Raw genomic sequence first — 111,223 nt, forward strand, 5'->3', positions numbered from 1 at the left:
ACAGGTAACATAGGTTCAGCCCTCAGTCCGCTATTAATCGGCTGGCTGAAAGATCAGACAGGAAGCTTTAATACGGGTCTCTATTTTGTTGCCGGATTACTGGTCATTGGCGCAGCCATTATTTGTGCGATCCCAATGAAACATTCCAGACCGAAAGCAACAACGTAATTTTCAATAATAAAGGAAAAACCCTCATGACCGGGCCTATCATTGCCAATATTGATATCAGTAAAGATTATGATGAGACCCAAGGCACAGATGATGTGCATTACCAAACTTTTGGCCGGATGGCGGCATTTTTCGGTCGTGATATGCAAGCTCATCGTCATGACGGTTTCTTCCAGCTTCATTTTTTGATTACCGGCCACATTGAATTGCAGCTGGATGATCAACACTATTCTGTACAGGCACCGCTGTTTATTCTGACGCCGCCCTCCGTTCCTCATGCTTTCTTTACTCAGGATGACAGTGACGGATATGTACTTACCGTGCGGCAGGAATTGATATTGCCACTATTAGAATCCCTCTATCCTGCCAACAAAGATATTCTGGATATTCCGGCGATTTGCTTATCTGTCGCAGATAAACCGGAAGAGCTGGAAGCTTTTAACCATTATTGGGCGTTAATAGCTCGCGAATCATCCAATAACTTTATCGGGAGGACACAATCACTGACATTTTTAGCACAAGCGCTATTCGCCCTGCTATTGCGCAATATTCCCCTTGATGACCACCCCGTTAATGGGGTACGCGGGGAAATTAGATTATTTCAGCGATTTCACCAATTAATAGACAACTATTATCGTCATCATCTTTCCGTACCGGAATATGCCCATAAGCTAGGAATTACCGAATCGCGGTTAAAGGATATGTGCCGTCGGTTTGCCAATCGCCCACCTAAACGATTAATTTTCGACCGTCAACTACGTGAAGCCAAACGGTTATTACTCTTCAGTGATTGCGCTGTATTTGAAGTTGCTTATCAGCTTGGATTTAAGGATCCCGCCTATTTTGCCCGCTTTTTTAATCGATTAGTAGGCTGTTCTCCCAGCCTTTGGCGGGAAAAAAATACTCGCGAAACATAAACAGCAATACTCTTTATAGCAAGATAGGCACTTTTTATTCCAACCATAATGAAAATATGAAACTTGAAAGTTTTAATATCGATAAAAAATCTTTACCTTAAACTACAAATGAGGTGACGATTACTACGCTATCTATCTTTTAAATCTTTATATTTCCCGCTATCAGATCACCCAAAATTTAATCATTTTTGTTACAAAATCTCTTCCCAGAATTAAAATTATGAATATACTGGAGTTATATGACTTACTGGAACTATTAAGGATAAGTTAATGGCGACCGGAGTGCTGATACTAAGGAAAAACCGCTATTTTACTATTTGTGGAAATAGAGAAAAGACAATGCATTTAATAATGAGAGTTTCAGAATGAGCAAATTAGCTATCGCTTTAGCTTTAAATATCAGCTATGCCATTTTTTGCGCGTTATTTATATTTTTGATGTCTTATTTAGAAGAAGAACACTACGTAGTTGGTAAGGATTTAAATAACATCTGTGCTATTTATAGAGCACTTATAGATGATAACCGTGATCTATTTGCACCAACATGCTTACTGATTATATCGCCATTAATTTATGCAACTGCAAAGAAAAGATTCAAATCACGTTCCCTTAATGTCATTACATTTACGTTACTGGGATATTGGATATGGCGGTTTTTTATCAGACTAATGGTATGTATTTAAAATAATTTCAAATAAATAGGTAGCAGCTATCAGATGCTACCTAAATATCCTGTCGGGTTTTAAATCCATTTTATACTTTGATTTTATGATAATCGTGGCATTTGAAAACCACGTATTTCCTGATATTCAAATCACATAGAAATCACAGAATTAAAAATGTCTTTATAAACATCTCTTTATGAAAAAAATAACTATCTCATTATCACTAACCATATGATATAAAAAAAATAAATAACCTGATAGCATTGATAATATCGACCCTATTTTTTCGCCATATTTCTTTTGTATCCGCCTTATGAATGTAAATTATTTCAAATTTATAAATTTTTGGTTGACTTTTCTACACACCCTACATAAGAATCAAACAAACAGTATAAGGAGCAACCAATATGGCGAATATAATTTATTTAACACTGAAAGGTAAAAAACAGGGTTTGATCTCCGCTGGCTGCGGCTCTTTAAACTCTATCGGCAATCATTACCAGCATGGTCATGAAAATGAAATCTTCATTTACACGCTTCAACATTTAATGACCCGAGAGCAACATGCTTCTCATCATCCGGTCATGATAATAAAGCCTATCGATAAATCTTCGCCTTTATTGGCACAGTGTTTTTCTGAAAATGAAGAACTGGAATGTTTATTTGAATTGTACCGAACATCGCCAACCGGAGGGTTAGAAAAATACTATTCTATCAGGCTAGGCCATGCTTTTATATCCAGCATAAAATCCAATTACCCGCACTCCAAAGACAATAATGCAGGCACACCACAAGAAGTTATCTGTTTCACTTACAAGAATATCACCTGGAACAATCTTGCTTGTTCAACAGGTTCTTATAGCTTCTGGGATGACAGGATCTATTAACCATGAATAACGTCAATTATTTGACTGATGATGCTGTTGATTCAGAATCTGAAAATGGGTTACGCATTGTTTTTTCGCCGGTTCAGTTGGCAGCAGTTCTGTCGGATAATACCGTTACTGAAGAGGAAACCTGGAGTAACCGAATATTAGGGCGCGCGGGTTTAGCCGCCGGGGTGGTTGAACTTATTGGTGCCGGCGGTCTTTGTCTGGTACCCGACCCGACCACACTCACTAAAGCGGCCTGTGTTATTATCGGGGCACATAGTCTTGATGTAATGAATGCTTCTGCCAGTCAAATGATAACCGGCAGAGAAACAATGACGGAAACTTATCGCGCGGCGGTAGATTTAGCGAAAGAATTTGGTGCTGATGACTATACCGCGTCTGAAATAGGTCTTACCGTTGATATCGCTGTACCGTTATCATTTGCTTCAATAGTGGGAGCTGTTAGAGTTGCCTCTATTCGGGTAGGCAGGATTAAATTAATTGAGCATGAGTCAGAGACTGGATTAAAACCAGGTGGTCATACTTTGGCTAAACATGTTGGGTTATCGGAGCAGGAGTTGAGGGAGAGGTTTTTAACAAATAAAAAAATAGAAGTATCAAGTTCTTTTTATGATATAAAAACCGCAGAGACAGTGATTTCAAAAGTATTAAGAAATAATCAAATCAGAATAACTTCCATGTTAAAATATGCCCCAAAAGAATTAAGATTAGAAATAGATTATACTTCAAGCACCCCAATTGGTATTAGTGTGACTAGAGGATCACAAAATGTAGAAAAGTTATATAAAGTCAGAGTCGTTTTAATGCACTCTGAATATAATGGTCAACCGTATTATATATTGACCGCATTTCCAAAGTCTAATTGAAATATATGGGAAGAAAAATGGAACTCAATCGTTTAATCGGCACTTATTTTAACCAAGATTGTAATAGATTTGGCGAAACAACAATAGATGAGGTAATAACTGAGTATATAAATAGCGAACCGCCCATGCTTATGAAAGAACTAATAAAAGATATTGATTACTTTATCCATAATTCCGAAGATGTAGAAAGAGAATTCAAAGAACTGTATCGTCATAGTTTTAATTCTGATTTATGGAAAACTACTGCTTTAAACTTTCTAAATCATGTATCAGAAATAGTACAAGATTATTTAGAATTCAATGGGGACAAAATGGAACTCAATCGTTTAATAGGCGCTTATTTTAATCAAGATTGCGAAATAATATCTGGTCCAGAGATTGACGATACGATAAATGACTATCTTGAAACAACAACTAAAGGGATGAAAAAAGAATTATTAGAGGAGATCAAATCTTTTATCCATAATTCTAAAGATTTAGAAAAAGAATTCAGAGAACTATATCGTTATGATTTTAACCCTGATTTATGGGAGACTACTGCTTTAGACTTTCTAAATCATGTATCAAAAAGAGTACAAGATTATTTAGATAATGATAACTAATCATAGTATTCTTAATGCAACAGTAGACAAGGAGGTTTAATTTAATGAACGGACAGTATCCTTTTCTAGATATTTTTATGTATGCTTATTTTAATCAAGATTATGCGATAATATCTGGACCAGAGCTTAATGACGTTATCGATGATTTTCTTCACGTTGCAACTCGAGGAATGATAAAAGGGTTAATAGAAGAAATCGATTCTATTATTAACACATCCGAAAATGTAGAGAACAGATTTGATTTTCTCTATCACGACTCCGATTTTTGCCCTGAACTGTGGGACACCACTGCTCTTGAATTTATAAATTACGTATCCAAATTAGCACAAGAATATTTGGATAAAGATGACTAACCATAGTAATTTTTAATGTGACAATAAACAAAGAGGTTAAATATAATGGAAATGAGAGAAAAATTGCAGTACATAGATAAGCTGAAAAATGCTATTGATAGGAATGATTTTGAATCATTTCACGAAATATTAAATGAGTTGCAAGGAAACTTTCTTAACATTGCACCACTAATATTATTAGACAATATTAATCATCTTATCCGTGACGCTAAAAATATAAAAGGATTTTTTAGCAACCATCATTATGATGCAGCTGTTCCAAAGTTATGGGAAACCATTTCCGCCATATTAGAACATCTGAATCAGTCATCAAAAATAATGCAAAGTTATATAAGCAAACACCTTAAAAAGGATAAATAAATCAACCTTGAACCCATAAAATTTTCGAATAAAAAACGCTTTTGAAGGCAATAAATAATTATCTATTATACTTCAAAAGTGCTACTCAATAGTAATGACTTTTATTCTGATATATGGGAAACTGTAACTTTAAATTTTCTAAATTACACACTAAAAAAAGTAAAAAGTTATTTAGATAAGAATGAACAAATAACTGATCTAATTAAATGAGAAAACTATGCAAAAAATCACATTAATTACGGGTGGATCACGCGGCATTGGTCGTGCAACAGCTTTTTATCTGGCAGAAAAGGGACATCATATTGGTATTGGTTACCATACCAATCAAGATAAGGCTTTGGAAGTCATCGAAATTATCTGTCAGATGGGTGGTAAAGCTATCGCAATCCAAGTCGATGTCGCTGATGAAAAACAAGTTATCGAACTTTTCCAGAGAACCGATACAGAACTTGGATACATAACAGGTTTGGTCAATAACGCCGGAATACTTAAACCACAGGCGTCTATTGAGCAATTAACCGCTGATCGCTTAAATGATATTTTCGCCACCAATGTCGTGGGCAGTTTTCTCTGTGCACGGGAAGCCGTTAAAAAAATGTCTTTACGGCATGGAGGTCAAGGTGGATCAATCGTCAATGTTTCATCAGCAGCATCCCGGCTGGGAGCACCGCATGAATATATTGACTACGCAGCATCGAAAGGCGCAATTGATACTTTAACTATCGGCCTGTCTCTGGAAGTCGCAGCTCAGGGAATTCGGGTAAATGCCGTTCGCCCCAGATTTATTTATACCGATATGCATACTGATGGCGGCGAGCCAAACCGGGTTGAACGAGTGAAGAATTCTCTCCCAATGAAGCGTGGCGGACAACCGGAAGAAGTCGCACAAGCTATAGCCTGGTTATTATCGAATGAAGCCTCATACGTGACCGGGAATTTTATTGACCTAGCCGGAGGGAAATAAAACGACAAATTGGAAAAGAAACCAGAGAATGAAAGACGATCCACATTTTCAATTACCCCCAAGTTAATATCTGTAGTCCATTATTAATCAGCTGAATTGGCATATTAATAACAAGGCGAATTGCTGCTGCCTAGATAAATAATATGCCAGAACGCTCATCCAGCTTAATGTATATCCTCTGCGGTCACCAGATAGCCGATATCCAGCAGTACCTCGACAACCGCCGAACCAAAACTGCCTGCCGCACCAGTGGCGAAGACAGTTTGCCGGCTCATGTATCAATCCCTTCTTTAAAAGTAGTGTCAATAATCTTGCGGGCGTTAGCCATGACATCGAAGATGCGTTCTTCGAAGAAGCGCACATCATCCTGTGACATCAACAAGTTGGAATAGATACGCGACAACGGTGAGAATTGGATACCGTAGTGTTTAGCCGTCTCACGGATAATGTCGCCGCAGAACTTTACCCTATCTCTATAATCCAGAGGTTGCTCGACCGGCTCCTGCTGGGAGTGGTACACCAGCGCGGTTGGCATGCCCTGAATCACCAGAGGTAGATCAACCGCTTCAGCCGCCTTGACGAAAACATTGGCGAGTTGACGAGTAATGCCAGCCATGCGGTCGTAACAACCCAGATCACGCTCAATCAGTGAAAAAGTTGCCTTGATAGCCGCCAGCCCCAGCGGATAACCATTGAAAGTACCGGTATGGATTACTTTGCCACGGGTATACAGGTTCATGATGTCGCGGCGGCCAACAATGGCGGAAATCGGTATTGCACCACCGCCCAACGCCTTGCCGAAGGTCGCCAGGTGCGGGGTGACGCCCAGCAGTTGCTGCGCACCGCCGAGGCCTAAGCGCACACCGGTGATAACCTCATCAAAAATCAGCACAATATTGTATTTTTCACACAGCGCCTTGGCCTTCTCCAGATAGCCTTCACGCGGGAAAATGCCGCCACCGTTGATACAGATAGGCTCCATCAGCACAGCAGCGATTTCGTTGTGATAGCGCTCAATAGTCGTCGCGAGCACGTCAATGTCATTCCACGGCAGCATAAAGGACTGACCAGCAATCGAATCGCTCTCAAGTCCCCTGGTATCGGGCAAATCGCCCTGAAACTGCTCTGGCGGCGGATAGTGAAGATCCTGCTCATGACACCACCCCATCATGTTATCGGCATTGCCATGGTAATGGCCGTGGAAATGAACAAAGCAATTTTTACCGGTAAAGCCACGTGCCAAACGTAACGCATTCTGTACTGCCTCGGTACCACTCAGGCAGAAGCGGACCATCTCGGCACAGGGGATGTGCTTCACCATGGTTTCACACACTTCCACTTCCAGATCGCAGGTATCCACCGATGTGACCTTGCCCATGTACTGAATTAGCGACTCGTTGTAGGCTTCATTGTGATGACCAACAAACAGTGCGCCGAACTTACAGAATAGATCGAGGTGTTCATTACCATCCAGGTCCCAGACGCGCGAGTTGCGCCCTCGGTTGAACGGGATCACCAATGACTGTTTAGGATCGTCGAAGTTGTAATGAGTGCCACCAGGCAGCAGATCCCAGCATTTGTTATAAAACTCCTTTGAACTTTTCAATGACAGTTTTGTTACTGCGTCCATAGATTGCTTACTTTCCGCCTGTGTTTCTAGTGTCGAATTGCCGTTAGCATGATCTACACCTTTGGATAAGTTAAACGGCGCATACCGCTTAACCGGTTCCGGAAGCGTGACGTGCATAAGCTCAAGCAGTGCAATGCGAGTCAGGTAAGCAGCTCCACTCATCAGCAAGTAGGCAAGTTCCGCCACCTTGCGTTGCGCCACATCCTCCAGTGGCGAGCCCTGTAGCCACTCGTTCATCGCCCCCATCGCCGAACCGCACCAGATTTGATAATCCATATGGCGCGTCGCTTCACCGTTTATCGCCCAACCAGATGACTGGCCGAGATACCACTGAAACAGCAGCGCCATTTTTTTCTTTGGCTGCTGCTCCGCCTTTTCAATCACCGCAGACAGGTTGCAACGCTGGAAATAAGCCACCGTCTCCTGCCAGATTTCAGCCAGCGGCTTATGGAAGATCTGCTTTTCCAACTGGGCCACGTCCTGAGCCGGGAGCACGTCCAAGCTGTCGTACTGCTTATACAGCGCGTAGAGCTTCTGGGCGCGTATCGCATACATACTGCCCAGTTTCAGCACCTGTACTTTAGCGCCCAGCTCAAACATATCTGCCGACGGCGCCGTCGCCACATCACCTATCTGCGCCTTACCTAACATCTGTTTTACTGTCTCAGAAGTGCCAGCCTCCACGCAAGCCTGGTTTATTGAGCCGGTCACTACATACGCCGCGCCGAGGGCAAAAGCAGACAGAATGGCGTGAGGGGTTCCCAAACCGCCTGCCGCGCCAATCCGCACCCGGAAACGGTGGCCGGACTCGTGCTCAATGTCGTCGCGTAGCTGCACCACGGAGCGGAAGATACAGGACAGTACCCCTTGATCAGTATGGCCACCGGAGTCTCCTTCCACGGTAATGTCATCCGCCATCGGCACTTGACGCGCCAACGCTGCCTGCTCTGCGGTAATCACCCCCTCAGTCAGCAGTTTTTTCAGGATATTTTCCGGTGCCGGACGCAAAAAACACTCAGCAACCTCACGGCGTGATACCTTAGCAATGATGCGGTTTTGGCGCAGGATGCCGCCATCTTGTTGCCACTTCAGCCCACAAGTGCGGTAGTACACCAATGCCATGCTCAGTTTGATATAGGCCGAGGCCTCAACCACCCTGACCTGGTGCTCCATGCACAACCGCACACAGGCCATTTCCCACTCCGGGTTGCCGGGGTTGTGCAGAAGGTTAACACCAAATGGCCCGTTGGGCAGGTGCTGGCGCAGCGTGGTAATAGCCTCGGCAATGCGCGGAATGCTCAACCCACCAGCACCTAAAATACCAAGGATACCGTGCTGACCCAGGGCGATCACCATCTCTTCTGAATGAATGCCATTTGCCATCGCCCCTGCGTAATAGGCCAGACGTACGCCATAATCCCGGCGGAAACTGTTATCCCCCAGATCGGCTTCCGTCACCGCCGGTAACATACCGAGCACAACCGCCTGCCCGGAAGGAAGTGGTTCATTGGCCGGTAATAGCGCCACCCCGTCACCCAATTGCACCACTTGCAGGGCGTGTTCAAGATCATACAAACTGGCGGAACCCGCCGTCAGCGGCCGCGCAGATGCTGGGTATCGGCTACTGGATTGGTTAACAGATAAACGATGACTCATTTTCATGCTCCCTGTGTCAACAACGCCGCAGTGGAAGGCAGAGACAGACGCCGGGTAAAGCCTGTGCCCAAGTTATCACACAGACCAATGACGTTGCCGCGATAGATGATTTCAGCGATGAAGATCAGCGAGATAGCCGTCAAAGTAGTGCTATCATCCTGGTACTGAGCATCGATCGATTTACAGGTCAGGCGATAACGCAACACGTCGCGTTCGCACTTTACTTCACTGCGAAATTTAGCGCTGCACTGAAGGTTGTACAGCGAGTGGGAGACCAAATCGCTTTGCGAGTTCAGCCCAAGATAATACAGGTAGAACTTTACCAACTGTTCGCAACCCTCAACCAATAACGTGCCCGGCATGACCGGATCGTTTTTGAAATGCACTTTGAATACCCAGTGTTCGGGATCAATATCCATCTCACCGATCACCTCCCCCAGGCCAAAAGCCCCGCCGGATAAGTCAACATTCAGCACCCGACTGAGCATGCGTGAATGTGGAGCAGAAAATTTGACGGCACCGTCATGGGCATACTGCGGACCAAAACAGGTGGCAATGTCCCCTTGCATCAGAGCACTGATATGCTGTTCGTCAAAACGTTGGCGCAGGCAGCGCAACAGCGGCGTGAAGGGTTGGGCCAGTTTTGCTGCGGCAAAATACGGCGCGGTATCTATCTGCCTGACTTTGGCGATGTCGCGCATGGTAAAGAAGCCGGAGTTACCTACCTGTTTTAACACCAGTCGCTCACCGACGTAGCAGCAATATTCATAGGCAATCAAGACCATCCCCCCAGCGCGCACGCAGGAGTTGATATCGACCCGGCCACGCAGCACCTCACCCGCCTTCGGCATCTCGCTGTACACCGTGGTTTGACTGTCTACCGCACGGTAGCCCAATAGCCCTTTGAACAGGTGATCACAGCCGATGACAGTGAAGGCCACTATCAGCGCGTGGGAGGATTCCAGGACGATAAAAGCCGGGGCCTTGCCGTCCACCACATACCAGGCATCAACAGGAATATCGTACTCCCACTCAATGTAGCAAGGCTCAAGCCGATCCTTAACCGCTGACAGCGCGGTAATACGCGAGACAAACAGGTACGGCGGGGACGGCATGCGAGTGCGTACCGGATAACAGTCCACCTTGGCATACTCTACCCCCAGTACATTTGCGACCAAACCGTCAGTCAGCTCAATAATCTGGCTCTCATCGAACAGCGGCGTACTCGCGGCAGCGGCGGCGGAATGATCACTGAGGATGTGTTTAAGCAACTGATAATAAGACTGTTCAAGGCGCAAATACTGTAGTTGGGTTTGTGCATTACGCACCAGGTACTTGAGCGCGGTAGCCGCAGGAGTCACCTGGGTATCAGGGTTCGTCGCGATGTTCACCGCACCCGAGAAATATGCCAGATTGGTTTCGTTGATAATAAAATCAGCCAGCGTTTTCTCCCTGGCGGTATAGACCGTGACCTTAAACTCCCCCGCAGCCGGTGCCGTGGCTTTTGCAGGCCGAGCACGCGGCCCATCCTGCGATTCGCGCAGGATCATATGACTGTAAGCGCGGTCGATACCGATATGGTTGATTGCCGCACGCCGCAACCCCTGTGCCGATTGCGGCCAGAACTGTGTTTGCTTCGGCAAAGAAAAATGATCTCCGCCGCTGTATGTCAACTGGGTGGATTGTGCATAATCGGGCAATGCCGGCAGATAGCGCTGGGTAAGTTGCAACGCTGCTTTGATAATTCCCAGCAAACCATTAGCCGCCGACAGATGACCATAGTGCGCCTTCAGTGTACCGAGGGTCAGCGGCACCTGGCGCTGTGGCGAAGCATACACCCGGCCCAATGCGGCCAGCTCAATGGCAATCTCATTAGGCCGCCCACCAGCGTAAATCTCAAGGTAATCTATCTGTTCCTCGGTGCAGCCCGCTGCCGCCAGCCCCTGCGTCATCGCCATAACCATCTCATCTTCGTCGGCGTTGAACACCAGTTGGCGATCCGCCGCATGACCGATCGCCAAACCTTCAACTACCGCATAGATGGGAATGGTCTCGCGCAGAGCATCCTGTTCCCGCCGCAACACCACGACACCGCCACCATCACCCACCGCCTGATTCGCCTGACACGACTGATGGTCCCACAAGACGTTTTCTACCCCGCCGGCAAAACTACAGCTAGCAACAATCACGGCATCAACCTGTTGACGGGCGAGCATGAACTGTGCCAGTTCAAAAGCTTTGAACGGCGCACTCTCTTCACTGTACAACGAGAATACCGGGCCATTCAGGTGCAGGTGAGCGGCAAGCCGACTCGCCACCACGTTACCAATCCCACCGGTAATGCCCTCTGGGTACGGGGTCGGGCACAAGCTATCCTTCAAGATGGTTTGTAATGCCTGCACATCGGTGTCAGGCAGTTCGATGTCGTGACTACGCAGACTCTGCGCCAATTGCCAGCTGATTTCATTACGGGCCTGGCTACGTAAACAGCCATAATCCACTCCTCCGGCAACAATCACGGCAATGTTGCGTTTACTACCGTCCAATGCATAACCCGCGTCAATGAAGGCACGCTCGGCCACCGGCAATAAAAATAGATGGGAAAGCAGATATGGGCCGACTACGTTCGGCGGCAGCTTGAAACGTTTGCAATCGAACTCAAATTTCTCAATGTAGGAACCTAGCGGTGGTTGCTCTACCCCGCGCATAGCCAACACATCAGCACGCTGTTCAATGCCCATCCAGCGCGTTGGCGGCAGCGTATACAAATGCTGTGTCCCTTGTTGCACCGCCTGATCCAGGGTATCGGTATCCTCCGTCTGCGCCAAGTGTACGCCAATACCCACCAGCGCCAGAGGCGCAATCACCAACGGGCTCCAAGATTCGCTTTGCGCGGCACGCAACCGTGGATGATCCTCACTGATCACCATATGGGCATTGACACCGCCGAAGCCGAACGCATTAATTCCGGCACGCTTTGGCCGACCATTAGCAGGCCACGGCTGAGTACTACGAACCACGTGTTCGAGACTAAGCTGACCAGCCGGCGTGGTCACCAATTGCTGCACACCAAGGGTCGCAGGAATCAGATCGTGCTGCATAGCCAGGATCACCTTCAACAGACTGCCCATACCAGACGCCGTCAGCATGTGACCATTGTTAGCCTTATTGGCCCCCAACAGCAGCCTCTTTTTCGCACAATCAAAGAAAGCTTCAACCGTCGCCAACTCGACTTGATCACCCACCGGGGTGCCGGTGGCATGGCATTCGAGATAATCTATCTCGGGACTGCTGTTGCGGTAGGCACGCTCCAGCGCCAACCGCTGTCCGTTGGCATCCGGCACCAGAATATGCTTGCCCCCAGCGTCGTTGGATAAACCGATCGATTCAATTACGCCATAAATTTTGTCATTATCACGAATGGCATCGGCATAACGTTTGATCGCCACAATGCCAGCTCCCTCACCCGCTTTCAACCCTTCGGAGGTGCGTTCAAAGGGCACCGAGGCACCACCATCCGGGAAGGCCCGCAGGATATTAAACCCTTGGTTAATATAGATATGATCGGCATGGCAAACTGCGCCGACCAGCATCATCTCTGCCTTGCCGAAAGCAAGGTAATCTGCTGCCATTTTTATTGCGTAAAGCGCCGATGAACAAGCGGCATCCAGGGCATAACTCGGCCCCTGCAAGCCCAATGCCTGGGCGGCGATGGTGGCATTATGCCCACCCGTTATCAGGTTAAGATCTGAATGCGCCTCTTCCGGCCAGAATTGATCGAAACTGAAATCTGGGCGTCCAATTAATTGCTGGACATATGGCGTTAATAAACGATGGTAAAACGGACTCATCAAACGCTTGCCACTATGCGTCGGCATACCTATATTACCAATTAACAACCCGGTCTTTTTTAACACGGCCTGTTTATCACGGTATCCACTATCATTCAGCGCCTCTGCCGCCGTATAAATCGTCCATTTAAACAAATTGTCCAAAGTAAGTATTTCATTCTCAGGCAACGCATAGCCTTTCGCGTCAAAGTGAAAATCGCGAACATGTCCATTTCGGTTATAACTTATTTTATCAACTGTGCCTGAAACTGGATGATAATAAAATGCAGGATCGACACCGACTTCCTTAGCAGATAACGGGGTTGTACTATCATTTTTCAGGCAAAGGTTTGCCCAGTATTTTTCAATGGTATCTGCCTCAGGAAACAGACAGCCCAGCCCCACAATCGCAATATTTTCCATGACAGAGTAACTCCTAAGCATGACAAGATTCTCCTGAGCGCTATGGCTGCGCCCAAGTACATATCAAACTGATTTTGTTTTATCCGGAAAGATTACCTTGTGTTTTTTCCACCTGTTTTGAGTCGGCTTAGGTGAATAATTCCCTCAACGCAACCGAAACGGTAAATTTGACATTATGCAAGCGACCGTAAACATTCCCTATTGAGTCATGCAAGGTAATATCAACAACCAGCGCCAAGGCAGTTTTGGTATTAATTCGCATAGAAGCATAAAATTCTTCACCAAATGCCAAGGTAGCATATTGTTCAATTTTCCCAATTGAGCATGGCAGGCCTGCTTTATCCAAACGCTGCATTAGCCAGAATAAGGGCAGTTGCAGAGCGACATCATAAATAAACAGGTTGAAGGAATTGACCGGAAACTGTCCCTGTAATTCAGGCGCTACGTCATCCAGCCGGCATTTCAATATCAGGTATTGATCATCAATATGGATAACCTTGCGTATTCCCTGAAATATGCTGCCGTGGAACAACATTCTGCCCTGGCGCATATCGCCATACAAAGGATGCGTCAGAACAATCTGAGTGTACAAATCGGTATGCAGTTCTTCGCAGGCCGCTGTCCGGCGTTGAGTGGTGAGGAATAGCGTGGCCTGATAGTGTTCAACCGTGCCTTTTCCCTGCTGACTGGTGATGGAAATATCTACCGCCAGCCGCTCATCCCCCCGCACATAACCGCAGTTGGGCGTCAACACCACGGTGTAGTCGCCAGGCTGAGTACCATCAAACACAATCCCCTTCAATACGCTGAAATTCACCACGTCCTGAAGCTGGTAGCCCGGAAAGCGCTCTTCACAAATACGCGTCATCCAGCCAATAGCAGCAGTGGCCGGCAATACCGGGTTGTCACAGATGACATAGTGGTGCAGGAACGGATTGGCTTCCAGCGTCAACAAACGCTTAACTTGCTCCTCATCCGGCAGCGATTTCACCTGACGCGTGGCCTTGTAGTTTTCACCACCAACAATTACCTGCTTAGATTCAGTATCAGTAAATTCCTGTACGAAATAGCGGGTTCCCACGTTGCCAGGAATGATCACCATGTTGCGGGCACTATAGGTACGTTTTAATGTGTCGTTGACCATACCTCCGTCCCACGGCCCCCAGTTGATGGCACGAACGACCAGACTGCTGTCGCCCTCCAGTGGCAGGTAAGCAAATTTACTCAGGGTTTCATTGGCCATCGCATAATCGGCTTGCCCAGCATTGCCGAAATAACCGACAACGGATGAGAACAGCATTACATGGCGCAGGCTGGCAATATCCACGATCTGGCACAGGTTTTCCAATCCTTTGACCTTAACGTCAAACACTGAGCGTAAATCATCCAGCGTTTTCTTCTCAATACGCTTGTCCGCCAGGTTGCCGGCACCGTGAATGATACCCGTCACTGGTCCAAATGCCTGCTGTGCCGCAGCAACCGCCGCAGCAACCTGCTGCACATCGGTAATATCACAGTGCAGGTAACAGGCATCTCCCCCAGCCAGCCTGATCTTTTGCAAGGTTTGGTTAACCTCATCGGCATATAATATCCCGCTCAACATGGCATCAATTTTCACCGGCGTTGGCTGGACCTGTTGGGATTGCAGATAGGCGATCGCCGCAGCCTTGCGCTTATTGAGCGTGGTGGTACCGTGTGCCCATGTCGGCAAAGGCGCGTCCAAATCGGTTCTTCCCAACAGGACAAAGCGTGCCTGGCTGAATTTCGCCATCTCGATGATACATTGGGCCGTGATGCCACGTCCCCCGCCGGTCACCACAAAAACGTCCTCACGGCTGACCTGGAGTGGTGTATCAACGGGTTCCTTCGCTGCAAGCGCTAGCGTCATGCGCTCACCATTCACACCGCGGCCAACTTCGGTCAGATCGGTACAGCTATCCTGCAACTCTTCAATTAGAATCAGGGCAACATCACGCGGTTTCACTTGGGCGTCGATGTCGAGAGTACGGCAGAATACGTTTTTCCACTCGATGTTCAATGACTTGGTCAACCCGCTGACCCCACTGGCGACGACTTCAGCCAGCCCGTTGTCATCCGATGTGGACAGCGCACCATCCCCACGGCCTACGATAAAGAAGTAGCCCGCATAGTTTTCATCTCGGTTCAGGCTGCCCTGCAAACGCTTGGCCAGCAGGAACGTGGTTTCAATCGACATATAACCCTGCGTGCTGAACACCTTAGCCAGCGTTTTCACACTCTGCCGTGGCGCTTGAAGATAGATCACGCCATCGATCGCCCCCTGCTCCTGTTCAATTTCACCGATTACTGTATCCAATGTGGCTTCATCAGCGCAGTTCAGCACGTAGTGGCCGGCGATTTTGACATACTTTTCATTTTTTGCTATTCCCGCACCCAGAGTCAGTACCGCCACCCGCTGGCCCCGCTGTTTCAGCTGTTTAACCACCTCATCGACAACTGTTTTACCTTCGTCCACCACCAGCCAGAGGCGCGACGAGGCAAACGCCAGAGGGTAACAGTCTGGAGTCGGTAACGATCGTAACATTACAGTATAACGTGCAACCCGAGGTTCAACTGACGCAACCTCTTCGGCAGGAATAGGCTGAACCGCAGGTGCAGCACTCAGTTGCGGTTCAGCCAAAGACTTTTTTGCGTTAGCGGCCTTTGACACAGAGGCGGTTGAGGTAACAAAGCCCAGCGTGCGCAGCGGTGTTTCTGCCCTCACATCTTCTGACGTTCTCAGGCTGTGCAAGGCCTGGTCGCTATCCTGTCCACGGGCATTGTCTTCAATAAAGGAATCCGTTGGCGATGCGGCTGCTTCCACCGGCGCATAGCCCGAATTTTTACGACGGATATCGGCGATAATCTCATCGTTCATTTGTTTAAAGAACACTGAGATCTTGCTGATATTGCTCAGTACTTCGATATCGAAGGTTTCCAGATACTTGTTCTTCAACGCATCGTGATAAATGCCAGTGTCTGCGGAAAATGCATCAAACATCGCGCCGAAAATTTCCAGACGTTTGATAGAATCAATGCCGAGATCGGCCTCAAGATCCATTTCTGCATCAATCATATCCTGCGGGTAACCGGTTTTATCACTGACGATGGCAACCAGTTTGCCAATGATTTTTGCCTCGGTAATTTGCTCAAAATGTTTGATTTGTTTTTCCAGTTCCGGGTCGCCCGCACTGGATTTAGTCGGTGCAACCGGCTGACTCACTATCGGCTCAGAAGTGGCGGCGGGTATGGTCAGGCGCGGCGCGACAATTTTTCCCATAGTTGGGACCTGCGCAGTGACAGGGGCAGCCTGAGGCGTCACAACGGCAACTACCGGCTGTATGGCCTGCCCCGACTGGAATAAGCTCTGCTGGGTGGCAAAATATCGTTCATGGTTGGCGTGATACAGCTCCAGGTTTTTATCCAACAACTGCACACTTTGCCCCAGGCTAGACAACATGGCCGGCAAATTCTGGTGATCCTGGAACTTCTCCAACAGGGTGTATTGCTTGTTTAACAGCAACCCCAGCAGTTGGATATACTCTTTCTGGTTGGTTTGGAACTGTTCATGCAGTTGGCTCATAACCAACTGCGCCTGCAACAACTCATCCAAATTGCTCTTCCCCACGTTCTCATTCAATTGATTATTCTGTCCCATAGCGTTGCCTCGCTTCTGAATTGCAACCGACGTGCTTTGTTGAATAAATGGAGCAGAATCCTTTAGTGATCCCGTCTTTACCACCGACGCTGGAGCCGGCCTGGAGATCGCTGGTGCGGCCTCAGGCACACGGTTGGTGATAAACCGATCCACCACAGCGGTGTCGCCGTCACGCATCGCGCGCTCATGCCGCTCCTGATTCTTATCTGACATGAAAAAACCTCCACTGAGCTTGAAAGTCAGACGATTGTTTTTTTCCTCCGATGGCGGTTGTACACGGGCATGCCGATCCAGAACATTTAACCTGACTCCCTCTGCCAGTAACTTGGCCTGTGCCCGCGCCAGTTGTAACCTCTCTTCGCTTTTATTACTGGCACTGACCGAGATGATGCTGTGCTCTCTGCCATTAAGGATATCCGCGACCAGCTTGCCCAATACCCCTTTTGGCCCAATTTCGACAAACAGGCGGCCACCATGCTGATAGATGGTTTCGATCATTTCACGGAAACGTACTGGCATGACCAACTGTTCCGCCAGCAGGCTGGCAATGTCCGCAGGTGACTCACTGTAAAGTGCCGCCGTCGCGCTTGAGAACAGTGAGCACTGAGGTGGCTGGAAGTTGATTTGCGCCAAATAGTCACGAAATGGCGTATAAGCTGACTGGATAAATTCGGTATGGAATGCGGCCGACACGGGTAAAATGCGGCAATGAATCTGGCTGGCTTTCAGTTCATCATGCAGCTGATGGATCAATCTTGTGGCACCGGCCAGCACCACCTGTGAGGCAGAGTTATCGTTAGCAACGGTAATCCCCGGATAGAGCTTGAGCACATCTTCACGTTGCTCTGGTATTAAAGACGCCGCCAGCATTGCCCCGGTATCTGAGTCTGCTCCTTGATCAGCGGCAGCAAACGCCGCAGCCGTTCCCCGCGCCAGTGACACACGGTAAAAATCAGCATCAGACAGCACGCCAGCTGCCCATAAAGCGGTAACTTCACCATAGCTGTGACCAGCAACAAAATCTGGGTTAAAGCCATTCGCTTTCAAAATCGCAAAATAGCCGGCGCTGATGGCCCCCAATGCCGGTTGAGCATTGGCCGTATCAGTCAGGAGCTTGTTTTGTTGCTGCCGTTCAGCATCGGAAAATACAGGGGTGGGATAAATCACATGCGACAGCCCCTGACCACGCTCGTTGGCTGCCAACACATCCAAAGCCTCCAGCGCCTGACGCATTTCAGGGTAGTCATTGGCAATGTCACAGCCCATATTGATATACTGCGATCCCTGTCCAGGGAACAGCGCCACCACTTTTCCATCCAAATCTTTGGCCGCAGGCTGGTAGTAAATTCCCAGTGGGTGTTCCCAGCCACTTTCACTCTTTTGCTTCAACTGTTTCACTGCCACCGCCATTATTTCTGCCGCCTGTGCGCCAGATGTAGCAACAAACAACAGACGTGCTTGATGAGGTTGCAGCCCGTTAAGATCCTGATGTGCAAGATGCTCGCGTAACGCCTGCCCGGCAGATGACGCGTTGCCAAAACGCGCCAGCGCCATCTCACACTTGGTCAGCAGTTGCTCAGGGTTCTCGCCGCTGAACAGCAACGTGACTACCTGTCCATTCAAACGATAAGCACCACGCGGCTCTCGTTCATACTCTTCCAAGATCGCATGGAAATTCGTTCCGCCAAAACCAAAAGCACTGAGGGCAGCGCGGCGTGGCGCAGCGTTAAGAGGTCGTAACCAGGGACGAGGTTCATTGTTAACATAGAATGGCCCGTTATCCTGGGACAGCATTTCGTCAGGCTGAGTGACGTTGATCGTGGGAGGTAACACTTTGTGATGCAGGGCAAGCGTCGCTTTGATCATTGATGCTGCCCCCGCCGCACTGCGAGTATGACCAATCTGTGACTTAATGCTGCCTATGGCCACCGATTTCGCCGCCACCTTGTGCTCATCGAAGACCATGCGCAGGCTTTTCAGCTCTGTATTGTCACCGGTGGCCGTCCCGGTGCCATGCGCCTCGACCAGTTGAATGTCCGCAGGAGTGAGGCCAGCGCGGGCATAAGCACGCTTGAGTGCTTTTACCTGGCCTTCATAACGAGGGGCAAAAATGCTTTTCGCTTTACCATCACTGGATGCCTCGAGCGATTTGATCACCGCATAGATATTATCACCATCCAACTCGGCGTCTTCCAAACGTTTCAGCACCAGCATGCCAACACCATCACCAAGCATAATGCCATCGGAGTCACGATCGAAAGGGCGCGACAAGTTGCTTTTCGACAATGCCGGAGTTTTGCTGAAACACACGAAAGAGAACGCTGAATTCTCCAGGTTGACTCCCCCCGTCAGCACAGCATCACAGCTGCCTGAATTGAGCTCACCGATAGCAGCTTTGATCGCCGCCAGGCTGCTCGCACAAGCGGCATCCACCATGTAGGACGTCCCACCAAGGTCAAAATAGCTAGCGATGCGGCCACAGGCCACATTACCGAGGAAACCAGGTAAACAGTCCTCATTCCATTCAAGGCATGAATCATGTACCCGGTCGATCACGTCGTCCACAACCGCCTCTGGCAAGCCGGACTTGATCATGATTTTACGCAAGTATGGGGTTTGCTGACGACTCGCCAGCGAGAATAAGGTATTGCCGCTACCGCTACCGCCCAGAATAACGCCGATACGATCTCGGTTCACTCGCTTGTTTTCTTGACCAATTAATCCCGCATCCTGCATTGCCTGTTTAGCCACGTACAATGAAAATAATTGAACGGTACTAATTGAATCAACAATGGCCGGTGGAATTTTAAATTCCACCGGGTCAAAATCAATAGCAGGAACAAAACCGGCTTTATGACCATACGTTTTATCCTCAGCCGACGCATCTGGATCATAAAAATCCTCTTTGCTCCAATATTCTACCTCTGACACGGTGGTAATATCGGTCAAAGAATCTCTTTTAGCCATGATGTTTTCCCAGAACTCATGCAGGTTTGAGGCATCAGGGAAATGGCTGGCCATGCCGATAATTGCAATATCGCCCTGGCTTTTCTTACCATGCATTAAATATGTCTCAGACATATACTCCTCACGTTTTAGGTGAAATAATCCCATGCGCAACACACACCAATAAATTGTGCTATGTATAGTGAGCTCACCGCTGTTGTTTATACCAAAATGATCTTTCCATGATCGTTTAATGACTCATCAAAAGTTATTTACTGCAATATGGTTATATTTCCTACGATAACAGTTGAATTTTCACCCATTCCTGATAACCCAGATTTTTTCATGAGGATATTATTACCGAGGTTATTCTTATCTTCGAATTCATATTTTCTGACAGTTTTCATCGCTCCATAAAAAATAATTTCCGCTGAAACAGAAACAATCATCACCAGTAAATAGAATGCCAGAAAAATGCCAATGAAAAGTGGCCTCCTGCCATGTGGTGAGGAAAAAACAAATACCACCAATAGGTACCGTGTCAATAACGCTACGAATCACAGTATTAAAGAAAACCAATCTAGATAGCCTATTATCCCTAGAAATGACGGTCATGATACTCTTTTAATTACTAATAGGTATACCTCGTCATTCGTAATGGCGTGTGTTAGTTACATTGCTCTATTTCGTATTTTTCTCAGCAATAAAACTGACTTTAATTTTTATAGACAACTGGTATACATCGGTTTAACTTAACTTTCAAACCTCAGTGAAAATTGGCTTACATTAAAAGACAAAGACAATATAATCCTTTTAAATCAATAAAATACAAAAACAACAAAACATTAATAAATAATTATATGTATTAGAAATGGTAAAAAAAATGAAAGATAAGACCACAAAAACCATAAAAAAAACAAAAAATAAAATTTTATATCAAATTAAATTAAAATTTAAAAAATACAATAAAATAGATAATAAAGCTGCAACAATAACGTGAGGTAGATCGAATTTCAATAAAAATCCCATAAAAAACAATTACATAAAATGATATAAGGTGAGATGGTTGGAAATATTTTCACCTTATCGATTAATTTAATTTTTTTATGTTTTCGGGAGTAAACTTTATTGCAAAGATATTAAAAGAGAAAAACCCAATGACAAGAAATTTAACTAATGATAAATCCAGCCATTATCACCAGGTTATTTACCTTTTAATTATAATGCAGTATTGAGGTTGCCTGATTAATCCTATTCCTTTCATTTAGGCAGCGATCCTCCAGAACCAACATGATATGGCGAGCTTCAACGAGACGACAGGAAATAACCATAAAACAGCTGGCATCCAGACCTACTGTGAAAAACAGATTAAATAATCGCTGCAAAAACATCGCCTAGATCACACTTTAGTCACAAATCGCCATTTCCCAACGAAAAGTACCCGCGAACCCTCCAAAAATCTATTCAAGAAAAGCCGTTATGAAGCTTCAATTAAGAAACACAAAACAAACATTAAATTAACATTTCCGTGCCAATATTGATTATATTGATATCAAGACCGGCGCTTTTTATTCAGACTGTGAGGTAGACATGAAACCAGAAGATTTTCGCGCCGATAAAAAACGCCCATTTACCGGTGAAGAGTACCTGAAGAGCCTTCAGGATGGCCGCGAAATTTATATTTATGGCGAGCGCGTAAAAGATGTCACCACACATCCCGCGTTCCGCAATTCTGCTGCTTCAATCGGTCAATTGTACGATGCCCTGCACGCCCCTGAAACCCACGATGCTTTATGCTGGAACACCGATACCGGCAATGGTGGTTATACTCACAAATTCTTCCGCTTTGCCACCAGCGCTGACGATCTGCGCCAACAGCGTGACGCTATTGCCGAGTGGTCACGTCAGACCTATGGCTGGATGGGCCGTTCACCTGACTATAAAGCGGCATTCGGCAGTGTGTTAGGCGCATTCCCTGAATATTATGGTCAATTTTCTGATAACGCTCGTCATTGGTATAAAAAGATTCAGGAAACGGGGGTTTATTTTAACCATGCCATCGTTAATCCCCCCATCGATCGCCATAAACCCGCCGATCAAACCCGTGATGTTTTTATCCAACTGGAAAAAGAGACGGATGCAGGTATTATCGTCAGCGGCGCAAAAGTGGTCGCGACCAACTCGGCTCTGACCCACTATAACTTTATCGGTTTTGGTTCCGCGCAAGTCATGGGAGATAACCCTGATTTCGCCCTGATGTTTGTCGCCCCAATGGATGCCGATGGCGTGAAACTGATTTCCCGCGCATCTTATGAACTGGTAGCCGGTGTGACTGGTTCCCCGTTCGATTATCCTTTATCCAGCCGCTTTGATGAAAACGATGCGATCCTAGTGATGGATAAGGTCCTTATCCCTTGGGAAAATGTCCTGATTTACCGTGATTTTGACCGCGCACGTAACTGGGCGGTTAAGGGCGGTTTCGCCAGCCTGTTCCCATTACAGGCTTGTGTACGTCTGGCAGTGAAACTGGATTTTATTACCGCCCTGCTGCAAAAGAGCCTGGAATGTACCGGCGTGATAGAATTCCGTGGTGTCCAGGCGGATCTGGGGGAAGTAGTTGCCTGGCGTAACCTGTTCTGGTCGCTGAGTGATGCTATGTGGGCAGAAGCCAAGCCGTGGCAAGGCGGTGCTTATATGCCGGATATTCAGGCAATACAAACTTACCGCGTGATGGCCCCAACCGCTTATACGAAAATTAAACATATTATTGAAAAAAACGTTACCAGTGGCCTGATTTATCTGCCATCCAGTGTCCGTGATATGCATAACCCAGAAATTAATAAATATCTGGAACGATATGTTCGTGGTTCCAACGGTATAGATCATGTTGAACGGATCAAAGTGTTAAAACTGATGTGGGATGCCATTGGCAGTGAATTCGGTGGTCGCCATGAGTTATACGAAATCAACTACGCCGGCAGCCAGGATGAAATTCGTCTGCAATGTCTGCGCCATGCCCACGGATCCGGTAATATGAAGAAAATGATGGATATGGTTGATCGCTGCCTTTCTGATTATGATCAAAACGGCTGGCTCAGACCACACTTATACAACAATAACGATATTAACCAGTTAGATACGCTGCTGAAATAATCGGTAGCAGGAGGCCAATTATGTCTGTAGAAAATGAACATCGCCTGCGTTTCAGAGATGCGATGGCAAGCCTGTCAGCAGCAGTGAATATCGTCACCACCGATGGTCCTGCCGGATGCTGTGGTATTACCGCCACCGCAGTATGCTCGATCACCGATACGCCACCCACTCTGATGGTATGTCTTAACCGCAATAGTGCTATGAACATGGTTTTTCAGGAAAATGGCCGCCTGTGTGTCAACATCTTAAACCATGAGCAAGAATTGATGGCACGCCACTTTGCTGGTATGACCGGAGTCAGTATGGAAGAACGCTTTCGCTGGAATATCTGGCAAAAAGGTCCGCTGGGCCAACCTGTGTTGACCGGCACCCTCGCCAGCCTTGAAGGTGAAATTGAGCAGGTTCAGGAAGTCGGCTCTCATAATGTGTATCTGGTTCACATCAGGCATATTACTGTGAGCGAACAAGGCCATGGTCTGATCTATTTCAAACGTAATTTTCGTCCGGTTATGCTGGAAACTGTTGCTGCCGCAGTTTAACAACCTATTGGTTAGGCTCTAAGCTGCTCCGCCAATATTCAGGCCCGAAACGGCCTGAATAGCCTTCTTTGCTTGCTTTATTCAGTTAATAATTCAACTAAATCCTCTTCCTAACCCTTTTTGATATTCACCTGACGAATATGCTGTTAAATTTTATACGCAATCTTTATGTTCGTGTGATCGACCATTGAGAACCTATTTTAACCCCATAATAATCTACCTCGCTCAATGTTCACCTAAATAAAGTGCGTAAAAACATAATCTTAGCGATGCATCATTTCACGGGGATGTCGACTACCCTGCATTTCCTGGTGTGTTCCAAGATAAATAATCACTAATCAGAGGTAATCAACTATGAATAAACCCGCTTCGATCGGTTTATTACAACAACCTAAGCCGTTTTTCATGATCTTCTTCGTCGAACTTTGGGAACGATTCGGCTACTACGGCGTACAGGGCATTCTTGCCGTTTATTTTGTACAAAAATTGGGATTTTCTCAGGAACAGGCGTTTACTACCTTCGGGGCATTTGCAGCGTTGGTTTATGGCCTGATCTCTATTGGTGGCTATGTCGGTGACCATTTACTCGGAACTAAACGAACCATTGTGATAGGTGCTATCGTTCTGGCAGTGGGTTATTTTATGACTGGCCTTTCCATCCTGAAACCTGATTTAATTTTCTACGCATTAGGAACGATTGCCGTTGGTAACGGTCTGTTCAAAGCCAATCCGGCCAGCCTGCTGGCTAAATGCTATCTACCCAAAGATCCTCGTCTGGACGGGGCTTTTACTTTGTTCTACATGTCAATCAACATCGGTTCGCTGTTCTCACTCGCTATCGCACCGGTTATTGCTGAAAAATTCGGCTATGCCGTTACCTATAATATTTGTGGTATCGGTCTGATTATTGCTTTATTGGTCTATATCTTCTGTCGCAATACGGTTCGTAATATTGGCTCTGAACCAGACCATCAACGAATCAACTACAAAAACCTGATCTTGGTTCTAGCGGGAGCTGTGGCGACGGTTTTCGCCTGTGCATGGCTGATGCACAATGTGAAAATTACTAATATTGTTCTGATTGGCTTGTCTGTGATCGTGGTGTTTATCTTCTTCCGTGAAGCATTGAAGCAGGATAAAGTTAGCCGTAACAAAATGTTTGTCGCTTTCATTTTGATGCTTCAGGCCATTGTGTTCTTCATCCTGTATGCTCAGATGCCAACTTCTCTAAATTTCTTCGCAATCCATAACGTTCATCATCAGCTACTTGGTTTTAATATCAATCCGGTCAGTTTCCAGGCACTTAACCCATTTTGGATCGTTGTTGCCAGCCCAATACTAGCGGCTCTGTACACTCACTGGGGAACTAAAGGTAAAGACCTGACCATGCCGGCTAAGTTTACCGTTGGTATGTTCCTGTGCTCTTTAGGTTTCCTGACTGCCGCCGCTGCCGGTTTGTGGTTTGCTGATGAGCAAGGTTTGACTTCACCCTGGTTTATCGTTCTGGTTTATCTGTTCCAAAGCCTGGGTGAATTGATGATCGGTGCATTGGGTCTGGCAATGGTTGCTGCTCTGGTTCCTCAGTATCTGATGGGCTTCATTCTGGGGATGTGGTACTTAACTCAAGCAACCTCATTTTTACTCGGCGGCTATGTAGCAGCCTTTACTGCGGCACCGAAAGGCATTACTGATCCATTGCAAACATTACCTGTCTATACCAGCGTATTCGGTAAAATTGGTATCGCTACTTTTGTTATCGCGATCATTATGGCGATTACAGTGCCGTGGCTGAACCGTATGATGAATGAGAAACAAAAAGCATAATTTGTTCTAAGTGAAAACTTCTCCAAAGGAGGTAATACCGCCCGTTTAAGAATTTTTGTGCGGGCGGAGTACCTCCGTTTTCCAATTAACCCCTCGGTTAAAAGTAAAATATGGACACAAAACTTTCTACACTTTCCCTGTCTAATAAGCTGTTGCTGGAAGGGATTAAAACGCAGTTTAATCTGAACAGCCATACCAACGTTGATTTCATCAATTTATTACCAAAGCAGAGGCTGGGATACTAAATGAAGTACTGCTGCGTTTACTTCCTTTAATTGGTGCAGATGCTTTAATCGAAAAATTAATGAATGATGACAAGCCATCCGAGTGATGGCTTTTGTTTGGTGTGACTTAATGTGAGTCGGAGGCGATGAATGTGCGCCGCGAAGCATCATTCAAAACAATATTAAATTACCTTCGAAACCAGTCATGTGGGATCCCTCACCGACATTTTTGTAACAAGCAAGGAATTCCATCAGTCAGAGATGGAGCCTCTAGAATTTAGTCGCTTTGAACATGACGAAAGGTGGGTAATATCGTAGACCTTCGTTATCCTTTGAAACATCAGCGTCACTGTGTTCAAAAAGCTCAACAGTTTTGAACCCGGCCTCGTTTAAGATGTTGTAATATGTCTCTTTATGCCAATGCGTATCTGCAATCTTAAAAATACTTCCATTTGGCAGAGTTAAATACACTGGCTTGGTTTCTCCATCACTGTATTTTTTATTTTGATCACCACTCATAAAAGAACTGAACTTAATCCCAGCGGAATCCGGATTGGTATCCAATACGTAAAAAATGCCACCAGGTTTTAATGTCCTGTGAACTTCCTTAGCGATTTTCAAAAGATCAGACTTTTTACTGTTAGTAATGAACACATAACAGCATATGGCTGCGTCGAAAGTATTATCATTGAAGTTAAGGACATCAATTGTGATTTGATGATAAGTACTATTGCCACGATTGATGTTGCTGGAAGCTTTGTCTACCATGGTTTGTGAGATATCTACTCCCGTTACCGTCTTTATGCCTCCAGCAATTAGCCGACGTGACACTTTCCCACCACCACAACCGTAATCAAGAACCGATACGTTTGACCCCAAGCTCTCCTTAAGGTTTTCAATCAACGGTGTGTACCCAAGTCTATCCTCCAAATAATCATCATATTGATCGAATAAGTTTGAAGCCTCTTCATTCATCCAGTCAGTATTCATTTGTTATCTCATATTCATTTATGTGTAGTAAAAACTAAAAAAGGAGTAGATTTGCCTATTCCAGCCCATTCAATAAAAAAGATCTGTGATTCAACGCGACTAATTTTCTTCTGGTACTCCAGCACCTTGGATACCACCGAAAAATCTGACTCAGGTATTACAGGTGGTAAACATATTGGCTCAAATGTTTCAAATGGACGATCCAGTATGGGTTGGACTTTCTCTTGAATTGAGAGTGTATTTTCGGGGGCACATCATAATATCCTTAAAGTTCCAATTTCGGAAAAGAAGCACTCTTTCGAATTTGGTTTTTAAGGGATTTTAAGAAAAAACATAACTAAATAAAATAAACAAGTTTAACAGAGCCTAAAATAACAACTTGGCTTTTGTCAATATCTACATTATATTTAGCAATATTGTTTTTTCTTTAAATTAATCACGTTCCTCCAGAACCCCATTGTGAAAAAAACTCAATATCAAAATGACACAAATACAACCATATGTATATAGGCATTATCTATATATTGAGTTCTGTCACAATATTCATTTTTTTACAGGAGGTTTCTTGTATATATACCAAATTAACTTGAATTCTTCATCTTTAAATTAATTGGATATATTAACATTCTAAAAATAGTTTTTAAAAAAATAATAACCGCATTCATTGAAAATAATCATTTCATGCAGAGTGATATATAGTCGCGATAATTACAATATTCTCTTCGAACATCACAAAATATTAATCATTTTATTTTTCACGAAACACTATTAAAAACAATTTCAATTATTTCATTACTTTATCACAAACAAATGTAATTATTATTTGTGTTATTATAAATTTTGTTATTGCATTACCACCATCATTTAGAGAAACAATAGATAATAACGCCATGAAATAGTTAATAGGCGAATGATACCGTTTTATCTAGCCGTTATTTTCAACTTATTTCAGCCCGTTATCAGACGTCATATTTGCTGCCTTATTTTAATGAATATCAATAACTTATTTATTTTATCCATGATACGCAGGGCAGCATAAGTGTTTTATTTTTAACATCTAAAAGGAATAAACATGAGCACACTCACGCCAGAACGCCCTGAAATGATACAGCAGGAACAAAAAGCTAACCGACTGCATGAAGCGAGTATTCTCAAACGTGCCAATCCTCAATTACAAAATGCGGTACATCTTGCCATTACAGAGCCTCATGCCGATCAACAAGGTTATAACAGCAAATTTGGGGGCCGCGCCAGTCAGTATGTTGCTCCAGGAGCGGTCTCTTCCATGTTCTCTCCCGCCGCTTACCTGACTGAACTTTATCGGCAGGCACGCGGTTTACATGCAGATAGTTCCGATTATCATCTGGATAAACGCCGCCCTGATTTAAAATTACTGACACTCAGCCAGCAAAATATGGATGATGAAATTTCTACACTTTCTCTATCTAATAAGGTGTTGCTCGAAAGGATTAAGACTCTGGCCGGGTTAGAAGGCCATACTAACGTGATGAAAACGCTATCAACCTTCCGCCCTTCTGGCTCAATGCCGTATCACGATGCTTATGAAAATGTGCGTAAAGTTATTCAGTTGCAAGCTCCAGTATTTGAACAATTCAGTGAATCACCGGAAATTACCAAACTCATGTATCAAACCTCCCTATTGGGAATTAATACTTCTGTCTCGCCTGAGTTGTTTAATATTTTGACTGAGAAAATTACCGATGACGAAGATAAAATTAAGCAGCTCTATAGGGAGAATTTTGGTGATATTGAACCCTCTCTGATGGCAACGCCGGAAAAGCTGAAAAGTTATTATAATCTGACGGATGAAGAATTTAATCAGTTTACTGATCAGCAAAAGATTAAACAAATATATGAGGAAATGCATTCCGAATATGGCGGCCCACAACCAGCGCAATACTATCTGCTTATACTCAATAAGATTATTCGTCTGTCCCAGGCAACAGGGCTGACACCAACAATCCTCAAAAGTATTATCTCTAGTAGCACCTATCAGGAGGTATCTATCTATCCAGAGGTAACCCTGGAAGCAGTAATCACCGTATACGATGAACTTAGTGACGGGCCGGATATTGACGCAAAGATATTAAAGAAAATCTTTCGTGTTAAATACTATATGCAGCGTTACGGTATTGATGCTGAAACTGCACTGATACTGTGCAATGTCCCCATTTCAGGAAACATCTATAATGGTTCCCCCAGTCAATTGTTTAATCGCTTGTTTAATACACCACCATTGAATGGTCAGAATTTTTCCACGTCGGATGAGGCAGAGATTGATTTAAATCAAGGTAGCACCAATGACTGGCGTAAAGCGGTGCTTAAACGTGCTTTTAATGTTGATGATGACTCATTAAAACGCCTATTTAAGATTACCCATCGTAGCAACACTAATGGAAAGATAATCCATAGCGTAGAGAATCTTTCTTATCTCTATCTGGCTAAATTGTTGGCAGACATCCATCAATTGACGGTTGATGAGCTGGATTTATTATTGGTTGCCATAGATGAAGGAACAAACAACTTATCCGGGATTAGTGATGACAATCTGGCTGCTCTGATTGACAAACTCTATGCCGTTACCAGTTGGCTACGTACACGGAAGTGGAGTATGTACCCGTTGTTTGTGATGACCACCACTCACTATAACAAAACCTTGACTCCGGAAATCCAGAACCTGCTAGATACTGTCTACAATGGCTTGCAGGGCTTTAACAGCGAAAATGAAGCAAATCTTCTGTTGAAAATGTCTCCTTATATCGCCGCTGCTCTGCAATTGCCGTCTGAAAATACCGCTCACTACATACTTAGTTGGGCAGATCAGCTAAAACCTGGCGACGGTGCAATGACGGCAAGAAAACTCTGGGAATGGTTGCAAGCTCAACACAACTCAGAAAATCCAACTTCTGTAACAGAAGAACAAGCAGCCCAATACTGCCAATGCCTGGCACAACTGACACTGATTTACCGTTCCACCGACCTTAGCGAAAACACCTTACGTCTGTTTGTCACAAAACCACAGCGCTTTGGCCTTACCGAAGTAACAACATCAACACACAATGCACTATCGCTGATAAAGCTGACGCGTTTTACCGACTGGGTTAACTCTCTGGGTGAAAACGCCTCTACCATACTGACTGAATTTGAAAAGGAAACATTAACGGCAAAACAACTGGCTAAGGCAATGCATATTGATGAAAAGCTGCTGTTACAAGCCAGTATCCAAGTACAGAATGATTTCTCTCACTGGACATCCATTGATACTATCCTGCAATGGGTTAATATCGCGCATCAATTAAACGTTTCTCCGCAGAGCGTTTCAGATCTGGTGGAATTATTAGCCGCAACCCTTCCCCCGACCTATGACAAGTGGGAAAACATCGCTGCAATATTAATCGCCGGTCTGGACACCCAAAAGGCCGATGCCCTGCATACTTTTCTGGATGAGTCTCGCAGCACCGCATTGAGTAAGTACTATATCGGTAAAGCTGCCAGTCAAAACCCAACGATAAAAAACCGTGATGATCTGTACCAGTATTTATTAATCGATAACCAAGTTTCTGCTGCCATCAAAACCACGCCGATAGCTGAAGCTATCGCCAGCATCCAGCTATATGTCAACCGGGCATTAAAAAACATGGAGGATGGTACAGTCACCAGTGTCATCTGCCACCCGTTCTTTACCAACTGGGATAAATACAACAAACGCTACAGCACTTGGGCCGGCGTCTCTAAGCTCGTTTACTACCCTGAAAATTACATCGATCCGACCATGCGCATCGGACAGACAAAAATGATGGACGCGCTGCTGCAATCCATCAGCCAGAGTCAACTGAATACCGATACGGTAGAAGACGCTTTTATGTCTTATCTGACATCGTTCGAACAAGTAGCTAATCTGGAAGTGGTCAGCGCCTATCATGACAATATCAATAGTGATCAGGGATTCACCTATTTTATCGGACACAGTAAAACAGACGTTAATCAATATTATTGGCGTAGCGTGGATCACAATAAATTCAGCGACGGTAAATTCCCTGCTAACTCCTGGAGTGAGTGGTACAAAATTGATTGTCCAATAAATCCCTATAAGAGCACTATTCGCCCGGTAATCTTCCAATCCCGCCTGTATTTAACTTGGCTGGAGCAGAAGAAAATAGCTAAACAAACAGAAAGTGATCACCAAACCGTCGAGGACTATCATTTTGAACTGAAACTGGCTCATATCCGTTATGATGGTACTTGGAATACACCAATCAGCTTTGATGTGAATGACAAAATACCCGATGTTTTGAAAACATCTAAGTCGAAGTTATTAGAAATATCGAAACTATTAGAGCAATTGAAAAAATACCAGGAACAATTAGAGGAAAAACTGAAAGAAGAGCAAAAGAGTCAGGAATGGTTGAGGTCACAGGGGATAACGCCACTGATTCCACTACTGATTCCACCGGAACCACAGGAACCACTAGAAAAATCGGAATTGGGGGAATTACGAAAACAATGGCAGGAGGAACTAGTACTATGGAAGCAGAAACGGGAACAACCGCTAACTCAGATAGATATATACAATCACCTGAAGGAACTAAATCAACAGGAGGTACAAAAACAACAAAATTTACTGGAACAGCAACCAGGGTTCTATTGTACAAATCATCAAGACAATAAATTGCTGATCATCTTTTATCAAAAACAGGATGCTTGGGATAAATACACAGCAGAAGTACCAATAAAAGGACTATATATCTCCTCAAATATGTTATTTGAAGGTATAAATCCTGAAGATTATATAACTCACATTCGTAAACAGTTTGATACCAATACTGAGGCTAATTGCATTATAAAGGTTAATAACCGGTATGAAATCTCATCATCGGTAGAAACGGATGACAATAATATCCTGACCCTTCACCATAATACAAACGGGGCACAGTATATGCAATGGGAAACCTATCGCATTCGCCTTAATACGCTATTTGCCCATAAATTAGTCAGTCGCGCCACCGCTGGAATCGATACTATTCTGAATATAGAGACCCAGAATATTCAGGAGTCTACTTTATGGCATGATAAATTTACTGCAATATTACCAATATATAGCTCAAATCTTCACGGTGACAGCAGAAATATCACAATAATGTTAGGGGATGATATGGAAAGACCTGACGAAAAAAATGTCATTTATCAAGGTGAATTAAAGGATGAAATTCAATTAATTGATCTCTCTGAAACTTATATATCCGTAATAAATGGTAGTAATAGTACTAAGCCAGGAAATGAGCAGGAGAATAGCGATTGTTGGATTTATTTATTTGTAAAAAACTCTAACCAACCAATAAAAATTGGAGAATTTTGGTTTATTAATAAAACTAATTTTCAAGGCTATTATCCAAAAGGTTATATGGAAGATATTGATCCTATTTTTACAGAAAATAAATTAGTAACCGAACCCATGGATTTCAGCGGTGCCAATAGTCTCTATTTCTGGGAGCTGTTCTACTATGCCCCGATGTTGATTGCCCAGCGTTTGCTGCACGAACAAAACTTCGATGAAGCTAATCGTTGGCTGAAATATATCTGGGATCCGTCTGGCTATATTAAGCATGGTCAGATTCAACATTACCACTGGAACGTTCGCCCGTTGCTGGAAGATACCCGTTGGAACGATGATCCATTAAATTCAGTCGATCCTGATGCTGTAGCACAATATGATCCAATGCATTACAAAGTTGCTACTTTTATGCGCACCCTTGATTTGTTGCTGGACCGTGGAGATTACGCCTATCGTCAACTGGAGCGGGACACGCTCAATGAAGCTAAAATGTGGTATATGCAGGCACTGCATCTGTTAGGTGATAAACCTCATTTATTGTTCAGTTCAGAGTGGAGTAAACCGAATCTGGGTGATGCCGCTAATACTGAAAAACAGAAGGAACATTCCCTCGCAATGGTCGCTCTGCGACAAGGTAATGTTGAGCCACATAACAAACCTACAGATCTTTTCCTGCCACAGGCTAATGAAGTGATGCTGAGCTATTGGCAGAAACTGGAACAACGGCTGTACAACCTGCGCCATAACCTCTCTATTGACGGTCAGCTTCTACATCTGCCTATTTACGCTACACCAGCAGATCCGAAAGCATTGCTCAACGCCGCTGTCGCCAACGCCCAGGGCGGAGCAGCTCTCTCACAACCCTTTATGTCACTGTGGCGTTTCCCACACATGCTGGAAAACGCACGCGGTATGGTGAGTCAGCTCACTCAATTCGGCTCTACGTTACAAAATATTATCGAACGTCAAGATGCTGAGGCCTTAAATGCTCTGCTACAAAATCAGGCAAAAGAGCTGATATTGACCAATATAAGCATACAGAACAAAACCATTGAAGAGCTGGATGCTGAAAAAATCGTGCTGGAAAAATCCAAAATCGGGGCTCAATCACGCTCTGACAGCTACAGCAAGCTATACGATGAAAATGTCAATGCAGGTGAACACCAAGCACTGGATATGCGAGTGGCTTCTCACAATATTACAAGCGGATTGAAAAGTCTGCATATGGCTGCTGCTGCACTGGATATGGTACCGAATATCTACGGCCTGGCTGTTGGGGGATCACACTATGGTGCTATCGCCAATGCGATTGCTATTGGTGGTGGCATTGCCGCAGACGGTTTATTGATTGAGGTCGATAAAGTCTCGCAATCTGAAATATGGCGCCGCCGCCGTCAAGAATGGGAAATCCAGCGTAATAATGCACAAGCCGAGCTGAAACAAATCGACGCTCAACTTGGTTCACTGGCAGTGCGCCGTGAAGCCGCAGTATTGCAGAAAACCAGCTTAAAAACTCAGCAGGAACAGACTCAGGCACAACTGACCTTCCTGCAACGTAAGTTCAGTAATCAGGCACTGTACAACTGGCTGCGTGGTCGACTAGCCGCCATTTACTTCCAGTTCTACGATTTGGCGGTATCGCGTTGTTTAATGGCCGAAATGGCCTATCGTTGGGAGACGAATGAAACCACGACAAGCTTCATTAAGCCTGGTGCCTGGCAGGGAACCCATGCGGGCCTGCTCACAGGTGAAACCCTGATGCTGAATCTGGCACAAATGGAAGATGCCCATTTGAGGTGGGAGCAACGCGCTCTGGAAGTGGAACGTACTGTTTCATTAGCAGACGTCTATACGGTGCCTGGTAAGGATAGAATTGATTTAGCAACTGAAATCACAGATTTACTCGAAAAAAGGAAAGATAACTTGGGCAATGACAATAATGGCATCCATCTCAATGACAATAAATTGATAGCCAAAGTCAATCTTGCCAATTTGAACATTCGGGAAGATTACCCGGCATCTGTTGGCGAAACCCGACGCATTAAACAGATCAGTGTCACCCTGCCAGCCTTATTAGGGCCATATGAGGATGTGCAAGCGATCCTATCCTACGGAGGAAGTGAAACCAGATTGGCCGAAAGCTGCAAATCACTGGCAGTTTCCCATGGAATGAATGACAGTGGACAGTTCCAACTGGATTTCAATAATGGCAAATTCCTGCCATTTGAAGGAATTGCCGTTGATGATAAGGGAACTTTGATCTTGAGCTTCCCAAACGCGACTGACAAACAGCAAACCATGTTACAGACTTTGAGTGATATTATTCTTCATATTCGCTATACCATTCGCTAATTAACGCTCTCAACCAGACACTAAAACAGGCCTCTAAACGGGGCCTGAATCTTTCCTAATGGGGCCCTTTGCGCACTACAAAATATTAATCATCTTATTTTTCATAATACACCATACGCAACAAATGCAATTATTTCATTTTGTTGTTGTTACTAATATATATTACTTTGGATGCAATTATAAATTTTGTTATTGCATTACCACTGCCATTTAAAGAAATAATAGATAATAACATTATGAAATAGTTGATAGTTGAATGATGGCTTTTTATTCGTTGTTTATTTTCAACGCACTATCAGACGTTATATGTGTTGCCTTTACTTTGATGGATATCAATAACCTTTCTATATATCCACTCTACTCAGAGCAGCATAAGTGTTTTATTTACTTAACATTTAAAAGGAATAAACATGAACACACCCGCAATCAATATCAGTGACATTTTGAAAAGTAAAGGTTTTAATTCCGAAGCCGAAATTTGCCACCTCTCTTTTGACGAATTTCGCCAGAAAGTACGCGACAAACTCTCATGGTCACAGACCCTCAGCGCATATCTCAGCGCACAACAGGAACAAAAGAAAAATCGCCTGCATGAAGCCCGTATTCTGAAACGTGCCAATCCTCAGTTACGAAATGCGGTACATCTTGCCCTGATAACACCTCATGCTGACCAGCAAGGCTATAACAGTAAATTTGGCAATCGCGCCAGCAAATATGCAGCTCCAGGCGCAGTCTCTTCCATGTTCTCTCCCGCCGCTTATTTGACTGAACTTTATCGTCAGGCACGGGATTTACATGCAGATAATTCCGATTATCATCTGGATACACGCCGTCCTGATTTACAATCTTTGGCTCTCAGCCAAAAAAATATGGATTCTGAGATTTCCACGCTTTCTCTGTCCAATAATATTCTGCTGAAAGGTATTAAAAAACTAACTCAAACTGAGTCTCATAATCATGCTCAAGTAATGGAAAAGTTATCAACCTTATGCGCTTCTGGCATGATGCCATATCACGATGCTTATGAAAGCGTACGTAAGATTATTCAATTACAAGCTCCAATCTTTGAACACATTAGTACATCACCAGAAACAACTATCGATAAACTAAAATATCAAGCATCTCTATTGGATATTAATTCTTCTGTCTCTCCTAAATTATTTACTATCTTGGTGGAAGAAATTACTACAATCAATGCAAGAAATATCTATGAGGAAAATTTTGGTAAAATTAACCCCTCTCTAACAGAAAAACCGGAATATCTGAAAAGTTACTATAATCTAACAGACAAAGAACTTAAACAATTTCAATTTATTGATAAAGAAGGTAATTTCTTCCAACAGAAATACAGTGAAAATCAGCAAATCGCTGAGGCAATCAACCAAAACAATTCAGTCGATGTTTATCAGATTACCTGGAAATATTCCTCCAACGACAATAAGATAGAAAATATTAAATTATCTCCTCTCGGAGATAACAAATTAAAATTAAGTTTTAAGACTAAAGACAACATAAGTTCTAATACTAGTGTACTAATTAAATTAAACAGAAAAGAGTTGGGAAATATACCAATTCATTCAAACCAAGAATTCTCACATAATATTACGTTAGAAACTAATCTAATTAAACAACAAAATACAGTAACAATTAGTCTTGAGTCGAAAAATAATCAAGTTAAACAACCAGACACAGTAATATTTACTATTAAAAACTATGATTACTTTCCTCTATTAAAACTTAATAAGTTTATTCGTTTATATAAAGCTATAAACCTGCCACCGTTGGTATTGGAAAAAATCACCTTCAGCGTCAATGAGAACCTAAATATCAATACAGAGGTATTAAAGAAAACTTTTCGTGTTAAAGGCTATATGCAACGTTATGGTATTGATGCTGAGACTGCACTAGTACTGTGCAAAGCACCCATTTCAGAAAATCCTTCTCATCCCGATCTAACCAAATTACTGGCAGACATCCATCAGTTAACTATTGATGAACTGAGTTTACTGTTGGAAGCCATAGGTGAAAGAATAACCAATTTATCTGAGATTACCCATGATAATCTGGCTGCTCTAATTGACAGACTCAATGCCGTCACTGGCTGGCTACGTACACGAAAATGGAGTGTATATCAGCTGTTTGTGATGACGACCGATAAATATAACGAAACACTAACCCCAGAAATACACAACCTTCTGGATAGCATCTACAATGGCTTGCAAGATTTTGACAAAAAGATGCTGAAAGCAGAGGAGGAACTAAAGGAAGCCAAAGAAAAGCAGGAAGAATCCAAAGAGAGAGATGCCGAGGAAGAGCTGAAGAAAGCTAAGGAAAACCTGCCCAAAGCCATATCTCCTTACATCGCCGCCGCTCTGCAATTGCCATCTGAGAATGTTGCTCTCTCCGTGCTGACTTGGGCAGATAAACTAAACTCTGGCAAAGAAAACAAAATGACGGCAGATTCATTCTGGAACTGGTTGCGGAAAAACCCCATTGAAACTCAATCGAAAACAACTGAATCAACTACACTAATTCAACAGGCTGTCCAGTATTGCCAATGCCTGGCACAACTGGCGTTGATTTACCGTTCCACCGGCCTTAACGAAAACACCTTAAATCTGTTTGTGAAAAACCCTCAACGTTTTGCCACTAAAACCGAGACGACACCAAAACATGATGTATTAACGCTGACAACACTAACGCGTTTTTCTGACTGGGTTAATTCTCTGGGTGAAAAAGCCTCTTCTGTGCTGACTGAGTTTAAAACAGAAACATTAAAGGCAGAACAGTTGGCCAACGCCATGAGTCTTGATAAGAATCTGCTGTTACAAGCTAATATTCTGACTCAAAAACTTAACCAGAAAGCTAACGAGTCAATTAAGGAAATAGAGACAGACAGAACATTCTCCAATTGGACATCTATCGACACCATCCTGCAATGGATTAACGTTGCGCGTCAATTGAACATCTCTCCAAAGGACGTTTCGGCGCTGGCTCCATTATTAACTGGAGACCCCTCTACCTATGAAAAGTGGAAAAATGCAGCTGCGACATTAACCGCTGGGCTGGACACCCAAAAGGCCAACACCCTACATGCGTTTCTGGATGAGTCTCGCAGCGCCGCGTTAAGTACATACTATATTTATTCTCATAACCAAAAAGATCGACAAGAAAGAAAACATACGGTAATTAAAGACCGTGATGATCTATATCAATACTTATTAATTGATAACCAAGTTTCCGCCGCTATCAAAACCACAGAGATTGCCGAAGCCATCGCCAGTATTCAACTGTATGTGAACCGAACATTAAAAAACATGGAAGGGGACATCGTCACGAATGTCACCAGCCGTCCATTCTTTAAAGACTGGGATAAATACAACAAACACTACAGCACCTGGGCTGGCATATCTAAGCTCGCTTACTATCCTGAAAATTACATCGATCCGACGATGCGTATCGGACAGACAAAAATGATGGATGCACTGCTGCAATCCATCAGCCAAAGTCAATTGAATACCGATACCGTAGAAGATGCTTTTAAGTCTTACCTAACGTCGTTCGAACAAGTGGCTAACCTGGAAGTTATCAGCGCCTATCATGATAATATTAATAATGACCAAGGATTAACCTATTTTATCGGACACAGTAAAACAGACGTTAATCAATATTACTGGCGCAGTGTGGATCACAGTAAATTCAGCGAAGGTAAATTCCCCGCTAATGCCTGGAGTGAATGGCACAAAATTGACTGCCCAATTAACCCATACAAAGACATTATTCGCCCAGTAATCTACCAATCTCGTTTATATATAATCTGGCTGGAAGAAAAAAGGATTGCTACACATGAAGGCGGTAAAACGACCGAGAGTCTCCGTTATGAACTGAAACTGGCGCATATTCGTTATGACCGTACCTGGAACACGCCAATCACCTTTGATGCGAATAGCAAAATATCTGATTTAACACTGGGAAAAAACGAAGCACCAGGACTCTATTGTGCAAGTTATCAAGGCAAAGATAAACTGCTGGTTATGTTTTATAAAAAACAGGATCAATTAAGTCAATACACAAACACAGCACCAATAAAAGGGCTGTATATCACTTCCAATATGTCCCCTGAGGAAATGACACCTGAAAGTTACAGACCTAATGCTCATAAACAGTTTGATACCAACAATGTCATAAGAGTAAATAACCGCTATGCAGAAAGCTATGAAATCCCTCTATCAGTAAACAATAACGGTTATGACTGGGGAGAAGGCTACTTGAGTATGGTGTATGGTGGGAGCATTCTGATTACCCGCAACTCAAGTGATAATTCAAAAATCCAGATTTCACCAAAATTAAGAATTATCCATAATGGACTAGTGGGCCGGCAACGCAATCAATGCAACCTAATGAAGAAATACGGTAAGCCAGGTGATAAATTTATTATTTACACCACGCTAGGTATTAACCCGAATAACTTATCAAATAAAAAATTCATTTACCCTGTTTATCAATGCGAAGACACCACCAAGCACGAAAAAGGGAAACTGCTGTTTTATCGGGAAAGTACCACTAACTTTGTAAGAGCCTGGTTCCCTAACCTTCCCTCTGGTTCGCAAGAAATGTCTACAACCACTGGCGGTAACATTAGTGGTAATTATGGTTATATTGAGAATAAACATAGCAACGACGATCCATTCAAAGCATATTTCTATATGGATGACCACGGCGGTATTGACACCGATGTTTCAGGACCAGTATTTATTAATGCAAATATTCAGCCTTCAAACGTTAAAATAACAGTGAAAAAAGTGAAGGAGAATGGTGAGTTAGAAAATAAACTATATACAGCGCATGACAAAGTTCCAGCTAAACCGCCACTCAGTTTCGAAGAAATGTGTTATCAGTTTAATGATCTCGACCAAATAGATGTCTCCACGCTAGTATTTAAAAATAATGAAGCAAGTATTGATGTCACTTTTACAGCATCTGCTGATGCATTTGAAAATGGTCAGAAGGAGCGTCATCTAGGTGAAGAACATTTCAGCATTCGTGTTATCAAAAAGGCGAATATTGATGATGTCCTTACCCTTCACCACGATCCAAGCGGGGCACAATATATGCAATGGGGAGCCTATCGTACTCGCCTTAATACCCTGTTTGCCCGTAAATTAATTAGCCGCGCCAACGCTGGGATCGATACTATTTTGAGTATGGACACTCAGAATATTCAAGAACCACAGTTAAAAAAGGGTTTCTATGCTACGTTTGTGATGCCTCCCTATAATCCATCAACTCATGGTGATGAACGCTGGTTTAAGCTTTATATCAAACATGTCGTTGATAATAACTCACACATTATCTACTCAGGTCAATTAGGGGAGACTAGTGTCAGCACTACATTATTTATTCCTCTTGATAATGTTCCATTAGATAACCGTTTTCACGCCAAGGTTTATATGACCTTCAAAAAATCACCATCAGATGGAACTTGGTGGGGACCTCACTTTATTAGAGATAAAGAAGGGGTAGTCGCAATAAACCCTAGCTCCATTTTAACCCACTTCGAGAACGTCAATATTCTGAAAGATGTTAACAGCGAACCCATGGATTTCAGCGGCGCTAACAGCCTCTATTTCTGGGAACTGTTCTATTATACCCCGATGCTAATTGCTCAACGTTTGCTACACGAGCAAAATTTCGATGAAGCTACCCGTTGGCTGAAATATGTCTGGAACCCATCTGGTTATATTAAGCATGATCAGATTCAGGATTACCACTGGAATGTCCGCCCATTACAGGAAGACACCAGCTGGAACGATGACCCTCTGGATTCGGTCGATCCTGATGCCGTAGCGCAACACGACCCAATGCACTATAAAGTCGTCACTTTTATGCGTACCCTTGACCTACTGATGGCGCGTGGAGACTACGCTTATCGTCAGCTGGAGCGGGACACCCTCAACGAAGCCAAAATGTGGTACATGCAGGCACTGCATCTGTTGGGTGATAAACCACCTATGTCACTGAGTTCGACATGGAGTGAGACAAACCTGGAGGATGCCGCTGATCTTACGAGACAAAAGGGACATTCCCGCGCAATGGCAGCTTTACGACAAAACCAGTCTATAGATGAAAGCGCGACAGATCTTTTCCTGCCACAAGCCAATGAAGAGATGCTGAACTACTGGCAAAAACTGGAACAACGGCTGTACAACTTGCGTCATAATCTCTCTATCGACGGTCAGCCCTTGCATCTGCCTATTTATGCCACACCGGCAGATCCAAAAGCATTACTCAGCGCTGCTGTTACCAGCTCACAGAGCGGAAGCAGTCTGCCGACGTCATTTATGTCACTGTGGCGTTTCCCACACATGCTGGAAAACGCACGCGGCATGGTAAGCCAGCTCACTCAATTCGGCTCCACGTTACAAAATATTATCGAACGTCAGGATGCGGAAGCATTAAATACACTATTACAGAATCAGGCGGCAGAACTGATATTGACCAATCTCAGCGTACAAGACAAAACCATTGAAGAGTTGGATGCTGAAAAAACTGTGCTGGAAAAAACACGCCTGGGAGCACAATCACGCTTTAACAGCTACAGCAAATTATATGATGAAAATATTAACGCTGGTGAACATCAAGCGCTGAATATGAAAGTGGCTTCCCAAGGTATTACCGCCGGATTGAAAAGTCTGCATATGGCTGCTGCTGCACTGGATATGGTACCAAATATCTACGGTATGGCCGTCGGGGGATCACACTATGGTGCTATCGCCAATGCGATTGCTATTGGTGGAGGCATTGCCGCAGACGGTTTATTAATTGAGGCCGATAAAGTCTCGCAATCTGAAATATGGCGCCGCCGCCGTCAGGAATGGGAAATCCAGCGTAATAATGCACAAACCGAGCTGAAACAAATTGATGCTCAACTCAGCTCACTGACAATACGTCGGGAAGCCGCAGTATTGCAGAAAACCAGCCTGAAAACCCAGCAGGAACAAACCCATGCACAACTGACCTTCCTGCAACGTAAGTTCAGTAATCAGGCTCTGTTCAACTGGTTACGTGGCCGACTAGCCGCCATTTACTTCCAGTTCTACGACCTGGCCGTATCGCGTTGTCTGATGGCTGAAATGGCCTATCGCTGGGAGACGAATGAAACCACCGCAAGCTTCATTAAGCCTGGTGCCTGGCAGGGAACCCATGCCGGTCTGCTCGCGGGCGAAACTTTGATGTTAAATCTGGCACAGATGGAAGATGCCCATTTGAGGCAAGATCAACGCGTATTGGAGGTAGAACGCACCATTTCGCTGGCCGAAGTCTATGACCAATTACCGCAAGATAAATTTACCCTGACTCAGGAAATGGAGAAGTTGGTGAGTAAAGGTTCAGGCAGTGTCGGCAAGGACAATAATAAGCTGGAGTTTGGTGCCGATACCAAAACCTCCCTAGAAGCATCCATTTCGTTGTCTGCCCTGAACATTCACAGCGATTATCCGGATTCTATTGGTAAAACTCGCCGCATCAAACAGATCAGCGTCACCTTGCCCGCTCTACTGGGACCATATCAGGATGTGCAGGCGATTCTGTCTTACAGTGGGGAAACCGAGTTAGCCAAAGGCTGTCAAGCACTAGCGGTTTCCCACGGCATGAATGACAGCGGTCAGTTCCAGCTTGATTTCAACGATGGCAAATTCCTGCCGTTTGAAGGGATTGACGTTGATCAAGGCACATTAACGCTCAGTTTCCCGAATGCAACCGGTAAACAAAAAACCATGCTGGAGAGTCTAAGCGACATCATTCTGCATATTCGCTACACCATTCGCCAATAACGATTTCAACTCAGTGCTAAAACAGGCCCCTAAGTGGGGCCTGCAAGGAGTCTTTCATGCAAAATTCACAAAATTTCAGTATTACGGAACTGTCATTGCCTAAAGGGGGAGGCGCTATCACGGGTATGGGTGAAGCGTTAACACCCAGCGGACCGGATGGTATGGCTGCACTGTCTCTGCCATTACCTATTTCAGCCGGACGCGGCTATGCCCCCGCCCTCACGCTGAATTACAACAGTGGTGCCGGTAACAGCCCGTTTGGTCTGGGCTGGGATTGTGGAGTTATGACTATCCGCCGCCGTACCCATTTTGGTGTTCCCCACTATGACGAAACCGATACCTTTCTGGGACCAGAAGGTGAAGTACTGGTCATCGCGGATCAACCTCGTGATGAATCCATATTAAAAAATCCTTACTTAAAAAATACCGGCTTGGATGCCACTTTTACTGTTACCGGCTACCGTTCCCGTCTGGAAAGCCATTTCAGCCGATTGGAGTACTGGCAACCTAAGACAGAAAGCGAAACAGACTTTTGGTTGATATATAGCCCCGATGGACAGGTACATCTACTGGGTAAATCGCCTCAGGCGCGGATCAGCAACCCATCAGAAATCTCACAAACAGCGCAATGGCTACTGGAAGCTTCCGTGTCACCGCGTGGTGAACAAATTTATTATCAATATCTCCCCGAAGATGACACAAGTTGCGAAGCAGATGAAATGACAGACCATCCACAGGTCACAGCGCAACGTTATCTACACATGGTGTATTACGGCAACCTGACAGCTAGCGAAATGTTACCCAGTCTGGATAGCAGCGCGCTCTCACAAAAAAATTGGTTGTTCTATCTGGTATTTGATTATGGCGAACGCAGTAACAACCTGAAAGCGCCGCCAGAATTTACAGCACCGGGTGGCTGGCTTTGTCGTCAGGACTGTTTTTCTCGTTATGAATATGGCTTTGAGATTCGTACCCGCCGCTTATGCCGTCAGGTACTGATGTATCATAACCTGCAAGCGTTGGATAACCAGACAGAAGAGCACGAACCCTCGCTGGTTTCACGCCTAATACTCAATTATGACGAAAGCGCAATAGCCAGCACGCTGGTATTCGTTCGTCGAGTGGGACACAAACAAGACGGTCCTGCCGTCACCTTGCCACCACTAGAGCTGGCATATCAGGATTTTTCACCGAAACAGAACGCTAGCTGGCAACCGATGGATGTGTTGGCAAACTTCAATGCCGTTCAGCGCTGGCAACTGGTTGACCTAAAAGGCGAGGGATTACCCGGTCTGCTATATCAAGATAAAAGAGCCTGGTGGTACCGCGCGCCACAGCGTCAGACAGGAGATAATCAAAATGCTGTCACTTGGGAGAAAATACAACCTTTGTCTGTCATCCCTTCCTTACAAAACAACGCATCACTGGTAGACATCAACGGAGATGGACAACTTGACTGGGTTATCACCGGACCGGGGTTACGGGGATACCACAGCCAACGCCCAGATGGTAGTTGGACACGTTTTACCCCACTCAACGCCCTACCGGTAGAATATATTCATCCCCGTGCGCAACTGGCGGATTTAATGGGATCCGGGTTGTCTGATTTGGCGCTGATCGGTCCTAAAAGTGTGCGCTTGTATGCCAATACCCGCGACGGCTTTACCAAAGGGCAGGATGTGGTGCAATCCGGTGATGTAACCCTGCCGATACCGGGTGCCGATGCCCGTAAGTTGGTGGCTTTTAGTGATGTACTGGGTTCCGGTCAAGCGCATCTGGTTGAAGTCAGTGCGACTAAAGTCACCTGCTGGCCGAATCTGGGGCACGGACGATTTGGTCAGCCAATCACCATCACCCTGCCGGGATTCAGCCAGCCAACAACTGAGTTTAATCCAGCGCAGGTTTATCTGGCTGACCTGGATGGCAGCGGCCCAACTGACCTGATTTATGTTCACAAAAACTGCCTGGATATCTTCCTCAATAACAGTGGCAACAGTTTTGCTAAACCTGTGACATTACCCTTCCCAAATGGTCTGCGTTTTGATAGCACCTGTCAGTTGCAAGTAGCCGATGTGCAGGGGGCTGGGATAGCCAGTTTAATACTGAGTGTCCCACATATGTCGCCCCATCACTGGCGCTGTGATCTGGCGAACAAGAAACCGTGGCTGCTCAGTGAAATGAATAACAATATGGGCGCTCGTCACATCTTGCATTACCGCAGCTCTGCCCAATTCTGGCTGGATGAAAAAGCCAAGGCACAGGATGCTGGACAAACACCAGTTTGTTATCTGCCCTTCCCGGTACACACCCTATGTCAAACGGAAATAGAAGATGAAATCAGCGGCAACAAATTAATAACAACACTGCGTTATGCTCACGGCGCTTGGGATGGACATGAGCGGGAATTTCGCGGGTTTGGTTATGTTGAACAGAAAGACAGCCATCAACTGGCTCAAGGTAGCGCACCAGAACGGACACCACCAGCCCTGACCAAAAACTGGTATGCCACCGGACTGCCCGTGATAGATAGCGCATTATCGGCAGAGTATTGGTGTGGCGATAATCAGGCTTTTGCCGGTTTTACACCGCGCTTTACTGTCTGGAAAGATGGCAAGGATGTTTCCCTAATACCAGAGAATAGTCATGACCTATACTGGTTCAACCGGGCGCTGAAAGGTCAGCCACTGCGTAGTGAACTGTACGGACTGGATAGCAGCGCACAAAAAAAGGTTCCCTATACTGTCACTAAATTCCGTCCACAGGTACGCCGATTACAGAATACAAAGAACCAAAATCCTGTATTTTGGCCATCGGTAGCGGAAAGCCGTCACTATCACTATGAACGTATTGCCAGTGACCCACAGTGCAGCCAGAGCATCACTCTGTCCAGTGACCTATTTGGACAACCACTGAAACAGGTTTCAATACAGTACCCACGCCGCAATCAGCCCACAATAAGCCCGTATTCGGATATGTTGTCTGATACACTGTTTACCAACAGCTATGATGACCAGCAACACAAATTGCGGCTGACTTATCAACAGTTCAGTTGGCACCATCTGACCAACAATACCGTTCGGGTGCTGGGATTACCGGATAGCACCCGCACTGATACTTATGAGATCAAACATGATGAAGTTAAATACGATGAAGTTAACCGTGGTTTAAACCTGGAAACCTTATGTGATAAAGATATTCTGATTGCATATGACAAACTGCGTAAATACTTCGGCCAGCAGCGAACATTTTATACCGGCGGGCAAAGTAATACACCGACACGACAGGCATTGATTGCCTTTACAGAGACGACGGTATTCGATGAATCCACATTGTCAGCGTTTGATGGAAGTATCGCACCTGAGGAATTGCCCACAACGCTGGAGAAATCCGGGTATCAACAATCAGATTACCTGTTCCCCCATGCTGGGGAGGGCAAAGTCTGGACAGCCCGTCACGGCTACACCGATTACGGAACCGCTGTACAGTTCTGGCGTCCACAAACGCAGCGCAACACACAACTCACAGGAAAAATCACACTAACCTGGGATACAAACTATTGTGTCGTGACAAAAACGCAAGATGCGGCTGGCCTGACAACATCAGCCAAGTATAACTGGCGTTTTCTGGCTCCCGAGCAACTCACTGATATCAATGACAATGAGCACCTTATCACGCTGGATGCACTGGGCCGTCAGGTAACACAGCGCTTTTGGGGAACTGAAAACGGTAGGATGACCGGTTACTCATCACCGGAACAGATGCCGTTCTCTCCACCAGCCAGTGTGGAAACAGCCATTAACCTGACAGGACCACTACCTGTAGCACGATGTCAGGTTTATGCACCGGAAAGCTGGATGCCGGTATTAAGTCAACAAACCCTCAATAAACTGACAGAGCAAGACCGGCAAACACTGTATAAATCCGGGATCATCACTGAAGACGGGTATATCTGCACATTGGCCCATCGTCGCTGGGTACAAAGCCAAAGTGCAGTTACCCAGTTAATCAGCCCACTACATCACAGCACCCGTTTACCCCCTCATAGCCTCACGCTGACCACGGATCGTTATAACCATGATCCCGAGCAACAAATCCGTCAACAAGTCGTATTCAGTGATGGCTTTGGTCGCTTGCTGCAAGCAGCCGCCCGACATGAGGCAGGTATGGCCTGGCAACGTAACAAAGACGGTTCTTTGGTCACGAAAACAGAAAATGCCAAGAGCCGCTGGGCGGTGACTGGACGGACGGAATATGACAATAAAGGACAACCGATACGAACTTATCAGCCCTATTTCCTCAATGATTGGCGTTATGTCAGTGATGACAAAGCACGGCAGGCAAAAGAGGCTTATGCCGATACCCACGTCTATGATCCCGTTGGTCGGGAAATTAAGGTTATCACCGCAAAAGGCTGGTTTCGTCGAACCTTGTTTACTCCCTGGTTTACTGTCAGTGAAGATGAAAATGATACAGCAGCTGAGGTAAACATGTAACTTGATAAACCCCGCCCGGCTAACGGGCGGGAAGCATAGATAGAGGTGAAAAGTGTCGTTAAAAATGCCGTCAGATACTCAACTTGTTATCTGGTTGATCATTGGTTTTATTGCGGCTTGGGGCGGATTAGTAAGATACCTCATTGATATACAGAACAAACAATACAAATGGAGTTGGATTAACGTCCTATGCCAACTCATTATCTCCTGTTTTACTGGTATCCTGGGAGGATTACTGAGTTTTGAAAGTGGCGGCAGCATCTATATGACTTTTGCAATTGCCGGGCTATTCGGCACAACGGGAAGTACCGGGCTGAGCTGGCTCTGGCGTCGCCTTCTTATGCATCAGGGAGGAAAATGAAGAAATGATTAAATACAGCAACACAATAAACGAGGTAAACCATGAAAAAAATTGACTCTACACTTTATCAACACACCCCGACAGTCAGCGTCCACGATAACCGTGGCCTGACTATCCGTGATATCGGCTTTCACCGTACCACCGCAAACGGTGATACCGATACTCGTATTACCTACTATCAGTATAATGCCTGCGGGCAGCTGAGCCAGAGCATTGATCCACGTTTATATGAAACTAAACAGAGAGATAGTACGATAAAATCCAACTTTCTTTGGCAATATGATTTAACCGGTAATACCCTACGGACAGAAAGCATTGATGCAGGCCGCATTGTCACCCTAAATGATATTGAAGGCCGTCCGATACTGACCGTGACTGCAACAGATGTCATACAAACCCGGCAATATGAAACGTCTTCCCTGCCCGGACGTCTATTGTCTATCGCCGAACAAGTACCAGAAGAAAAAACATCCCATATTATTGAACGCCTTATCTGGGCCGACAATACTGAAGCAGAGAAAAGTCACAACCTTGTTGGCCAATGTATACACCACTATGACACGGCAGGAGTTACCCGATTGGAAAATCTGTCTCTGACAGGTGCTGTTTTATCGCAATCCCGTCAATTGCTAATCGATAGTCAGGAAGCAAACTGGACAGGTGACAATGAAACCCACTGGCAGAACACGCTGGCTAATGAAGTCTATACTACCCTGAACACCCTTGACGCCACCGGTGCTCTACTGACTCAGACCGATGCGAAAGGGAACACTCAGCGTCTGGCCTATGATGTAGCCGGACAGCTAAAAAGGAGTTGGTTAACACTCAAAGACCAGACTGAACAGGTTATTATCAAATCCCTGACCTATTCCGCTGCCGGACAAAAATTACGTGAAGAGCACGGCAACGGCGTTATCACTGAATACAGCTATGAACCGGAAACCCAACGGCTTATCGGTATCAAAACCAGTCGACTTTCAGATACCAATGTGTTGCAAGATTTACGCTATGAATATGACCCGGTAGGTAATGTCATCAACATACGTAATGACGCAGAAGCCACCCGGTTCTGGCGTAATCAAAAAGTGATACCGGAGAACACCTACACTTACGATTCCCTGTATCAGCTTATCAGTGCAACAGGGCGTGAGATGGCAAATATTAACCAGCAAAATAACCAAATTCCCTCCCCGGTTCTTCCTTCTGATAACAACACGTATACCAACTATACCCGTACTTATACTTATGACCGTGGCGGCAATTTAACTAAAATCCAGCACAGTTCACCCGCCACTCAAAACAACTACACCACAAATATCACCATTTCAAATCGCAGCAATCGCGCCGTGTTAAGTTCACTAACAGCAGACCCGGCACAAGTCGATACCTTGTTTGATGCAGGCGGTCATCAGAAGACATTGACTCCGGGACAAAATCTGAACTGGAATGCACGAAGTGAGTTGCAACAAGTGACAGTAGTGGTACGGGACAGCAGTGTTGAGAACGATCGGGAATGGTATTGCTATGGCAACGATGGAATGCGGCTGCTAAAAGTCAGTGAACAACAGACCGGTAACAACACTCAGACACAGCGGGTAACTTATCTGCCGGGCCTGGAATTGCGTACAACCCAAAACAACATTTCCACAACAGAAGACCTGCAAGTTATCACAATAGGTAAAGCGGGTCGTGCGCAGGTGCGAGTATTGCATTGGGAAACGGGCAAACCAGAAGACATCAGCAACAATCAGCTACGTTACAGCTACGATAATCTTATCGGCTCCAGTCAGCTTGAACTGGATGACAAGGGGCAAATTATCAGTCAGGAAGAGTACTATCCATTTGGCGGTACAGCAATGTGGGCAGCAAACAGCCAAACAGAAGCTAATTACAAAACTATCCGCTACTCAGGCAAAGAACGGGATGCGACAGGGCTGTACTACTACGGCTACCGGTATTATCAGCCGTGGGTAGGACGGTGGTTGAGTGCCGACCCAGCAGGGACAGTGGATGGGCTGAATTTGTATCGGATGGTAAGGAATAATCCGGTGAGATTGACGGATATTGATGGAAGAATACCTAAGGATAATATACCACCACCACCAATGCCTGGAACCAGCAGAGCATTACCTCCACCGCCATTACCGGGTATGATTCCACCACCTCTACCGCCAGGTATGATCCCACAACCACCGGGGGCAGTTCCTCCACCACCAAGTGCTGGAGCGGGAGGGATGCCAAATTTGAGTTCGCTGACAACTAGCAGCACGTTTTCTCCGATCAACCTATCGGTACCGGAATACACACCAAGTGAAGTTCGGACTAAGAGCTGGAAATCGGCTGAATACGTCGATCTAGATCAACTTGCCAGTACGATTAGTGAAATATCAGGGGAAAAAAAGAGGCCGATTAATTTGGTTGACAGTACTCTGGAAGAGGTCAGTAGTAAAACCGGTATCCCATTTAGCAGTGAAACATTGACAGCAAACCCTGCCGCATGGACATCCCCAAGCGGGACAATATACATGGCGACAGATTCACCTGATTATTCTCAGAATGGAGAATTGGACATTGATAAAATCAGATCAACAATTATCCATGAGAGCTTGCATTTTTCCTCACATGAGCATGTAGGTTTTCAAGCAGACACAGACACCAGCGTTCAAAACACGAATTATGACGAATATGTCACCGACTATTTTGCCCATCAGGTTTATAAAAAAATGTATCCAAATAATCCCTATAAGACAGGATATTTCACAACAGATGTTGGAGGACGCTTTAAAGTCTGGGGAGGAAACCTTGTAGAATTTATGACCCAATCTGGACACACAACATTAGACAACATTAAGCAAGGTTATTTTAGTGGAAGAGCGGAGTTGAATAAACTCACAGGTAAAGCTTTAGATACATGGAAAAATTATGCCAAGAGCGGGAGGACGCCAAAAATTTAAATTGTCTATTACTTTCCTATTAAAGGTGGCCGTCTACGCGGCCACTAAACTCAATAATAAAACAGCTCATTATTACCCGCTAAGAACATCTTACACTACAATTGTACTTCCTCTTTTCAATAAAAGAGGCTCACATAGAAAAACTTTAAGTCGTGTGGTTTCTCTGAGTTATGAACATCAAAAAATACGGATTCTTAATTTCTATGGCTGTAGCACTAAAGACCGTATTTAAAAGAAAACCATAAGAAGAAACTCATCTTATGGCTTTCTTATTTTTACCATTACATTAATAAAATGTAGATTCAAATAATAATTACAATCATATTTCATCTATTAAAAATAGAATATAAATCAACAGATTATATCTAATTCTAAAATATAAAATCATAAATTAATAAATTTAATGACTCTTTTTACTTATGCCTGAGAGTATATGTACAATATCAAGAAAGCACTATTATGTTGAGCCAAGGGAAATGTATAGATTATTTCATCAGCGTTACTTTACGATTCTAAAATATCATTAGATATGGCAAGACGCAGAGTTTGATAAACTCCATTTCCTCTTATTATATCATCGTTATCAGGATGGGATTCAGTCGTCACATAAACAGTGATATCGCCTTTCATTAAAGAAGAAAATATAACCTCTTCTCTACATAAATTCATCAACTAAAAAATCATTAATTATACAAATATTACGATAATGGTAACGCTTAGCTGCCCTTTTTATGACTGTGGATATCTTATTAACATATTCGCCATTTGTCCCTATAATAAGCTTTTCTGTATTTGATAATTTCTACGACAATTCCAAAGAAGGAGTAATGCAAAGCGTATCTGCTGCTAATTAGGATATGCATTAATTGATATTGGATTTCATTATTTTTATTCTTAGTATTTATCTGATACGTTCATTATTATCATATAATAATAATTAACCTATTTTCATGATAATAAATTTAGCTGTTCACGGGGAAAAACTTCACGAATTCCAGCAAGTTCGCCTTCGTGTCCCATATTACGAGTACTGCTATATGTAGCTGTTACTGGAAAAGGCCTCCATTGATGAAAACGGTAAGCTCTTTTCCAGATAGCTAGGGTAAAACCGAAAAAATGCAGTAATATTCAACTTGTTAATCCGCAGTAACAAGTTCCAATATTTGCTGCCTGACATGTTCGAAAATGAGTGAACCGATCTCTGCACTCGCACCAGATGTTTTAGAAAGAACCCCTCTCGTTGAAAATTCTTCTTTAATCGGTATCTGATAAATCCCTGCACGCGGGGGTTTATCATGGTCAACCCGCTCAGCTCTAACCAAATCTGGGCGCAAATGAAGCATCAAACTCGTTTCTGTTATCCCTGCATGCTCAGCGTGCCAGCCGGGAAAATCGGTCAAATGTTCACGAGTCCAAGCATCAGAGACTAAACTCCACCAACTAAACACGATAACGGAACGATCTTTAAAGTGACCCGCTGTCCGTAATTCATCTACCGCCTCGAAAATAAAACCTTCATTCTCGTAATGACCATTAATAATCACAAGTTGCTTGAAAGGTAATGAACATAAACTCTTAATTGCCCGGCCCATATAAGTTGTAAATGTTGGTCCATCAATGTAAATCGTACCAGGGAATTCAAGTCCACCCCCACTCTGGGGCAATGATCTTACCGATAATGGCTGTACCGGCAATGTGAACCCACCAATATCATTCGCCAACACGCGGGCAAATGCCTCAGGGATCACAGCATCTACATTCAACGGCAGATGAGGTCCATGCTGCTCAATACCGCCAATCGGCCAGATCAAAGTCTTACCTTCAACCGCAGTTAAAACCTGCTCGCTGGTCAGTTCTGCAAATTCTCTCACTTGACTGCTCATGATATTGTCCCTTTTTTAATACCTTATTTTGACATCGTGATTTGGGCATATTCAAGAACGATACGCCGTAGTGTTTTGTACATATGCCGATGAAGAGCGGTGTAAACTTGTACAGTATTTGCACCTGCAAGCATGTACTCATGAACGTCATTACCATCCTGTACACCTCCCGATCCCAATATCGGGATCGTCAGCCCCCGTTTGCGCAGGTTATAGATCGCGGCAAGCACCAGCGGCTTGAGCCCTGGCCCAGAGTATCCACACACCCCGTTAAGAACAGCCTCGCCACTTATGTTATCGAATGCAATGCCCGAAATGGTATCGCTCAAGGTTATCGCATGAGCCCCGCCGTCTATGGCAGCCTGAACACGCCCATACAAATTGTCGCCAAGCGCAAGTTTGACAGAAAAAGAGGTATCCACTCGCTCTTTCACCGCTTTCGCGTAGTTGAATACACGTTCTGGTGTATCTTCCGTAAAGTCATCTGCATGTAAGCACGAAATGCCCAATTCCAAGGGTGCATCGGTTACCTCTGAGATACGAGCAGCCAATGAACCCAACTCTCCAGGCGATTCTGCATGGACCGAGACTATCACCGGAAGCTGTTCTCTCTTAAACTCACTGAGAATAGTCAACCAATGTTCAACTGTTTTCTTCGAGTAAGTCGTATTGTTCAACATCCCTGTACTGATGGAATAGGTCTTTTCGGTATGCAATTTTTCCGAATTCGGGTAAATGGTTTTTGTCACGACCGCCCCTGCACCGTGAACGATAAACTGGCGAATATATTTATCCTGATCAGAAAGCAAACCCGATCCAACGATAATTGGATTTTTTATCTTCATGCCTAAAACATCATAGGTTTGTTCAAAAACTTGATTTTTCATCGCAACTCCATGAATTAACTCATTCAAGCAAACTCGCTATTAACCCCTTTCCATAGAGCAGGCGATGTCCCCAAAAGGTGCTCAATAGCTACTCAACTGAAAATTTCTGAAAATCTCACCAATCTGCCACGGATTATGACGAAAATCGTGAATGTCCAATTTCGACAAATTGCAAACATGCTCCAATCCCTTTAATAAATGACTACCACCGCGCACAATCGGCAGTTGAGTGATCAGCAATACGGGCCGTTTCAGGGCCGAGGCCCAACCAAGTTCAATATGTGTGCCATCAGTACGCAATAATTCCTCACCACAATGAACCGGAAGAATGGGCATGAAAAAATCACACTGTTGCATCCATTGGAAATCCCGTTTTGATACCATCTCCGGCGTATAATTGGGGGTATCAATGCCAAATTTCTCGGTCAAATGTGCCGATAATACATTGCCATTCAGTGCCTTTACTGTCTTAACCGCTAACTGGATAGTCATTCTCAACTCTTCATGAAAACCACCATCATAAATCGCGGATTGAATAGGCCCACCAATGAAAACACTTTTGTTTGCCAATGGCATAACACTCCCCTTAATTTTCGTTACCCAACAAACTATGAACAGTCGTTTCAGAGCATTGAACTCAGCACGGCCAGAGAATAGGATGCTTCACAATTCGATAATTTATCGCTCACAACAATCCCGTTTGATCTAGCTATACCGTGGAAGAAGGTTATTTTGCTCAAGTTCATCTAGGCTATCCACAAACGCCAAATAAACTTTTTCCAGATGAGTGTCATCGTGTGCATCAGAGATAAACCAGCATCGCCACTCCCAGATGTAAACACCTCTCATCAGCAGGTTGTAGTAAAGCAAATCCATGTTGTCACGATGAATTAATCTAAAAAATGAGGAAAATGATCTTGCCTCAATGGGAACCCGGCGACTCAAGAACAGGCGATTCAAACGTAAAACAAACGATTCAGTACATTGCGTCAGTGCCTTGGTAAAAGATTCCCCTCTTCTTTTGATCTCCAACAAAGTGGCTTTCGCGGCAGCCATAGACAGTGGATGTTGAAAATATGTTCCACCAAAGAATGTCGGTTCCGCCGCCGGGAAGCTGTCATCGTTGAAATTCCAGTTTCCACCGTCAATCGAATCAAGCATATTTCCCCTGCCGGTAATCACTCCCAACGGCATTCCTCCACCGATCGTTTTGCCATAGGTCACAATATCAGCCTCAACTCCAAATAACCCTTGGATACCTGCCGGGTGAGATCTGAAACCCGTCACGATTTCATCCAATATCAACAAAATACCCAAATCCTTGGTCATTTGACGCAGACGTCTTAAGTAATCTGGATTACAAAGACCAGGGTCACGCGTTGGTACAGGTTCTACGAGCACCGCCGCAATTCTGGTGCGATTGACTTTGAGAAACTCAATAGCTTCATTGGAACCAAATTCAAATACCGAAACATCAGCCACCATATTCTCGGGGATGCCCACCGAAACGGGTTTAGTGACACTGACTTCATCATATTCACTGGCTTTAGCCAGTACGGCATCCCAATGCCCGTGGTAACTACTGGAGAAAAGCACGATATGATTTCGACGAGTGAGCGCCCGTGCTGCCCGAACCGCATTCATCACCGCTTCGGTTCCACTATTCACAAAAGCAACACGATCCATGCCGGTAATTTCTTTTATCAGTTCAGCCACCTCCAAACCTATCGCATGCCGGGTTCCCAAACCAAAACTGTTGCTTATTTGCTGAGTGAGCTCTTTAATAACGAAAGATGGACTATGCCCAAACAAATGTGCACCGAAGCCCATCGTCATATCAATGTAATCATTACCATCGATATCCTGGATGATAGCTCCTTCAAACTTGGTGCATACAATCGGGTAAAGCAATTCTTTGATGGAGGGTTTAAATCCAATACCAGAACGGCTATCTGCAATACTGTTACGTACCGCTACCGAATGGGTTTTTGATTGAATCGTTCGCTCGTTATACCGGGAGATGAATGAAGCCAGATATTTTCTTCTCTCCTCAGATTCAATGGGTGACGCACTTCTCGACATCCATTGAAAAAAGCGTTCTTTCTTAACATGTGGAATATCTATCGCGTCTGGCTGATCAGAAATGCTCTCTTGCTCAGTCAAAACGTGTTGAGGGTGAATTGCCGAATCATTATCTTCCCCGGCCTTGCTTTTATCTGCCATCAACACATATTCACTGAGTTGACGAACCGTTTGTAATTCTGCAAAAAACTGCCGCACTGAAAGTTTTATACCAAATCGTTTCTGGATGGGATCCAACACTTCGAATAACAAGAGTGATTCCGCACCTAATTCAACCAACGGTATTTCCAGTTTTATCTCTTCTCTCGGTAAACCAAATGTTTCTGCAAAAATAGTGGTTATCTCTCTCTGAATAATTTCAATATTACTATTACTCATATCAACCTCACTTTCCTTAAATGAAGACGATCTCTACCATGTTTACAGCTCAGATTGCCGTTCTTTCAAATGGATAAGTTGGAAGCGCGAGCCGTTTACGATGCTCGTTCTGGTAAAAAATATCCCAATTGATATTTTCTCCGGCCTGCCAGACAGAGGCAGACGAAATATAAATATCTGGCAGTTCGCTAGATTCGTGGGCTACCACTCTGGCCTTATTTAATAAGCCCGATATCAGTTCACGAATATCACATGCGACAATTACCTTTCGTATTGATAAATGTCGTCGGCCCCGTTGTAAGGTAAATGCAATATCAGCGATATTCACTTCTGAATACTGCTCAAGATATTTCGCCAGATCCAAGATTTTGTGTGTTAATGCCGCCTCAGTACGTGCACTCAGCGGTATCAGATGTGCGGCTTCCAGGGAAGGCATATCAGGTTCTCTCGCTGGCGGCTCGGCAACCACAATATGAACATTTGTGCCACCTATTCCAAACGAACTAACACCCGCAATTCTAGAGGAATAACGGTTATCCCAAGCACTGGGTTCGGTTGGGACATAAAACGGAGATGCAGGATCCCGAAGTTCAGCGCATGGAGATTCACAATTAATTGAAGGAGGAATAATGCCTAAATTGACGGCATAGATAGTTTTTATCAGCCCGGCGATACCCGATGCACAATCAGCATGACCAAGATTGGATTTAATTGAGCCTAAAGCACAAGCTCTGGCAGAGACACGTTCAAACACCCGCCCCAACGCACGTAACTCAATCCCATCACCGACTGGCGTTCCAGTACCGTGCGCTTCGATCAAACCAATCTGATCGGCCCGTACATCAGCAGCAGCAAGCGCACGACGGATCACCTGTTCCTGCCCTGAAACACCCGGAGCACTATAACCCGCCTTGACCGCCCCATCGTTGTTTATTGCCGTTCCTTTAATCACGGCCAAAATAGGTTCACCATTGAGCAGAGCATCCTCCAGACGGCGCAACGCCACGAATGCCGTCGCATCAGAGAAAATCGTACCGTCGGCTCTCTCATCAAACGCACAAACGCGTCCCGTCGGAGATAATATGCCGCCTTCATGGTAAACATAGCCAACATGAGCGGGATACCTAACGCAAACACCGCCAGCCAGAGCCATATCACTTTCACCTAACAGCAGGCTGTTACAAGCCATGTGTACAGCGACAAGCGAGCCTGAACAAAACGTTCCTATGCTCATAGCCGGTCCTAAGCAGTTGAACTTGTACGCGATACGAGTTGCCAAGGCATCGATAGAACTTCCGCCAAACAGCAGCATCGCGTCAGCCGGAGAATTGTTCGTCGCCGGCACATTTGCGTGCCAGGTACTTTGACGAGAACCCACAAAAACTGAACAGAGTCCCGCGTCTGCACCGTTTGAATAGCCGCTCAGTTCAAGCGCCTCATGGCAAACCTCCAGACAAATCCGTTGTTGAGGATCCATTTTCGACACTTCCCTTGGCATCAGTTGAAAATAGCCGTAATCAAACTTTTCCGGATCCTGAAGGTACGCACCACGCGGAACGTAATGCAATCCTCTTGCATCCGCATTGACGCCCCTATCATGAAGCTCTGCATTGGTATAACCAGAAATCAGTTCCCGTTTCCCTAAGATTGCGTGCCAAAGCTCTTGACTCGAATCCGCATTAGGAAAACGCCCAGCGATGCTGGTAATCGCGATATCTGTTGAATAGCGCATTTGTATTTTTGACTTCATTCTAATTCCCTTCCCCCGAACAAGTTGTTCTTGCCGACTCAAGCTACCGCACACCACCTTCAATTCGCTTTTTCTTTACCTGCATCGTAAGAGACACCACCGTGCTGGATTCGAAAAGATCAACCATAGATACAACAACATTAAAATGAGTATTAACCTGTCGCACCAATTCAGCACCCACTAATGAATCGCCCCCTAAATCGAAAAAGTTCGATTCATGATCAACAGGACAACGCAGTACATCACGCCAAATAGCCGTCATATCATCCATTATGGCTTCGTCTGATGCAGGAGGAGGCACCACTATGAGCTTTTCTGCATCCCCTTGAAGTGGTGTCTGCACAATATCGTGCAACCGTTCATTTAAAGGTACAGTGGAAACCGCAAAACGAGGCTCTGCATGGCATGTGGCAAAAATAATATTCAATGCATTAACGATATCGGCATAACGTAAGGGACGAACACGATTTACGCTGTATTTGAAGCTATTTGACTCATCCCAGCCTTCCCATCCATCCCAATCAATTGAGAAATAGGGTTTATCCACATTGTGCATTGAAGAAAATGCTGCGCAGGCTTCGTTTGAAGCTGCATAAGGAGCAAGACCCAAACCCCCAGCGAAAACCGACAAAGACGAGATAAAACAACCAAATCTCAAAGAGCGATCAGCAAATATTTCATGCAAAACAGCCGCCCCTTTTCGTTTTGGCTGCATTAGTTTTTCCCAATCATGCTGCTCCGAATTTTGCAACCATTGGATCGTTGCCTGACCAGAAAGTCCGGCAGCATGGACAAAGCAATTCGCTTCACCCAAGATGGATTCCGCCCGGGAAAGTTCTGCAAGCACACAAGTTTTGTCTGTCACATCGGCGGTAATAACTTCAACGTCAGCGCTAATATTTCGCAACTCCGCTAATCGCTGACTTTGCAACGTATCAGACTTAGCGGAATCTATGGGTGTCTGAACGAGCAGGATGAGTTTCGCGTTAAACTTCGTGGCAAGATATTGTGCAATACCAAAACCAACCGTACCCAGTCCCCCGGTCACCAAACAGATCATGCCGGGTGAAACTTCGCGGCTGACTGATGGGCTAACCACCTCAAAATAGCGTTCCCACCGCCAACCTTGGCGCACCCCAATCACTTGCTGGTCGTCGGTAGTGAAAAGTTCAGTCACGATATGTTGAGCATGATTAAAACAGCAAATTTCTTCGGCGGGTATGTCTATCACTTTCATCATCATGCCAGGCAATTCCTGGCTGATCGCAGAGATGGATGCCAGCATAGTGGCTCGTTCGATAATCCGTGACTCACTGCCAGTGACGTCGATAAAGCCTTGTCCTATCAAGGTCAATGCAATGGCTTTATTGCCAACCTGGGAAAGCGCTTTTATCCTATTAAATAACGTAAATGGGAAACGATCTTCCCCTGCCAGCACGTCACCATCGGGCGGGATATCACCAAAAATGAAGAGGATATGGTCAGGTGTATCCGCTTGTTGTTTCTTCAACATAAGCATCAAACGCTGAACACTTGCGGGATCGTCAAAATTGATGAACTCTGTTTCATGGAAAGACGTGACACGGTTCTCATGCACCTCAAACACTTTCTGCCCCAAATCACGCAGAATATCCGCGATCGGACAAACTTCTTGACAGCTTTTATCGTAGACAATCAGCCAGTTACGCTTATCTGCTGATGATACAGGCAATAAACGCCGCGTTCGTTTCCAGCGTTCAACATAAACACCGACGGGGCCGTCAACAATTTCAGGGCTTGCCACAGGCTGATCAACATAAAGTGGTTGCTGGTGCTCTGTCTCTGTTGAACCTGTATACCAGCACCGCCGACGTTGCAAAGGTTGAACCGGAAGCGGAATACGTGAAACAACTTCCCCGCCTCTTAATACCGACCAATCGATAACCAAACCACGTTGCCATAACTTTCCAACCAGCGCGACTAACGCCTTGTCATCCTCTTCATAAAAGGCATCCAAACGAATAATATTTTCCGCGTTTGAAACTATTTCAGAGAAACGGTCAGACGAATGGCTAAAATCTAATATCACATCATTGGCTGATATAACCTCACTCTCTTGCCGTAAGCTCGGAATGGCTCCATCAATCAAGATGGCTTTCGCATTGTTACCATCAACCACTCCATGATGCCTGGACCAAAAACGGCCGGGCAAAGCGATACGATCCCTGGCTAAATCCTGTGGCACCTTTCCCTGTAACTTATCAACGACTTCCGGCAATGTCAGCATACCCAACGAGCAGGCAACGGCAAGGTCGTAACGATTATCGGATATGATGAGTACCGGCGTGGAGATCATCTTCCGCCAACAATTCATCGCGGCGATCATAGCCACGACATTGGCAATTCGCTCCCGATTTCCATTACGTTCTGTTATTTCAGTGATGTCAATTCTACTGATGTTGTGGGAAAGATCCGCCGGTAATTCAGCGAGTAATCTATCCACTTCTTGCCAATAGCCAGGCATCTTCATAGATAAAGCGGAGCGAATACCCGGCCCAAGCGTAATCACCAGACGTTGCGGTTCAGAAATGTGTGCGGTGACGGTGAAATCCGTGCTTCTGATGCTCTCGATCAACATTTTCACATCTTTAGCATACACACAGGCTCGGTATGGCTGCGCTGCACGTCCTTCCGCATAGGTAAAAGCCACTTCATCAATATGCGTATCTGGTTTAGCTTCCAGCATTTTCGCCAAACTTATACTCAATGTATCCAAGGCATTGGCACTACGCCCTCCCAACGGAATAGCTCGCCAACCAAGTTTACTTTTACCTGACATTCGTACCGGTGCTTGCTGCAAAATCATATGAACATTGCTGCCACCCGCACCAAAAGAGCTGATCCCCGCCCGTCGTAGTCCTTTCACCGGCCAATTGATAGGTGTGGTATTGATAATGAAAGGACTTTGTTCAAGGTTCATAGCAGAACTGGCTCTGCTGAAAGTCGGATGTGGCGTAATTATGCCTGTTTTCAGTGCCATAATCGTCTTTGCCAACCCCGCGAATCCTGCGGCAGCCGCCAAATGACCCATGTTAGCTTTGATCGATCCTAACGCACAAAATCCCTCACGATCAGTACCCTGACGGAAAGCCTGACAAAGCGCAGCATATTCGACCGAATCCCCAAGTGGCGTCGCGGTACCATGTGCCTCGATCATCCCTAATTCATCCGGCTCAACCCCTGCAATTATCTGGGCATCCAAAATGAGTTTTCGTTGCCCATTGACACCCGGCGCGGCAAAGCCTGCCCGGGCAGAACCATCATTATTCGCCGCTGAACCAAGGATCACGGCATGAATGGTATCCCCATTTCTCATGGCCTCATCTAATGGCCGAAGAGCCACAAGTCCAGCCCCATCACCAAAGAAAGTACCCGATGCCTTCTCATCGAATGGTCTACAATATCCATCCTCTGAGAAGATCATATCGCGCTGATAAAAATAGCCCGGCCGGGGATGAGCATGTACGGAAACACCACCAGCGAAAGCAATCTCACATTCTCCAAGCAAGAGGCTTTGTATTGCAGTATGAACCGCCGTCAATGAGGTCGAACAGCCCGTCAGAACTGTCATACTCGGCCCGTCAAAACCAAGCTTGTATGAAATTCGTGCCGACAGATAATCCTTATCATTCGTCAGCATTAGCTCTGTTCCCATTAGCGAAGCCAGATCACATTCAGATCTAATGACATTAGGCAAATAGGTATTCATCGAACTTCCGGTAAAAACACCGATCCGGGGACGTCGGAAAGGATTACCATAACCGGTCACTTCTGCCAGTTCCCATGCGCACTCCAGAAGAATCCGGTGTTGGGGATCGAGTAATTCAGCCTCTCGCTGGCTGATTGAAAAAAAATCGGGATCGAACAGATCGATATCCGGCAAACATGAATCGACAGGAACATAATTTTTTGCAGTGACGATATGCCGGGCGACGCCAAAACGGGCAAGCTCTTCCTGGCTATATCTTTTTGCCAAGATTCGGCCCGCAACAAGATTTTCCCATAGTACATCCAAGCTATTAGCCAGAGGTAACCGACAAGTGGCTCCAATGATTGCGATCGCATTCTCAGACATCTTGTTCCCCCTTCAATGATCTTCTTGAACTCAGCGTTTTCTGACGCCGCGTTTGGGAGGGTTTATCTGCAACTTCTGCCAGCGTCATCAGTTGCAGAGGACGTAAAAGGTAATTAGCCAACATACGGATCGTCGGAAAGCGGAATAAATCGGAAGGGAGCAATGCACTGCATCCCGGTAATTGCACAATATGTGCATGGATCTGCATCAGTGCCAATGAATTACCACCAATATCAAAAAATGCGTCATCCAGTCCGACTGCCGCTCTCCCCAACACCTCACACCAAATCTTCGAAATCTCGGCGAAAACTGAGTTAACAGGTAACTCAGGGACAGGTCTCAACGAACTGATATCCGTCAACCTCCCCGCTTTAATCAAATCATTTAACGCTCTTCTATCAACTTTGTTATGGGTATTACACGGTAATTCATCAGCCAGCATAATCCTGCCGGGCAACATGTAGATGGGGAGATAAGCGCTGAGATGATCACGAATAGCAGACTCTTCGGGCAAATTGCGCTGACTCGCAGGTACCAATATTGCAACTAAACGATCTGTGCCTTCGTGAGATTCAACGATAACGGCAGCATCCGCAATAGCATGATAGCGATTGAGACAATCCTCAATCTCTGCAATCTCAATTCGATAACCGGCAACTTTTACCTGATTATCCACGCGACCACAAAAATGAATTCGTTCCCCGTCCCAATACGCCAAATCACCGGTTTTATACATACGTCCATGATCAATATAGGGATCAGGAATGAAACATTGAGCAGTTAACTGTTCAAGACCGACATAACCCCGGGCGACCCCACATCCACCAATGTAAATTTCGCCGACTTCACCCATCGGAGGTGTTTGCATTGAAGTGTTCAAAATATAGACCGTTGCGAAACCTAACGGTTTGCCAATGGGGATCACAGTGTAGTCAGTCAGTGCTTCTGTGACTTTCTCCACAGTGGTGTAAACAGTTGTCTCCGCTGGACCATACATATTCCATAATGTCCACTGGGTATTCAAATAAGGCTGAATAGTGGCACTGAGAAGGGCTTCACCACAAATGACCCAATGTTTTATCGCATAAGTTCTTGGCAGGCTCTGAAACTCAGATAGCAGGTTTTTCAAACTGGCAGGCGTCTGTGTGACAATAGTTACCTGCTCCGCTGCTATAAGGTCCAGAAGCTTGTCAGGTTGATTACGTATATCATCAGGCACAATGACTAAAATCCCACCAGAGCAGAGTGAACCCCAAATCTCCCACACAGATAAATCAAAGCTGGCAGCATGGAACCAAGTCCACACTTCTCCAGGTGCGGGGGCCAGATATTCATCCATTGCGTTCAGAAAAGAAATAACATTGCCGTGTTCAACATCAATACCTTTGGGCGTCCCCGTGGAACCCGAAGTGAAGACACTGTATGCAATCGAAGAAGGGGTACAATGATCCACGGGTTTTACAACAAACGGTGGTTCAGTAGCCGTGATCACCATCAGCTTAATCGCAAACGCGTCGTCCAGGTCAACATCCGTGTTAACAACAATCAGCTTCATCTCTGATTGTTCGACAATTCTCTCCAGACGTTTCTGTGGCAGCCTGGGATCTAACGGTACATATCCCGCACCAATACGCATAATCCCAAGCATCGTCACCACGGCTTCCAGTGAAGGCAATAATGCAACCCCCACCCGATCGCCAAGCACAACCCCATTTTGCATAAGCTGGGCAGCGACCTCCAGCGACCAACGCTGCAAATCCAGATAAGTTAATCTATCGTCACCACAACGAATCGCTACGGACGCCGCTTGTTGCACAACCCGTTGATCGAAAAGCGAAACGATGGTCTGATCCGCTATCTCAGGGAGCATATCCGTATTAAGCGGACCGGATGGAAGATTGTAATCCTCTGATTTTGGTGCCAACAAAGCACTTATTTCCCTATCAGGCTCCGTAATAAGGGTTTCAACCACCCTCCCGAAGCGCTCTGCAAATATCTGAAGACCTGAATGTGAGAAAAAATGTTTGTCCCCTTTGAGTTCACATCTTAATTGGCAATCAGCATCCAAAAATAACAGTTCAATATCAACCTGCCCTTCCTGCTGACAAATCCTGAATGGAGAAATAACCCTTCCCGCCCATAAAACCTGAACAGCATCCTCAGCCGTCGCCAACTCCAATTTCAGCCAACGCGACTGCCCTACGTGTCCCAGCATATTCACTGCGGTCTGAAACAACGGATTACGCCCTTCATGCCGCTCCACAGCAAGGTGATCAAGCATTTGACTGAGACAAAAATTTCGATTATCAAGCGCCGATAACGATCTTTCTTTTGCCGCCAATAACAAGTGATGAAATGTTTGATCAACGGACAAACGTATAGGTAATACATTAAACAGACAGCCGATAATATGCTGATGAACCGAGTCACGCATCGACACCGGCACACCCATCACAACATCTGACGTTTTTGTCTCCCTGGCTATGTAAGCCCCCCATGCCGCTAACATGACAGTAAAGACCGAGCCGCCTATTTGCGCAGCCAACTGCTTTATTTTTTTCGTGGTCTCTTCACCAAGGTTAAAAAGCACTGATGACCGGCCACTATGGCCTTTGCGCCAAAAATTGTTCCATTGCAGCATTGCCGGTTGCTTCTTTAAACACGCACTCCAATAAGCTTTCGATTCCGCCGCCACTTCACTCTGGTAATACTCTTGTTCCCGCGAGACGTAATCCTGGAAAACTTCGGCTGGCTGTAACCAGGAATCGGAATCTTCCCCCAGTTCAGCCAGATAAAAGTGTTCAAGCTGATCCCACATAAAACCAAGTGAAGTAAAATCCGACACAATATGATGAACACACATCAGTAAAACGTGCTCTTCGGCACTGACCACATAAATACCGAAACGCAGACATGACTCTTTTTCCAACTTAAAAGGAACAGCATGAAAATCCTGCACTGCATGTTCGAGAGTATCCGGGCTCCATTCCGTTGCATCGAAAACCGCCAGTGCCGGCGGTAAGTGTTCATTAATCACAAGCCTTGGTTCACCGTTCATGTTCACGAACGTGCTTCTCAATGTGGCATTTTTGGAAACCAGCCGATTAACCGCATAGCGAAAGGCATCAATTTGAAACGATCCGTGAATACGGAAAGCCTGGGCAATATTATATCTGCCATCATCCGGCGTATAATTGGCAATGAACCATAAAGCTCTCTGCTGCATGGACAGCAATTCTGCATCACCAGTCTGTGGGCAATTTATATACATAACGTGTCAAGCTCCATCAATACTAAACAGTATCCCCACCCTCTGGTCACGCCAACCTCGTTACGGAAAGGGCAAGGTTTGTGCTTGGTGTTACTGCATCAGCTAACGGCTCGTCAGAAATAACGCTTCAATTTTTCAACCACCTCAGCAATGCTACAGTCGTCAAACAAGACCGATATGGGGACTAATTTGCCAATGTTCCCCCGCAACCGCTGAACAATCGCAACCGCTGACATGGAGTCCATATCAATCTCACTCAACTTCGTATCGGCAGTGACTTCTCCCCCGGCAACAAGTTTTTTCAGCTCTTCTATCACGATTTCCGTCATTGCGCTGCGCTGCTCCTCATGCGAGGGTTGCCCAACAGCGACTATCGCATCATGACTTTGAGCAGAACCCAAAACAGTTTCTATACCATTTACCGGATCCCGAGAATCAATCAGCCTCTCCAGCGCAACACGGCTAAAGTTTCCGGCAATCAGCCCAGCATAGTGATGAATATTCTCTCTGGCGACGGTATCCATGACATCCTGGATATCAAGGAACAACAATCCCATGGCTTCAAGTCTGCTAAGGTGCAACGGATTGAGATGTGTGGTCATCCCACCCCGCCAGGGTGCCCACGCGATAGCCGTACCTGGAAGCCCAGTCGCTAGCCGATATCGCATCAAAGAATCCACGAATGAGTTCGCGGCAGCATCTGCCCCCTGCCCTGCAACGCCAATAATCCCGGCTAATGAAGAAAATGCAATGAACCAATCCAGACTTATCCCTTGGGTAACCAGATGCAAGTTCCAGCTCCCGGCTATTTTCGGACGGAAAATTTTGTTAACCGAACGGCTGTTTAACGTGGCAAGCATTTCATCTTCAACAACGCTTGCCAGATGATAGATTCCCCGCAAGGAATGACCCGTCCTCTCAATACGCCGCAACACCGCCTTGACATCCTCAATATCGGCTACATCCCCCTGGAATAAGTAGAGATTGAAATTCTGTGCTTTCCATTGCTCAGATTCACTGATCAAATGAACCGGTGGAGCAGAACGCCCCATAAGCGTTACATACCTTGCCCCTGCGGCAAAAAGATTCGCAGCCAACATGCGCCCGGTATCGCCAAATCCGCCGGTGATAAGATAGTTTGCATCCTGTTTGATCTCTGCCTTTTCATGGCTAATGGCTAAAGATTCAACCTGACGCTGCCAAATGCACTGATCATCAATGAGAAACTCTCTCTGCTCACCCTCATTTGCCATAATGGCAAGAACCAATGCGATCTCTTCGTCTCCAACCCGTCCAAGAGGCAAATCAACCAAACCGGTTTCAACAATGGGGTACTCTCTGGCAATAACCCGGCCTAATCCCCATAAACCACTACCAGACAAACCTGCCGTATCAAATTGCTCGCCAAACATTTGCACACCCTGGGTCAGGATCCAGAGTTGCGGTTTCGCCTCATGACGGCTTTGAGCAGCTTTGTTAGCAATAAGACGTAAACTTTCGAATTCGTGTAGCTCATGAGCCACAATATTTGAAGCGTTCAAGAGCTTCTCAGGGCTGGCTAAATAGAGCAATGTGTCCGTGGCTTCTAGTGAGTCAAGTTGACCTGTCAGATCTGCATCAAGATCAATAGCGACAACATCAATTCCCCTCGCTGCAATCAATCCCCTCACCGTGTGAGCAAAATCGGTATTTCTGCTAATGACAGTACATTGAGTTAATAACGGAGCGTTGGGAGAGATGAGATGACATTTCACCCAATTCAGATTGAACAGTTGAACGTCACTCTCTTCCAAATCACAAAGCAAGGGATCACGCATAACTGGTTCGATCGGTGACACTTTACGCCCGTGAATTTCTTGACTCATCAATATTCCCCCTTATCAAACGTGCTAGCGACCAACACCAACTCTTCAAACAATCAGGCAATGCATCCATATCAAAATCCTCTCAATAACGATCAGATCCAGAGAACAGCCGTGCTACTGATGAAACTATAAAAGACGAAAAACGGTAGGGTATGCTATTGATAACCAGAGTAAAATGGCAGTTTAACGCCAGACTCTCCGATCGTTTCCAACCAAAGAGCCATCAAGCGGGATGGTAAAAACCGGAGATTACAATCTGGCCTGGAAGAAATTGTGACATCCATAGCGCTGGCATATATCTCTATATCCATGCTCAACGGTACATCTTGCGCATCTTCATCTGGCTTCCCAATACGTATTTTTTCAGGTGCCAGTTCATAACCAATAATATTGGGAGAGCGTCGTTGATCACCAACGAAATTGAAAGAAATCGCAGGAAGTTCAGGCCAGCCAAATACAGAATCAGGCACAAAGTAGGTAGCAGCATAATCTGCCGCTTTTTCTATCGCGCCATTTAATTCTTGTGCCAGGTGTTGAAGGGTACTCTCCAGCGATAAAACCGGGTCAAGATTAAACCCAACCGTGATCGGAAATGAGACTGATCCGACAAGATGAGAAACGGAGGTTTCCCAATGACCGACAAAATGAGGGCTGACCCACAAGAGCATATCCAGTTTGCCTTTGCCAAAAACAGCCGCCAGCGCCTTTAACCAGCCACCAAGCAGTAAATCTGACACACTGACACGACGTTGCTGGGCTAACAGGCGTATCCTCTTTAAAGCCTCATCATCAAGCTGCCTGACTTCGGTGATGGCCTCAGCCAATCGGCTAATGGGAAGTGACTCAACACGCCGCTCACCGAGAATATTCAGGGGCGTATTTTCAATTGGTTGTTCAATATCAAGAATAGCCGCCTTTGCGATTTGCTGATGCCGTTCATGCAGCTCGGCGCAAAACTGCTCATAATGAGTGGCCTGCTCAAGCTCAAGCGGTTGTCCATTCACAGACATTCTGTATGCCTTTGAGAGATCTCGCCATAAAATCCGGCTGGAAATGCCATCACACACCAGATGATTGAATATCAATACCAGCCTTTGCTCACCGGCAAAATTGTCATCAAACAGGCAGTAACGCAACAAGGGCGGATTTGCCACATGCATCTTGGCTCTAATGTCAGCGATATAATTTGATATTAAACGCCGGCGATCATCTTGATTACCTGTTAGCTCTCTGACTTCAAAAACCTGGTGCAGCAATTCACGGCTGGGAGGTACAAAATCCATCTCCATATTCATTCCATTACCGATAAATCGTGCTCTCAGAACAGAATATTTATTCAACAAATATTCAATCGCCACCCTGAGATGTGCAGGTGCCAATCGCTCCAAAGGCATTAATACTTCACCGACACATAATTGATCAATGTTCAGCGAATATCGCAAGTCATATAATTGCCCTAACTGAACACGCATAACCTTCACCTTTCCATTGCAAGCCCTGTGGGCGGATTAGCGCCAGCGCTATTTGCTACCGTCATAAACAACATAGTGACGGTTTTAAAAGTAGCAATAAAAAAAGAAACCACCACGAATCAATCCAGATATTTGAACTAGACCAGAATAATTAAGATATTATTACTATCAAATAAGTACTCTTATTAATAAACACGGGTGATAAACCAGTTAGCTAATCAGCGTTGATATCGAAAAGACAAACCCCACATTTTTAACATGGGGTTTGTTAACAAGAGGAGTCACTTAGGAGGCGCGGCGAAAATTGAACCATACCAACGCAGCCATCACCATCAGAAACAGGGATGCGACCCCCATCACAGAAAAAACGGCATCGTCGAACGCTGACCTGGCAAGATTTGCGAGAGCCAAACCAGCATCAGGCGCCATTCCTTCAGCAGCTATCAAAGCGCCATCAATACCATCTCTGGCAGCATCATTCACTGGAGAATCAGCCGGCAGCGCAAGGGTATAACTGTAGACAGCCGACATAATGCTCCCCATTATCGCAATGCCCAATCCACCACCCAACTCATAGGAAACCTCTTCAACAGACGCGGCCATACCTGCCCGATTTGGCGGTGTAGCCTGCATGATAGTACTGGACGCGGCAGTCATTGTTGCCCCAAGGCATGTTCCCAGCACAAAAAAGCACATTACCTGCAAAGGCAGGGGGGCTGAAAAACTGGCCATGAGTGCAAGTATGGCAAAGGCATACATCAACAAAGAGGTAATGAGCAATCGAGCACTACCCAAACGGGGAAGAACCCAACCACTCACAGGACTCGCAACAATTGCACCCAATGAAAATGGCAGAAAATAGAGCCCCGATTGCAAAGGGGTTAATGACAATACAAGTTGCAAACGCTGGCTTAACACCAGATTAATTCCCATCAAACAGGCGGAAGCCACCAACCCAGCGATGACTGAAGACGAAAAAGCCGGACTTTTGAAAATGTCGAAATCAATCAATGGATGCGCACTTCGCTTCTGGCGTCGAATAAATAACACCAGAAAGCCTATCGTCAAAGCGAAGGTAACAAGTATCGCGATATAGGAAGGATCTCGCTTGGCGAACTCCTTGATGGAATAGGCAAAACTGATCAATACAACCATAATCTGCAATGAGCCAACCAGATCCCACGGATGAGACGAATCGGTCTTAGAGGTTGGGACAAACAACCACGACAGAATTAATGCCAAAATCACAATAGGAACATTAATGAGGAACACCGATCCCCACCAAAAATATTCAAGCAATAAGCCGCCTATCAGTGGCCCTATTGCCGCGCCTCCAGAGGCAACGGCGGCCCAGATCCCAATTGCAAATGATTTCTCGTCTTCATCATCGAATGTCAAGGCGATAATCGACAATGTGGCAGGCATCATCGTTGCCGCCCCGATCCCCAATAGTGCCCGGGAAACAATCAACATTTCCGATGAATAAGAGTAGGCTGCCAGCAAGGATGAGCAGCCAAATATCATGAGACCACAAACCAGCAATCGTTTATGCCCGATGCGATCTCCCAAAGTACCAGCACCCAACAACAGCCCAGAGACGACAAGAGGGTAGATATTCACTATCCATAACTTTTCCGTTGTACTCGCGCTCAAACTGTGAGTCAGGCTCGGAAGCGCGGTATACAACACTGTCATATCAACAGCAACCAGCAATAACGCAGCTGAAACAGTAGAGAGCACCCACCATTTCTTTATAATTTTCATTTCATTCATCCATTCTTACTTTTATGTCATCTCCGGGAAACCAGATTAATTCAGACAAAATTATTATCAGACTCTTGCAATAAATCGTTAACATTGATGCCAAGAGTAATATCACGCTTTAGCTTTTTATTTAATTCAATTGCCGTTACCCCCTGAATAGCGCCTTGATTAACCAGCTTAGTCACTCGACTACGTGACAACGAAAGCTTTTTGGTCAGGATAGAAATAAGTCTGATAGGAATGGGATATTCAAGCTGTACCGTGATCTGTACCGCTGGCGTTTGAGCCATATCCTGAAGTTCTTTACCTTCGATGATAAAGTCAGGGGAATCGCCAAGTTCAGCTCTGTTTTTTGCCAACACCCGATAATCAAAGGCATATCGTCGAACTTCATCTTGATCATTGTGCAAAAATCGTTCATACAAGTCGCCATCCAATTTATTGACATTGACCCTCGAAAAAATATCAATATTCCAAGTGTAATCACATTTTTCGCATTTATAGATGCTCCACACATCCAACACTTTTTTTTGCGCATTAACCCTGAATGTACCTGCTGGATAAAACTCCTTTTTCACCTCACAGCCAGGGCAACGTTTCAAAATGGCCTGATAGCCTACAGGCCTTACTAACCATGTAACATTTCTATTTGTCATGATAGATCCACGTTCAAATTGGTTAAGTTGGTTATGGCTACGTTGGTCAATTTAAAATCTAAATTTGATGATATTCTATAACATCAGATCTTGAAACTATTTATCAATTCGTTGCTTAAGTGACTTTAATGTTTTTATTTTAAGGCGCTGCGGATAAAACGGAGAGAGTCGGGATATGGTACATCCCGCTCAATAAACCAGAAGTACGATTCAAGGGGCTTAATGCCACTGAGATTCGCTGCAATAAAGTGGAGATCCCCTTTTTTCGGGAAGGGGATCACTCATCATGTTATCCTTTAGTAATCATCACTCGCGTTTTGGACAGTCAATCACGTCGAAATCTTTGCTGTAGCAAATGTAAAATTCATTTTGATTGATCTGAATGGTTTTACCTTTTAATGATGGGTTATTTTCCTGAAGAAACTCAATTAACTGCTTGTTAGATAGGCGACTATCTGGCAATACCAATCCATTAAACAGTTCTTGCTGTTTACTGAAAAATTGTTCTGGCGCAGCAAACGCACAGACACCATGCTTTTCCCACTCGCCTTGCAGCAGATCGACACCTGGAGAAGTACACAGATAAGGCTTTATCACCTGATAATCCAGGGGTGGCAAATCCCCCTTACACAGACGTGGATGTTTACGGATATCAGACCAGTCACGACACTGATCCATTGATCTGCCATCACAGGTTTGCGCCCACAGGCCATGAATTATCCAGCCAAATTTATTTTCTGAAAAACATTGCAATGCAAACTTTTCATATTCACTCTGCGCTTTAACAATTTCGTCATTCTTTTTCAGGCGATTAATCTCATTCTCTTTGTTTTTACAAAATGCCGGAGAATAATTAATCGCCAGTTTGAAGTAATCTGTAGAGGCTTTCGCATTCTGACCATAACGATCATTTTTGGCGGTGTAGTCATAATTTGCCGGTGGATTAGCGGGCAATACACAGGAAATAGCGTCTTCCGCTTGTGGCTCTAAAAAATCCATCACGTTTGGTTGCTTCGCACAGCCAGCAACCAATAAAACAAATACTGCCGGCAATAAGTTAGAAAAGCGCATCATTGTTCCTCAATGGGAAACCATTTCCCTGTTGAATGGTAAACAAAAACCTGCCCAAACAAGGGCAGGCAACGATTAAAGTTATTTTTTTTCAGTCAGATCAATTTGATATACCGCAAAACCGACATCATCGTTTTCCAAATATTTCACTGGATATTGAGAAAACTCTTTGATGAATTTCGCTGCTTTCTCACTTGGAGAGGTTTCGAAACGAATATCCAGTTGCTTGTCAGTTTTGATTGGCATAATCGACCAGTTATTATCGGCCTTGGTCGTGACCATACCTTTCTCTTGAGACGCTTTGACAATGTAAGAAGCCAGGATAGCGCGGTTCTCATCCGGTGATGCAAATGCAATGTTATCTTCGCCTGTACCAACAAATTTACCGCCATATGCACGATAATTATTGGTAGCAATGAGAAACTTGGCTTGAGGATCGATAGGCTTACCCTGATAAGTCACCTCCTTGATACGGTTCGCCCCTTGATTGATGACTTGACAATCAACGTCATATTTAGCGGGTTGAGTCAGATCCATCTTATAATTCACGCCACTAATCGTGTCGAAGTTATAAGTACGGAAACCGCTCCAGTTCAACAGATACTGAGGCTGAGTTGAATTTGGATCGATCTGGTTATACATGCCGGCAGAACACTCCAGCCATTCAATCACATCAGCCCCGGTTACCTTCACAACAGCCAGTGTGTTTGAATATAGATAGAGATCCGCCGCGTTACGGAACGTCAAATCACCTTTTTCAACTTCAACGAAATCTGCGGGGGCATTCTTACGACCACCGACTTTGAATGGTGCCGCTGCGGCCAACACAGGAATATCCGCCAAATCCGGATCACCCTGAATAAAACGCCGTGTGTAATCTGCCTGTGCATCATTCACGATCTGTACTGTTGGGTCGCTTTGGATCAGGGCAAGATAGCTGTACATATCGGCGGAAGCTTTACCAATCAATTTACCGACAAAACCCCGGGTTCCCTGATGGGATTGCTCGATAATTTTCACTAACTCGCTATCACGCCCAACCAGTGCCTTTTTGCCCATTTTGTCATAAATCGGACGTGCTTCTGCTTTTGCCTCCGCCACCTGCCATACTCCGCCATCATTGTTGATAACCATATCAACAACCCCCAAATGATCACCCCACTGACCAGGCATGACGGCGGGAATACCATTAACCGTCCCTCTGGCAACATCAACGCCTTTAATGTCCGCAAATTCCTTGCTTGGGAATACCCCGTGCGCATGACCAAACATAATCGCATCAATACCTGCAACTTCACTCAAGTAATAAACCGAGTTTTCAGCCATTGCCTTATAGGGCTCTTTAGAAAAACCAGAATGAGGAATAGCGATAATCAAATCTGCGCCCTGTTTCTTCATTTGAGGAACAAATTTTTTCGCGGTTTCAGTAATATCGTTAACGACAACTTTCCCATCCAGATTGAGCTTATCCCAGATAGCAATCTGTGGTGGTACAAAACCGATATAGCCAATTTTAATGGTGTGATCTTTACCCTCCCGATCTTTCACTGGCGTATCAACGATAATATAAGGTGTGAAATAGTTCTTACCGGTTTTAGCATCCATTATGTTGGCATTGATATAAGGAAATCTCGCACCGGCAATGACACTTTTCAGATAATCCAAACCAAAGTTAAACTCGTGGTTACCAAAGTTACCCACGGTATAACCCATTGTGTTCATTAATTGATGTGCTGGATGAGATTCCCCTTTTTTAAGTCCCCTTGCCGCCATATAATCTGCTAGCGGACTACCTTGGATCAGATCACCATTATCGACCAAAATAGCATTGGAGACTTCTGCTTTAGCCGCTTTAATTAAATTCGCGGTACGCACCAAACCAAATTGTTCTGTGGGTTTATCTTTGAAGTAATCAAAATCAATCAAATTACTGTGAACATCAGATGTTTCCATTACCCGCAAGTCAACCGTTGCAGCATTGACATTAAATGCGACCAATAAGGCTAATGTGGAGACTTTCAACACATTCCTAACCATTTCACACCCCTTTTTAGGCTAGTTAAGGAGAACTTCAGCTCTCCTTATCACTTTCAACTTAGAAGTACAGACGAGCTCCTGTTACCAGAATAGTCTGTTTTTTATTCTCGTAAGCTGGGCTGTCGCTGTGTGCGCCATCCTATGCCACTTCAACGAACAAACGCCGGCTAGTGGACTTGCTCCCCCCACTCAGTCACCCGTGACTCAAGTGGGGGCTTCTTATGACCCCTATTAGCAACTGCTAATAGCTTTCGTTGCAATTACCTGCGCTGACAGGCGTTATTGCAAGGGAACTCTTTACATAACCGCTATGTTCTAGCATATCAGCTAATCCTTGATGGCAAATATTGAGGGAGGCGTTAATTTCTCTGTCATGGTTTTGTCCACACATTGGACAGACCCAATTTCTCACTGATAAGGGCATTTTTTCCATTTTGTGACCACAGCCGCTACATAATTTAGAACTGGCAAAAAATCTCTCTACGCGGATAACGTTTTTACCGTTCCATTCACTTTTGCATTGCAATATTCGCAGAAAATTACCCCACGACACATCATTAATATGCCGAGATAATTTTCTATTTTTTGTCATGCCTTTGATTTTGCGAAACCGGGCTCTGTTGGCAAAAAAATTTTTGAAGGCCGTATCCAGATTAGCCAATGCCGCAGCTTCGTTAAATCTGATGCCGCGCGCGATAAATTTCGCTTATCCGCTCGATAAATAAAGCGACAATTGCGTTTCATCTATTGAAAACTTTTTACACAACTAGCGTCGTAAATATGACTGTAATTTATTCAATTTACCCATTTTTCCTTTAAATCTGTAGCACGGTAACCAATTCCGAACAGTTAGGCGGTATATTCTGCACTCATTAAAATGGGGTTAACACCCCTATCATAATGCACAGTACAGAAACCAAATGAAAATGATTGGAATGCATTCAGCTATGATTTTAGCTGAACTTGAACCTACCTCTAATGTAAAGCTATCTTAGCCTTATAAACCTCTATCTTGAGACTAAGAAGTTATTAAGAAGCGCCTGACAAATTTACCTAACCGAACGAGAAGAATGAGCGTATAGACAGGAAAAACGTGAAGTCATTTTCGGAATTCAGCATATAAGTTAGCAATACGCAATGCGTAAAAATCGTTGGTCAAATTAAGGGAGCCGAAGCTCCGAAAATTGGGGAAATCGCTATAGCTGAACAAGCCGACCTCATGACCTTATAAACCAGCCCCCTCTCCAACCTAGAGCGGAACCGGTTTAGTTACATCTATCTGCGCAAAAGGGGCGCAGATAGCTCCAATTATAGTGTTAGCCAAGTAAAACGTGTATAGACACTGCATAACACGGAGTACAAAAAACAACTCTAGGGATATAAACCCTAATTGTTCTATCACATAGTTAACTATGTGAATCCCTCTTTAGCTACGCTATCTGATGAAACTAGCATAGATAGAAAGTTATCAGCATATCGAGGAATATTTTCTTGGGATTCTTTTTATGAGAACACTTGGCTCTAATGATAACAAATGTGCTATATGAACAAATTCCACAACATCCAATCTTCTTTCACCATTCTCAACTTTCGCAATAAACGATTGAGGGCGATCTAGCGCTTGAGCTAAATTCTCTTGCGTGACCCCCTTTGCTATACGAGCCTCACGGAGTGCTTTGATAACTATTTGATATTCATCAGAGTAAATTGAAACCATATATTCAATCCTACTAAACATTTAGGATTAAATATCAATCGATTGTTGATTTATACCAAAATGGGATTTTTTATTTTATAAGCTCTGCTCGTTTTGGCTTTTTAGGTGGTTTTTTGAACAGTATTTTTTCTAAAATTAGCCCATGATCGACAGATAGCAAGTGTGCTATATGCACAAATTCAACTACATCCAACCTTCTTTCACCATTTTCAATTTTAGCAATAAATGATTGAGGTCGATCTAAGGCTTGAGCCAATCTTTTTTGAGTAATACCTTTTTCTATCCTAGCCTTACGAAGAGCGTTTATAACCATTTGATATTCATATGAATAAATCGATGCCATTTCTTTAACCTTGATTAATATCCCAAAATCGAATATCAACCATTTACTTAAATATCCCAAAATAGGATAATTCATGCGTTTGTTATATGGAGATATAAAGGAAATGAATAAAAAAGATTGGCATACCGCCGACATTATCGCTGCCTTACGTAAGCTCGGCACTACCTTAGCAGCGGTATCACGTAAGGAGGGACTTAGCTCATCTACATTAGCTAATGCTCTATCACGACCTTGGCCTAAAGGAGAGTGGATTATTGCGAACAATCTCGGAGTACATCCCTCAGAAATTTGGCCAAGCCGATATTTTGACGAGAATGGACAACCTATTGAACGAGTTATCCGAAATAATTCTTCCAGGTGACTAATTCTCAACTAAATGGTCTAAGTTCGGTATAATATCGAACCTAGGCCATGTTAGCTGCTTAGACTGTCTGACTATTGGGGCCAGTTTATTGCAGCCCTTATTCTATTACTCTAGGTTTTTCGGGCCAATAAATATCTGGCGCTAAGTTAGCATCAACACGGTTCAGCAATACCCTATATTTTTTCAAAGCGGTCAACCGAGAATTTTCTTCATCACTCGCCATCCCCAAATCCACAGCATCTTGTAACGGAGCTATCTGTTTACTTACAGTGAACATAAGTTGCTGTTTCTTATGTTCTGCTTGTTGCTGCTGTTCCTGTCTAAGTTTTATCACACCGCTTTCTGATATTACCCATTTTTCACCATCGTATTTATGATAAACGGACGGAGCGCGTTCAGTAAGCACTGGATAACCCTCTTTATTACTGACAATTGACAAACCGTGTGACTGCCCTGTAAGTAATTCATTGTGTTTCTCTGCTGTTATTTCAACGCATTCTTCATGAGCTTCACTATAAAAAGCGCCTTCTTTTCTGGAGAAATAAACCATTTATACCCCCCAAAATAATATATGAACAACTTTGCCTGGATTTTCATTGTTGTTGGGAGTGCCAGCTTGATATTCAAACGTCGATAATGTTGCATTACGTACTAATGTGTGACCTGTTGATGTATTTATACTCGACATGCTTGCGACATAGCCAATAAACTGACTTTTAAAAGAAATTGGATAATTGACTTTTACCCATGACTGTTGGTTTGATGCAACTTTAACCCATTGAATAATTATTCCCGTATCCCCGCATTGCCACCAGCCATTTTCAGATTTTATAGCTGCATTTTGTAATGCGAGTGTACCGCTTCGCTCAGGTATTAATATATTATAACGTCGCTGATTGCTCGGATCGTTAGAATAAATATGTAACAATTTTCCTTCCGAACCATTAATTCCTACCACATACCCATCTTTCGATTTGAAACGTAGCTCAGGAAAAGGAGTTTTACTATCAATCAATACACTACCAACGGTTGCGGTTTTATCGCTAGAAATACGCAAGAAAGTATTATCGCTCTCAGATTTAGCATAACTTCCCACATCCCCGGCATTCAATGAAATATCAGATGACAACGCTTTCCCATTCACTTTACGAATGGATGGTACTCGGCTATTAGCGTTGTTATTTGCTGCTACAGCACTTTGATTCGCTGTATTCGTCAGTGATTGCACAAATGCTGTTGTTGCAATCTGAGTATTATTAGCGTTTTTAGCAGGTGTGGGGGCGATTGGCGTTCCTGTGAAAATGGGACTGGCTCTGGGTGCATACTGAGTATGCGGGTCTTGCACCTCAGAATGTTTCCTCAACTCATTCCCATTTTGTTCTAGTTTCTGTTTAAGATAGCTTGTGCGGTTGACCAACTGTTTAGACTGCCGATTGGAAATACCATCAGGCCCGCCTAACACGGGGTCTGAAGTTTCTATTTGATACACGCCCTCTGACCACTGTGGGTTTTCCGGCAAATTAGCCATTTTAACTGCTCCCAAAATTGTAACTACCGTCATAACTGACAGTATTGTTATAACGAATTGATACAGACTGATATTCCAAGCTGGCAAGATGGCAGCGTGCAGGCGCAAACGCTGCTAGTGTAGTGCGCAATAGCGAGGCTTGATCATTGGTAATGGGCTGCTGAAGTATAATGCGATAATCTGCCCAAGATGTTGAATCTCCATGAACATAATTACCGTTATGGCTGGCATGACCGTCATAATTGATTTGACCAGTGCCTTCAATTAAATCAATTTCACCAAACCCAAAACGACGGATAATTTCACGAATTGACCACGGTGTGCCTTTATACCGATGCAATTCTATAGCTGACTTGATTAACGTGCGGCGAGCATTGTCTGATTCGACAAGCTCCCAGCCATCGCCAAATAGGGAGAATTGATTTGCAAGCCAATGCAGCGCGCTGCTATCGACAGTATCAATGAGATAAACCATTAATTGGGTTAAATCGATATCATCAAAACGGGAGGCCAACTGACTTAATGCACGCATACTGATATCAGCTTCTAGTGGAGGTGGTAGATGTAACTTAACCATCAGCGACTCCAGTGACCACAACAGTGATACCGATACAGTTCGCCCATTCATTTTCACCTACAACCTGAAACGTAGGAGACTCCAGTACGACTTGATAGACGCCAGAAACAGACAGTGTTGAGATGATTTGGCTGGGAACAATATCTTTCCCTAGCGTTGTTGCTCGTTCAGCTATCCATGTTTGTATGGCTTGTTCTGCTGCCGATTGAATACCAGGTGCATTAACGCCACTGTACAAGGTCAGTTTCGCCTTGATGGTATAATCAACTTTCACGGGAGGTTTTGCATATACAGTGTCAGTCAACGGGCGGATTTTTTCATCAGAACAAAAACTTTTCACCAGCGTTAAAATGCTTTCATCAGGCAATCCCGTAGCTAATAGTGGAAACAGTTCAACAACACCCGGAATGGGAGACCTGACTGCAACATCAACAATATTGGGGTGAGCACGCATGGCATGAAATCGATAAGCCTGACGACTGCCCGCATTAGTAAACGATTCAGGGGCCATCTTGATTCGTACACGTAGCCTCTCGTCACTTTCCTCTGCCGAACCACCACTACTCACTATTGTGTTGGTCACTTGCAGGTCAATGTCGTCGATTTCATCCAACAATGTATTAACTTGTGCTGGTTGCCAGCTATTCCCTGATAATCCAGCATCTGTACAAGTAGCTGTGACATTAACGAAACGTGTACCTGCTTTCAGAACAGCATCTGTATTAGTAGCAAAAGTAATATTGTCCGATGCATTAACACGAGTTCCAACTGGAATGAGTACATCTTGCTCTAATGCTTCATCAACACTAAATTGCAGTGTTGTATGTGCAGGCTGGGCGGATAGCCGATATACTCCGACCAACTCCCCTAAGTAGTCCAAAATGGGCGCACGGGCAAACTCGACCAGATTCTGCTTGGCAGCTTCCTGAACCTGCATTCGGAGCAGTGCTTCACGATATGCAAATAAATTGATCAGCAGGCGTTCTGCCTGTGCTGGGTACAAAGTCTTACCTACATCAGCCTCATACTTTGCAATCATTTCGGTTGTGATTTTCTCTACATCACGCTCGATAAAATCAGGTTCTGTCAGCGCCATAGCAACTCCGTAGATTGTGTAATGCCATCAACTGCTGTCCAATTCACACGCAGAGTCAGGTGCTCTGCCTCAACATTCAGTTTCACCGATAACAACTGGCAACGAGGTTCCCAACGTGTAATAGCATCAACAGATTCCCTGACAACGTGGGGAATAGCGCGGTCTATTGGGTAATCCATATAAAGGTGCAAGTTACTGCCGAATTCTGGTCGATGTGGATCACTGCCACGTGGTGTACGTAGAATAATGAATATTGCTTGGGCGATATCATCCAGCCCACAAGCAATTTTGCCTGAGTTCTGGAGAGCGGGTTGCCAAAAAACAGAGTGTGAGTTCGTATTCATGTGGGACAGTATCATCCCCTGTAGGTATATCTAATATTAAAGACGTTTAAAGAAACCCATGAGAATGATGATTCGAGTTACCGCCTTCATCCATGATGCTACCTGTTGCATGGATGTCGCCATCGACGCTGACATTACCCTGAATGTTCGTAGTACCATTACCACCAGAACCCGACAGCCCATTTTGGTAAGTTAATTGGCCTTTCACTAACATATTTCCGGTTACGATTGTTTCCGGCGCATCAATGGTTGCCTGCTGTGTCTGAATAACAACATTGGCTCCCACCGCGATCTTAATGTGCTGAATGCCGCCATTAATAGTCAGGGTGTGTGAGGTTCGATCATAGTAAAAAGCTGCATCATCTGCATAAGTCATACCACGGACGTCTTTATTGTTAGCTGACGGTTTATCAACACTGGAATAGACAGCACCTAAAATAACACCATCTTCACCATTGGCATCCAATAATACTTCAACTTGTTCCCCAACATCGGGCAACCAATAGTCTTTGTTATTCTGGGTATTGCGCTGCAACACATTCAGCCAATTAGTACGCATATTATCGCATTCAGGCAATCGCACGCGGGCACGAACAGTAGCAGGATCTACGGCGCTAATCGTACCAACTTGACGAGTTACACTGCTCATTTGGATTCCTCCTTGATAATCGTGTCGGAAGAACCATCGGGCTTATATACAACCAATTTCTGAGTCTTATCTTTTTTATCTTTCTTGGATTTGCTTGATGTAACAGGGCCACGAGCAACTTCAAGTTCGGTTATATATCCGCTGTTGCGATCAAAAGAGTGGTGGGCTGAAGTAATTAACCATTGTCCAGATAATTTGCCAAATTCAACCAATTCAATTTTATTTCCGGCGGTTAACTGAGGGGCTCCCATCAATGAAAGTGAGCCGTTCTGCTGGTACTCATTATGTGAATCCAGTGCTGACTTGGCCTTTATTTCAGCGCTATCCTTGTTAGCAGCCCGGCTGTTTACTTTTAAGGTATCTGCGCTGGTTTCTTTACCGCTATTCTTGTCTTTTGGATTGGACTGATTACTTACATTGGTCGTGCCATCAGCTTCATAGACAATCAATTTTTTATCATCAGCCTTTTGGTGCTTCACTTTGGCTTTTTTATAGACTTTATTAATCGTGTCCCGCAGTGAAAATTGGGCAACATCACGAGGGTGTAATTTTTTTATGGGTTCTTGGCTGCGCAAACTGGCTAAGTGGGAGAAAATTAGCTGTTCACTGACAACCTTAACGGCATAACCATATTCACCGGCCAGCCGTTTCAAGAACGCCACATCGGTTTCAGAATATTGTGTCACCCTGTCAATCTTGATGATTTCGATACTGCCGATCAGCTTTAACCGATGTTTCTTAGCGATGCGGTTAGCAATAGCTGCCAGAGTTGTATTCTCAAATCCACGGTTAGATTTGGTACGCAATGCCGTATTGATAGACGTTGCCACACCTCGAACAGATACAATAGAAGGAGGGATGCTGACTTCAATTTCATCAATGTAGAATGAGCCACAATTCAGTAGCCGTTCGCCAAAATAGCCCAACTTCAATGTCAACGTATCACCTTTGCCCGGATACCATTTATCTAGCCAGCGACCATCAGTATCATCCAACTCTACCTCTATTTCATCGGATTCGCTTTTGATGTTGTCGGTATAGCTGACACGAGTGACATAAGGAGTGATGTCATTTGTGATATCTTTTTGCAAATATCGTAACGTGAATGTCGGTCTTAAAACCTCTGAGACACCCGTTATAGATGGTGTTTGCTTAGGATAAATTATCTCAGCCACGGTGGTGTATCCTCTTCAGTTACTACATTGTCAGCGTCAATGATGGGGATCAACAATACGATCCCAGATGGCAATACAGGTGTAACTGCAACGTGCGGATTGGCAGCAATTATGCGAGCATAACCTAAAGAGTCACCATAATAATGGTGAGCCAATAAATCCCACCTATCGCCATCTTTTGTAATGTATTCAAGAAACATGATCAAAGCGCCCTTATGGTAATTTGCGCGGCCATCTTACTGAGCGCGGGTGATATTGATGTAAATGTTGAACTTGCCGATTCAAGTTGAGCTGATACAGAATCTAATGCAGCAGAGATATTACTGTTATCTGCACGGCTTAATGACGATTGAGCATTGTTAACAAATGTTGCTGCTTGCCCCGTTGCTCTGGTCAATTGAATTGCATCTGGCAATGAGTCACCGAGTGATTGAAAAGCCGGATAGCTTTTCCCTAATGGACCAGCAATATTGTTGAGTCCGGTAAGAAGACCTGGTACGCGAGTTAACGCTACGGCCGGGTTGTCTTTCATCTTCTGTGCAATACGTACCGCACTGATAGTCGTTTGCAGTGCTGATTGTGCTTGTTTGGCATAATTCACGCCATCCCTGACTTTTTTAGCCATACCTGATGGTTTCGGTATTGCATTAGACAACGCCTTTGTATTCGGGACATGAGATTTAATGGCAGGCGGTTTCAGTGGTTTTTTAGGATCACCGATATATTCACGTAATGTCACCGAGGCATTGAGGGCAAATATATTACCTACTGAATCCGTTTGTTCACTGGAGGCTGTCACATCAGTAATAACAAACCAGCCACGGTAATCACCATTTCCGAATATTAGCGCGAGTGCTTGATGTTTCCGCATTGCTTCACGCAGCCGATTCAATTCAATATCCGGCGCACAATAATGTTGATGAAAGACCAAGCTAATTTGAATTTCATCCAGTTTCTCACCTACGAACTGCAAGCCGGGCTTACCCTGAATTCGGGCATGTTCAGCATAATCAACACCAAACGTTACATCAAAACCATCCCAATATGTGATTAGCTCAAATTCGATATCACCTAATATCGCAAACATTATCCGTACCTCCGGCGTTCTCTCTGAATGACAATACGCTCCAGCAGTTTCTCTAATTCACGCACACTCAGATTTAAGGCTTTATTAATATCGGATGTAGCCGTTTGTGGTTTACCGCCAATGTATATTTGCGGGGCGAAAGAGATAGAAAAACCATTATTGCTGTCGCTGGCATCTTTATAACCTGTTCGTTTAATTGGATTGCCCGACATCATCTCAGGAGGTGAGATTTGTGGGACGTCAGGGGTCATTCCCTTAGTCAGACGCTGAGTGGCACGAGCAGCCAACGGCATAGTACGATCAATACCAACAACCGTACCTTGCACAATATTATCGCCAAATCCCATAAATACCCGACTGGGAGATTGAATACCTAATGCTTCTTTAAACCAGCTAGAAACTTTGCCACCAAAGTTTTTAATGGTGTCCTTAGCCGTGGTCAGCATATTAGAAATACCATTAACCAATCCATTAACAATATTTTTACCAAAGTCAGTAAAATTATCAGGCATATCAATGCCAAACCATTTCATAACGTCAGCGAATGTTTTATAGAACAATCCCAATGGCGACCAATTTAAAATTAATTTACTGACCTCAAATATTCCGCCATCAAACACATTAGTAATGTCATTCCATCGAGCTGTAAACCAACCTTTGACGTTAGACCAAATATTTTTGATTCCCTGCCATCCCATTTGGAAAGCGAATTTTACTAAGACCCAAAGCCGTTTAAAGAAATTACTGATGGGATTCCAATAGCGATAGATAAGATAAGCGGCCACTGCAATACCAGTGATGATCAATCCGATAGGATTCATTAATAGTGCGCGTCCAATCCACAAAATAGCTCTGCCAGCTACCATCAAACCCTTATAGAGAGCACTACCAAGGATTCTGCCCAACCAGAGAGCTGCTCCGGCTATTTTCCCCAAGATGTTTGCAACGACACCGAATATGCCACCACTACCGATAGCCATTCGAAACAGTAACCAGCGTGTGCGCATTAACATTGTGCCTTTCCAGATATCAGTTATAGGGGAAAGCAAAAGATTAAGACCTAATCTGACACCGATTGAAGCTGCTTTGAATGCCAGGAACCCGCCGACCAGCGTGACAACATTACTGATGAGTTCAGGATTAGCAGCCAGCCATTTTCCGGTCTTGTCCATCAATGGAATAAAAGTTTCGGCTAACTGTATTAATGCTGGACGCAGCGACTGACCAATGCTAATAGCCGAATCATTAAACCCAATCTGAGTACGCCGCCACTGAGCTTCTAAAGTATCGTTCTGTTTATCAAAGTCGGTATCAACAGATTTTTGTGCCGAATTAGTCCCCATGCCTGTTTTGATACGCTGATAATCGCCCCAACGTTGCCGCATGGCCAAGAGATGGTTGACTGTCTGTACGTCGGTGAAAATAGAGGATAGCCCGAAGGATTCCATGAGCATACGCTGTGCATCTTCATCACCTCTGGCTCCCGCTTTTTTCCACTCTTTCATGAGATCAGTGCTTTTACTCTTGATAAAGCGGTCTGCGATCATGATTGAAGCTTCATATTGTGAGTATCCCGAAGAAACGTATCTGCTCATTGAGGTTTGATAATCGACGTCAGCTTCAGCGTATCTTTTGGCAATATCACCACGTCCCATTGAAGCCAGCCAGTTCCTCATATTGGTAGCTGCTTCACCTTCCGTTCCTGCGCCTTCACGGCCAACTTCCAAGCTGGCTATAATCTGTGAAACTGCCTCCTGGCCATATATTCCCTTACCAGCAAATTGCTGTGCCATTTCTGGAAAGTATTGGGCGAGATCTTTTAATTCAAAACGACCCGATTTAGCCCCGAAAACGGCTCGGTTAAAGGCTTCCTTGAGTGCTTGATCGCCTTCAATTTTCAGGGACTCAAAGGACAGAGCCATTTTGGCTAAGTCATTAATATTAGCTTTGGATGCCGTGGCGACGTGGCCCAATAATCCACTCATATCGGTCGATTTCATGGGAGATTTTCCGGCAGCAACCAATGTGCCAACACCTTCCAGCAGGGTTTCTTGTAATTGGTTTGTTTGCTTGGCGTTCTGGCGCAAGATGATTCCGATTTTTTGCTCTTCTTTCGGAGACAGATTGCCAGTGACAGCTATGTCCCTTAATCCTGATTCAAAAGAGGCATACTTTGTTACGGACTGAACAACGGGAGAGGATATCGTGCGAGTTAATGCATAGGTTTCGGCTCCCTGTGCATATAGCGCCATACGATTCGCTTTGGCTGCATCACTCATACTAGCCGCAGACTGTAAGCGCTGTTGCTGGCGGTTCAACTGTTCCAGCGTTCGACTGATGCGTTGTAGATCCGCATTCAAACGCTGGGCACTACGGGAACCAAGTTGACCGTAACGTTCAACAGCACGGTTCAGTGCCTGCTGTCGGTTCTCCAGTCGGCGAGTCGTTTCTCCCAATGTTCCTAGAGTACGGCGTGTACCAGACATGGCAGAACTGAACGCACCACTAATGGCCCCACCAATAATGACACCAATGGAAAATTCTGTTGACACGAATTAACCGCCTCCATTCTCGCGTTTGATTTGAGTGTTGGCCTCATTCAACCAACATTCAAATTCATCCAGCGCCAGATTATCAATCTCGCTCGGCTGGAACCGGAACCATCGTGCCAACATCGCCGATGCTTGCCACACTGTTTTTATTTCCCTGATCCAATCCGATAACTTGCTGAAATCGTTTCTGTAATGCCAGATAATCAGCGACATCCATCTGTTCGATATCTTCTGGTAGCAATCCTGTCGAACGTGCTATCAAAATATCATCCCAGTCAGTAGGATTTTCGCTGGCTCGCCGGGCAGCCTTGATATCTTTAACTTTCAAACGTGATAACTGAAGCTCTTCAATGCGAACGCCAACAGCCGTGGTATAGGGAAATTGAAGATGGTAAGTCGTGGTTGACATGATGATACTCCTCTGTAAGTTTCATTCAGTATCATTCATGTATGGAAACGGAAATATTAAAGGGGATTAAAGAAGAAAGGGGCTGATGCCCCTGTCATTAGTGAGTGCGAAAGCCTTTACAGTTACGGAAAAAGTCTATCATATATTCTTTCCCTTTCTCTGAACCGATATCGGAAAACCAACCTTCTGGAGGAGTCCACTTATCAACCAAGTCGGCAAGCTTTCTGGCTTTGGAGCGAGTGCAGTCATTATTTAGTTTAACCTCCAATATTGATGCGATAATCGGTCAGTTGATCAATGCCGCCAACACGGAAGATATTGGCCAGATAATCCAGTTCTAACAGCTCCTCACCATCCAGTACCTGCTTAATGTAGGTACTGGTAAAGCTACTGGAAAAATCAGCATTTTCATGTTGTTTAAATGTGCCCAGCGGATTCTTCTTAAATAAAATAGTCAGATATGTCACCAATGGCACTTCATCAATGCGCCCCTGTGAACTGAATTTCTGGACGCTGGAACGGCACTGCAATGCTAGAGACTTATAGGGATTGGCAGCAGATAACATGGCGTCACGGTAGAAACTGTTCCACTTGATCTCGCCTTCCAGTTTATCGAAGCCTGCCGGTAGCTCCACCTTGCCGACCATCCCCAGCGCCTTATGCTCCTGCATGGTCATGGAAACGTCTGGCAGTTTCACTTCTTCAGCCCGTCCCAACAGGTTATTGCCGTCAATATAAATATTGGCGTTGGTGATACGGTTAATTTCTATTTTTCCAGCCATTAATTATTTCCCTTTAAATTCAGCAAATATTCAGAGGTAATTTCGGTCTCAAATGTCAGCCGTTCCAGTGGTGGTGGCGGTGTGTACTTATAACTGAGTAACAGATGACCTGATGCCAGCTCCGTTTCTTCGTTATGGGCCGGATCAAACCAACATTTGAATCCCAACAAAGCACCATCGGCAATCAATTTACGACCATAGGCATTCACAGATTCTGTCAGGGCATCTATCAGCGCTGGCGTGATCGGCATATCGATATATTGTTGACTGAAGTAACGCAGGGATTCATTAATCACGTCGCCCGTTCTGCGCACGTTCTCGAAGTTACGCATGTGTGTCACAGTTGGCCATGCGGCGGTACGGTTGCCCCATAAGCGCAAACCAGAGCCATAATTATTGAACACTGTAGTAATCCCTTGTTCATTGAGCTGGTTCACTTCACTTTGTGGATCGTCAATTATGGCGGATAGCTGGCGCTCAATACCTGTGATCCCCATAATTTCTTGATTGGAGGATGACCACCAAAAACCTTTGTCTGCATCAATCTTGGCACGCAGCCCTGCTGCACGAGATGACAAGGGTTCCAAGCGCTCGCTATTGCTTTCCGTATCATAGACTTTGACGTGTGGGTAACACAGCCGGACACGATCAGAACTGGTATTAAAATTGATTGTGCCAGACGGGCCGCGGCCACTGATAGCCTGAACAAAAGTGGTACCTATTGGGGCATCAATATAAGTCATAGCACCCAATTTAGTTGCAAGGGCAATCAGTTCTGTTGTCACACTTAGCTGAGTACAGTAGACAGGAGCCAGCAAAATCTTGGCAAAGAACCCATACAGGTTATAAGTATCATTCAGCAACTTCATACCTGTACGATTACCCGCTGCATTGATGCTGCCAATAATGTCAGCAGGCGTCACTAATGTAGGGTCGGCAAAGTCATAGCTGGCAATCACAGTTGCACCCGCAGCAATGTTTTTACCGATATTCTTGAGGCTGCCTGTTTGAGCATCCAGAGAATAGTCTTGCCCTTCTACATAAGGGGCACTACCAGAGGTGGCTTTTAGTAAGACATTACTGACCACGGGATTAGCCAGTTTCGCTGTTCCTGTGGTTTTATCAAAGCTAATGCTTTCACTGGCAACATTAGCTTTATGCACCTCAGGATCAAGAACGTTAATAACCAGCACAGTTCCCGCCCCATGATCATAAATAGCATCCAGTGCTTGTGGGATGGTAAAACCATTCATTTGAGTACCAAATTGAGCGGCATCTTTTTCTGACAGACAAAGTGTCACTGCATTTACTGGCCCTATCGGTGCAGTACCAATTAAGCCGATCACGGCGGATTTCACTGTCTTGACAGGACGTGAGCCTTTTTCGACTTCGATAGTTTCGACGCCATGCAAATAATTAGCGGCCATTAGTGACCTCCTCAGACTTTTCTTTTGTCTTCCGGATATTTTTTTGCTGTTCTGACAGTGGATGAAGATATCGCAGTGCGATCAATGTCTTCACATAATCATTTTGCTCCAGTAAATCGACAGTTTTTTCTGGCCAGAGCAAGACTTCAGTGCCATCAGCTAAAGTGACGCCGCTTGCCGGGCCTGTATAGAGGTATTTCATTGTTCAGTTCCCTCATAATTGATTTGGGCTAACGGCGGGACATCCGGTAACTCATTGTTTTCGATAAATACACTTTCAGTCGCAAAATCCAGTGTGTATTGCCACAAGCCAGCTATCTCACCGAGAAACGTATCCCGTACCAGCCAACATTTACGTTGGCAGTTCGGTGGTTGGAATCCGCCGAGAACCCGGCGTACATCATCCAGTGTGGCAACGGCACCGTGACGTCCATTAAGCTGACGAAAAACAATGGTGGCATTGAGCATGACAGTTTGTGTCTGCAATACCGTCCCAACATCTTCAGGCTTGTCGAAGCGAGAGCCAGGATAGCTGATTAAAATGGCTCCCACCGGATGGTTCAGCCTGAATTCAGTTGGCCTTTCAGGGAAATACTCCACCTGTAAGCTAGGTAGTTTTTCTCTTAGCCTCATGATAATGGCATCAATGATCGGCGAAACATCCATCAGTATTTCTCCAACATTCCTTTACTCCCCCCAAAGGTGGGACGACGCACCCGAACACGAAACTCCCCCGGTTCAGGGGTATCTTTTCCTGTGGAAAGCAGGCCCAGTGTTAGTTTGGCATCTCGGATGTCAGCCAGTTGGCGCAAAACAATTTTGTAATCATCTATCACGGCTTCAGGAATTGAACCCTCTGGACGGCGGGCATACAGCCGATAGCGTGTTAACGTAATGGCGGCATCACGTAATACCGTGGGAACTTCCGCCAGAGGCAGGATATAACGTCCACGTAAATGGGCATCGATAAGCTCATCGGCATAGCGAATGGCACTGTTAACCACAGTCTCATTGATTGTCTGGGCATTAGGCTCTTCGTTGGACAGCCATATCAATGATTGCGTTGGTATCTGCTCTTGCAAGCCTTTCAATGAGCAATACATGTTATATGCCACGTAAGATGAGAATGATATTACCTGCCGCTGTGGCATCATCCAGCGCAAATCCGACAGATGTGCCGGCAGCATTTTCAGCCGAACTCAGTGGTACTGCACAGGCATCCTTATCCGACTGTACGACTTGCCCACGGGTTATTGGCCCACCAGCTTCAACAGCAATAATGCCCAAGACATTAACTGGAACGACATCACCAGCCTTTGCATCCACTTCAGCTATACCAAGTGCAACGGCTCCAGCCTGACACGGTGCATTATCAGTACCAACTAAACGATGCTGGATGATGTCCGCACTAGCGATAATTGTTGACGTCAATACGGGTTGTTGTGTTACTGCCATGATGGTGTCTCCCTTACTTCACAATATTGGTAATCAGATAGCCAGCATCACCGCCAACAACCGCAACTTTATAAATATCGGTATAACGGCAGTAATTCACCTTGCCGCCAACACCCGGATATTTATCCGCTACAGGCATTCCTTTGCGGCGAAATGTATAGCCAAAGGAGGGTTCATGTTCGTCAGCGCTTTCTGCTCCTGCCTGCGGAGGTGATACGTAATGCAACATCAAATTATCAGCCCAGATATCAACAGGATTTTCTTTAATGCTTGGGGTAGAAACAGGTTCACCGACGACAACGTTTTGGATTTGGAAAAGGTCTTTGAGTATTTCTATTGTGATACGTTTACGTTCGTTGGCTCCAATAGCTGCCTGAATTTCAGAATGAAATTTTAATAGTGACATCACGCTAGCCCCCATTGTCATGAGGTTTGGACGTACACCAATGGCAGTACGAACAACATCAATTCCAGCTTCAATGACTTTGACTGGATTACCTTTGCCACCAGCCCAACGTTCATTAGCTGTCAGACTCTTCACCGAGTCACTAAGATAAACTTCAGGGTCTTGTGCCAATCGAGCTGCATACAGTTCGCGCTTTAGGTTCACGCCATTGGTGGAACGACGGATTGCCTTTGCTTCTTCATTAAATAAAGATTCTGATTTCTCGCGATAATCAACGGGTGCAGCTAGATCATGTTCGTTGAGCACAATATCTAAAGAAGAGCCTTTCTCACGGATCAAAACGTTACTGTTGGCACCAACAGCACGCGTGGTGTCATATTCCACAAAGGCACTTTTACCAAATGTCGGCACACTAGCACCTTCTTTCTCCATTTCGACAATGGGGAAAATATGTTCACCAATGAGCACCGTATTTTTATAACCACGTGCAACACTGGTTAGCACAGGATCAACAATACGTTTGCCTTTCAAATAATCAGACATTTATTTCTCCTCAATAGTTACGTCCGTAGTGTTACAGGCAGCGGGTAACGGCTACGTCGTAACTGATACCTTCTTTCTTCGCCAGAGCGACAGCTTTTTGATGCAACGCCAGACGTTCAGGATCTGCATCAGAAAACTCAGCAATATCTGATGATGTGTTTTGGTCTAGCCGGTCTTTTGTTGCATGTTCACCAAAATCAATAACAGGCTGGGTAGAACTCAGCAGATCTTTAAACGCAGTAGCTAATGGTTTTTTCACATCACCTTCAGCAAACTCGACAGGGGAATCTCCTTGGGTTACAGCGTCCAGCAAGGCAACCACGACAGATTGAGCAGCAGGTGCCAATTTGCCGTCTGCGATCAGCTTTTCGGCAAATGCCACGTTTCCGGCATGTTGCTCAGTTTGTTTGCGCTTTGCGTCGGCAGCATCACGGGCAACAAGCTGTTCTTTCAGGCGAGTGTTTTCATCTTTGAGCGCCTTTTTTTCTTCATTTGTCACGATGTTTTCCTCATGTTGATGTGTGTTATTGGGTTCATGAAAGGCAGGTGCAGGCTGAGTCGTGCTATAAGCTTCTTCACGTAATGAATCCACCTGCCAAGAAGGAAGCGCTTTGTCTGCTTCGTCCATACCGAATTTACTAATCAAAAATTCTCGCAAACGCCCCCAAAGTGAAGCGTTGGTGATATCACCCCAATCAGAGAACTCGACGACACCATATTCTTGTTCACTGAATTCAACCTGTTTCAATCCTTTAATGGCGGGTGGCTTCGCCCCCAAAAAGCCGACATGACGCAAATAGAGCACGCCGGGTTTAGGGTTGTTTGGGGAATCAGGTAAATAGAAAGAAGCAGAAATTTTTTTATAGCGGCCTGCATCGACCAATTCAGCGAACTGAACATCAACCTGTTGAGGCTCCGCAATTAAGTCATCACCGGAAGACGTTAGCGATTTAACCCAACCATAGGCGGGCAAATTGTCTTTTGGATGCCCAATCACAATCGGTGCTTCATGCAACGATGAGTCATAAGCCTTTGCACAAGCTTGCAAATCTGCGGGGCTGAACGGCAATTGTTTGCCATTCATATCGGTATGTGTACCGGATTTGAAAATGTGAAGTGACTTCATTTCACTGCCTCTATTACGTTAATAGAGGCAGTTTCTCCACAATCAGAAAAAACGACTTTTAATCTGCTTTAGAAAAGACTTCGGAAGGAAATAAAAAAGTGGAGAACTGTATGCAATTAGATACCGAAAATTTGAGTCTGTAAACGCTTTATAAAGTTTTTTGTGGATGACAATGATAAATCACCCGCATAGTGAGGCAACGTTTAACGGTGTGCTGCTGATTCAAGATGTCGTTGAATGGTACTTAATACGGCTCTTTCTGCTTCTGGTGATAATTCGCCTTGTTCTGTTACGGGCAGATAAGGCCGGGCTGGTAACATAACAGATTGATCGCGGCCAGCTTTACCTCCCAATTGATGAATACGCCCGTAGACTAAGTTTGTACCGACAACTGCCGTGTGAGAATCATATCGGGTACTGACTGAACGCATCAAACGAGCAGTTTTTTGCAGTGTCTGACCACCACGTTCCTTTGCAGCCACAGAGGATATCCATGCCGGGCGTCCTTCAGCTTCAAAGTTAAAAGCGGTTTCTGCTGACAATGTTCCAGCAATTTTACGCATGGCAAGTGTCAGATCATTAGTAGCCAATTCTAATGCCCGCAGTCCACGTCTTAGGTCTCCATCATTAATGGTGATAGTGATATTACTCATTCTGTCCTCTCAGTTCGCGGCGGGCCAGTCCAGATAGCTCCCCCTGATACCTGGCCAAATCGGGACAATATGCTGCCCCCGGCGAATATGACCAACCTACATCAGTCGCCACTTTTGTTATGCCAGTGTTGAATGTAACAACGGGCTGCATCTTACCTGTTTTTTGTGAAACCAATTTCAACTCCCAGCCCATTGCTTTACCTGAATGCATAACTTTTATCCCTCTGGCACGAACATCATCATGACTGAGGGCAATCACACTGCAACGGCAACGCCAACCATTAGGAGGGTAGAAGGCTTGCCAAAATGGGTCGTCAGAGCGAAATACCAAACCATGCAATGCGAGATGGCTCTTGCGTGTATGGTTATCGTTGATCCCTGTATACATCCAGTACAGTCGGTCATCAATATTTTCCATTTGTTCGGCCCAACGGCCTGCACTGTACAGCACCGACATGTTGGTACGAAAGATAGTATCAAGGCGCCACGGACTACCTTGCTGAACAGTGATACGTTCCTCTGTAACGGGGTCATTGGTTTCTTTCGTTCCCCACCACCCCTTACGTTTTAATGTTGGCTCCAGCTCCTGACGAAACCAACGATCAGTCTTGCCTTCATCTAGTGCCTGTTGTAGCGCTTGGCGAATATCTTCCAGAATATCCAGACGCGTGACTTTCGCCACCGTGAATGCACGGGCATGAGCCTCTTGCAAAAGTTCTTCCCAATCCCACGTTATCTTGTAACCCTTAGATTGCAGATAACCAATGGCTCGCTTGGGAGGTAATGTCATGCAATACGCCAGTTCAGGCGTGGTTATGCTCATGCAAGCGCCCCCAGATGTTAGACACAAACAAAACCCGTGCTAGCCGCTCTTGCAAACCATCTGCGTCCATTTGTGGATAAAGCTCGGCTAACTCTCCTATTAGATCGCTGGGATTAACACCGTTTTGAACACGATAGAACAAAGGAAGCAGCAGAGATTCCAATGATTCATTCAATGATCCTTCATTCATCAAAATATCCAGTGCTTCATCTAAGGTGTCTTGTGCTGCTAAATCTGCGTGAACAGCTTCAGAGAACGCCAGTGGGAGTGATGGAATAGGCGTGGTTGACAAGGTTGTTTCATCAATATCCCCATCCTGCAATTGATATTCGCGTTTCCAGTATTGCGGAGTAAATCTGACACCAGCCTGACTCAACTTAACATCACGATTAGCCTGTGTTTCATCTACCGATTGTTGTTCCCAAAGACGATAGACTGGACATTCAACGTTACCGAAATTCAGTTCTACAACCCAGCGTATAGCCTGATTGATGGCACTGGTGATAATGTCAGCATCAGCATCACGAATATCATCCGTTACCTCCAATCCCGCTTGTGCAGAGGCTTTATTGCTGTTTGCTTCGGTCGTTTGGTTTTGTCCCAGTAACGCAATGGAGATCTCACTGCGAGCAACGGTAATTAAATTCTGGTAAATATCACTGCTGTCTGATTTACCTGCTGCCTCTTTAATCTCAACGGAGGAATCATCAGGAATGGCGGCAACTGCATCATCAATCATCGCTTCCATCGAATCTAATAACAGATCAATTTCACTTTGTGGTGTCCCTCGTGGATGCCTTCCAATTACCCACGGTGAACCATATTTCTCAGCAAAGCGTACCCAAAACTTCATGCCGCCTTTCTTAAAGGTGACGGGCCAGAAGCACATTGATAAATCTGGAAATCCGTAAGGGTTGTCATAAGTGGCGTCTTGACGTGGCGTTACAAATTTATAGAGAGGAACCCGTTCCCCCTCAACGCCTGCATCACGAGCACGAAAACGTAGTTGGTTATCACGATCATAGTGGAACCAGTCAGGTGGCTTGCTAACGATATCCGTCACTGACCATGATTGATGCTGACTCCACATCAATTCACAAGGCTGATAACCGTACAGAACCGCCTCATGCATTTCGCCAATGATGCGTGACATATCCAAATCCGTGAGCATGTCGCGGATAAAGTTAAAGACTTGCACAGGAGCATTACTGCGTTCTACACCACGCTCTAGTGCTTTCACTCCGGCCTTGCGGCGGCGAATACATCCACCAACTAAAGGATCAGTACGTAATTCACGATAGATACAAATATCCCGCCCTTGGGCTTTGAGAATAGGATCAGGATTAGGTAGATATGTCCCCAGACCGTAGAAGTCAATGGAACGGCTACGTGATGCAATTTGCTCAGTAAACGACTGCTTTGATTCGGAAAAGTTAATAAATTCTGTTGGTGAAACCCAGATACCACGTGCCATTAGTATCCCTCCAGCATACGTGCAGACTGACGGCGTCGGCGGGAACTTGCCTTCACCGGACCTTTGTTAATTTCACGGCTGGCGAAGTACGCTAGGGCAAGGGCTATCGCTGCATCACCGTGGCGCTTGCCGCCGTCCGCTTTTGCTTTTGAGCGCTGATCAGGTACACGGGGAACACCGTTAATGACCTGTACTGCTCTCAGGTCATCCAAAGTGTCTTCATCCTTTGGTAGAGCCTCCAGATTGCCGTCTTCCAGCGCAGCCTTCACCGGGGGCATATTGTCACGGTACCAACCTTCTGTGGGCATGACTTGCTGCACACGGCTGGCACCATATTTTTGCATGGCATATTCGGCCAGATAAGCACCGTTACCACGGGCATCAAAGGCTGCACCCAGCAGATTAGGAAGTCCATCCATTAGATACCAAGTGATTTGTTCCTGTTGTTTAAATGGCACGTTGCGCAGTTCCAGCACGAACGGCACTCTACGTACCAGATTTTTTTGTTGCAGCAATGGATAATCCACGGACAAATCTCCACTGCGGCCAAAATCGCGTCCCAGAAACGAACGAGCATCAGAAGGCAATGCATCTAGCAACGGTTTCAGGTTGGCTTTTAGCCATTCTTCGGTATCTGTGCGGCGTATTTCATCGGATTTAAGCTCATATCCTTTCGGACAAGTCAGTCGCAGCAGTGGCGTATCGGGAGACATCCGAGATTCAATCAGAGCGCGGGACAACCATGCTCCGCCACCATTAGCAGGAATACAGTCCAATTCTTCTGATGCTCCAGCTCCATAGAACTTGTACACCGACATCATCCACTGTTGTTCAGCCTCTTGTGACCATTCACGTCCAGTACGTAAGCAGACACGGTGGAATAGTCCTTCAACCACAGCTTCCTTAAAGGTAATACGGTGGATAACGCCGTCTCTGTGTCCTGCCCGGATATCGTTCAGCAACTCATTAAACAAGTTGCTATCCCCGTTATGGGTGGAGATCACTCGCACTTTACCGCCCCAGATAAGCATGGCTAGCGCCGCTTTCAGTAATTCATCGAGCTGTTCGTGGAAAGCAGCTTCATCAATGACAATGATCCCCTGACGGCCACGCAAATTAGACGGACGACTAGAAAGCGCCACTATACGGAATCCAGAGTCTGGAAATTTGATAGTGAAAGTTTTGATGTGCTTATCATCTTCGTCTTCTTCCCAGAATCCTTCTTCAATTTCACTGGCCGCATAGTTGAAAGCACGAGTCCACATTGCACAGGCTTGAATATATTCAATGGTCATATCTTGGTTATAAGCGATGTAATACACATTCATGCCACCCGCAGCGGCAGAAGATGCAGCGATGAGTACATTATCCGACGCTTCAGCCCAAGTAATTCCCGTTCGACGACTCTTCTCATTGACTTTAAAAGGAGATGAGTCGGCCACCCATCGTTGCTGGTATGGCAATAAGACGACAGGTGCTGCTATTGAGGAAGTATCTGGTAGAACAAGTGCAAGCTGACTCATGTAGCAATTCCCAATATTTCCCGACGTAATGCAGCAACTGCTTCGGCAGATAATCCACCTTTGCGTGCAATTTTCTCTGCATTACTTGCAGCAGTTTCAGTCCGTGCCCGAACTTCAGATTGGAATTTTTTCAGATTTACGCTAGCACGAGAAAGTGTAGCTACGTTTTTTGCCACCGTTGAAAGCAGTGTGACGCGCTCTTTTGGCGCAATCTCTCCGTTTTCAGCTTCCTGAAGTTGAATAATACTTTCAAAAAGTTCAGTCTGAATTAAAGCAATCACCGCCTCAGAACGTGCATCTTGATCATCCACGGCACCTTCTGTGAGCATCCGTGCTGCTTCTGTTGCCGCCCGTATTGCACCGTATCGCTTTTCTATTTTTTGTCCATAACGGTGAATAGCAGACTTACTGATTACATAACCTTGATCACGCAGCAAGGTTTCGAGTTCTTGGTATCCACTAAACCCTGATTCAGTCAACGCCCGTTCCAACCAGCGCCGAACGTCTTCAGGGAGTTTATCGATTGTGCTTCGACGCGCCATTATTCACTCCAGTACTTTTCAGGACGAGCAATACCAAGGCCGCATTCGACTGTATATTCAACAACATCAACACCAATACGAGTTAAGTCAGCAAACCAGCTACCCGATGGCTGTTTATTGAGGTCAATTAATTTACGGTCTGCCAGATAATCTAATTCCTTCCGTAATTCCAATGCAGTGACGTCAGGATAAATCGCGCGAGATATATCCAATAACAGCGTTTCACTGGCGGTATATGGGCGGGTTTTATTTAGTGCGACCAATAGACTCCAGCGCAATGATTCACGACGAACACGAGCAACATCAATCATTTTTACCTCCGGCAATTCGGTGCTGCTGCACCATCTCTAATTTGCTGTAAAGCGCATCCAGCTTGGCTTCAATTACTGTTTGACCACGAATATAATCTTCACGGCGCACGTAATTCAGCGGCAAGTCAGCCTTAAACTGCATAAACTCACGTTCGAGCTGAGACCAATTGTCTACGGAATTTTTAAGCGCCTGTTCTAACGAGACGTGCCTTTCCTCCTGCCGCTCTTCGGCCTTGCTGAATAACCACTTTGCGATACCAAAAACGAAACCAAGGAAAGAGAGCAGAAAACCCACGGCAGCCCAAAATTCAATCTGTAGTGTCATTGTTGTAATCCTTCGATGTAATCCAGCAGGCCATTGACCTGCGCTTTCAATGCAAGACACTGTTCCCCGTTGTCGATGATATTGGCGAGGATATCTCGTTGTGTGATACCGGATGGCCGTAGTTGGGCATCAGAGCTTTCATTTCCACGGGACGTTTCATCAGCGCCGGAGGTAACGGAGGCAGGGCGAGTTTGTGCGCCGGGCAGGCTAAAGGCGGCGTTGTATTGCTGCACGAAGCCACGAGTAAACACGCAATTAACAGGATGAAACTGTTGTTTTTCATCCATCCAACTCTGGGTAACATGGTCAATTTTCCTCTTCAGTTGTTGGTTCTGAGTGCGGAGTTGTTCAATATCATTGAGATAATGGGCTTCTGTCTGATGCGCTGAGTGGACCTGCATTTGGTAACGTAGCTGCGAGGCATTGAGTGCTGCCAGCTCACGCTCTGCCCGTTGCTTTTCCAGCAGAAGAAATTCGGCTTTCTGCTGTGCTAATGCGGTGTTTCCTGTCTCCGTTGCTTTCTGAAAGCCCGTGGTATGACCTCTCCAGTGAGCTAAAGCGAACATGCAGATTAGCGACAAAATCAATACACCAGGTTTAGTCCACAATTTAATTGGCACAGCTGGTACCTCCCCAAGCCAAATAACGAAGCGCGAGTTCCAGTAATATGCGTTTGGAATAATGTCGATTTTCTTTCCATGCTGACGCTCTACGGCCAGCATTCTGAGATTCAACATGACCGAACCAGACCCACGGATTGAGACCAACTGCCTCGGTTTTCTTCTTATCCCGTAGTAACCAGCCTAAGCCCCCATTATAGGAAGACAGTACCATCGCCATTCTTTGGCACTTATCGGCAGCTTTAATGCGTTGCCATAACCAATAGTCATAGTGAACCATCGCCCGTATAGACCAAGCCGGATTAAATGGTTCTTTATTAGATAATTCAGGGATACGTTGACTGATCCAGTCTGCGGTTGTAGGCATGAATTGAGCCATACCTTGAGCACCGACAAGAGAAACTGCCCGTGATTTCCAACCACTCTCTTGATGCAACTGGGCAGCAAAATCTGCCACAGGGGCATTCAATCCCCATACCACACGGGATGCCCGAATCAAATCATTGCGGTATTGCTGCGAACGGTGTGGTGGTTCGTCAGCCCATACTGTGCTGACCATACCGCCATACCACAGCAACACACTTCCGATAATCTGCCGCCAATTCATAATCACAACCCTGTAGCCACGCTCAGACAGGTGGCGGCAACAATCAGTGCACGGCGTATCAGAACGGCAGCAAACACCATATGGTAGCCAGCTTGAACGGGATATTTTCCTTCTTTCATGAGTATTTCATCATGTTTCAGATACTGACCGGGCCTTGCTTTCGGGAATAAACTGCGGTCAAGCCAGTACCCCAAGACAACAGACAGAGCAATAAGCGACAATTTGTAGATCACGATAGGAACTTGTTGGGGGGAAACTAAGCCGATAGTGAGCAGCAGTAGAACAGCTGTTAACAACCAGCCACCGAGGCGTAATTTTTTGACGAGTGATACAAGCGATTTGAAAGTTCTCATTGAACTGTCTCCGTAGTCGTTGATGGAAACAGTTTTGCCAATTTATCGGGAAAAGGATTTTAAAGGGCGTTAAGAGCGCACCAGAAAAGTAAAAGACAGGATAAGAGAGACCTGCCTAACGCTCGAATACTGGGTAGGCTATCAACTCACAGGCATGTACTGTGAGTCAACCGAGGCTCTTTCCGTTATTGATTATTGATGACCGGAGAAGCCTAACTCATTTTCAGCTAATGGAAAAGGCTTACGGATAATGAAAGAACAATCTTTACCCATCGTTCCGTGGATTGGTGGTAAACGCCGATTAGCAAAACATATTTTACCGTTATTTCCTGAGCATACCTGTTATGTAGAACCGTTCTGTGGTGCTGCTGCGCTGTATTTCCTAAAAGTACCGAGCAAATGTGAAGTGATTAATGATATTAATGGTGAGTTGGTGAATCTTTATCGCGTGATAAAACATCATTTGGAAGAGTTTGTCCGGCAATTTAAATGGGCATTGGTCAGCCGCCAAATTTATAAATGGTTGCAGATTACCCCCGAAGAAACGCTAACCGATATTCAGAGAGCGGCGCGTTTCTACTATCTCCAAAAGCAGGCATTTGGCGGTAAGGTAGCTGAACATACTTTCGGTACTTCCACCACCAGCCCACCGCGATTTAATTTGCTCAGAATAGAAGAAGAGCTATCAATGGCCCACCTGCGACTGGCAAGAACGATCATTGAAAATATGAATTGGGCACAATGTGTCCAACGGTACGACAGGCCACATACGCTGTTTTATTGTGATCCGCCATATTGGGGTACAGAGGGATATGGCATAGATTTCGGGCTTGAGAATTATGATCTATTAGCAGAACTAGCGCATACCATCCGAGGAAAAATGGTAATTTCAGTGAACGATATTCCAGAAATGCGCAAGGCGTTCAAAGGGTTAACAATGCAAGTAGTCAATATCGGGTACAACTTGAAAGTCACGGGAAAAGTTAAGCAGAGTAAAGAGCTAATTATTTGTAATTTCTAATAACCGAGAATGGCAAGGCAATATATTTGCTTTGCCATTTTTACCTTTAACCTAAGCCAATAGAACGGGATACAAACTGTAAACCTATTCCGAGAGTTTGGCTCACTAAAGACCTTAATGCTTCTTTACTTTCAGCCTTCAGTGTTTCCTTAATGCGATCACCTAATGGGGTTTCTAAGCTATCAGGGATTGCTTTGAGAACTTCTAAACCCTCAGCGGTTAATACAGCTCTATGACAACCTTCAGAGCTCATAGTCCCTGCCAAGTAACCATTTGTCATGAGCCAATCTACTGTATCCAGAAAGAATCTATGATCTTCTACTGTAGTGCAAAGTTCGTCAGAGTATGTTCCATCAGAATATTGAAGGGGTTCACCGATTACCTCTATAGATAAAAGATCTATCTTTAAAGGAAATGACTCATATAGTTTCCCAAATATAATACCTACAATTTCATTAAACTTTTCTATGTTTGTAGTAGACATAAATATCCTATTTGTTTCTAAAGTTTCAATTTCAACGTTCCGCCAGGTACATTCTGTTGATCTAAACAAACAGATTGGCAAGCTAATTTAGATATAGATAAAACTGTTCCGTTATCCTCTATATCAAGAAAACAATTATTTCTATTAGCCATATAATCATTGGGAAGTTTGGAATTTTCATTAATATGAAATTTGATAGTTGTGCGTAAAGGATAGCTGTTTTCGTAAACTGTGATGTCAGTAAATTGATCAGCATATTTATCCAATCCTGGGCACATTTTCCTAATAGTTGGCAATAATTGATTGATAGCGGGATCATCTGTTGCCATTGAGAACACGGGAACTGGGGCTTTTTCAGACTCAATCTGAACGCTATTTTCTGTCTCATCACCACACCCCACCAAAAGAAATATTGTGGGAATTAATAAGTTACGCACAGCTCATACCCTTATATGAAATAGAAAATAACTATATTTTTAAGAATTTCTACGTTGTAAGATGACATCTATGGTATCAATAACATCCTGATTTTCATCTATTATCCTATTTTCTATCTTCCTGTATTTGTCCATTTTTTTTCCACAAAGCGTTATCAACACGACCCAAGAAATAAAGATTATCAATGTTTTATCATTAAGTACCAATACATTAGTAAGTCTTCCACCGAAAAACATCATATAAGCGTTCCATAGGGCAAACGTGAATGCTATAAGCACGAGGCTAAGTAATAGCAGGCAAGGTGTATTGATGTAATAACACCATTTAGCATCTTTATTTTTTATACGTAATTCTCGTTTTATAGCAAGTAATTCCCGACTATCCCTTTCATGAAGCTCACGCGGGCGAGATGGCGTGGGGTTAATATTGACAACTGAACCTACATGAATAGAACCATGATTGTTGCCACCAACGCTGATGGTTATTTGTCGTTCCTGCCCATCTTGGGGAAGTTGTTTAAGGCTATCAAAAACTTGTTCTGCTAATGTTTGTAATTCTTCATCTCTTCTGTTCATGCAAATCCTTTAATTTTTTTAATGATTAACAACCAGCTTTAATACTCTGTCAATTCTACTGTCATCGACAACCGACTCTTTAATTAAAAAGTTATATATTTTTGATGATTGCAGGACGAGTTCATCGGGCGTCCAGCGGCGATTAGCCTGTTGTGCCATCGAATCTAGTTTATGAACAATTTTTCCCAGTAATTCTGCATCTATCTCACTGTTTTTGTAAGCGATAGAGGCTGACTGTTGAACTTGTCCTGTTATTAAGTACAACACATCAAGACCCGCTTTTGCCCAAAGACTTATAGCATCAGCTCCTGGTGCAGATTCGTCTTTTTCCCACCTTATCTGTGATTTTCTTGATGCGCCAACCATCTCCGCGAAATCAGACTGACTAAACCCCAATCGCTCACGCTCTTTTTTTAATCTCTCGCCAAGAGACATTTTTGTCACCAAAACCCTTTAAAAGTCCCATTAATGGGACAATAATGTCATGTATTGTACAAACATCATTGCATTACCGGAGGCCATAACATGACACCCGAGAAAATTAAAAGCCGCTTTCATCAACACGGCATCACTATTACCCAATGGGCACAGGAGAACGGGTATTCCCGTGAAGCTGTATACCGAGTTCTTAATGGACAATCCAAAGCTAACTACGGAAAGGCCCATGAAATAGCTGTAAAGCTAGGTCTGAAAACGCCAAGTTTAGGCATTTAAATTTAGCCTAACTATTTTATCACTTTATGTAACAGATTATCACATATTGAAAAGGGAGAATGTGACATGCGCAAAATTAACGTTTCCAGTTCTGGTACGCGCATATTACGGGTTCTTAAGGCGCTACGTGGTCATTCCTTGTCTGGGCTGAGTAATGGTGAATTAGCGGAATTACTGGGGGAATCTCCCGCAAATATTAATCGTGCACTAAATACATTAATAGAAGAAGGGCTGGCGCAAAAACTGAGTAGCGGCAGATATGCACCAGGTATGCAATTACTGCAAATAGCACAATCGTTCTCTAATGAAATGGCTAACACTCAAGCCAGAATTACAGAAATGAATCAGCGCGTTCTAGCTGGTAGCAGAAATTAATTAACAGGGGATTTATACAATGGCACGCTCAAAAAATACAACATCAGTAAAACTGGCCGAAGATGTTCAACTTGCCGACGATCTGCAGGCCAATCTTAACGCTATGACAACACACCGTCTGCAAATCATGGAACAGTTTGGTGATGGTTTGCCGTATGAACGTGAACGTATCGTTCACGAAACCCGTTTCTATATGGCTCAGAGTGCTGAAGCGATGCTGGAAGCTGGGAAGCGTCTCATTATTCTTAAAGAGAATGAACCTCATGGCGAGTTTGTTGACATTGTTAAGGCTCAACTCGGTCTGGAACCCCGCATTGCTCAAAAAATGGCACAAGCTGCGCTCAAATTTCTTTCACCTGGATTAGAGACAAAAGCGAAAACGTTTTCGCTTTTGGGACGTTCCAAACTGTATGAATTGATGCTTGAAGACGACGATGAACTGTCAGAGTTGGCTGAAGGTGGCACTGTAGCAGGTTTGACATTAGATGATATTGATCGCATGTCTGTCCGCGAACTACGTAAGACCCTGCGTGATACACGCGCTGATCTGGAAACTTCACGCCAGACGGTGCAGGAAAAAAAGGAACTGGTCAGTAGTCTGATTGAAGAAAAATCTGAAATCCAGCACAAACTTCAGCGCCGAATTAATCATGAAAAACCTGAAGAAGAAGGTGCAGCTTTGATACAAGAGGTTAATTCATTGTCTTTTGCTGTTGATGCCGCTATCACCAATCTTTTCAATGGGTTTGAAACGCTTAATGACCATACCACTCGCACCGATATTAGCCATATTGGGTTTATGGCGGGTGTACTTGACGATCTTGAAGTCAAAATTCATAACCTGCGTAACCACTTTAATCTGCCTGAATATAGAGAACGTAACACTATACCTGATTGGGCTAGAGAAGGTGCGGAGGCAGAAGAAGAATTCAAACGACCAGAATGGATGGATAAGAAAGAGGAACATGAATAAATTTGAATTGAAAAAATGCTTGAGAAGAGACTGAAAAAATAAGGGTAATAACATGAATACCACAATGACCGAACGATTAGTTGCTATTGCACAGGCAGCACATAAAGCCGGACATGGCAGCAAAGAGGCAATATATCGGGCGGCTTGTGAAGAGCTGTGTATGTCACGTTCAACATTGATTAAAAAACTTGGTGAAGTTTCTGGTAAAAAGCCTCGCAAGAAACGTTCTGATGCAGGTAATAGCGCGTTGACACGTGAAGAAGCAACTTTGATCTCAGGGGTTTTGATGGAAGCCACTCGTAATACAGGGAAACGGTTATATAGCCTCGAACAGGCTGTCAATGATCTGCGCTCAAACGGCCTGATTAATGCAGGTCATATTGATACCAAAACGGGCGAATTTTCTCCATTATCCATTGACGCTATTAGTCGTGCATTGCGCCAGTACAAACTTCATCCTGAACAGTTGAAAGTGCCTGCGCCTAGCCTACAATTGGCTAGCCTGCATCCCAATCATGTCTGGGAATTAGACGCCTCAATTTGTGTACTGTATTACCTAAAAAATCCTAATAAAAACAATAGAATTGACAGTGGGTTACGCATGATGCCTGTGGCTGAATTTAATAAAAATAAGCCGAAAAATCTGGATCGTATCATTAACGATCGTGTCTGGTCGTTTGAATTAACAGATCACACAAGTGGGTGGATATATGTTGAATACTTATTTGGCGGTGAAACCAGTCAGAATTTTACTTCTATATTGATTAACGCAATGCAAGATCGTGGTGACGCAGATGTATTACACGGTGTACCCCAAATTTTATTTACTGACCCAGGTTCAGCTTTGACAGCACCTACACTACGTAACTTGTGCAAAGCTCTAGGCATTCAAATGATACAACACAAGGCCCGTAACGCCCGCGCTACAGGCTCTGTTGAAAAAGCGCGTGACATCATCGAACGCAATTTCGAATCCGGTTTACGTTTTCGACAGATTGATGATATTGATGAACTTAACCGTCTGGCACGGCTATGGCGTATGAAGTTTAACCGCAGTGCAATACATAGCCGACATGGACAAACCCGTACAGATTGCTGGCTAAAAATCACAGCAGAACAGTTAGTAAAAGCACCTGCCATTAACGTTTGTCGTGAATTGGCAATTGGCGCACCAGAAAGCCGTAAAGTACAGGCAACCTTGCGAGTATCTTTCAGGGGACGTGAGTATGACGTCAGTACTGTTCCTAGCGTGAGTGTTGGTGATTCAATCATGATCACCCGCAATCCGTGGCGTGACAAAGAGGCACAAGTAGTCATTACTGGTGAAGATGGCTTTGATGCTTTCCATCTTGTTAATGAAGTCACTAAAGATGAGTACGGCTTTGCCATCGGTGCACCTGTAATTGGTAGTGAATTCCAGGCCATTCCTCAAACAATTGCACAACGTAATTTAGCCGAAATTGAACAGAAAATCATGGGAACAAACAACACGGCTGAAACTGAAATAGCACGTAAATTGAAAACACTGCCCCTCAATGGTCGGTTTGATCCATATTTGGATATTGAACGTAATGATGCACCAACGTATATGCCAAAACGTGGACAAGCTTCTACGGTACATGGTCCACGTATTGAACAGCTTATGAACCCTGTTGATGTTGTCAAAATTTTACGTGGACGGTTCCAATCACATGGCAAGACATGGTGTGGTGAATTTTATCAGCAAATAGTTAAACGCTTTCCTAATGGTGTTCCAACAGATCAAATTGATAAGTTGGTTGATGAATTCATGGGGCAATCAACAACTGTTGTACACAACATTATCAACAGTAATTAGTTCTTCATAGCGTATATTAAGGAAAAGAAAAATGGCAATTAAAGTTCATGATCCACTACCTTTACTGGTGATTAAAATTACAACTAAGATTTATTTATAAAAGTGACATAGTCTGTTTTCGTGAAATCCATTATAACGTAAGAAGTATATAGGATATTTTTCCAGGGAATGATGTTGCTATCTCTTATTATCAATGGCATATGCAGAAATAAAGGTAGTCGCTTAACGGGGGATTATTATGCTGGTGTTTAAACAACAGTTACAGACAAATCAGTTAACGCAAAATGCAGCAGCAAGTGCCGCAGGAATTTCAGCGGCGGCGTTGGCTCAAATTGTTAATCACAATATATGGCCACGGCAGAACGTGGATGTAATTCGTCAGCGTATTACTGATTTCTTGGCAAAAAGAGGTATCGATACTGCAAAAAGTTTTGAGGTAGTACAAGCAACCGACAAATTAGATAACTATACCGATAATAAAAATACAACCCTCATTTTTGAGGAGGAAAACATGTTACTAAAAAAACAAGTGTTATTTCCAGCTACGAAAAAGCATTTTGGTTTATTTCGTGATCCATTTGAAGATAGTGCAATTCAAAGTGCTGAAGATGTTTTTATGACTCCAGATAGCCGTTATGTACGGGAAGCCATGTATCAAACAGCCCGCTATGGTGGTTTTCTGGCAATATCAGGGGAATCGGGTTCAGGTAAAACGACGCTGCGTCGTGATCTTATTGACCGTATTAACAGGGAAAATACCCCTGTTATTGTTATTGAACCCTATGTATTAGCAATGGAAGACAATGATGTAAAAGGTAAAACCTTGAAAGCATCAAACATTGCTGAAGCTATTGTGAATACCTTGGCACCGTTGGAAAACCTGAAACGATCGCCTGAAGCACGCTTCCGCCGGTTGCACAAGATATTGAAAGACAGTTCTCGGGCTGGTTATCAACATGTGTTAATAATAGAAGAAGCACACTCGTTGCCTTTACCGACATTAAAACACCTTAAACGATTCTTTGAGCTGGAAGATGGATTTAAAAAACTGTTATCGATCATTTTGATTGGTCAGTCTGAGCTGGAATTGAAGCTATCTGAACGTAATCAAGAGGTTCGTGAAGTAGTGCAACGTTGTGAAGTTGTTAATTTGTTTCCTCTTAATGATTATCTGGAAATATTTCTGGATTTTAAATTTGGCCGCGTAGGCATGAAGACTAACAAGATTTTAGATAATAGCGCTATTGGTGCTATCCGTGACCGTTTATGTCTTAGTCGGCATAGCGGTAAAGAAACTGTTAGTTTATTATATCCACTAGCTATCGGAAACTTGATTATTGCAGCGATGAACATGGCTGCAATTAATGAGATACCTATGGTTGATGCCAATATTATTCGCAGTGTTAGCTAAAGATATCATTATAAGAAAGAGTTCTATTTAACAATTAATATTGACAATATTCATATTAAAACTGACTTATCACAAGTTAAATATTCAAGGCGGATTCGACTAATTTCTGATTTTATTAATTTCAAGTTGGTTACAACAAGGACGGAACATACCATAACTAAAGAAATGGAAGTCTTGAAAATATTAAGCTCGTCATTTCATTGTCGATCCACTTGAAAGAAAGTTTCTTTTTTGAGGAAAAGAAGAAAATATATTGGCATTAATAAACACATTCATTAAGTAACAGGTAATTAAATATGGTAGAAAGAAAAATTCTGTTTAAAGCTCAAGCCGTTTCCTACACCCTACAATTATACAAATCAAGCTATTGAAGAAAATATTAATGAAATATCAATTAATTCAGGGAAAGAAGATTTTTCAATTATCCAATTTGAACAGAAAATTAAGTAAGGAACATATTTATGAAAATAACATGTAATCACTGCAAACAACCTGTTGAAAAAATGAATCTAAAACAAGCCAAGGTTATCCAGACTCCTGAATTTGGTGAGTGGGTTGTCGATTTAATCTTGGTTTGTCCACATTGTAGTCAGCAATACGGTGTATCTGTGGCAACATGGGATTTACAGCCATTGGAGACCACTCATGGATAAAACGGCCTTATATCGAAAAGTAAGGTTCAGTGGTATCAAATTAATGCTGGCTATTTTGGTTTATTCAATTAGAGAATACATAGCAGAGGATGAATAAGATGGCAAAGCAGAAACTTATTCAGCTTATTCATATTGCACGTAGTAATCTAAAACTAGATGAGGATACGTATCACCAGATGCTACTTTCAGAAACTGGAAAAACCTCTATGCGGGAGATGGATATCCCGCAGTTAACTCGCGTTTTGGAAGCTATGAAAAAGCTCGGTTTTAAGATTAAATCTTCTAGGAAATCCAAAACATCGCGTTCATTAGATAGTCACCCCCAATCAAAGAAGATACGTGCATTGTGGTTGGAAATGGCATCTATAGGTATTGTTCATAATAGTTCTGAACGAGCCTTAGCTCACTGGGTTAAGCGTGAAACGGATATTGATGGTTTACAATGGTTGGATTCAGACCAAGCCAGCAGCATTATTGAAAAACTGAAAAACTGAAAAAGTGGCAGAACTACGTTCACGAGGAAAAAGTATGAATGATGTGAATAACTTTCGTAGCAAAGGTCCTGAGCTGCTGGTCGAACTGGCACAGCATACAGCCTGCACGGTCAGTGAAATAATCCATGTTGAGCCTGCGTTAGCCGAACAAATTGGTGAAGCTGTTGCGAACCATATGATGCAGGTTTGGGGAGGTCAGAATGTCTATTTTCCTATGGGCATGGTTTGGAAAGTCAGCCTCCGTGATCGTGAGATTTTCAACGAATTTAACGGTAAAAATCATCATGACCTGGCTCGTAAGTTTGGTGTTTCTATTCAATGGATTTACAGCGTAGTGAAACGTATTCGAAAGGAGGAACTGGATCGCCTGCAAGGTAAGTTATTCGATAACGAGTCTGAATAGGTAGGTCAAACTAATTGAGCTTAGTAAAATCAGATGGCAGACTACACATGATTCTTGTTTGGTCTGCCTTTCAAATACTGAAAAGGATTTACAATTTAATCTCCATAACTTCCCACTTAGTCCAAGTTTTTCCCATAATTATCTTTCAGTTTCTTTTTAAATATCTTACTTATGATCATAAATCCTGCGTTTGCTCTGAAAGCGGTCAGAAGACAGCGTCAATCGTTGAAATATCCCCCAATGGATGCCGACGAGTTTCTGAATATGCTCTTTAAACAGGGGCTACCTATGACAGCTAAATAAATTGACACAAGAGACTAGGGCTTATCTCTGTGATTCGTTATCATGCGGACTTATGTTTGAGATGCTCACCGATTAACTGAGCAAAAATATGGGGTAACTTCAATGTTGTGGTTCAAAAATTTAATGATTTACCGTTTAAACCGGGAAATTTCACTTTCTGCGGATGAACTGGAAAAACAATTAAGTCCGTTAGCGTTTACCCCATGTGGCAGTCAGGATATGGCGAAAACAGGCTGGATATCGCCAATGGGTTCGCACAGCGACGCTTTCACTCATGTTGCAAATAATCACATCCTGATTTGCGCCCGTAAAGAAGAGAAGATGTTGCCTTCACCGGTTATCAAGCAAGCACTACAAGCAAAGATTGAAAAACTGGAAGGAGAACAGCATCGCAAACTTAAAAAAACAGAGAAAGACTCTCTGAAAGATGAGATATTGCATACCCTGCTGCCACGAGCATTTAGCCGTTTCAGCCAAACTTATATCTGGATCGATATAGCCAATAATCTAATCATTGTTGACGCCGCCAGTGCTAAACGGGCCGAAGATAATTTGGCATTGTTGAGAAAAAGCCTCGGTTCTTTACCTGTTGTTCCTCTGACATTTAAAGATCCAATAGAATTAACTCTGACAAAATGGGTACGTTCCGGTGATCTACCGGCGGGCTTTGCTTTAATGGATGAAGCCGAACTGAAAGCAATTCTGGAAGAAGGTGGGGTAATTCGCTGTAAAAAACAGGATCTGGTTTCTGATGAAATCGCCACCCATATTGAAGCCGGAAAATGTGTTACTAAATTGGCTCTCGACTGGGAAGAGCGTATTCAGTTTATGTTGTCAGATGATGGTGCTTTCAAACGCATAAAATTCAGTGATACCCTGCGTGAACAAAATGATGATATCGATCGAGAAGATTTTGCCCAACGGTTTGATGCTGACTTTATTTTAATGGCTGGTGAATTAAGTGCGCTGATTAAAAACACGATTGAAGCATTGGGTGGCGAAGCGGAAAAATAACAGCAGCCCTTAAGTTATCTGCCGCTTTGGATTTTCTTTCAGAGCGGCATTTCTAACTTTAATATCTTCATCAACAACAACAGGAGCTCAAATGAAAAAATAGCGCGTTTTCCAGTAAGCATAGTGCCAATATTTACAAATATAAATAATTGGATTCACTAACTAATAATAACCCAGATTCCCATATAATTTGCCAATTACTTGATACTGATTTATCTGTTTAACCACACTTATCCCTTTCAGGGAAGGCGCAATCATTGATGAGGGCGGCGTTCACGATTATGTCGCTGAATCCGTCGAAACCCTCTGTCCACGTGAAATGATAGAAGAAGGTGTTAAAGATTGCCAAAATCCTCACTGTACTTATGAATTTTACTGGGGAATCAATGAAGTACTCAATGCGCTGATATAAGCAGGATTACTCATTGAACGATTCAATGAATCGCCAATCTGTTGCTCAATCTCACCTTACTGGCGATAATACCGACGTCTTTCAAAACCCAATAACAGAATTAAAGCTATTTACCGTAATCCTATAAATCCAATTAAGGTGTTCAATGAATTCCGCTAAAAAAGATTATCAACCACCTTTCTCAATCACAGTTAACATGATCCAATTAGTCGCTGAAATCAGTGAGAATATCGGGCGGTTAAGTACAGAACAGGAGCAAATAAAAGCCCTGCGATTGAGGCGTATCAATCGGATACGAACAATTCACGGTTCACTGGCAATTGAAGGTAACTTACTTGACGCAAGCCAAATCACAGCAATTATTGAAGGAAAGCGAATCATTGCACCTATCAGTGAAATACAAGAAGCGCGTAATGCTATCCAGGCTTATGAAAAGCTCAACCACTGGCATTGCACATCAGAGCAAAACTTACTGGAAGCCCACTCTGTTCTGATGAAAGGATTAATAGATAATGCAGGTAATTATCGGCACAGTGGCGTTGGTGTCATGGATGGAGAAAAAGTCATTCATATGGCTCCACAGGCAAACCGGGTTCCAAAACTGATGGCCGATCTTTTTTACTGGCTGAACTCTACGGATATTCATCCACTTATTGCCAGTTGCATCTTCCATTATGAATTTGAATTTATTCACCCGTTTGCTGATGGTAACGGCAGGATGGGCAGATTGTGGCAGACATTAATCTTGAACCACTGGAACTCATTATTTGAATTCATCCCAGTTGAAAGTCTGGTTTATAAGTATCAGGCTAGTTACTATCAAGCAATTAATCTCAGCACCCAACAAACTGATTGTGCACCCTTTATTGAATTTATGTTGAGCATGATACGCGACGCAATTCTAACATCTACCCATCAAGTTACCCATCAAGTTACCCATCAAGTTACCCATCAAGTTAGACAATTAATTATGGCGTTGGAAGGGGAAATGAACCGTGAACAACTTCAATTAACGCTTGAATTAAAAGATCGTAGCTCATTCCGTCTACGCTATCTGCAACCTGCGCTAGAAGCCAAATTGATTGAAATGAGTCGCCCAGAAAAACCCAATAGTCCATTACAACGTTATCGCTTGACAGAAAAAGGGCTGAATTTAAAACAACAATAAATTAATTCACCATGAATAGTGAAAGTAACCAATCTCCACCTTTTGGTGATGATACCCTATTTTGACGGCATCATGATTCTTTGACACAGAACAAATCTATGATGCATGGTCTGATGCAGTTGCAAGCGCTGCTGATGAAACTAGGCTGGATGTTTTTCCTGAGTCCTGTATCTGGCATATGGAGCAGATTTTATCCCAGGATTTCTATCCAGAATAATCTTACAAGTTTACTGAAATACATTTTATTAACGCTGGCTAAAGCCAGCGTTCAGATTAATAATAAATCTCACATTTTACAGTGCGGATTATATATTTACTATCCCATTATTCAAATATCAAACTAATGATTGCTGAACTCTAATGAATAAAATGTTACCGTTGAAGGCGTTGCGCCTTTATCTACCAGCGTTAACTTATTATTAGATATATACCCGTAATCATTGAAGATGCTTGATTTTATCCGAAATGGAGATCATTATCCTCGCTATGAAAATATTTATTACATCAGAACAAAAAATCAAACTTGAACGTCTTCACGACACCACTCGTGATGGTCAAGTACGAGACAGAATAAAAGCTATCCTTCTGGCTTCTGAAGGCTGGAGTTCTGTCATGATAGCCCAGGCATTGCGACTCCATCAGACCACCGTTGACCGCCATATCCGTGATTACCTCAATCAGGGGAAACTTAAATCTGATAATGGGGGGTCTGATAGTTTACTTTCTCGAGAGCAAACTGACCTTTTAATCAACCACTTATCTCAACATCTTTTCCATCACACCCATGAAATCGTGGCCTATGTTGCTCAGCTCTGGAATATTACCTTTAGCATTCCAGGCATGAATAAATGGCTACACCGTCAGGGTTTCTCTTATAAAAAAC

Annotated in this window: 86 protein-coding genes (1 of these 86 running past the window's edge); 32 read left to right on the forward strand and 54 right to left on the reverse strand. The window is 44.3% G+C overall.

Going from position 1 to position 111,223, the window contains the following annotated elements:
* The 9 genes from hpaX to C5471_RS00290 all read left to right on the forward strand — a co-directional run.
* Positions 1-168: the 3' end of a 4-hydroxyphenylacetate permease gene (hpaX, locus tag C5471_RS00250; protein WP_133813611.1), read on the forward strand. The gene continues 1,209 nt to the left of window position 1, outside the view; only the last 168 of its 1,377 coding nucleotides appear in the window; its start codon lies beyond the left edge, outside the window; it ends in the stop codon at positions 166-168.
* Between the two features lie 26 nt (positions 169-194).
* Positions 195-1,085 (forward strand): 4-hydroxyphenylacetate catabolism regulatory protein HpaA, encoded by an 891-nt coding sequence (gene hpaA, locus C5471_RS00255; RefSeq protein ID WP_133813610.1) that lies wholly within the window; start codon positions 195-197, stop codon positions 1,083-1,085.
* A 365-nt stretch (positions 1,086-1,450) separates the two neighbouring features.
* Complete coding sequence (locus C5471_RS00260) at positions 1,451-1,768, forward strand: YjeO family protein (protein WP_133813609.1); 318 nt, start codon at positions 1,451-1,453, stop codon at positions 1,766-1,768.
* Positions 1,769-2,157: 389 nt separating this feature from the next.
* A complete protein-coding gene (locus C5471_RS00265) occupies positions 2,158-2,637 on the forward strand; it encodes an Hcp family type VI secretion system effector (protein ID WP_133813608.1) in 480 nt (159 codons plus the stop codon).
* 2 nt (positions 2,638-2,639) lie between these two features.
* A complete protein-coding gene (locus tag C5471_RS00270; protein WP_133813607.1) occupies positions 2,640-3,509 on the forward strand; it encodes an RNase A-like domain-containing protein in 870 nt (289 codons plus the stop codon).
* A gap of 17 nt (positions 3,510-3,526) precedes the next feature.
* Positions 3,527-4,111, forward strand: a complete 585-nt coding sequence (locus C5471_RS00275) for a contact-dependent growth inhibition system immunity protein (protein WP_166295510.1) — start codon at positions 3,527-3,529, stop codon at positions 4,109-4,111.
* 44 nt (positions 4,112-4,155) lie between these two features.
* The gene (locus C5471_RS00280) at positions 4,156-4,464 is read left to right on the forward strand and encodes a contact-dependent growth inhibition system immunity protein (RefSeq protein WP_133813606.1); all 309 of its coding nucleotides are present in this window, start codon (positions 4,156-4,158) and stop codon (positions 4,462-4,464) included.
* A 45-nt stretch (positions 4,465-4,509) separates the two neighbouring features.
* On the forward strand, positions 4,510-4,824 hold the full coding sequence (locus C5471_RS00285; protein WP_133813605.1) for a hypothetical protein: 315 nt from the start codon (positions 4,510-4,512) through the stop codon (positions 4,822-4,824).
* A gap of 217 nt (positions 4,825-5,041) precedes the next feature.
* A complete protein-coding gene (locus C5471_RS00290) occupies positions 5,042-5,788 on the forward strand; it encodes an SDR family oxidoreductase (protein WP_133813604.1) in 747 nt (248 codons plus the stop codon).
* Positions 5,789-6,059: 271 nt separating this feature from the next.
* On the opposite strand, the gene C5471_RS00295 is transcribed toward C5471_RS00290, so the two are convergent.
* The 3 genes from C5471_RS00295 to C5471_RS00305 form a co-directional block, all read right to left on the reverse strand.
* Positions 6,060-9,074 carry a PfaD family polyunsaturated fatty acid/polyketide biosynthesis protein gene (locus tag C5471_RS00295; protein WP_133813603.1) on the reverse strand — a complete coding sequence of 1,005 codons (3,015 nt, stop codon included), beginning with the start codon at positions 9,072-9,074 and terminating at the stop codon, positions 6,060-6,062.
* 2 nt (positions 9,075-9,076) lie between these two features.
* A complete protein-coding gene (locus C5471_RS00300; protein WP_133814242.1) occupies positions 9,077-13,327 on the reverse strand; it encodes a hotdog fold thioesterase in 4,251 nt (1,416 codons plus the stop codon).
* 127 nt (positions 13,328-13,454) lie between these two features.
* Positions 13,455-20,084, reverse strand: coding sequence for a type I polyketide synthase (locus C5471_RS00305; protein WP_133813602.1), 6,630 nt, complete (start codon positions 20,082-20,084; stop codon positions 13,455-13,457).
* A 1,455-nt stretch (positions 20,085-21,539) separates the two neighbouring features.
* Here C5471_RS00305 and hpaB point away from each other — a divergent pair.
* The 3 genes from hpaB (at position 21,540) to dtpB (ending at position 25,465) form a co-directional block, all read left to right on the forward strand.
* Positions 21,540-23,102 carry a 4-hydroxyphenylacetate 3-monooxygenase, oxygenase component gene (gene hpaB / locus C5471_RS00310; RefSeq protein ID WP_133813601.1) on the forward strand — a complete coding sequence of 521 codons (1,563 nt, stop codon included), beginning with the start codon at positions 21,540-21,542 and terminating at the stop codon, positions 23,100-23,102.
* A 20-nt stretch (positions 23,103-23,122) separates the two neighbouring features.
* Positions 23,123-23,641, forward strand: coding sequence for a 4-hydroxyphenylacetate 3-monooxygenase, reductase component (gene hpaC, locus C5471_RS00315; RefSeq protein ID WP_133813600.1), 519 nt, complete (start codon positions 23,123-23,125; stop codon positions 23,639-23,641).
* Between the two features lie 354 nt (positions 23,642-23,995).
* On the forward strand, positions 23,996-25,465 hold the full coding sequence (gene dtpB / locus C5471_RS00320; RefSeq protein WP_133813599.1) for a dipeptide/tripeptide permease DtpB: 1,470 nt from the start codon (positions 23,996-23,998) through the stop codon (positions 25,463-25,465).
* A 494-nt stretch (positions 25,466-25,959) separates the two neighbouring features.
* Here dtpB and C5471_RS00325 read toward each other — a convergent pair whose 3' ends face one another.
* Entirely contained in the window at positions 25,960-26,679 is a 720-nt protein-coding gene (locus C5471_RS00325; RefSeq protein WP_133813598.1) for a class I SAM-dependent methyltransferase, read from the reverse strand.
* Positions 26,680-27,751: 1,072 nt separating this feature from the next.
* Here C5471_RS00325 and C5471_RS00330 point away from each other — a divergent pair.
* From C5471_RS00330 to C5471_RS00350, 5 genes are all read left to right on the forward strand, one after another.
* Entirely contained in the window at positions 27,752-34,384 is a 6,633-nt protein-coding gene (locus tag C5471_RS00330; RefSeq protein ID WP_133813597.1) for a Tc toxin subunit A-related protein, read from the forward strand.
* Positions 34,385-34,794: 410 nt separating this feature from the next.
* Positions 34,795-42,216: a Tc toxin subunit A-related protein gene (locus C5471_RS00335; RefSeq protein WP_133813596.1), complete on the forward strand. Its 7,422-nt coding sequence runs from the start codon at positions 34,795-34,797 to the stop codon at positions 42,214-42,216.
* Positions 42,217-42,272: 56 nt separating this feature from the next.
* A complete protein-coding gene (locus C5471_RS00340) occupies positions 42,273-46,709 on the forward strand; it encodes a SpvB/TcaC N-terminal domain-containing protein (RefSeq protein ID WP_133813595.1) in 4,437 nt (1,478 codons plus the stop codon).
* A gap of 64 nt (positions 46,710-46,773) precedes the next feature.
* Complete coding sequence (locus C5471_RS00345) at positions 46,774-47,070, forward strand: phage holin family protein (RefSeq protein WP_166295525.1); 297 nt, start codon at positions 46,774-46,776, stop codon at positions 47,068-47,070.
* A 41-nt stretch (positions 47,071-47,111) separates the two neighbouring features.
* Entirely contained in the window at positions 47,112-50,024 is a 2,913-nt protein-coding gene (locus tag C5471_RS00350) for an RHS repeat domain-containing protein (protein WP_133813593.1), read from the forward strand.
* Between the two features lie 1,136 nt (positions 50,025-51,160).
* On the opposite strand, the gene C5471_RS00355 is transcribed toward C5471_RS00350, so the two are convergent.
* The 16 genes from C5471_RS00355 to C5471_RS00430 form a co-directional block, all read right to left on the reverse strand.
* Complete coding sequence (locus tag C5471_RS00355) at positions 51,161-51,907, reverse strand: creatininase family protein (protein ID WP_133813592.1); 747 nt, start codon at positions 51,905-51,907, stop codon at positions 51,161-51,163.
* A 23-nt stretch (positions 51,908-51,930) separates the two neighbouring features.
* Positions 51,931-52,794, reverse strand: a complete 864-nt coding sequence (locus C5471_RS00360) for a beta/alpha barrel domain-containing protein (protein ID WP_133813591.1) — start codon at positions 52,792-52,794, stop codon at positions 51,931-51,933.
* Between the two features lie 81 nt (positions 52,795-52,875).
* Positions 52,876-53,370 (reverse strand): hypothetical protein, encoded by a 495-nt coding sequence (locus C5471_RS00365; RefSeq protein ID WP_133813590.1) that lies wholly within the window; start codon positions 53,368-53,370, stop codon positions 52,876-52,878.
* A gap of 129 nt (positions 53,371-53,499) precedes the next feature.
* On the reverse strand, positions 53,500-55,254 hold the full coding sequence (locus C5471_RS00370) for an aminotransferase class III-fold pyridoxal phosphate-dependent enzyme (RefSeq protein WP_133813589.1): 1,755 nt from the start codon (positions 55,252-55,254) through the stop codon (positions 53,500-53,502).
* Between the two features lie 49 nt (positions 55,255-55,303).
* Positions 55,304-57,004 (reverse strand): beta-ketoacyl synthase N-terminal-like domain-containing protein, encoded by a 1,701-nt coding sequence (locus C5471_RS00375; RefSeq protein WP_242688523.1) that lies wholly within the window; start codon positions 57,002-57,004, stop codon positions 55,304-55,306.
* Between the two features lie 43 nt (positions 57,005-57,047).
* Positions 57,048-61,118: an SDR family NAD(P)-dependent oxidoreductase gene (locus tag C5471_RS00380; RefSeq protein ID WP_133813588.1), complete on the reverse strand. Its 4,071-nt coding sequence runs from the start codon at positions 61,116-61,118 to the stop codon at positions 57,048-57,050.
* Entirely contained in the window at positions 61,111-64,389 is a 3,279-nt protein-coding gene (locus tag C5471_RS00385; protein ID WP_133813587.1) for a non-ribosomal peptide synthetase, read from the reverse strand. Before C5471_RS00385 ends, C5471_RS00380 begins: the two co-directional genes overlap by 8 nt.
* 113 nt (positions 64,390-64,502) lie before the next feature.
* Positions 64,503-66,254: a beta-ketoacyl reductase gene (locus C5471_RS00390; RefSeq protein WP_133813586.1), complete on the reverse strand. Its 1,752-nt coding sequence runs from the start codon at positions 66,252-66,254 to the stop codon at positions 64,503-64,505.
* A 155-nt stretch (positions 66,255-66,409) separates the two neighbouring features.
* The gene (locus C5471_RS00395; RefSeq protein WP_133813585.1) at positions 66,410-67,726 is read right to left on the reverse strand and encodes a condensation domain-containing protein; all 1,317 of its coding nucleotides are present in this window, start codon (positions 67,724-67,726) and stop codon (positions 66,410-66,412) included.
* A 285-nt stretch (positions 67,727-68,011) separates the two neighbouring features.
* A complete protein-coding gene (locus C5471_RS00400) occupies positions 68,012-69,490 on the reverse strand; it encodes an MFS transporter (protein ID WP_133813584.1) in 1,479 nt (492 codons plus the stop codon).
* A 50-nt stretch (positions 69,491-69,540) separates the two neighbouring features.
* The gene (locus C5471_RS00405; protein ID WP_133813583.1) at positions 69,541-70,146 is read right to left on the reverse strand and encodes a DUF1062 domain-containing protein; all 606 of its coding nucleotides are present in this window, start codon (positions 70,144-70,146) and stop codon (positions 69,541-69,543) included.
* Positions 70,147-70,452: 306 nt separating this feature from the next.
* On the reverse strand, positions 70,453-71,220 hold the full coding sequence (locus C5471_RS00410) for a ribonuclease T2 family protein (protein WP_242688525.1): 768 nt from the start codon (positions 71,218-71,220) through the stop codon (positions 70,453-70,455).
* A gap of 78 nt (positions 71,221-71,298) precedes the next feature.
* The gene (locus C5471_RS00415; RefSeq protein ID WP_133813582.1) at positions 71,299-73,254 is read right to left on the reverse strand and encodes a bifunctional 2',3'-cyclic-nucleotide 2'-phosphodiesterase/3'-nucleotidase; all 1,956 of its coding nucleotides are present in this window, start codon (positions 73,252-73,254) and stop codon (positions 71,299-71,301) included.
* A gap of 241 nt (positions 73,255-73,495) precedes the next feature.
* Positions 73,496-73,846, reverse strand: a complete 351-nt coding sequence (locus tag C5471_RS00420) for an RNA-guided endonuclease InsQ/TnpB family protein (protein WP_133813581.1) — start codon at positions 73,844-73,846, stop codon at positions 73,496-73,498.
* Between the two features lie 876 nt (positions 73,847-74,722).
* Positions 74,723-74,971, reverse strand: coding sequence for a helix-turn-helix domain-containing protein (locus tag C5471_RS00425; RefSeq protein WP_011147600.1), 249 nt, complete (start codon positions 74,969-74,971; stop codon positions 74,723-74,725).
* Between the two features lie 70 nt (positions 74,972-75,041).
* Positions 75,042-75,314, reverse strand: a complete 273-nt coding sequence (locus C5471_RS00430) for a helix-turn-helix domain-containing protein (RefSeq protein ID WP_051240231.1) — start codon at positions 75,312-75,314, stop codon at positions 75,042-75,044.
* A gap of 103 nt (positions 75,315-75,417) precedes the next feature.
* Between C5471_RS00430 and C5471_RS00435 the strand changes: the two genes are divergently transcribed.
* Positions 75,418-75,675 carry a helix-turn-helix domain-containing protein gene (locus tag C5471_RS00435; protein WP_065389358.1) on the forward strand — a complete coding sequence of 86 codons (258 nt, stop codon included), beginning with the start codon at positions 75,418-75,420 and terminating at the stop codon, positions 75,673-75,675.
* Between the two features lie 100 nt (positions 75,676-75,775).
* Here the strand turns inward: C5471_RS00435 and C5471_RS00440 are convergent, their stop codons facing one another.
* From C5471_RS00440 to C5471_RS00585, 30 genes are all read right to left on the reverse strand, one after another.
* Positions 75,776-76,228: a tail fiber assembly protein gene (locus tag C5471_RS00440; RefSeq protein WP_133813580.1), complete on the reverse strand. Its 453-nt coding sequence runs from the start codon at positions 76,226-76,228 to the stop codon at positions 75,776-75,778.
* Entirely contained in the window at positions 76,229-77,206 is a 978-nt protein-coding gene (locus C5471_RS24125; RefSeq protein ID WP_242688527.1) for a gp53-like domain-containing protein, read from the reverse strand. It lies immediately after the preceding gene.
* Position 77,207: 1 nt separating this feature from the next.
* Entirely contained in the window at positions 77,208-77,783 is a 576-nt protein-coding gene (locus C5471_RS00450) for a phage tail protein I (protein ID WP_422630892.1), read from the reverse strand.
* A complete protein-coding gene (locus tag C5471_RS00455) occupies positions 77,776-78,879 on the reverse strand; it encodes a baseplate assembly protein (RefSeq protein ID WP_133813579.1) in 1,104 nt (367 codons plus the stop codon). Before C5471_RS00455 ends, C5471_RS00450 begins: the two co-directional genes overlap by 8 nt.
* Positions 78,870-79,223: a GPW/gp25 family protein gene (locus C5471_RS00460; RefSeq protein ID WP_133813578.1), complete on the reverse strand. Its 354-nt coding sequence runs from the start codon at positions 79,221-79,223 to the stop codon at positions 78,870-78,872. The genes C5471_RS00455 and C5471_RS00460 overlap by 10 nt, the downstream gene beginning before the upstream one ends.
* Before the next feature lie 46 nt (positions 79,224-79,269).
* Complete coding sequence (locus C5471_RS00465; RefSeq protein ID WP_133813577.1) at positions 79,270-79,872, reverse strand: phage baseplate assembly protein V; 603 nt, start codon at positions 79,870-79,872, stop codon at positions 79,270-79,272.
* A complete protein-coding gene (locus tag C5471_RS00470) occupies positions 79,869-81,047 on the reverse strand; it encodes a contractile injection system protein, VgrG/Pvc8 family (protein WP_133813576.1) in 1,179 nt (392 codons plus the stop codon). Before C5471_RS00470 ends, C5471_RS00465 begins: the two co-directional genes overlap by 4 nt.
* Positions 81,035-81,247: a tail protein X gene (locus C5471_RS00475; RefSeq protein ID WP_133813575.1), complete on the reverse strand. Its 213-nt coding sequence runs from the start codon at positions 81,245-81,247 to the stop codon at positions 81,035-81,037. The genes C5471_RS00470 and C5471_RS00475 overlap by 13 nt, the downstream gene beginning before the upstream one ends.
* 2 nt (positions 81,248-81,249) lie before the next feature.
* Complete coding sequence (locus tag C5471_RS00480) at positions 81,250-82,134, reverse strand: phage tail protein (protein WP_166295513.1); 885 nt, start codon at positions 82,132-82,134, stop codon at positions 81,250-81,252.
* Positions 82,134-84,686, reverse strand: coding sequence for a phage tail tape measure protein (locus tag C5471_RS00485; protein WP_133813574.1), 2,553 nt, complete (start codon positions 84,684-84,686; stop codon positions 82,134-82,136). The genes C5471_RS00480 and C5471_RS00485 overlap by 1 nt, the downstream gene beginning before the upstream one ends.
* A gap of 3 nt (positions 84,687-84,689) precedes the next feature.
* Positions 84,690-84,809, reverse strand: coding sequence for a GpE family phage tail protein (locus tag C5471_RS25020; protein ID WP_088776128.1), 120 nt, complete (start codon positions 84,807-84,809; stop codon positions 84,690-84,692).
* Positions 84,769-85,095 carry a phage tail assembly protein gene (locus C5471_RS00495; protein ID WP_166295516.1) on the reverse strand — a complete coding sequence of 109 codons (327 nt, stop codon included), beginning with the start codon at positions 85,093-85,095 and terminating at the stop codon, positions 84,769-84,771. Before C5471_RS00495 ends, C5471_RS25020 begins: the two co-directional genes overlap by 41 nt.
* A gap of 257 nt (positions 85,096-85,352) precedes the next feature.
* Complete coding sequence (locus C5471_RS00500; protein ID WP_011147613.1) at positions 85,353-85,877, reverse strand: phage major tail tube protein; 525 nt, start codon at positions 85,875-85,877, stop codon at positions 85,353-85,355.
* Positions 85,877-87,304 carry a phage tail sheath subtilisin-like domain-containing protein gene (locus C5471_RS00505; protein ID WP_133813573.1) on the reverse strand — a complete coding sequence of 476 codons (1,428 nt, stop codon included), beginning with the start codon at positions 87,302-87,304 and terminating at the stop codon, positions 85,877-85,879. The genes C5471_RS00500 and C5471_RS00505 overlap by 1 nt, the downstream gene beginning before the upstream one ends.
* Positions 87,294-87,506 (reverse strand): hypothetical protein, encoded by a 213-nt coding sequence (locus tag C5471_RS00510; RefSeq protein ID WP_133813572.1) that lies wholly within the window; start codon positions 87,504-87,506, stop codon positions 87,294-87,296. Before C5471_RS00510 ends, C5471_RS00505 begins: the two co-directional genes overlap by 11 nt.
* Positions 87,503-87,970: a Gp37 family protein gene (locus tag C5471_RS00515; protein ID WP_133813571.1), complete on the reverse strand. Its 468-nt coding sequence runs from the start codon at positions 87,968-87,970 to the stop codon at positions 87,503-87,505. The genes C5471_RS00510 and C5471_RS00515 overlap by 4 nt, the downstream gene beginning before the upstream one ends.
* A complete protein-coding gene (locus tag C5471_RS00520; RefSeq protein WP_133813570.1) occupies positions 87,970-88,407 on the reverse strand; it encodes a gp436 family protein in 438 nt (145 codons plus the stop codon). Before C5471_RS00520 ends, C5471_RS00515 begins: the two co-directional genes overlap by 1 nt.
* 1 nt (position 88,408) lies before the next feature.
* Positions 88,409-88,759, reverse strand: coding sequence for a DUF2190 family protein (locus C5471_RS00525; RefSeq protein ID WP_133813569.1), 351 nt, complete (start codon positions 88,757-88,759; stop codon positions 88,409-88,411).
* A 13-nt stretch (positions 88,760-88,772) separates the two neighbouring features.
* The gene (locus C5471_RS00530) at positions 88,773-89,708 is read right to left on the reverse strand and encodes a hypothetical protein (RefSeq protein ID WP_133813568.1); all 936 of its coding nucleotides are present in this window, start codon (positions 89,706-89,708) and stop codon (positions 88,773-88,775) included.
* A gap of 31 nt (positions 89,709-89,739) precedes the next feature.
* The gene (locus tag C5471_RS00535; protein WP_133813567.1) at positions 89,740-90,834 is read right to left on the reverse strand and encodes a peptidase; all 1,095 of its coding nucleotides are present in this window, start codon (positions 90,832-90,834) and stop codon (positions 89,740-89,742) included.
* 203 nt (positions 90,835-91,037) lie between these two features.
* Positions 91,038-91,487 (reverse strand): phage virion morphogenesis protein, encoded by a 450-nt coding sequence (locus tag C5471_RS00540; protein ID WP_133813566.1) that lies wholly within the window; start codon positions 91,485-91,487, stop codon positions 91,038-91,040.
* Positions 91,480-92,310: a phage head morphogenesis protein gene (locus C5471_RS00545; protein ID WP_133813565.1), complete on the reverse strand. Its 831-nt coding sequence runs from the start codon at positions 92,308-92,310 to the stop codon at positions 91,480-91,482. The genes C5471_RS00540 and C5471_RS00545 overlap by 8 nt, the downstream gene beginning before the upstream one ends.
* Entirely contained in the window at positions 92,291-93,784 is a 1,494-nt protein-coding gene (locus C5471_RS00550; protein ID WP_133813564.1) for a DUF935 domain-containing protein, read from the reverse strand. The genes C5471_RS00545 and C5471_RS00550 overlap by 20 nt, the downstream gene beginning before the upstream one ends.
* Positions 93,784-95,307 (reverse strand): hypothetical protein, encoded by a 1,524-nt coding sequence (locus tag C5471_RS00555; RefSeq protein WP_133813563.1) that lies wholly within the window; start codon positions 95,305-95,307, stop codon positions 93,784-93,786. The genes C5471_RS00550 and C5471_RS00555 overlap by 1 nt, the downstream gene beginning before the upstream one ends.
* A complete protein-coding gene (locus C5471_RS00560; RefSeq protein WP_133813562.1) occupies positions 95,304-95,849 on the reverse strand; it encodes a DUF3486 family protein in 546 nt (181 codons plus the stop codon). Before C5471_RS00560 ends, C5471_RS00555 begins: the two co-directional genes overlap by 4 nt.
* Positions 95,849-96,160, reverse strand: coding sequence for a hypothetical protein (locus C5471_RS00565; protein ID WP_112896738.1), 312 nt, complete (start codon positions 96,158-96,160; stop codon positions 95,849-95,851). The genes C5471_RS00560 and C5471_RS00565 overlap by 1 nt, the downstream gene beginning before the upstream one ends.
* Positions 96,153-96,485, reverse strand: a complete 333-nt coding sequence (locus tag C5471_RS00570) for a hypothetical protein (RefSeq protein WP_133813561.1) — start codon at positions 96,483-96,485, stop codon at positions 96,153-96,155. The genes C5471_RS00565 and C5471_RS00570 overlap by 8 nt, the downstream gene beginning before the upstream one ends.
* Positions 96,482-97,105 carry a hypothetical protein gene (locus tag C5471_RS00575; RefSeq protein WP_133813560.1) on the reverse strand — a complete coding sequence of 208 codons (624 nt, stop codon included), beginning with the start codon at positions 97,103-97,105 and terminating at the stop codon, positions 96,482-96,484. The genes C5471_RS00570 and C5471_RS00575 overlap by 4 nt, the downstream gene beginning before the upstream one ends.
* Positions 97,095-97,712 (reverse strand): transglycosylase SLT domain-containing protein, encoded by a 618-nt coding sequence (locus tag C5471_RS00580; RefSeq protein WP_133813559.1) that lies wholly within the window; start codon positions 97,710-97,712, stop codon positions 97,095-97,097. Before C5471_RS00580 ends, C5471_RS00575 begins: the two co-directional genes overlap by 11 nt.
* A gap of 2 nt (positions 97,713-97,714) precedes the next feature.
* A complete protein-coding gene (locus tag C5471_RS00585; RefSeq protein ID WP_133813558.1) occupies positions 97,715-98,065 on the reverse strand; it encodes a putative holin in 351 nt (116 codons plus the stop codon).
* A 250-nt stretch (positions 98,066-98,315) separates the two neighbouring features.
* Between C5471_RS00585 and C5471_RS00590 the strand changes: the two genes are divergently transcribed.
* Entirely contained in the window at positions 98,316-99,086 is a 771-nt protein-coding gene (locus tag C5471_RS00590) for a DNA adenine methylase (protein WP_133813557.1), read from the forward strand.
* Between the two features lie 46 nt (positions 99,087-99,132).
* Here C5471_RS00590 and C5471_RS00595 read toward each other — a convergent pair whose 3' ends face one another.
* Genes C5471_RS00595 through C5471_RS00610 form a run of 4 tightly spaced genes read right to left on the reverse strand, consistent with a single transcriptional unit; the run spans position 99,133 to position 101,018 of the window.
* Positions 99,133-99,570 (reverse strand): hypothetical protein, encoded by a 438-nt coding sequence (locus C5471_RS00595; protein WP_133813556.1) that lies wholly within the window; start codon positions 99,568-99,570, stop codon positions 99,133-99,135.
* 17 nt (positions 99,571-99,587) lie between these two features.
* The gene (locus C5471_RS00600; RefSeq protein WP_133813555.1) at positions 99,588-100,007 is read right to left on the reverse strand and encodes a hypothetical protein; all 420 of its coding nucleotides are present in this window, start codon (positions 100,005-100,007) and stop codon (positions 99,588-99,590) included.
* Positions 100,008-100,046: 39 nt separating this feature from the next.
* A complete protein-coding gene (locus C5471_RS00605; protein ID WP_133813554.1) occupies positions 100,047-100,583 on the reverse strand; it encodes a hypothetical protein in 537 nt (178 codons plus the stop codon).
* An 18-nt stretch (positions 100,584-100,601) separates the two neighbouring features.
* Positions 100,602-101,018 (reverse strand): helix-turn-helix domain-containing protein, encoded by a 417-nt coding sequence (locus C5471_RS00610; protein ID WP_133814237.1) that lies wholly within the window; start codon positions 101,016-101,018, stop codon positions 100,602-100,604.
* A 90-nt stretch (positions 101,019-101,108) separates the two neighbouring features.
* On the opposite strand from C5471_RS00610, the gene C5471_RS00615 reads away from it, so the two are divergent.
* The 13 genes from C5471_RS00615 to C5471_RS00670 form a co-directional block, all read left to right on the forward strand.
* Positions 101,109-101,297 (forward strand): DNA-binding protein, encoded by a 189-nt coding sequence (locus C5471_RS00615; RefSeq protein ID WP_036777229.1) that lies wholly within the window; start codon positions 101,109-101,111, stop codon positions 101,295-101,297.
* Between the two features lie 66 nt (positions 101,298-101,363).
* Positions 101,364-101,672, forward strand: coding sequence for a helix-turn-helix domain-containing protein (locus C5471_RS00620; RefSeq protein ID WP_040153029.1), 309 nt, complete (start codon positions 101,364-101,366; stop codon positions 101,670-101,672).
* A 19-nt stretch (positions 101,673-101,691) separates the two neighbouring features.
* Positions 101,692-102,645 (forward strand): DUF3102 domain-containing protein, encoded by a 954-nt coding sequence (locus C5471_RS00625; RefSeq protein WP_133813553.1) that lies wholly within the window; start codon positions 101,692-101,694, stop codon positions 102,643-102,645.
* A gap of 52 nt (positions 102,646-102,697) precedes the next feature.
* Positions 102,698-104,482: a DDE-type integrase/transposase/recombinase gene (locus tag C5471_RS00630; protein ID WP_133813552.1), complete on the forward strand. Its 1,785-nt coding sequence runs from the start codon at positions 102,698-102,700 to the stop codon at positions 104,480-104,482.
* Between the two features lie 238 nt (positions 104,483-104,720).
* Positions 104,721-105,893 carry an ExeA family protein gene (locus C5471_RS00635; RefSeq protein ID WP_166295519.1) on the forward strand — a complete coding sequence of 391 codons (1,173 nt, stop codon included), beginning with the start codon at positions 104,721-104,723 and terminating at the stop codon, positions 105,891-105,893.
* A gap of 461 nt (positions 105,894-106,354) precedes the next feature.
* Positions 106,355-106,546 (forward strand): hypothetical protein, encoded by a 192-nt coding sequence (locus C5471_RS00640; RefSeq protein ID WP_036843673.1) that lies wholly within the window; start codon positions 106,355-106,357, stop codon positions 106,544-106,546.
* A 98-nt stretch (positions 106,547-106,644) separates the two neighbouring features.
* Complete coding sequence (locus C5471_RS00645; RefSeq protein ID WP_133813551.1) at positions 106,645-107,040, forward strand: gp16 family protein; 396 nt, start codon at positions 106,645-106,647, stop codon at positions 107,038-107,040.
* Between the two features lie 34 nt (positions 107,041-107,074).
* Entirely contained in the window at positions 107,075-107,443 is a 369-nt protein-coding gene (locus tag C5471_RS00650; RefSeq protein ID WP_036843675.1) for a Mor transcription activator family protein, read from the forward strand.
* 171 nt (positions 107,444-107,614) lie between these two features.
* Positions 107,615-107,746 (forward strand): VapC50 family PIN domain-containing toxin, encoded by a 132-nt coding sequence (locus tag C5471_RS25480; RefSeq protein WP_479687629.1) that lies wholly within the window; start codon positions 107,615-107,617, stop codon positions 107,744-107,746.
* 102 nt (positions 107,747-107,848) lie between these two features.
* Complete coding sequence (rdgC, locus tag C5471_RS00655; RefSeq protein WP_133813550.1) at positions 107,849-108,760, forward strand: recombination-associated protein RdgC; 912 nt, start codon at positions 107,849-107,851, stop codon at positions 108,758-108,760.
* A gap of 557 nt (positions 108,761-109,317) precedes the next feature.
* Positions 109,318-110,340: a Fic family protein gene (locus tag C5471_RS00660; protein ID WP_133813549.1), complete on the forward strand. Its 1,023-nt coding sequence runs from the start codon at positions 109,318-109,320 to the stop codon at positions 110,338-110,340.
* 94 nt (positions 110,341-110,434) lie between these two features.
* Complete coding sequence (locus C5471_RS00665) at positions 110,435-110,557, forward strand: DUF29 family protein (protein ID WP_133814236.1); 123 nt, start codon at positions 110,435-110,437, stop codon at positions 110,555-110,557.
* A 269-nt stretch (positions 110,558-110,826) separates the two neighbouring features.
* A partial coding sequence (locus C5471_RS00670; RefSeq protein WP_166295522.1) for a helix-turn-helix domain-containing protein occupies positions 110,827-111,223 on the forward strand: 397 nt, incomplete at its 3' end.

Origin of the sequence: Photorhabdus tasmaniensis (genome assembly GCF_011189505.1) — a bacterium.
GTDB classification, from domain to species: Bacteria; Pseudomonadota; Gammaproteobacteria; order Enterobacterales; family Enterobacteriaceae; genus Photorhabdus; species Photorhabdus tasmaniensis.

Coding starts and splice junctions, on each gene's coding strand:
- hpaA (WP_133813610.1), top strand. CDS start 195: ATGACCGGGCCTATCATTGCCAATATTGATATCAGTAAAGATTATGAT.
- C5471_RS00260 (WP_133813609.1), top strand. CDS start 1,451: ATGAGCAAATTAGCTATCGCTTTAGCTTTAAATATCAGCTATGCCATT.
- C5471_RS00265 (WP_133813608.1), top strand. CDS start 2,158: ATGGCGAATATAATTTATTTAACACTGAAAGGTAAAAAACAGGGTTTG.
- C5471_RS00270 (WP_133813607.1), top strand. CDS start 2,640: ATGAATAACGTCAATTATTTGACTGATGATGCTGTTGATTCAGAATCT.
- C5471_RS00275 (WP_166295510.1), top strand. CDS start 3,527: ATGGAACTCAATCGTTTAATCGGCACTTATTTTAACCAAGATTGTAAT.
- C5471_RS00280 (WP_133813606.1), top strand. CDS start 4,156: ATGAACGGACAGTATCCTTTTCTAGATATTTTTATGTATGCTTATTTT.
- C5471_RS00285 (WP_133813605.1), top strand. CDS start 4,510: ATGGAAATGAGAGAAAAATTGCAGTACATAGATAAGCTGAAAAATGCT.
- C5471_RS00290 (WP_133813604.1), top strand. CDS start 5,042: ATGCAAAAAATCACATTAATTACGGGTGGATCACGCGGCATTGGTCGT.
- C5471_RS00295 (WP_133813603.1), bottom strand. CDS start 9,074: ATGAGTCATCGTTTATCTGTTAACCAATCCAGTAGCCGATACCCAGCA.
- C5471_RS00300 (WP_133814242.1), bottom strand. CDS start 13,327: ATGGAAAATATTGCGATTGTGGGGCTGGGCTGTCTGTTTCCTGAGGCA.
- C5471_RS00305 (WP_133813602.1), bottom strand. CDS start 20,084: ATGTCTGAGACATATTTAATGCATGGTAAGAAAAGCCAGGGCGATATT.
- hpaB (WP_133813601.1), top strand. CDS start 21,540: ATGAAACCAGAAGATTTTCGCGCCGATAAAAAACGCCCATTTACCGGT.
- hpaC (WP_133813600.1), top strand. CDS start 23,123: ATGTCTGTAGAAAATGAACATCGCCTGCGTTTCAGAGATGCGATGGCA.
- dtpB (WP_133813599.1), top strand. CDS start 23,996: ATGAATAAACCCGCTTCGATCGGTTTATTACAACAACCTAAGCCGTTT.
- C5471_RS00325 (WP_133813598.1), bottom strand. CDS start 26,679: ATGAATACTGACTGGATGAATGAAGAGGCTTCAAACTTATTCGATCAA.
- C5471_RS00330 (WP_133813597.1), top strand. CDS start 27,752: ATGAGCACACTCACGCCAGAACGCCCTGAAATGATACAGCAGGAACAA.
- C5471_RS00335 (WP_133813596.1), top strand. CDS start 34,795: ATGAACACACCCGCAATCAATATCAGTGACATTTTGAAAAGTAAAGGT.
- C5471_RS00340 (WP_133813595.1), top strand. CDS start 42,273: ATGCAAAATTCACAAAATTTCAGTATTACGGAACTGTCATTGCCTAAA.
- C5471_RS00345 (WP_166295525.1), top strand. CDS start 46,774: ATGCCGTCAGATACTCAACTTGTTATCTGGTTGATCATTGGTTTTATT.
- C5471_RS00350 (WP_133813593.1), top strand. CDS start 47,112: ATGAAAAAAATTGACTCTACACTTTATCAACACACCCCGACAGTCAGC.
- C5471_RS00355 (WP_133813592.1), bottom strand. CDS start 51,907: ATGAGCAGTCAAGTGAGAGAATTTGCAGAACTGACCAGCGAGCAGGTT.
- C5471_RS00360 (WP_133813591.1), bottom strand. CDS start 52,794: ATGAAAAATCAAGTTTTTGAACAAACCTATGATGTTTTAGGCATGAAG.
- C5471_RS00365 (WP_133813590.1), bottom strand. CDS start 53,370: ATGCCATTGGCAAACAAAAGTGTTTTCATTGGTGGGCCTATTCAATCC.
- C5471_RS00370 (WP_133813589.1), bottom strand. CDS start 55,254: ATGAGTAATAGTAATATTGAAATTATTCAGAGAGAGATAACCACTATT.
- C5471_RS00375 (WP_242688523.1), bottom strand. CDS start 57,004: ATGAAGTCAAAAATACAAATGCGCTATTCAACAGATATCGCGATTACC.
- C5471_RS00380 (WP_133813588.1), bottom strand. CDS start 61,118: ATGTCTGAGAATGCGATCGCAATCATTGGAGCCACTTGTCGGTTACCT.
- C5471_RS00385 (WP_133813587.1), bottom strand. CDS start 64,389: ATGTATATAAATTGCCCACAGACTGGTGATGCAGAATTGCTGTCCATG.
- C5471_RS00390 (WP_133813586.1), bottom strand. CDS start 66,254: ATGAGTCAAGAAATTCACGGGCGTAAAGTGTCACCGATCGAACCAGTT.
- C5471_RS00395 (WP_133813585.1), bottom strand. CDS start 67,726: ATGCGTGTTCAGTTAGGGCAATTATATGACTTGCGATATTCGCTGAAC.
- C5471_RS00400 (WP_133813584.1), bottom strand. CDS start 69,490: ATGAAAATTATAAAGAAATGGTGGGTGCTCTCTACTGTTTCAGCTGCG.
- C5471_RS00405 (WP_133813583.1), bottom strand. CDS start 70,146: ATGACAAATAGAAATGTTACATGGTTAGTAAGGCCTGTAGGCTATCAG.
- C5471_RS00410 (WP_242688525.1), bottom strand. CDS start 71,220: ATGATGCGCTTTTCTAACTTATTGCCGGCAGTATTTGTTTTATTGGTT.
- C5471_RS00415 (WP_133813582.1), bottom strand. CDS start 73,254: ATGGTTAGGAATGTGTTGAAAGTCTCCACATTAGCCTTATTGGTCGCA.
- C5471_RS00420 (WP_133813581.1), bottom strand. CDS start 73,846: ATGACAAAAAATAGAAAATTATCTCGGCATATTAATGATGTGTCGTGG.
- C5471_RS00425 (WP_011147600.1), bottom strand. CDS start 74,971: ATGGTTTCAATTTACTCTGATGAATATCAAATAGTTATCAAAGCACTC.
- C5471_RS00430 (WP_051240231.1), bottom strand. CDS start 75,314: ATGGCATCGATTTATTCATATGAATATCAAATGGTTATAAACGCTCTT.
- C5471_RS00435 (WP_065389358.1), top strand. CDS start 75,418: ATGAATAAAAAAGATTGGCATACCGCCGACATTATCGCTGCCTTACGT.
- C5471_RS00440 (WP_133813580.1), bottom strand. CDS start 76,228: ATGGTTTATTTCTCCAGAAAAGAAGGCGCTTTTTATAGTGAAGCTCAT.
- C5471_RS24125 (WP_242688527.1), bottom strand. CDS start 77,206: ATGGCTAATTTGCCGGAAAACCCACAGTGGTCAGAGGGCGTGTATCAA.
- C5471_RS00450 (WP_422630892.1), bottom strand. CDS start 77,783: ATGGTTAAGTTACATCTACCACCTCCACTAGAAGCTGATATCAGTATG.
- C5471_RS00455 (WP_133813579.1), bottom strand. CDS start 78,879: ATGGCGCTGACAGAACCTGATTTTATCGAGCGTGATGTAGAGAAAATC.
- C5471_RS00460 (WP_133813578.1), bottom strand. CDS start 79,223: ATGAATACGAACTCACACTCTGTTTTTTGGCAACCCGCTCTCCAGAAC.
- C5471_RS00465 (WP_133813577.1), bottom strand. CDS start 79,872: ATGAGCAGTGTAACTCGTCAAGTTGGTACGATTAGCGCCGTAGATCCT.
- C5471_RS00475 (WP_133813575.1), bottom strand. CDS start 81,247: ATGTTTCTTGAATACATTACAAAAGATGGCGATAGGTGGGATTTATTG.
- C5471_RS00480 (WP_166295513.1), bottom strand. CDS start 82,134: ATGTTTGCGATATTAGGTGATATCGAATTTGAGCTAATCACATATTGG.
- C5471_RS25020 (WP_088776128.1), bottom strand. CDS start 84,809: ATGTTGGCACGATGGTTCCGGTTCCAGCCGAGCGAGATTGATAATCTG.
- C5471_RS00495 (WP_166295516.1), bottom strand. CDS start 85,095: ATGTCAACCACGACTTACCATCTTCAATTTCCCTATACCACGGCTGTT.
- C5471_RS00500 (WP_011147613.1), bottom strand. CDS start 85,877: ATGGCTGGAAAAATAGAAATTAACCGTATCACCAACGCCAATATTTAT.
- C5471_RS00505 (WP_133813573.1), bottom strand. CDS start 87,304: ATGGCCGCTAATTATTTGCATGGCGTCGAAACTATCGAAGTCGAAAAA.
- C5471_RS00510 (WP_133813572.1), bottom strand. CDS start 87,506: ATGAAATACCTCTATACAGGCCCGGCAAGCGGCGTCACTTTAGCTGAT.
- C5471_RS00515 (WP_133813571.1), bottom strand. CDS start 87,970: ATGGATGTTTCGCCGATCATTGATGCCATTATCATGAGGCTAAGAGAA.
- C5471_RS00520 (WP_133813570.1), bottom strand. CDS start 88,407: ATGTATTGCTCATTGAAAGGCTTGCAAGAGCAGATACCAACGCAATCA.
- C5471_RS00525 (WP_133813569.1), bottom strand. CDS start 88,759: ATGGCAGTAACACAACAACCCGTATTGACGTCAACAATTATCGCTAGT.
- C5471_RS00530 (WP_133813568.1), bottom strand. CDS start 89,708: ATGTCTGATTATTTGAAAGGCAAACGTATTGTTGATCCTGTGCTAACC.
- C5471_RS00535 (WP_133813567.1), bottom strand. CDS start 90,834: ATGAAGTCACTTCACATTTTCAAATCCGGTACACATACCGATATGAAT.
- C5471_RS00540 (WP_133813566.1), bottom strand. CDS start 91,487: ATGAGTAATATCACTATCACCATTAATGATGGAGACCTAAGACGTGGA.
- C5471_RS00545 (WP_133813565.1), bottom strand. CDS start 92,310: ATGAGCATAACCACGCCTGAACTGGCGTATTGCATGACATTACCTCCC.
- C5471_RS00550 (WP_133813564.1), bottom strand. CDS start 93,784: ATGGCACGTGGTATCTGGGTTTCACCAACAGAATTTATTAACTTTTCC.
- C5471_RS00555 (WP_133813563.1), bottom strand. CDS start 95,307: ATGAGTCAGCTTGCACTTGTTCTACCAGATACTTCCTCAATAGCAGCA.
- C5471_RS00560 (WP_133813562.1), bottom strand. CDS start 95,849: ATGGCGCGTCGAAGCACAATCGATAAACTCCCTGAAGACGTTCGGCGC.
- C5471_RS00565 (WP_112896738.1), bottom strand. CDS start 96,160: ATGATTGATGTTGCTCGTGTTCGTCGTGAATCATTGCGCTGGAGTCTA.
- C5471_RS00570 (WP_133813561.1), bottom strand. CDS start 96,485: ATGACACTACAGATTGAATTTTGGGCTGCCGTGGGTTTTCTGCTCTCT.
- C5471_RS00580 (WP_133813559.1), bottom strand. CDS start 97,712: ATGAATTGGCGGCAGATTATCGGAAGTGTGTTGCTGTGGTATGGCGGT.
- C5471_RS00585 (WP_133813558.1), bottom strand. CDS start 98,065: ATGAGAACTTTCAAATCGCTTGTATCACTCGTCAAAAAATTACGCCTC.
- C5471_RS00590 (WP_133813557.1), top strand. CDS start 98,316: ATGAAAGAACAATCTTTACCCATCGTTCCGTGGATTGGTGGTAAACGC.
- C5471_RS00595 (WP_133813556.1), bottom strand. CDS start 99,570: ATGTCTACTACAAACATAGAAAAGTTTAATGAAATTGTAGGTATTATA.
- C5471_RS00605 (WP_133813554.1), bottom strand. CDS start 100,583: ATGAACAGAAGAGATGAAGAATTACAAACATTAGCAGAACAAGTTTTT.
- C5471_RS00610 (WP_133814237.1), bottom strand. CDS start 101,018: ATGTCTCTTGGCGAGAGATTAAAAAAAGAGCGTGAGCGATTGGGGTTT.
- C5471_RS00615 (WP_036777229.1), top strand. CDS start 101,109: ATGACACCCGAGAAAATTAAAAGCCGCTTTCATCAACACGGCATCACT.
- C5471_RS00620 (WP_040153029.1), top strand. CDS start 101,364: ATGCGCAAAATTAACGTTTCCAGTTCTGGTACGCGCATATTACGGGTT.
- C5471_RS00625 (WP_133813553.1), top strand. CDS start 101,692: ATGGCACGCTCAAAAAATACAACATCAGTAAAACTGGCCGAAGATGTT.
- C5471_RS00630 (WP_133813552.1), top strand. CDS start 102,698: ATGAATACCACAATGACCGAACGATTAGTTGCTATTGCACAGGCAGCA.
- C5471_RS00635 (WP_166295519.1), top strand. CDS start 104,721: ATGCTGGTGTTTAAACAACAGTTACAGACAAATCAGTTAACGCAAAAT.
- C5471_RS00640 (WP_036843673.1), top strand. CDS start 106,355: ATGAAAATAACATGTAATCACTGCAAACAACCTGTTGAAAAAATGAAT.
- C5471_RS00645 (WP_133813551.1), top strand. CDS start 106,645: ATGGCAAAGCAGAAACTTATTCAGCTTATTCATATTGCACGTAGTAAT.
- C5471_RS00650 (WP_036843675.1), top strand. CDS start 107,075: ATGAATGATGTGAATAACTTTCGTAGCAAAGGTCCTGAGCTGCTGGTC.
- C5471_RS25480 (WP_479687629.1), top strand. CDS start 107,615: ATGATCATAAATCCTGCGTTTGCTCTGAAAGCGGTCAGAAGACAGCGT.
- rdgC (WP_133813550.1), top strand. CDS start 107,849: ATGTTGTGGTTCAAAAATTTAATGATTTACCGTTTAAACCGGGAAATT.
- C5471_RS00660 (WP_133813549.1), top strand. CDS start 109,318: ATGAATTCCGCTAAAAAAGATTATCAACCACCTTTCTCAATCACAGTT.